The sequence below is a fragment of the Burkholderia sp. YIM B11467 genome (assembly GCF_052952715.1).
Genome location: NZ_JBQVSQ010000002.1, coordinates 905,093 through 1,019,668 on the forward strand (window position 1 = coordinate 905,093; position 114,576 = coordinate 1,019,668).

Sequence of the window (114,576 nt, forward strand, 5' to 3'; positions counted from 1 at the left end):
GATGCTGATCGACCCGGACGGGCGCCGCACGGCAACACTCGGCTGCCTGCCGGCGTCGGTGCGCGAATCCGGCATCGGCATTTCCGGCACGCATGCGTATGTGCCGACCCGCGACGGACGGCTGCTGACACTGGCGCTTGCGCCGGCGGACATTTCGGTGAGCGGCGTGCAGCGTTCGCCGATTCCGTGGGGCACGACGGGCGTCGCCGGTTTCCCGGCGCGCGGCGCGACGATGCATTTCGTGTCGCTGACGCCGTCGGGCACGCGCGAAGCCGATTTCGACCCGGGCCAGCAAACGCCGTTGCCGAAGAGCGAAGCGCCGTGTTCGAGTCATTGACGGCAATCCGGCATCGATAATGCCGCGAACGCGGTCGGCCCGCGTTGCCTGCCCGCACGCCCCTTTCCGCGCCGCAGTCGCCAGCGCCGCGCGTACCGGATAGACTGTCGCCCGATTCCTTCCATCGGCCGCGGTTTCCGCCTCCTGCCGCCGCCGGAACGCCCTTTTCCGGAGAACGAATGCTGAAGCGCCAGTGGTTTTCGCTTGTGCTGCTGACGGTTTGCCTGATCGGACAACGCGCGTCGGCGCAGTCCGCGCTCGAACTCGAAACCGACGGCACGGCCCGCGCCCTCACCCGCCAGACGCTGCTCGCGCGCCCCGATGCGACGGACATCCGCGTGCCGCGCGACATCGCCTACGGCCGCCCGATGACGTTCCGCGCCGTGCCGTTCGCCGCGCTGCTCGGCGACACGCCGCTGCCGGCCGACGGCGTGCTCGAAACGCGCGCGGCCGACGGCTTCGCCGCGCAGTTGCCGATGGATCTCGTGCGCCACCGCGCGCCGGCCGGCGCCGTTGCGTGGCTCGCGATCGAGGATCCGGCCCATCCGTGGCCGAAACTGCCCGGCAAGCAGGTCAGCGCCGGGCCGTTCTATCTCGTCTGGCTCGGGCCGGATGCGTCGTCTGTACGCGGCGAGCAGTGGCCGTACCAGATCGTGCGCATCACGATCGAATCGTCGCCGGTTACTCGGTGGCCGTCGCTCGCCGTCGATTCCGCATTGCCCGAAAACGATCCGGCACGCGCCGGCCAGCACCTGTTCGTCACGCAATGCCTCGCGTGCCACCGTCTCGACGGCGCGGGCAGCAGCCATGCCGGCCCCGACCTGAACACGCCGATGAATCCGGTCGACTACTTCCAGCCCGCCGCGCTGCGCCGCTATATCCGCAACCCGGCGTCGGTGCGCGACTGGCCGGGCCGGAGCATGCCGGCGTTTCCGCCCGATCAGTTGAGCGACCGGGAACTCGATCAGATCGTCGCGTATCTCGCGTATATGGCGCGGCGCAAGGCCGCTCAGTAACGCGCAGTCGGATCACACAAGGAACGTTGATGACGCCAGGCGACACGCTGTTCACCATCGCATCGATCGAAGCCGTGCAGACCCACCCGCTCCGGGCAGCGATCCTGCTGAACGGCGATCTGAACGCGTGCGAACTGGCGGGCGACCATGCTTCGACAACGCTGCACGTCGGGGTGCGCGACGATCGGTCTGGCATCGTGGCGGTCGCGTCGCTCTGCGAGGAGCCGCGCGACGACGACCGTGCGCGGCCGGCGTGGCGGCTTCGCGGAATGGCCGTCGACCCTGCCGTTCGCGGCATGGGTTTCGGACGGGTGCTGGTGCAGGTGTGCGTGCGACACGCGGAAGAACGCGGGGCCGCGCTCGTGTGGTGCACGGCACGCGAATCGGCATACCGGTTCTATGAAAAGCTCGGCTTTGTGTCCGATGGTGCGCCGGTGACGATGCCGGGGCGCACCGATACCGCGTTCCATGTGATGCGGCGGTACATCGATCGGCACACGCCGCCTGTCTGAAGCGGACCGCGCGTCGGCATCATCGGGAGAGAATCGGCGCGGCCCGGCGTACCACCATGTGCCGGACCGCACGCCTCACGCTCAGGCTTCCTGCGCGCTCCGCAGCACCGCACGCAACAGCACATCTGCGCCCGCCGCCGCCCATTCGGGCGTAATCGCTTCGGCCTCGTTGTGGCTCAGCCCGTCGACGCACGGCACGAAGATCATCCCGGTCGGCGCGACGCGCGCGACATAACACGCGTCATGGCCGGCGCCGGACACGATATCCATGTGCGACAGCCCGAGCGCCTCGGCCGCGTCACGCACCGTGTCGATGCAACGCGGCGCGAACGGTATCGGCGGATACGTGAAGATCTGCTCGATCTGCGCGCCAAGACCGGTTTCGTCGGCCACGCGGGCGAGTTCCGCACGCAGCACCGCGTCCAGTTCGTCGAGCACCGCATCGTCGGGGTGACGGAATTCGACCGTGAAGAAGCAGCCGCCCGGCACCGTGTTGCGCGAATTCGGCCGCGCCTCGATCATGCCGACCGTTGCGCGCGCATACGGCGCGTAACGGCGGCCGAGCACTTCGACGAACGAAATCATCCGCGCGGCGCCGACCAGCGCATCGCGACGAAACTCCATCGGCGTCGTGCCCGCATGCGCATCGACACCGGTGAGCGTCACCTCGTACCAGCGCTGCCCCTGCCCGGCCGTCACGACGCCGATCGTCTTGCCGGCCCGTTCGAGAATCGCGCCCTGTTCGATATGCAGTTCGTACGCCGCGTGCACCGGATAACCGCCGACGGGCTCGGCGCCCGCGTAGCCGATCCGCGCCAGTTCCTCGCCGATCGTCTTGCCTGCGGTGTCCGAGCGCGACAGCCCGAATTCGAGCGTATAGACACCCGCGAACACACCGGCCGAAATCATCGCCGGCGCAAAGCGCGAACCTTCCTCGTTGGTCCAGATCACGACGTCGACCGGGCGCTCAGTCTCGATGCCCACGTCGTTCAGCGCGCGCACGACTTCAAGCCCGCCGAGCACGCCGTAGATGCCGTCGTAGCGGCCGCCCGTCGGCTGCGAATCGGCGTGCGAGCCCGTCATCACCGGCGCGGCGTCGGGGTTGCGGCCCGCGCGGCGCGCGAACACGTTGCCCATCCGGTCCACGCGCACCGTGCAGCCGGCCTCCTGCGCCCACTGCACGAACAGGTCGCGCGACGCGCGATCGAGATCGGTCAGCGCGAGACGGCAGACGCCGCCTTTCGGCGTCGCGCCGATCTGCGCCATCCGCTCGAGCGATGCCCACAGGCGGTCGCCGTCGACGCGCGGCGCGCTCACGTTGCCGTCACGCATCGCCCTGCTCCGACGCGGGTTGCCGTGCGTAACGGAAATCGCAGCGCTTGCCGCCCTGCATGATCGTGCTCGTGCGCGTGAGTGTGATGTCCGGCGCATAACCCTGGATGAAATGGCTGTCGCGCGCGCAGCTCAGCAGGTGCCCGATCTCGCCGAGCCCCATCGCGTGATACATCTCCGCGTAGCTGCAGCGATGCACGTCGTAGTCGTAGTGCGCGTCGTCCACGCGCCGCACCTCGACGTCAAGCGCATCGTCCTTCTCCCACAGCACCTGCAGCGCGATGAACGACTTCACGCTCGTGCCGTCCGGCTCCTGCGCGGCGAACGTGCGGCCCGCGTCGACGGCCGCGCCGCGCACGGCTTCCGCGATCACGGCCTGCGCGCGCTCGGCGCCGAACTCGCGCTTCATGATCTCGTAGATCGGCTTGATGATTTCCGCTTCGATGCGGCGCCGCGCGAGGATCCCGAGGCGCGTGTCCTCGGGGGCGGCGGCGGATGTCTGGGTCGGTTCGGTCATGGGGATCGTCTTTGTCGTTGATTTACTTGGCCACGGTGCGCGAGCCGCCGAGCACGTCGACGACGGTCCACTTGCCGCCGCGCACCTGATAGATCGTGAACGCCGGGTCCTTCAGGTTGCCTTCGCCATCGAACGCGATCCGCCCCGTCACGCCGGGCCGATCGATCGCGCGGACCGCCGCGACCAGCTTCGCCGGCTGCGTCGTACCGGCCTTCTGCGCGGCCGCGATCAGCGTGGCGGCCGCGTCGTACGCGAACGGCGCATGCAGTTCGATCGGTGCACGATAGCGTGCCTGGTACTGCGTGTCGAACGTCTTGCCGCCCGGCATCCGGTCGAGCGGCAGGCCCGGTTCGAGCGCCGTCACGCCGTCGCCGTCCTTGCCCGCGAGCGACAGGAAGGTCTGGCTCACGAAGCCGCCCGCACCGAGCAGCGGCGCGTTCACGCCGAGCTGACGCATCCGGCGCGCGATCGGCGCGGCCTGCGCATCGAGGCCGCCGAAGAACACGAGATCGGCGCGCTTGCCCTTGATTGCGGTCAGCACGCCGCTGAAGTCGGTCGTCTTGTCGTTCACGTACTGGCGATCGACGATCGCGCCGCCGTTCGCCTGCACGCCCTTGATGAACTGGTCGGCCAGCCCCGCGCCGAACGACGTGCGATCGTCGATCACAGCAATGCGCTTCGCCTTCAGCGTCTTCACCGCATACGCGCCCGTGAAGTTACCGCCCGCATCGTCGTGACCCATGATGCGGAAGGCCGTCGCATAACCCTGCTGCGTGTATTGATGGCCGGTGGACGCCGGCGCGATCTGCGGGATGCCCGCATCGCGATAGACGCGCGACGCCGGCACGCTGCAGCCCGTATTCCAGTGACCGACGACGCCGATCACGTGCTGGTCGACGAGCTGCTGCGCGACCGCGACGGCCGTGCGCGGGTCGGACTGATCGTCGGCCGCGACGAGCTTGTAGACGACCGGCTTGCCGCCGATGGTCGGATGCTTCGCGTTCGCGTCGTCGATCGCGAGTTGCGCGCCATTCTGCAAGTCCTTGCCGATACGCGCGGACGGGCCGGTGAGCGGCGCGGCGAGACCGATCGCGATCGTCTGCGGCGCGGACTGCGCGAACGCGGGAACGGATGCGGCCAGGGCGGCCGCCGAGAAAACGAGGCTGACGGGAAGGAACGGGATTTTCATGTGTGGGGATCGGCGATTCGGATCAAAACATGAAAAATATTAAATATTCAGCACCCAAACCCCAAATACCCAATTGTTGGATGCTTATGCCGTTCCCTGCAGATTAAACCAAGCACCTGTAAACACAAGACATTTTCAGATTGCCGCTCATCCTGACTTTTCGATAAAATTCGATACATGAAAAATATCGAACAATTGCCGCACGATCCGCCGCTGCGCGCGGTGCGTGCGTTCGAAGCATTCGCGCGTCTCGGGTCGGTCACCGCGGCGGCGGGCGAGCTCGACATCACGCCGTCGGCGGTCAGCCATCAGCTGCAACTGCTCGAAGCGTTCATCCAGACGCCGCTGACGGTGCGCGAGGGCCGGCTGCTCGCGCTTACCGACGAAGGACGCGACTACTACCGCTCGATCAGCGCCGCGTTCTCGGTGCTGCGCAGCGCGACGCGCTTCGTGCGCGACCGCTCGTCGCTGCGACAGATCACCGTCAGCCTGATTCCGCTGCTCGGCATCGGCTGGTTCATTCCGCGGCTGCACGCGTTCCTGGCCGACAACACGGACGTCGACGTGACCGTGCTGTATGCGCATCACCGCAACTACCGAAGCGATGCGTCGGACCTGTCGATCCGCTTCGGCACCGGCGACTGGCCCGGCTACCGCTGCGAGCGGCTACTGCCGGGCGCGATGGTGCCGATGTGCAGCCCGTCGTTCCTGAAGCGCCACGGGCCGTTCCGCACACCGGCCGATCTCGCGCGCGCGCCGCTCGTGCACGACGAGGATCGCAGCACGTGGGTCAACTGGCTGCAGGGCGCCGGCGTGCGGCATGTGTCGCATGCGGTGGGGCCGATGTTCGAGGACGGCCAGCTCACGCTGAGCGCCGCGCGCGCGGATCTCGGCGCCGCGCTGCTGCGTGCGCCGCTGGTCGAACGCGAACTGGCGAACGGCGAGCTCGTGAAGCTGTTCGATCACGCGCTGGACGACGGGCGCGATTACTACCTGTGCACGCGCGAGGACGCGGACATGCCGGATGGGGCACGGCGGCTGGCTGAGTGGTTGAGGAAGATGGCGGGGATTTGAGCGACGCACCTTCTCGCGTTGCCGAACATCGGTTGACGCGGACGCAGCACCCACCGCACCCGCCTGAGTCTTGCATGCGCCGACTCAAGTATATATGATATGCATATCATATATCGGAGGCTGTCATGAGCCGGATTCTGGTGGATCTGTCGGACGGCCAGCTCGACGAGTTGGCCGCTATCGTCGAGACTGAACATCGTCCCCGCGCCGCGATCATTCGCGACGCGATTGATGCCTACATTGCCCTGCACAAACGTCCGCTCGCCGACGACGCATTCGGTCTCTGGAAAGATCGCACGGTCGACGGGCTCGCGTATCAGGAGGAAATGCGCTCGGAATGGTAAAAGCTCTGTTCGACACCAACATCCTGATCGACTATCTGGGCGGCGTGGAATCCGCCCGCGTCGAACTGGCCCGCTACCACTATCGTGCGATCAGCATCATCTCGTGGATGGAGGTCCTGGTCGGCACGTCCGCACATAACGAAGCCACGACTCGCGCATGGCTCTCGTCGTTCGATGTCATCGCGCTCGACAGCACGGTCGCGAATCGCGCCGTGACCATTCGCCAGGAGCGCCGCATCCGCCTGCCCGACGCGATCGTCTGGGCATCGGCGCAAGTGAACGGGCTGCTGCTTGTGTCGCGCAACACGAAGGACTTCCCCGCCACCGAACCCGGCGTTCGCGTGCCCTATCAGGTCTGAGTCGATCTGCGCGGCAGCATTGCAAATGCGTCAACTCGACGCAATCTCCCCGCATCTGCAAAAGGTACGGCGTGTGCCTCGCCGAAAAATCGGCTGGGTCCTCTGACACGACGCAACCGAATCGCTCGTAGCGCTACCCTGCATCCGGATTGAAGGCGTCGATTCACGCGACGCCCCCTCTCCCCCTCACATTCCCATCGAATCGCCTCCCGGCCCGCATACGCGCAACATCTCAAACGTCGTCCGCCCCGCCCAATCAAGGGCCGGAAGCAGATAGAAATTCCCGATGCCCCGGATTGAAACAAGCAATTTCACAAGATCAGGGTGAACCCGGATACTGGCAACACTCCACTCACCACTGAAGCAAAGGAATTCACCAGATGCCGATCATCAACACCCAAATCAAGCCGTTCAAGGCAACCGCATACCACAACGGCGATTTCGTGCCCGTGTCGGAAGAGAACTTCAAGGGCAAGTGGTCCGTCGTCGTGTTCTACCCGGCCGACTTCACGTTCGTCTGCCCGACCGAGCTGGGCGACCTCGCCGACCGTTACGCGGAATTCCAGAAGCTGGGTGTCGAAATCTACGGCGTGTCGACCGACACGCACTTCACGCACAAGGCATGGCACGACACGTCGGACACGATCGGCAAGATCAAGTACCCGATGATCGGCGACCCGACGCTCACGCTGTCGCGCAACTTCGACGTGCTGATCGAGGAAGAAGGGATGGCGCTGCGCGGCACGTTCGTGATCAACCCGGAAGGCGAGATCAAGCTGTGCGAAATCCACGACAACGGCATCGGCCGTGACGCGGGCGAACTGCTGCGCAAGGTGCAGGCTGCGCAATACATCGCGGCGCACCCGGGTGAAGTGTGCCCGGCCAAGTGGACGCCGGGCGCGGAAACGCTGACCCCGTCGCTCGACCTGATCGGCAAGATCTGACGATCGCTCCGCGCGCCTCGCACGAGGCGCGCGAGACACACGTATACGGGCCGCCGCATCGCGCGGCCCGCGCCCTCCTCCGGCACGACGTGCCCGACCATAATCATTAATACGGAATCCGAAACGCCATGCTCGACGCCAATCTCAAGAATCAACTGAAAGCGTACCTCGAAAAAATCACGCGCCCGATCGAACTCGTCGCCTCGCTCGACGACAGCGCGAAATCGCAGGAACTGCTGGCGCTGCTGAACGAGATTGCGTCGCTGACGGATCGCGTGACCGTAACCGAACGCCGCGACGACGCCGAGCGCAAGCCGTCGTTCTCGATCGGCGAGCCCGGCAAGCCGGCCGGCATCCGCTTCGCCGGCATCCCGATGGGCCATGAATTCACGTCGCTCGTGCTCGCGCTGCTGCAGACGGGCGGCCATCCGATCAAGCTCGACGACGACGTGATCGAACAGATCCGCGCGCTCGACGGCGACTACGCGTTCGAAACGTATTTCTCGCTGTCGTGCCAGAACTGCCCGGAAGTCGTGCAGGCGCTGAACGTGATGTCGCTGATCAACCCGCGCATCCGTCACGTCGCGATCGACGGCGCGCTGTTCCAGAATGAAGTCGAGTCGCGCCAGATCATGGCCGTGCCGACGATGTTCCTGAACGGCGCATCGTTCGGCCAGGGCCGCAGCAGCGTGAAGGAAATCCTCGCGAAGCTCGATACGGGTGCGAGCGCCCGTGCCGCGAAGTCGCTCGAAAGCAAGCCGGTGTTCGACACGCTGATCGTCGGCGGCGGCCCGGCAGGCGCGGCCGCGGCGATCTACTCGGCACGCAAGGGCATCGCGACGGGCGTCGTCGCCGAGCGTTTCGGCGGCCAGGTGCTCGACACGATGGCGATCGAGAACTTCGTGTCGGTGCAGGAAACCGAAGGGCCGAAGTTCGCGACGGCGCTCGAACAGCACGTGAAGCAATACGACGTCGACATCATGGACGTGCAGCGCGCCGACGCGCTGATCCCGGGCGACGTGCACCAGATCCGCCTCGCGAACGGCGCGGTGCTGAAGGCAAAGACGATCATCCTCGCGACCGGCGCGCGCTGGCGCGAAATCAACGTGCCGGGCGAGCGCGAATACCGCAATCGCGGTGTCGCGTACTGCCCGCACTGCGACGGCCCGCTGTTCAAGGGCAAGCGCGTCGCGGTGGTCGGCGGCGGCAACTCGGGCGTCGAAGCCGCGATCGACCTCGCCGGCATCGTGAAGGCAGTCACGCTGATCGAATACGGCGCGCAACTGCGCGCGGACGAAGTGCTGCAGCGCAAGCTGCGCAGCCTGCCGAACGTGACGATCGTCACGCAGGCGCAAACGATCGAGCTGACCGGCGACGGCAGCAAGCTCAACGGGCTCGTCTACAAGGATCTGCGTTCGGGTGAAGCGCAGCGCATCGATCTCGAAGGCGTGTTCGTGCAGATCGGCCTCGTGCCGAACACCGAATGGCTGAAAGGCACGATCGAACTGTCGAAGCACGGCGAGATCGTCGTCGATGCACGCGGCGCGACGTCGGTGCCGGGCGTGTTCGCGGCCGGCGACGTGACGACGGTGCCGTTCAAGCAGATCGTGATCGCGGTCGGCGAAGGCGCGAAGGCATCGCTCGGCGCGTTCGACCACCTGATCCGGCAGGACGTGACGCCGGTTGCAGCCGCTCAGCCGCAGGCCGAAGAAGCGGTCGCCGCTTAACGCGCAACAGTTTGTCTCTCTTGGCCCCGCATGCCTTGGTCGGCGTGCGGGGTCCTTTTTTTGCATCTGCGTCGAGTGGTGGCGGAACGCTGGTCAAAGCCCCCTTCGTCGCTACACGGTCGACATCAACCTGACGATTTCCCGCCGCAGATAATTCGCGGCCGGACCGAGCCGCCGCCCCGCACGCGTGACCACATAACGATCGAACGAGCGTGCGATCGGATGATCGAGCGGCACCGCGACGACCTGCCCGGCCGCGATCCTTTCCTGCGCTGCCCCGCGCGTCATGAACGCGACGGCGAGATTCTGCGCCGCAATCGCGACTGCCGTCGAAAACCGGTCGCAGCGGAATGCAGGCACGACGATGCGCCCGATATCGGCAAGGATCGCATCGACATGGGCCTGCAGCCCGAACTCGGCGGGCATGAAGACCACGCGCTCGTTGGCGAGCGCTTCCATCTTCACGGATTTGCGCGACGCCATCGGATGATCGACCGAAAAGATCGCGCAGATGGGCTCGCTCTGGAACAGGCGCGCGTTCAAGGTCGGATCCGTCGTCGCGCCGATCGATACGCAGATATCGACCTGATCCTCGCGGGTCATCGACAACAGCTGCGGAAGCGAGCCGGTGCGCAACTCCACGGTGATACCCGGATATTTTTCCAGGAAGGGCTTGAGGACCATCGAGACCAGGCTCGCTACCGCCCCTTCGCCGGCGGCGATCGTGACCTGCCCGCGCTTGAGGCCACGATATTCGTCGAGCTGCGCACGAAACCGGCGGGCGTTGCGTTCGCAGTCGCGAAAATAATCGACCGCCATCTGCCCCGCTTCCGTCAACTCCATTTTTCGCCCGCGACGGGTGACCAGCGACAACCTGAGCTCGCGCTCGGCAACGGCAACCTGCCGGCTGATCGTCGACACGTTCACATCCAGACCGACCGCCGCCTGGCGCATTCCGCCGTACGTTGCGATCGCGACCAGGTATTGCAGCGTGCGCTCCGAAAGACTCCGTTCGACCGTATCCAATGGGTGCTCCAGTGTTGCCTTCAATGCAACATTCTTGCAGCGACGGAGGCAACTTTCCAGACGGGATTTCGCCGATACTCCGCCCCGGAGCCGGCCCGGACAAGCAGACAGCCCGCGCCGGACCGAAAACAGGGTGGCTGACCACCCGAGCCCATCTACGGAGGAGCAACATGAACGACGTCAGCCGGTCAGTCGACGGCACGGGGCAACCGCGCCAGCCCGCCCGCGCGCGCGGTGGCAAGGAGCCCATCAGCCCCTATGTGCTGCTGTTCGTCATGCTGGTGGCGGCCGCCATCGCGACCTGGATCGTGCCGTCCGGCGAATTTGCGCGAACGGTCAGCAACGGCGTCAGCTTCGTCATTCCGAACAGCCTGACACCGGTTGCCCGCCACGGCGTGATGCCGGGCCAAATGTTCGTCGCGCTGGCCAAGGGAATGACCACTTCCGCGCCCATCATCTTTCTCATCCTGTTCACCGGCGGCGCACTGGCCGTACTCGAATCGACGGGTGCCGTCCGCAGCGCACTTGCGCTGGTCGCACCGGGCGAGCGCACGGGATCGTACGTTGCCGCTGTCGTCATCTGCTGCATTTTTTCGCTGCTCGGCACACTCGGCGTGGTGACGAATTCGGTCGTCGCGTTCGTCCCGCTCGGACTGCTGCTCGCGGAGTCGATGCAACTGCCGAAAGAAATCGGTGCCGGCATGATCTATCTGGGCACGTATGCCGGCTTCAACACGGGCATCCTCAATCCTGTAACGACCGGACTGTCGCAACGCCTGGCCGGCCTGCCGATGTTTTCCGGCATGACGTTCCGGGTATGCATCTATGTCGCGTTTCTGGCGGCCACCGTTATTTTCCTCGCCGCACGAATCCGTGCCGGTCGAATCAATGACGCAACGGTTCCCGACTCGACGGCCCGTGCGGCCGGCGCTCGGTCGCCGTCGTCCGCGCAACGGTTCGACGCACGGCAACTCGCCGTCGTCGGCATCGTGCTCGTCTGCCTGGCGGTTTTCGTCTACGGTTCGTCGACGCGCAGCTGGGCCGAGATCGAAATGATCGCGATGTTTCTCGTCATGGCGATCGCCGCCGGGATCGTGAGCGGCATGCGCCCGGGTACGATCGCGGACACGTTCCTCCACGGCTGCGGCGGGCTCGTCAAGGGCGCGCTCGTGGTCGGCATGGCACGGGCCATCTCGATCGTGCTCGGCGACGGCAGAATCATGGACCCGATCGTCAACACGCTCGCCGGCATGCTCGCACCGCTGGACTCCACACTGGCCGCGATCTGCATGTTCCTGAGCGCCGCGCTGATCCATGTCGGCATCTCGTCCGGGTCCGGCGAATCGGCGGTGCTCGTGCCGATCTTCGCGCCGCTTGGCGACACGCTGCACCTGACCCGACAGGTCACGGTGCAGGCCGTGCTGCTCGGCGAAGGCTTCATCAACTGCTTCAACCCGACTTCCGGTGTCCTGATGGCTGTCCTCGCAACGTCCGGCATCCCCTACTTCAAGTGGGTGCGTTTCGTCATGCCGTTGCTGGTTGCGTGGTTCGCCATCTGCATCGCCGCCATTGCGACCGGCGTCGCGATGCATTGGGGCCCCTTCTAGTCAGCCGCATTTTTCCTGGACCGCACATGCTATTACCCGACCTCAGTTCCCTCTCCGACCTGCAGCCGCTTGCCGACGACATGCGCAAGCTCCGCTATACGCTGCATTGCTGCCCCGAACTGGCATTCGAGGAGGTGCAGACCGCGGAAATCGTCGCAAGCCGCCTGCAGGAATATGGCTACACGGTCGCGACGGGCATTGCCAGCACCGGCGTGGTCGGTACGCTGCGATTGGGTTCGAGCGAACGTCGTATCGGGATCCGCGCCGACATGGATGCGCTGCCGATCGACGAACGCAATACGTTCGGTCACAAGAGCCTCCACCCGGGACGGATGCATGCGTGCGGCCATGACGGCCATACCGCGATGTTGCTCGGCGCGGCGCGACACCTCGCACAACGCGGGCGATTCGACGGCACCGTGCATCTGATCTTCCAGCCGGCCGAGGAACGCGGCTTCGACAGCGGGGCCAAGCGCATGGTCGAGCAAGGGCTCTTCACGCGGTTTCCGTGCGACGCGGTGTTCGCCATGCACAACCATCCCGGCGCGCCGGCAGGCACGTTCATGTTCCGCAAGGGGCATTTCATGGCCGCGGGCGACCGGGTCTTCGTGAAGGTCATCGGCAAAGGCGGGCACGCCGCCCGCCCGCACCTGGCCAACGACCCGATCGTCGCGGCCGGCAGTATCGTGATGGCCTTGCAGACCATCGTGTCGCGCAACGTCGATCCGACGCAGTCCGCGGTCGTGACGATCGGCAAGATCGCCGGCGGATCGGCGCCGAACGTGATTCCGGGCGAAGTCGAGTTGAGCCTCAGCGTCCGGTCGTTCGATGCGGATGTCCGCAGGATGCTGAAGGAAAGAATCACCGCGCTCGTGCATGCGCAGGCCGACAGTTACGGCCTCCGAGCCGTCGTCGATTATGTGGAAGGCTACCCGGTCGTGACGAACGCCGATGCCGAAACCGAGCTTGCGATCGAAGTCGCAAGAGAGCTGGTTGGCGAGGCCCGCGTGACGGAACAGATGGCGCCGTTGATGGGCAGCGAGGACTTTGCCTACATGTTGCAGGCCTGCCCCGGTACATTCCTGCGGATCGGCAACGGCCCGACCGACGGCGGGAACACGCTGCATAGCGCGACCTACGACTTCAACGACGAAAACCTGGTCGTCGGTTCCGCGTTCTGGGCCAGGCTGGTGGAACGTTATCTGCCCGTCGCCTGAACGATCGATGGCCGCCGTGCTGCATCGCTCGCGCGGCGGCCCGTCGTCAACACGCCGTTGCACGGCCAACCCGATCGGGCGTAGGCTTCGTCGAACCCGCCCGTCAACCAGAGAACACCGATGATGCTCGGCACGCCACTCAGATCGTTCGTCATGCTGGCCCTCGGCGCCGCTGTCGGCACGTGGGCACTTGCCGCCGAACCGCTCCCTGTCGGGCGGGACGCCGGCGTTCCGACCTTCTATGCGTGGACCGACACCGTTCCGGCAACGCCCGGACAATTGCTGCGCGCCGAGCCGCTGACGCCTGAGCAGAGCCTCACCGAAGCCGGCAAGAACATCCGGATCCTCTACACATCGACCGACGGCGTCGACGGCCGCACGCCGATCGTCGTGTCCGGCGCCCTGTTTCTGCCGAAAGGAACGCCGCCGAAAGGCGGCTGGCCGATGATGGCGTGGGCACACGGCACCGTCGGCAGTGCCGGCGTGTGTGCGCCGTCGCTGGCGCGCCGCAGCGAACGCGACACGCGTTATCTGAATGACTGGCTCGCCCGCGGCTACGCGATCGTCGCAACCGACTATCAGGGCCTCGGTGCGCCCGGCGTGCATCCCTACGGACTGACGCGCCCGCTCGCGTACAGCGTGCTCGACAGCATCCGCGCGGTGCAGCACGGCGACTTCGACCTGACGTCCCGCGCCGTCGTGTTCGGGCAATCGCAAGGCGCACGCGCCGCGTTTGCAACGGCCGTCTTCGCGAAGTCGTATGCGCCCGAACTGGCGATCGCCGGCGTGGTGGCAACCGGCACGCCCTATGCGGCCGTTCACGTCCACGCGGCCGATGCCGAGCGCGCACACGCGCACCAGTCGGTCGTCCCGACCTTCGCGTACGACATGCTGCGCATCAGTACCGCGGCGCTGCTCGATCCCGCGTTCGTTCCTGCCGATTACCTGAACGACAAGGCGATGCCGGCGTTCGAACTGAGCCGGCATGCCTGCTTGCATGCACTCGAATCCAGGATCGTCGCGGATGGGCTCACGTACGACAGCAGTTTCAAGCGCTCGCCCAAACCGGCATTCGAGGTGATCCAGCGTGAAGCCGCCTATCCGGCGCTGACGTCGGATATCCCGATCTTCATCGGCACGGGCGGCAAGGATCGCGACGTGTTCGTGCCGGACCAGATCGCACTCGCCACCGACGCCTGCCGGGCCGGCGACCGGATCGAGTGGCATTTTTATCCGGCACTCGACCACTCCGGTACCGTCAACGGCTCGCTGCCCGATTCCACTCGATTCGTCTCACGCGCGTTTGCGGGCGAACGCCTCGATGGAAATTGCGCGGCGTTATCGTCGAAACCTTGGTCGGCGCATCGAGGCGCAGAAGAATAGCGAACTGCCTTCAACTGACGAGTCGCATTCCTGCAACCTTGGCCGCTTTCGCGTCAAACGTCATCGTGTATTGGCATTGCGCCTCATGGCACGTCCGCTCGATCAGACAATCAGAAAAATCCGCGGACGAACCGGAATACACGCGCAATGCCTTCCAGACCGTTTCCGCGGCTTCGACGACCAATTCCTTGGTCCGCAATAGCGCCTCGATCACCTGCGCGATCTCGTCGCGGTCCGAACCGTAGGCCCGCGCAAGCACCCAAACAACCTCGACCAACGCAACCTGCGTGATATAGCCGGGGTGCTCGGCAGTCAGTGATTCGACCAGCCGGGTCGCTGTCTTCGTCTACGCCTGGTCATCCTGCACGAGATAGCTCACCAGCACATTCGTGTCGAGCCAGATCATCGCGCAGACGCTCCCCGCTCCGCGATCGCGGCATTCATGTCCTCGATCGACACGGTTTTTGCCGGCTTGCGAATGACGCCTTTGAGAGCGGTAATCGAACCCGTGGCAGGAACGAGTTCGTACCGCCCGGTTTTTTCGTTGAGAATGAATGCGATTCGATCCCCGGTCGCAAGACCCAGGCGGGTTCTCACGTCCACGGGTATGGTGACCCGCCCCTTCGATGTCACGGTTGCCGATGCCATAGCGCCTCCGACCCAGATTTCCTTACGTTAAAGTAAGGAATTGGAGACCGCAAGAATGTATGCCGCCGCGGAACAGGTCGAACCACTCGCGACTGCCGGGCAATGAACACGTCAGCCAAATGCCCGATACCCGATCATCTTCACAAAAAAATTCACGCTCGAATCGCGCAGCTTACTTGGTCGTAGTCGAATCGCCATTCGCCGAGGGCGACGCCTTGAAACTGCTCGACTGCCGAACCAGTTGCTCGGTCATCGCGGCAGCAACCGGATTCGCGCCCGACGACGAGCCGCCCTGCCGAGTCGACCCGCTGCTTGCCGACATCGACGACATCGGCGGCGGCGGCAACGACGGATCGAGCTTCGCTGATTGCCTGACGAGCGCGGCGGTCTCCGGCGTTTCGGATTTCGTTGCGGCAGGCGCTGCGGCCGCGTGACGTTCGAGGCCATCGCGCTTGCGCGGTGCGCGTTGCGTGACCTGCGACGGCGCGGTCGACTGTGCGGGTTGTGCGGCTGGCGGGGTCGAATCCTGCGCATCGACCGTCACGACGTTGACCTTCGGCGGCGGTGCTTTCTCGCTGACGACCGGAACGGCGGGGACAGATGCAGGTGCGGCGCTCACGCGCGCGGTTGCGGGTGCAGCCGGCGCAGGCGCCGGTGCGGGTGAAGGCGGCGGGACAGCCGCCTGTTTCGGCGCCGTATCGGCGGCAGCCGGTGCCGGCGGCGCGATGGCGCCCTGCACCGCGTGATCGTTGTTCGCGGGCGCCGTGGCAACCGGCGCGGCGGAATCGCCGATGCCTGAGTCCTCGATCGCACGGTGGTCCGCGCGCAGCAGCATCACGTAGGCGGAGCCGGCCGCGGCTACCAGGAGCCCACCGGCAATCATCAAGGTCTTGCGGGTACTCGTCATGCTTGTTCACCGATCATTGCGACGTGAACAAGCCATCATACGCGGCCATCGGCCGTTGATCCCGCATGAATACATTTGGTTGCATTGATGCCGGCGGCGCGATCGTCAGACGTATCGCGCTCGCCGTTCCGGCACGATCAATGCACGGCGCTTACTCCGGAAACGGCAGATCGGTCTGCCCGTCCGCGCGCATGCCAAACGTGTTCAGCGTCATCGCGACGAGCGCGTAGTAGCCGAGCAGCGCAACGAGATTCACGACGGTTTCGTGGCCGAAGCGCGCCTCCGCGCGCGCGAACGTCGCGTCGCTGACGCGCCGCGTGTCGTACAGCTCGCTCGCGAATGCATGGATCAGCGCATCATCGTCCGACTCGAACGCAGGTTCGACGCCGCGCCGGATCGCATCGGCCGTCGCAGCCGGCACACCCGCGTCGAGCGCAATCGGATGGTGGATGTGCCACTCGGCCTGCGAGCGCCAGCGCGCGGCCGTCACGAGAATCGCGAGTTCCGACAGCCGCAGCGGCAGACCCGTGCGATAACGGCAGAACGCACCGAGCTTCTGCGCGTGCTGCGCCAGCTCGGGGCTCGCGATCCAGCCGAGAAACGGCCCGTTCAGGTTGCCGCGCGGGCCGCTGAGAATGTCGGCCAGCACGGCCTTCTGTGCGTCGGTGGCCGACGCGGGATCGAAAGGGGGCAGTCTGTTCGTCATGTCGATGATCCGGTGAAGTTCAGTGTATCGACGCCATCACGCGCCGGCCGACGCGAGTGCCGCACCGATCGCGCCGGACAGCCGCTCGACGATCGTATCGATCTGCTGCGCAGTGCAGATGAACGGCGGCGCGATCAGGATGTGGTCGCCGTTCACGCCGTCGATCGTCCCGCCCATCGGATACACCATCAACCCGCGCTGCATCGCTTCGCGCTTGACCGCCGCGTGCAGTTTCAATGTGGGGTCGAACGTCGCCTTGGTGTCGCGATCGCGCACGAGTTCGACGCCGACGAACAGCCCGCGGCCGCGCACGTCGCCGATATGCGGATGCGCGCCGTAGTGTTCGCGCAGCGATGCGCGCAGCTGTTCGCCGCGCGCCTTCACGTTGTCGAGCAGCTTCTCTTCGGCGATCACGCGCTGCACTTCGAGCGCGGCCGCGCACGCGGTCGCGTGCCCGAGGTAGGTGTGACCGTGCTGGAAGAAGCCGGAGCCGTCGACGATCGTCCGGTAGATGCGGTCGCTGACGAGCGTCGCGCCGATCGGCTGGTAACCCGCGCCGAGCCCCTTCGCGATCGTCAGCAGGTCGGGCGCGACGCCGTCTTCATCGCACGCGTACAGGTAGCCCGTGCGCCCCATCCCCGACATGATCTCGTCGAGAATCAGCAGCACGCCGTACTTGTCGCACACCGCGCGAATCTTCTTCAGGTATGTGCGCACCGGCGGCACCGCGCCGACCGTTGCGCCCACCACCGTTTCCGCGACGAACGCCGCCACGTTGTCCGCGCCGAGCTCGACGATCTTCTGCTCGAGTTCATCCGCCAGACGCTGCGCATACGCTTCGTCGGTTTCCCCCGCCAGCTGGTCGCGGTACGCATAACACGGGCTCACGTGATGCGCTTCGATCAGCAGCGGCAGGAACGGCTCGCGTCGCCACGCGTTGCCACCGATCGCGAGCGCGCCGAGCGTGTTGCCGTGATAGCTCTGGCGCCGCGCGATGAAATGGCGGCGCTGCGGCTCGCCCTTCTCGACGAAATACTGGCGCGCAAGCTTCAGCGCGGCCTCGACCGCCTCGGAGCCGCCCGACACGAAATACACGTGTTCGAGGCCGGCCGGCGCGGCATCGACGAGACGGTCGGCCAGTTCCTCGGCCACGTCGGTCGTGAAGAACGACGTATGCGCGTACGCCAGTTGCTGCGCCTGGCGCTTGATCGCATCGATCACGCGCTGGTTGCTGTGGCCGAGACACGAGACGGCCGCGCCGCCGCATGCGTCGATATAACGTTTGCCGGTCGAGTCGATGATCTCGATGCCGTCGCCTGCGACGGCGACGGGCAAGGTGGCGCGCGGGGCGCGATGAAAAACGGTCGTCATGCGTTGCCTCATGGATCAGGACGCGCCGTGTGCGCGTCCGGACGGCACGATGCGCGTCGCAAAGCGCTGCGTGCCGTGTTGATGAATGCTGAAATCGATCGCCGCCGCGCCGATCGCGAACACCGCGGTCGCCAGCGTGTTCTCGTCGTCGGGGTCGGCCGGGTCGTCGCGATAGATCGGCAGCCCTTCCGGCGCGCGATCGCCGAGCACGCGCAGCAGCGCGGCTTCGTCGAACGCGTCGATGCCCGGTGTCAGCGCGTCGACACGCCGCTGGCGGTCGGCCGACGATTGCGTGACGATCTGCGCTTCCGCGTCGCAACCGGGGTGCACGAGATGGTTCGCATGGCCGGCAAGCCGCGCCACGTCGACCACCGAGCAGCGCGCGGCGCTCGCTTCGATACTGAGCAGCCGCGCATCGCCGGTCGCGCCGAGCGTATGGTGGAAGCCGCTCGCGCGTGCATGCGTGCGCAGCACGTCGGCTGCGGCGTCGAGCGACGTCGCATCGAGCACGGCGCGCGCGAGGATCATCCGCGGCACGCCCGGCGCGGGCGTCCGGATCCGCAGGTTGTTGATCGCCTGCGCGATGCCCGCGCGGTTCGCGGCAAAGGTATGCCCCGGCAGCGAGCCGGGGTAATAGAAGCTGATGAAGCCCGGTTTGCCCGCAGGCTGCACGTCGACGAGCAGGCAGCGCTCGCGCAGGAACGGATCGCCGTCCTCGTTGTGCGCGATCCAGCGCGTGCCGTTCGCATCGCGCGCGGCCAGCGTCGTGCAGCCGTCCGGCGCGTTGTGGATCAGCTCGCCGCGGCAGTTCCACAAAAAGATGTCCTCGGCCGGCCAGCCGATGCCCGCCGCGATCCCGTCGAGTTCCGCGACGAGATCGGGGTACGCGGCCAGCGCGGCCTGCCGCAGCGCATCGACGAACGGATGGCCGCGCCAGCGGCGCACGGCCTGCCATGCGCCGCTCTGCTGCATGTACGCATCGAACACGGGACGGGCGAGCTCGCCGAGGCGCACGCCGATGTCGAACGGCGCACCGGCGATGACGGGAGAAAGGGAAAGCGGCATGTCAGATGATTCGGTTTCTTTCAGGACACATGTTTCAGGAACTCCTTCAGGCGCGGCGTCGGCGGCCGGTCGATCAAGTCGACCGGATGACCGTCCTCGGCGATACCGCCCTGATCCATGAACAGCAGGCGCGTGCCGACCCGCTTCGCGAAGCCGATCTCGTGCGTGACGACGATCATCGTCATCCCTTCGGTAGCAAGATCCTGCATCACTTTCAGCACTTCGTGGCGCAATTCCGGATCGAGCGCCGACGTCGGCTCGTCGAACAGCATCAGCCGCGGCCGGATCGCGAGCGCACGCGCGATCGCGACGCGCTGCTGCTGGCCGCCCGACAGCTCGGACGGGTAATGATTCGCCCGCGATTCGAGGCCGACCTTGTCGAGCAGCGCCATCGCCTGGTCGCGTGCGTCGGCACGCGACGCGCCGCGCACCTGGGTCGGCCCGAACATCACGTTCTCGAGCGCGGTCATTTGCGGAAACAGGTTGAATTGCTGGAACACCATGCCGGCTTCGAGCCGGATGTTGCGGATCGTCGTCGCGTTGCCGCGCACGCTCTGGCCGTCGACGAGCAACTCACCGCCGGTGATTTTCTCGAGCGCGTTGATACAGCGCAACATCGTCGATTTGCCCGACCCCGACGGGCCGATCACGACGACGACCTCGCCCGCGTCGATCTTCAGGTCGATATGCTTCAGCACCGGCACGTGGCCGAAGCTCTTCGACACGTTCTGGAATTCGATCATGCTCATAGGATGCGCATCCTCTTTTCGACGAGCCGAAGCGTCAGCGTCATCGCGCCGGTAAGAACCAAATAGATCACAGCCACCGCGCTCCAGATCTCGACCGCCTGGAAATTGCCCGCGATGATTTCCTGCCCCTTGCGCGTCAGTTCGCCGACGCCGATCACGATGAACAGCGACGTGTCCTTCAGGCTCACGATGCACTGGTTGCCGAGCGGCGGAATCAGCCGCCGGAACGCCAGCGGCCCGACCACCTTCAGCAGCACGCGCGGCATCGACAAGCCCATCGCGAGCCCCGCCTCCGTCAACCCCTTCGGGATCGACAGCAGCGCGCCGCGCACGACTTCCGCGAGATACGCGCCGGAATTCACCGTGATCGCGATGATCGCGGCCGTCAGGCCATCGATGCGGATGTGCGCGAGCAACGGCAGCGCGAAATACAGGAACATCACCTGCACGACGATCGGCGTGCCGCGGATCAATTCAATGTAGACCTGGACGAGCACGTTCATCGCCTTCGGTCCGTATGCGCGGAACATCCCCGCGACCATCCCGACGATGAAACCGCCCGCCAGCCCGAAAAATGCGATGAACACCGTCAACCGGACCCCGTCCATCAGGTCCGGCAACGCCGCCCAGATCGCCGACCAATCGAAATTCACTTGTCGCTCTCCGTTCGATTCAAGACCGGCGCGGCCGCACGGCCGCGCGCTGTTGCCGCGTCACGCTCACATCTTCGGCGGTTCGGCACCGAACCACTTCTTGTAGATCTGCGCGTAACGGCCGTCGGCCTTGATCTTCACGAGCGACGCGTTGACCTTCGGCACGAGCGGGCTGCCCTTCGGGAAACCCATTCCGTACTTGTCGCCGCTGACCGGCTGGCCCGCGACCTGTACCTTGCCCTTGCCTTCGTTGTTCACGAAGAACAGCACGTTCGGCGTGTCGTGCATCGCCGCGTCGACCCGGCCGGCTTCCAGCGCGAGGTACGCCTGGTCGATGTTCGGGAACTGGCGGATCTCCTTCGGCTTCAGGTGCGCCTTGATCCAGTCGATCGTCGCCGTGCCCGTCTTCGCGGCGATCACCTTGCCGTTCAGGTCGTCGATCGACTTGATCGACGTGTTGCCGACCTGCACCATCGCCGCGAGGCCGCTGTCGTAGTACGGCGCGGAGAAGTCGATCGCCTTCTTCCGCTCCTCCTTGATCGTCATCCCCGACAGCGCGACGTCGATGTTCTGCGTCTGCAGCGCCGGGATCAGGCCCGCGAAATCCATCGGCTGGATCGTGTATTTCCAGCCCTGGTCCTTCGCGACCTCGGCCCACAGGTCGAGATCGAAGCCGACGTACTTGTCGCCTTGCTTGAACTCGAACGGCATGAACGACGTATCGGTCCCGACGACGAGCGTCTTGGTGTCCGCGTGCGCGATGCTTGCGCCGAGCGCGGCAGCAACCGCGACGGCTTTCAGGAAGGAACGGCGACTCATGGTTTCTCTCCGCATGATTGAGCGATGTGACCGGCCAGCCGGCCGGCGGTAACGACGACATCAAGCCGCACCGCAACATGCGATGTCGAATTAAACATTAGTGAAACAAGTGTTGTCAATAGCGATACTACGACAACAAAAAAGTGCGCAACGGGGAAATGCATCGAGACAAACCCGAGCCGCTCGGGCCGGATCGATCGGAGGAAACGGAGGAATGGGCGGTGAGAAGCGCCGCGCTGGCGGATGGCGGCGCGTGGCGAGAGGATGGTGGTGCCGGGTGCGGGCCGGCAGGTTGGCCATCCCGGGCGACAAGCGCGACGGGATGACGACCGTTCAACCGCGAACGCATTCGCGTTGGACGGTCCGCTCGTTCATGCGGAACGTCGGCGATCCGCCTCGGACTGGCCGAGGCTGCCGTGCACGCGAAACCGGCAAGCGCCGGCGCGGCTCAACGAACGGGACGGGATTCCCGCGAAAACACCGGCCGGCGACGCGCCGATCCGGCTTCCGTCACGCCGTCACCCCGCTCGCCTGATGCGACACGAGCCGCGCATACGCGCCCTGCCGCGCCAGCAGTTCCGCATGACGCCCGGCCTCGATGACGCTGCCCTGCTCAATCACGAGGATCAGGTCGGCATTACGCACGGTCGACAACCGGTGCGCGATGATGATCGACGTGCGTTGCGTCATCAGGTCTTCCAGCGCCGCGCGGATCTGCTGCTCGCTGATCGTGTCGAGGTGGGACGTCGCCTCGTCGAGGATCAGCACGGGCGCATCCTTCAGGAACGCACGCGCGATCGCAACACGCTGGCGCTGGCCGCCCGACAGCTGCACGCCGCGCTCGCCGACGCGCGTCGCAAGCCCGTCCGGCAGCCGCGCGACGAATTCGCCGAGCGCCGCCTGGTCGATCGCACGCTGCACGTCCGCGTCGGATGCATCGTTCGCGGCGAGCCGGATGTTCGCTTCGAGCGTGTCGTTGAGCAGGTAGGTATCCTGCGCGACCAGCGCGATGTGCTGCCGCAGGTCGTCGAGCCGCAGGTCGCGCAGGTCGACGCCGCCGAGCGTCACGCGGCCCTGCTGCGGATCCCAGAAGCGCAGCAGCAGGCTCGCGACCGTCGACTTGCCGGCGCCCGACGCGCCGACCAGCGCGACCGTGCTGCCGGGCGGCACCTCGAAACTCACGCGGTCGATCGCGGGCACGCTGCGGCCCGGATACGTGAAACGCGCGTTCTCGAAACGCACCGCCGGATTGCCGGGCATCGCCTGCGCGCCGTCCGTCACGGTCACGGGTTCCTTCTCCAGCGCGCGCAAGCGGCGCGTCGACGCGATCGTGTCGGCCAACTGGCGCGCGACCTGGCCGATCTCCGCAACCGGCATGAACGCGGCGACGGCAACCAGCACCAGCAGCGGCAACGACTCGCGCGGAAACCAGCCGCGCGCGCACAGCAGCGCGCCGAGTGCCGCCACCGCCAGCCCGCCGAGCCCGCTCGCGATTTCCAGCGCGGCGCTTTGCGCCGACAGGTCGTCGAGCAGCTTCGCGCGCTGCTTGCGATACGCATCGGCCTCCGCGACGAACGCTTCGCGCCGGCGCGCGATCGCCTGGAACGCGGTCAGTTCCGCGAGCCCCTGGATCGTTTCGGTCAGGTGTGCGCCCAGCTGGCCGAGCGCTTCGCGCGCGCCGGTGCCGAGCCGGTCGACATCGCGCCGGGCCAGCACGGGCGCCAGCCCGGCCCACAGCAGGAACGGCAGCAGCACGAGCGCGAGCGGCCACGCGACCGCCGCCAGCAGCACCAGCACGGCGGCCGGCACGAGCACCGCGACGAACGCGGGTGCCAGCGTGTGCGCGTAGAAATACTCGACCGTCTCCACGTCCTGCGTCGCGAGCGACACGAGATCGCCGGAGCGGCGGCGCAGCAGCCCGGCCGGCGCGAGGCGTTCGAGCGTCGCGAACAGCGCGATGCGCATTTCCGCGAGCAGCCGGTACGCCATGTCGTGCGCGAGCCACGATTCGAGCCAGTGCAGCAGGGCCGCCACCGGCGCGATGACGAGCAGCGCCGCGACGAGCGTGGGGCTCGCATGCCCGGCCGACACCGCGCCGACCACCATCGCGCCGATCACGCCGACGCCGATGAACGCAAGCACGCGTCCGATCCCGAACAGCACGGTCAGTGCGACCTTGCCCTTCCACGGACGCACGAAGCGCAGCAGCGTCTGCAAGGTTTCCGGCCAGCCGATCGTCGCCGCGTCGTCGTTCAGCGGCCGCACCTGCGGGCCCGACGACGCGCGCGCGGTGGCGCCGGCCGTCGTCGCCGCGCCGACGGATTCGGCGACCGCTTCCAGTTGCGGCCCCATCAGCCGCCGATACGGGCCGTCGCGCGCGATCAGCGCCGCGTGCGTGCCCTCGTCGACCACCTGCCCCTGGTCGAGCACCAGGATACGATCGGCGCCGATCACGCTGGACAGCCGGTGCGCGAGCACGAGCGTCGTCCGCCCGCGCGTGAGCCGGTCGAGCGCCTGCTGGATCAGCGCTTCGTTTTCCGCGTCGACCGACGACAGCGCCTCGTCGAGCAGCAGGATCGGCGCATCGCGCAGCAGCGCGCGGGCAATCGCGATGCGCTGGCGCTGACCACCCGACAGCATCAGCCCGCGTTCGCCGATGCGCGTCGCGTAACCATCGGGCAGCGCCGAGATGAAATCGTGTGCGTTGGCGGCGCGCGCGGCCGCGATCATGTCCGCGTCGCTCGCGTCGGGGCGGCCGAGCCGCAGGTTGTCGGCAACGCTGCCGTCGAACAGCGTCGCATCCTGCGCGACGACCGCGATCATCTCGCGCACCTGGCCGGCGTCGAGCGCGCGCACGTCGTGACCGCCGATGCGGATCGCGCCGCCCTGCGCGTCGTGCTGGCGCAGCAGCAGGCGCACGATGGTCGACTTGCCCGCACCGCTCGGGCCGACGATCGCCACCGTCTCGCCTTCGCGAACCGAGAAGCTCAGCGCCGCGTGCGCATCCGCGCGGCGCCCCGGATACGCGAAGCTGACGCTGTCGAATGCGATCTCCGGCCGCAGGCCCGTCACGCGCGGCGCGTCGGCGGCCGGCGCGTGGCTGCCCGCGTCGAGCAGCGCGTGGATCGCATTCGCCGCCGACTGGCCGATCATCCCCTGATGCAACACCGAGCGCAGGTCGCGCAGCGGCCGGAAGATTTCACTGCCGGCCATCAGCACGATCAGCAGCGCCTCGAGGCTCATGTCGCCGTGCCGCACGCGCCACGCGCCGACCGCGATCGCCGCGGCCGCGCCGAGGCCGGTGCCGAGATCGGTGAAGAGCCGCGTCAGCAGCCCCAGCGCGAGCACCCAGAACGTGCTGTCGGACAGCGCGCGCGCTTTCTCCGCCAGCTTCGCGCCGAACGCGGTGCTCTGCCCGAACGCCTTCAGCGTCGGCAGGCCCTGCACCGCATCGAGAAACTCCTCGCCGAATGCCTTGAATGCGGCCGAGCGCGCAAGCGCCGCGCGCCGGTCGGCGCGATGCACGAGCTGCGGCAGCGCGAGCGTGACGAGTGCCGCGACCAGCAGGATCGCGGCTGTCGGCACGTCCCACCATGCGAGCACCGCGAAGATCATGACCGGCGCGCACGCGGCGATCACGAGCTGCGGCAGGTAGACGCCGAAGAAGGTCTGCAACTGCTCGACGCCGTCGACGACGGCCAGCATCACGCCGCCCGTGCGTTCGCCGCTGAACCATGCGGGGCCGAGCGCGGCGATCCGGTCGAACAGCCGCGCGCGCAGCGTGGTCTGCACACGGCCCGCCGTGTGTTGCGCGAGCACCGTGCGGCGATGGTCGAGCCACGCGCGCAACAGCACGCAGGCCGCCGTTGCAACGACGGCTTCGGCGATGCTGCGTGCCGGCGCGCCGGAAAAGACCAGCGCCAGCACGCGGCCGAGAAACACGAAACGGAGGATGCCGACACCCATCGCGAGCAGCCCGAGCGCGACGGCCGCGGCCACCCGCCAGCGTAGTCCCGCCATCATTGCCCATAGTCGTCGGTCGAAATACATGAAGCCCTCCAGTCGGTGTTTTAGTACGGTTTTTCTTGACCGGATCGAGGCTACCCGCGCCGCCCGTGCGCGGCAAAAGATGATTTTTCAACGGGTGTTGAGTCAACTACAATACCCCGCATGTCGCACCTTCCTCCCCTTAGCGCACTGCGAGCGTTCGAGGCGGCTGTCCGCCTCGGCGGGTTTGCGCGCGCGGCGGCCGAGCTGAACGTATCGACGAGCGCGGTCAGCCACCAGATCCGCGCGCTCGAGGAATCGCTCGGCGCGCGGCTGCTCGAACGCAGCACGGGGCTCGGCGGCATCAGTCTCACGCCGGCCGGCGCACGCCTGCTGCCGGCCGTCAGCGACGCACTGACGCGCCTGACCGACGCCTGCGGCGAGATTCGCGGCACCGCGCAACGCTTGACGGTGTCCGCCAACGCGCCGTTTTCGTCGATGTGGCTTGCGCGCCGTCTCGCGGAATTCTCGTCGCTTCATCCCGACACGCCGCTGCATGCCGTCGTACTCGACGACGAACCGGATTTCGCGCGCAGCGGCGTCGATCTGGCGATCGTGCACGTGCCCGCGCACCGGCTGCGCGCCGACGACGACGTGCTGATGCGGGAGACGGTGTTTCCGGTATGCAGCCCCGAGCTGTATCCGTACGCGTCGGGGCACGTGTGCGTGTCGCGGCTGCTGCAGGAGATGCATGAGGACAGCCCCGAGATCGACTGGCGCAACTGGGCCTCGGAATTCGGGCTGCCGGACGACTTCGAGACGAAGATCGTCCGCTATAGCAGTTTCAGCCAGGTGATCGGCGCGGCGGTCGGCGGTGCGGGCATCGCGCTCGGCCGCGTGCCGCTCATCGAGCCCGAACTGCGCAGCGGCCGTCTGGTGCCGCTGATTCAGGGCCTCGAACGCGATGCGTCATGGCGATTCGTGCTGCGCCGCCATCCTTCGACGCGGCACCGGCTGCTCGATCCGTTGATCGCGTTCCTGCGCCGCGAGGCGGATGCGCCGCCGTTCACCGCGAAGATCGTTGCGCCCGCATCCAACGACAGTCACGCGCGGGGCGCGGGCGGTGCTTAAGGGCGCAGCTTAGGGCCGGCACGCAAAGCCGGCCTCGCCTGCTCACCGGCCCGTTACGGCGTGGCGAAGAACAGCGCAACGACGCACGCCATCCCGGCGAACCACACGAGCGAACGCAGCGACGCCCAGTTCAGCAGGTACATCAGCGTATAAACGACGCGGATCGCGACGAAACCCATCGCGAGCTGGTCGACGTGGTGCGCGTTCGCGCCGTTGTGCCACGCGACGACCAGCGCGGCCGTGAACAGCGCGAGCGCTTCCCACGCGTTCTGGTGCGCGGCCTGCGCCCGTGCGCGCCAGCCTTCGAGTTTCGCCAGGTAGTCGCGCGGCGTACGGTTGTCGTAACCCTTGCGGGCCTTCGCCAGGAACGTCAGCGGGAACGGCAACAGCGCCACGATGAACAGGCACAGCTGGGACGTCGTCATCAAAGTCTCCTCCTTTATGATTACATTGCTCAATGACAAGATCGTCGAGAGCTTAGCATTGCGCCGCGCCGTTCGCGCACCGATTTTCTAGACGGGAGACTCGGCCGCGCATGCCGCCGACCGCCTTGGTCGGCCTGATCCGCCACCTAAATTTCCACCAAATCGTCGACAAATACGTTAATTAAAACTGGTCGAACACCAATAAGATAGCGCTCAACACTGGCTTGGCGCGCTACCGCGCCAGCCTGCCGCCCCTATCGCGCCGCCGCGCGCCGAACGACATCCGACCCGAGCCATCACCATGCCCCGTCCCATCGTCGCCCACATCCGCCCCGACGCCGTCCGTCACAACCTCGACTTCATCCGCCGCACCGCCGCGCAATCGCGGGTGTGGGCCGTGATCAAGGCCAACGCCTATGGCCATGGCATCGAGCGGATCTACCCGGGCCTCGCGGCCGCCGACGGCATCGCGCTGCTCGATCTCGACGAAGCCGTACGCGTGCGCGAACTCGGCTGGGACAAGCCCGTGCTGCTGCTCGAAGGGATCTTCGAACCGGCCGACATCGAGCTGGCCGATCACCACCGGCTGACGGTGGCCGTGCACTGCGACGAGCAGCTCGACCTGCTGATCGCCGCGAAGCCGCGGCAGCCGATCGACATCCAGCTCAAGATGAACTCCGGGATGAACCGGCTCGGCTACCGGCCCGCCGCGTTCCGCGCCGCGTGGGAGCGCGCGGCAAGCGCGCCGTCGATCGACAAGATCACGCTGATGATGCATTTCGCGAACGCCGACGAAGGCGAGGTCGACTGGCAGCTCGAACAGTTCGATGCGACCACGGCGGGGATTCCGGGCGAGCGCTCGGTGTCGAATTCGGCGGCCGTGCTGTGGCATCCGCGCGCGCACCGCGACTGGGTGCGCCCCGGCACGATCCTGTACGGCGCATCGCCGACGGGCGCGTCGCGGCATATCGCCGACACGCCGCTGATGGCCTCGATGACGCTGACGAGCAAGATCATCGGCGTACAGACGCTGTCGCCGGAAGAAACCGTCGGCTACGGCCGCCGCTTCACGGCCGATCAGGCGATGCGGATCGGCGTCGTCGCATGCGGCTACGCGGACGGTTATCCGCGCCACGCGCCGACCGGTACGCCGATCGCGGTGGACGGCGTGATGACGCGCGTCGTCGGCCGCGTGTCGATGGACATGCTGACCGTCGACCTGACGCCGTGCCCGAACGCGGGCATCGGGTCGACCGTCGAGCTGTGGGGCGACCAGGTGAAAGTGGACGACGTCGCGGAAGCCAGCGGCACGATCGGCTACGAGTTGATGTGCGCGCTCGCGCGCCGCGTGCCGGTCGTGATCGTGCCGCCCGGCGCGTCGACCGCGCAGCCGGCGCTGCGGACCGGGAGCTACGGACGTTGAGGTGAATGCGGTGATGCGCTGCCACGTCGCTGCGCTTACCTCGCTACTTGCGGGCCGCTTCGGGCGGCCCGTTTGCGTTGCGGCGGACGAGGAATTCGAACTGAAGAAAACGCGTCGGTGACGGCCCGCCCGCTCCGCTCGGCCCGCCCGTTCAGCGACGTGCTACGAACGCCACGTCGGCTTGCGCTTCTCGAGAAACGCGTCGATCCCTTCGCCGGCATCCTCTTCCATCATGTTGCGCGCCATCACGTCGCCCGCGTACGCATAGGCTTCGTCGAGCGGCAACTCGCGCTGGCGGTAGAACATCTGCTTGCCGACCCGCACCGCGGCCGGGCTCTTCGCGACAATCTCCGCGACCTTGCGCGCGACGGCCGCGTCGAGCGCGTCCTCGGGCACGGCCTCGTTGACGAGCCCCCACGCGGCGGCCGTCGCCGCATCGACGAAACGCCCGGTCACGAGCATGTCGAACGCGCGCTTCGCCGTGACGTTGCGGCTCAATGCGACGGCCGGCGTCGAACAGAACAGCCCGACGTTGATGCCCGATACCGCGAAGCGCGCGGTGTCGGCCGCGATGGCGAGGTCGCACGCGGCGACGAGCTGGCAGCCGGCCGCCGTCGCGATGCCCTGCACGCGCGCGATCACCGGCACCGGCAATGCGCGCATCGCGAGCACCACGCGGCTGCATTGCGCGAACAGCGTGCGGTAGTAATCGAGGTCCGGCTTGCCGCGCATCTGCCGCAGGTCGTGGCCCGCGCAGAACGCCTTGCCTTGCGCGGCCAGCACGACGCAGCGCACGTGCGGATCGGCCGCCAGCGTATCGAACGCATCGTGCAGGCTCGCGAGCATCGCTTCGGACAATGCGTTGAACTGCTGCGGCCGGTTCAGCCGCAGCGTGACGACGCCGTCGTGCGACTCGCGCAACAGGATCGGCTCGGCAGTCTCTTGATCGGGTTCCATGATGTTCCGCTCGACGGGTTTCGATCGGGCGCACACGGGCGGCACGCGCCCGCGTTCGCGACTGACATGATCACGAATCGTCCTCCACATTGCGCGCGACGTCCAGCCGGGACGGCCAGCATGCCTGCACACCGCCGCACGGCGGCGCCTCGGCTTGCCCGCGTTACGGGTGCCGCTGCGCAAGCTTCCCCATGCTCGCGCCTGCGATCAGCGCGACCAGCACCGCCGCTGCATACGTGGCAAAGCCGAGCACCGCGACCGCCCGCAGCGCCGCCATCAGATTCGGCAACAGCATCGTCGCGGCGCCAGCGATTGCGACGCCGAGCAGGCTCCCTGCCTGCCTTGCCGCATTGAGAAATCCCGATGCGACACCCGCCGCATCCGCCGGCACCTGTTCGAGCACGGTCGCGATCATCGGCGCCACGGACAACGCGGTCCCGGTGCCGAATGCCGCCATCGCCGCCCACGCCGCGGGCCACGGCGCGTGCATCGTCAGCGCGGCCGCGAGCGCCGGAACCGCGCACGTCGCGAGGAAAAGGCCGCCGGCCATCAGTTGCGTCGCGCTTGCCCGTCCGAGCAGCTTGCCCGACAACAGGTTGCCGAGCGACAGGCTCAATGCAAGCGGCAACAGCATCAGCCCCGTCTGCCGCGCATTCAGCCCGAGGTTGCCGTGCAGGTACAGGCTCAGGATGAACAGCAACCCGAAATAGCCGACATAGACGAGGGTGCCCATCACGTTCATCGCAATGAACACGCGATTACGAAACCACACGAGCGGCACCATCGGATCGGCGGTGCGCCGCTCGACGACGATCAGCACGGCGGCGGCGAGCGCGGCAACCAGAAGTGCGGCGAGGACTTCAGCCGCACCCGGACCACGCGTCGGCAGCTCGATTGCGGCAAAGCACAGTGCGCCGAGCGCCGTTGCGCTGGCGAACTGGCCGGCCCAGTCGAAGCGCCGCGCGTCACGCCTGGCCGACGCGCGAACCAGCGCCGCCGCCCCGGCCAGCGCCAGCGCGCCGGTCGGCACGTTGACGAGGAACGCGCTGCGCCAGCCGAAATCCTCCACCAGCACGCCGCCCAGCACCGGCCCCACCGACGCGGCGACGGATGCGATACCCGCCCAGACGGCGATCGCCCGCGCCCGCTCGGCCGGCACATCGAAGGTGTTGCGCACGATCGCCAGCGACGCGGGCAGAAAGAGCGCCGCGCCCACGCCCTGCACGAATCGCGCGGCGACAAGCACGGTCACGGACGACGCGAACCCGCATCCCGCCGACGCGCCGATGAAGAGCGCGAGGCCGGCGAGATAGGCGTGCTTCGCACCGAACCGGTCGGACAGGACGCCGCCCGCGAGGATCAACGCGGCGAAACTGAGCGTGTACGCATCGACGATCCACGCGAGCCCGGCGACCGTCGCGCCGAGGCTTGCCCGCATCGCCGGCAGCGCAACGTTGACGATCGTCGTATCGAGCACGGCCATGAACATGCCGATCGCGACGAGCGCAAGCGTGAGGCGGCGTTCGCGGGCCGTCGAGCGGCACGCCGTCGTCACGGATACGGGAACGGAAATAGAAACGGGCGTGCAATCGGGCATGAAACCTCCGGGCAGATTTCAGGAGTCTAGAAACGGCGCACGATGCAGAAAAGTGATAATTTCGCTTTTGCCCGATGCAGATGTGCATCACCACGCCCGCCACCACCCTGCCCGATGACGCTGCCGACCCGCATGAACTGGGACAACGCCCGCTTCTTCCTGGCCCTTGCGCGCACCGGCACGCTACGCGGCGCCGCGGCGCAACTGAACGTCGATCAGGCGACGGTGGGGCGTCGGATCGCCGCGCTCGAGGACGAACTCTCGGCCCGCCTGTTTCTCCGAACGCCGGCCCTCTACGTGCTGACGACCGCCGGCGAAGCGCTGCTCGAACCCGCCGAAACGATGGAACGGGCGTCGCTTACCATCGAGCGACGCGTCATGGGGCTCGACGAGCAGCTTGCCGGGTCCGTGCGCATCGCGACGACCGACACGCTCGGCAAGCGTTTCGTCATTCCCGCGATCGCCCGCTTGCGGCGCAGGCATGCCGGTATCGACGTCGTGTGCGTGACGTCGGCGGAAATCGCCAATCTCACGCGCCGCGAAGCGGATCTCGCGATTCGCACGTTGCGGCCTGAATCGCCGGACCTGATCGTCCGGCGGCTCGGGCATCTCGAAACGGGCATCTACGCATCGCGCCACTACCTGGCCGAGCGTGGCGAACCCGTCGCGGGCAGTGCGTTCGAAGGACACGATCTGGTGATGTACCAGCAGCCGGTGGTGCCGACGATGTGGGATGCGCTGTGCGGCGAATCGACGTCGCGCGGTCGCGTGATGTTCCAGACATCGTCGACGATGATGCTGGTCGAGGCCGCGCTTGCGGGCCTCGGCCTTGCGGAGCTACCGTGCTTCCGTGCCGAAGCCGAGCCGGAACTGGTGCGCCTCATGCCGCGACGATGCAATCATTTCGACGTGTGGCTCGTCGCGCATGCCGATCTCTACAAGACCGCACGCGTGCAGGCCGTGATCGAAGCCGTCGTCGACGAATTCGCGACCGCCGCGCCCTCGGGCCGGTAACGAACGGGCTACCGATTCAGCGCGCGACCGGGTTCCGCCCGCGGCGCCATGCGCGCACACCCGACCACAGCTGCCCGATACCGCCGAGGAAAAACACGGCGCCCATCCCGCCGAGGGTCAGCACCGTGCCCCAGATCGCGCCGAACGTATTCATTCGCGCGCTCGTCCTGGGCTCATCCGGCGCGTAGCGCACCTCGACCGTCGCGCCGTCCTGCACGCTGACGTCACCGCCCTGCGGGTATTCGACCTGTTCGCCCGCGAGCGTCGTGAATGCGATTTCCGGATGATGCGGCCCCGCGTTCAGCTTGATGACGTGTCCCGGCACGACGACCGACGTCCGCAGGAACTCGCGCGTCGACTGCGCGTACATGACGTCGCCGATCAGCATGCACGTGCCCACCACGGTGAACACGACGCCCTTCGCGATCAGCAGCTCCATGCGCTGCGCGGCGGTGCGGGCGAGCGGTGCCTGATCGATTTTCACTGGCATCTGTCCCGTTCCTGATTGTGGTGGATGCCGGGCGTGATGCGCATGACGCGCAGGCACGCCGCCCTCGGCATCCGGCAGGATACGAGCATCGCGGGGCACTGTAAATTGCGCCGCCGCCCCCGCTACCCGCCGCTACTCCCCGCTCGCGACGCGCGCGATCGTCTGCCGCAGCCAGACATGCGCGGCGTCGCCGTGCCGGCGCGCATGCCAGTGCTGCGCGAACTCGAACGAATCGATCGGGAACGGCGGTTCGAACACGCGCAGGCGCGGGTCGTCGCGCACGCGGTCGAGGTTGCGGCGCGCGACGGTCAGCACGAGATCGGTGCCGGCGATCAGGTCGTTCGCGACGCCCCAGAACGGCAGGATCACCGCGATGTGCCGCTCGTGCCGCAACCGCGCGAGCGCACGATCGACCTCGTTGTCCATGCCGTCGCGCATCGCGACCAGTGCATGCGGCCGCGCGAGCCACGCGTCGAGCGCAAGTTCGCCGCGGCGCGGCAAGCGGCTCGCGTCGGCCACGCACGCGAACGATTCGACGAACAGCGGCTGCGCATGCAGTTCGCGCTGCAGCGCGGGCAGCACGCCGAGCGCGAGATCGACCTCGCCGTCCATCAGCTGCATCCGCATCGCCTCGCGCGTGGCCTGCGACACGATCAGCTCGATGCCCGGCGCATCGGCGCGCAGCGTCTTCACGAGCGCCGGCAGCACGATACGCGCGCCGTAGTCGGACATCGCGATGCGAAACACGCGCGTGGTCGCGGACGGATCGAACGCGGCCGGCTCGATCAGCGCGCCGAGCCGCACGAGCACGTCGTTCAGCGGTTCAATCAGTTCGTTCGCGCGCGCGGTCAGGTCGAGCCGGCCCGCGCGGCGCACCAGCAGCGGATCGCCGAAGATCTCGCGCAGCCGCGCGAGCGCATGGCTCACGGCCGGCTGGCTCTTGTGCAGCCGAACCGCGGCGCGCGAGATGTGACGTTCGCTCAGCAACGCATGCAGCGTGACGAGCAGGTTCAGGTCGATACGAGCCAAATTATTCATGACGCGAATATGAAGCATCCGAAAGACGAATTTCCATTCGCCATCTTAATGGATGACAATCATTTCGACACCCTTTCATGACCGACCCAGATGACGACTTCGCTTTCCCTCACCACCCTTTCGCTCGCCGCCGCGGCATTCGTCGCCGGCACGCTGGTGCCGCTGCAAGGCGGCAGCAATGCCGCGCTCGGGCGCGCACTCGGCCACCCGCTGTGGGCGAGCGTCGCGTCGCTGACGGTCAGCCTGCTGGTGGTGCTGCCGGTGCTGCTGGCAATGCGCGCGAACGCCCCGCTCGTCGGCGACGCGCTGCAACGCCCGTTGTGGATATGGCTCGGCGGCCTCGCGGGCGTGATCTACATCACGCTCGCGCTGATCCTGACGCCGCGGCTCGGCACGACGACCTTCATCGTCTGCGTCGTCGCCGGGCAGATGCTCGCGTCGCTGCTGATCGACCACCACGGGCTAATGGGCCTGCCGCAGCGGCTCGCGACGCCCGGCCGCATCGCGGGCGTCGCGCTGATCTTCGCGGGGATGATCGTCGTGCAATGGCAGACGCCCGCGCCGGTTGCATCAGGCGACGCGGCGGCCGCGCAACCCGAGCCGCTGCGTTGAATGCGCAGCCGGCGTCCGGCCCGCCCCCGCGAAGCGCGCGTCAGCCCGCGAGCTTCTTCAGCGCGTCGAGCACCGCGTCGCCCTTGAACGGCTTCACGATCCAGCCCTTCACGCCGGCGGCCTTGCCGCGCTCCTTCATCGCCGGGCTGCTTTCGGTCGTCAGCATCACGACGTTGACCGCCGTGTTCGCGAGTTCGCCGCGGATCTTCTCGACCATCGTCAGGCCGTCCATGTTCGGCATGTTCACGTCGCTGATCACGAGGCGCACGCCGGGCGTCGCCTTGAGCTTCGCGAGCCCGTCCTTGCCGTCGACCGCCGTCGCGACGTCGAGCCCGTGATTGCGCAGGAAGCCCGCGACCTCGTCGCGCACCGTGCCCGAATCGTCGACCACCAGAATCTTTGCCATGCCGTATTCCCCTTTCCTTGTTGCTGACTTCAAAACAGTTCGAGTTCGCCCGATTCGACCATCGGCCCCACGTCCTGCACCGATTCGCGGAAATCCTCCGGCGACCAGCTGAGGCTGAACACGAAACGCTGGTCGAGACAGACGGAGCGCCCCGATGCCGGGTCGGTCATCCGGTACTTGAAACAGAGCTGCGGACAGTCGCCGCCGAACGAAATGAACTTCTGCTTGTGATTGACGACGAGCGGCACCTGCACCGGATGGCGCGCGAGTGCCTCGGCGTCGCCGAGATAGCGGTTCTTGAACGCGCCCCATACGAGGTTGGTCAGCTCGCCGAGCACGCTGTTCACGTCGCGGAAATCCGGCGCGCGTCCGTCGTCGCGCGTGCCGCCGAGCATGTCGAGCAGCGGCTGCTCGCTCGTCTGCAGCAGCATGTAGCCGCGGCACCACGCGCTTTCGAGCGCGATCAGGCTGAACACTTCGCCGAAGATGATCTGGTCGCGCACGATGCACGGCGTGTCGTGCTCGATCGCCATGCCCGGAAACAAGCTGTCGATGCGCGCCTCGGTAATCTCCGAGATGCCGCGCACCAGTGCGTTCGGGTAGTCTCGGCCGAACAGGTATTCGTCGATCGCGCGCTTGAGCGGCGTCATGTCGTCCGCGGCGTAGGCCGCGCACGCCACTCGCGCGAGCGCTTCGGGCAGCCCGTCGCGCGACGCGAGCGATTCGCGGCGCAGGATGATCGGCAGCTCGGGCCGCAGCGCGTCGATCTGCGTCGCGATGATCGCGCTCTCGGCCGGCGAGCCGCCGTAATCCTCGGCCAGCAGGATCGCGCCGAGATCGATGTTCGAGCGCAGCACCTTCAGCAGCCGGTTGCGCCGCACGGTCAGGCAGACCAGGTTGTGCTCGTCGCAGAAGCGCTTGATCGCGTCGGCGTGCGCGCGGCTGTCGTCGAGCACGAGCACCTTGCTGACGGGTTGGTCGACGGTCATGTCAAGGGTTCCTAATGGTCGGTCAGAAGAGTTCGAGCTCGCCACCGGTATCCACGGTGGCCGTGTCCGGCATGTGGAAATCGACCGGCGCGTTCGCGCACACGCACAGCGTCGCGCCGACCCGCACGTCGCCGTCGAGCGTCAGGTCGTATGCGGCGACGTGATCGGGCGCGAGCGCGGGCAGGTAGTCGATGCTCGCGCCGCTCAGCAGGTAAGGCGTCGACATCCCGAGATCGGGAAACGGCACGGTCAGCGCCTGGTTGATCGCGCCGCAGCACAGGTTCGCGACTTCCATGAACGCTTCGGGCAGCGGCCGCTGCCCGCTCGTGCCCGCCGTCGCGCCGGCGAAATGGCGGCGCGTCGCATCGTCGTCGCTGAAGCGCAACGCGAGCAGCAAGCGGAAATGCAGCGCGGATATCGTCAGCACCGCAACGTGCTCCGGCACCTTCGGCTTCGATCGCGACGCGGCCCGCGCAGGCTCGTGCTCGTGCGCGTCGGCCGCGGACGGCCGGATGTCGCACGCGCCGCCGGATGCGAGCCGCGTACGCGCCGCGTCGAAAAAGATCCGCTCGAAGCCGGCCTTCGCCTGCGCGCTGATCACGCCGCCTCTCCTTCGATCCGCGTGTGCAACTGCCCGGCGAGCGTCTCGACGGTCGCGAGCGCGGCCGTGATCATCTTGCCGCCGGCCTGGATGTCCTGGAACGTCGCGGCCGTCACGAGATCGTTGCGGTTCAGGCTGTCGCGATAGCTGTTCGACAGTTGCTGCGAGCGCGCGGCCAGCCCGCGCACCTCGCTCGCGACGATCGAGAAGCCGCGTCCGGCCGTGCCGGCACGCGCGGCCTCGATCGACGCGTTCAGCGACACGATCGACACGTGCGCGACGATCGCCGACAGCTCCTGGTTCTTCGCGCGCATGTCCTGGTTCTGCGTGGTCAGCGAGATCATCTGCTCGTGCCAGCGCTCGAACGTGCCGGCGAGCCCGCGCAGGCGCGCGGCTTCGTCGGCGATCTTCATCGCCTGCTGCGCGAGCGCGGTGCGATCGGCCGACAGCGCCTGCAGCGCGTCGCGCTGCGCGCCGGTCGCGGACGCCTCGCGCGCCAGCGCATCCTCGAGTTCGGCCTCGCGTTGCGTCCATGCATCGGCCGCTTCCGCATGCGCGGACGCCGCCTGTTCGGCGCGCGCATCGGCTGCCGCGAGCGCGCCGCGCAACGCATCCGCGTCATGTTCCATCGCCGCGACGAGCCGCCTGCGCATCACGCGAAACACGACCGCCGCCACCGCCGCGACGACAACGCCGCCCGCCAGCGCGGCGGCAACCTGAATCATCCACGCCTGCACGATCACTTCGTCACTCCGCCGCGCCGATATCCGCGCTGCGTGCGCGCTCGTGCACGGCGTCGTGACCGGCGCCGTCCGCCGCGAAGCGGGCCGGCAGCGACACGATCGTCTCGAACGCGCGATACGGTGCGCCGACATGATCGTCGGTGAAGCGCAGCGCGATATCGCCGCCGTCGCGCTTCAGGAAGTTGCGCACCGCGTCCATGCCGACGCCGCGCCCCGACACTTCGGTCACCGCGTGCGCGGTCGAGAAGCCCGGCCGGAAGATCAGCTCGGCCACATCTTCGTCGGACAGCGCCGCGTCGTTGTCCGCATCGATCCACCCACGCTCGCGCGCGATGCCGCGAATCCGGTCGAGTGCGAGGCCGCGGCCGTCGTCGCTGAGCACGAACCACAGCTCGTCGCTGCCCACGCCGACCGCGACGTCGATCGTGCCGGACGCCGCCTTGCCGGCCGCACGCCGCTCGTCGGACGATTCGATGCCGTGGTCGATCGAATTGCGCAGCAGGTGCATGAACACGTTCTTCAACGTCGCGCCGATTTCGCTGCGCACGCGATGGCCGTGGCTGTCGATATGCACGACGGGCGCCGGCTTGCCGAGTTCGGCCGCGAGCGACGGCAGCGACTCGATCACGCCGCCGAGCGCGTCGCCGATGCCCTGCGTGCCGAGCTGGCTCAGCATGCGGCGCACGGAATCACGCGCCGCGTGCCAGTCGGCCGCGTTCGCCGGATCGGCGCCGTCGAGCACGCGCAGGCTCTCGCTGATATGCGCGCGTTCGACCATCAGGTAATCGGCCCCGCCCTGCGCCGGTTCGCCGCTGCGGCCGAGCGTGACCGCGTTGATCGTCGCGTAATGTTCGACCGCCTCGCGCACGCGGGCCAGGTCGTCCATCAGCGCGACGCGGTTCCACTCGGGGCCGCCGTCCGCGCGGCGCAGCGATTCGTACGCCTGCTCCGCTTCATGAACGATGTTGGTCAGGTGCTGGAGGCTGTACGTGCGCGCGTTGCCCTTGATCGTGTGCATGTTGCGGAACAGCGCCGCGACGATCGAGTGATCGACGCGCTCGTGCTGGCGGATCATCCGCTCGTTCTCGCTGAGGAAGCCCTTCGCGCTGTGCACGAAGTCGTGGAACTTGTCCTGGCTGATCGACAAGATCTCGCCGATCATCTCGAGGCGGCGCTGCTGCTCGCCGGCCTGCGCGGTCAGCTCGCGAATCTCGGTCACGTCGCGCACGCACAGCATCAGGCGCACGACCGTGTCGGTCTCGTCGGTGATCGCCGACCAGCTCAGGTCGAGCCACTTCTCGCGGCCATCCGGCATCCGCTTCGCGACTTCGTTGACGAGCAGGTGCGCGTTGAACTCGAAGTTCATGCTGTCTTCGCCCAGGCACGCGTGCACGGCCGCATCGACCTGCGAGCGCGCGTCGGAGCCGATCCCCGAATCGTCGAACACGAGCGCCATCAGGTCGCGGCCGGCGATGTCGCTGGTCTCGAAGATGGTTTCGAGGTACGCCGAATACTCCGCATGCACGACGCCGCCTTCGACGACGGTCAGGATCCCCTGCTGCATGTTCTGCAGCATCGCCTGGATGTCCGCCGTCTTCTGCTTGAGCTGCGCGGCGTTCTCCTGGATCTTCTCGATCATCCCGTTGAACGCGACGATCGAATGGCCGATTTCGTCCATCCGGCCCACCGGCACGCGGCGCGTGAAATCCTGGCTCGTCGCGATCTCGCTCATCATCGTCTGCATCCGGATCAGCGGGCGCGTGATCTGGCGATACAGCACGAAGCCGAGCGCGGTCAGCAGCACGATCACCGTGCCGGCGACGCCCGCGATCGCGGTCGCCGTCGTCGCGAGCATCCCGTTCAGCGCGCTGATCGCGTCGTCCTTCTGGCGGTTCTTCTCGACGCGCAGCGTGTCGACGATGCTTTCGAGTTCGTCGCGATACTGCGCGACGTTCGCGAACAGGTAGGCCTGCGCCATCTCGGGCTTGCCGTCCGTCTTCATCTTCACGGTGTCGTCGATCGCCGCGAAATAGTTCGCGACGCTGTCCTTCGCCTGCGTGACGAGGCCTTCCTGCGCGCGGCCGACCGCCGACTTCGCCTGCACGTCGAGCGCGGCGCGCAGCGCGGCCTGCTTTGCCTTCAGCTCGTCGCGCGCTTGCGCGGCGGTGTTCGCGTCGGGCGCGTAGACGAGCGTCATCGTCGCGATCTGGATGTTCTTCACATCGGCGACGAGATCCGCCGACGCGAGCGCGCTCGGCACGATTCCCTGGGTGACCTGACGCACCTCGGACGCGCTCTTGCGTGTCTGGTACACGGCATAGATGCCGATCGCGGACAGCGCGAAGAAGGTCAGGACGACTAGCAGCGTAATGCGATGACGGATGGTCATGAGTACAGCTCCCCGCAGCGATCCGGCTTCGATCGCCCTTTGGTCTATTGAAAGAATGTGAGCGCCGAATTATCGGGGATGGTGTATGACTGTCCGATGACCGTAATTCAATCGGTCATTGAGGAAATTGAAATGATTAATTGCGGCGGAAAAACCCTAAAGTTTTTCGCGGATCGGCCGTTAACTACCGGGCACCTGCGCCAGAACGGCTGCGGCGTGTGACGAATCGGCGGCATAGCGGATATTCATTGTTTTATTCGAATTCCGCCGAATCGATCTTGTTGAATAACGGTAAAACGTTTGCGCATTGTCGCGCGAGTCGATTCGTTTCCGTCCCTTGATTCGAAAAATATCGCATGCGGTGCGCGGGCCCGCGCCGGCCCGCGTCGTCGTTCACGGATCGAGCGCGCCGCCCGACCAGCCGGCCGACGGCCGCGACCCCGTCAGCTTCAGCGCGACGTCGCCCTGCGCGACCAACCGCTCGCGGTTGCGCGTGACGATGCGCCCGGCCTGCGGCGCGACCAGCACATGCTCGCTGCCGGGCACGCCCGGATGCGCGACGATCCGCGCGACGCGCTCGCCGGCCTCGACCGTCGCGCCGAGTTCGCGTTCGTAGACGAGCACGCCCGACACGGGCGCGATCAGCGTTTCCATGTGTGCGATCGGTACGGCGTCGCCGTGCCAGTCGGGCGCGCCGGGCGATTCCGCGATCACGCCGCGGCCGCGCAGGAACGCGAGTACGCCGTCGGCATCGCGCTCGGCGAGCGCATCCGACACGTCGGACTGCCCGCGCAGCTCGACGGTCGCGACGAGCCGGTCGCTTAGGCCACCGCTGCGCGCCCAGTGCGCGACGACGGCGCCTTCGAACGCACCTTCGTCGTCCTCGTCCCACAGGATCGCGACATCGGCGCCGAGCGCGGCGGCGAGATCGCGGCCCGCCGGCCACAAGTCGCGATGCAGGTACACGTACGGCAGCGCCTCGGAATCGGTATGGAGGTCGAGCACGATATCGGCGTCGCACGCGGCGGCAAGCAGCGTGCGCTGCCACGCGGCGAACGTCGTCGCGGGCCGGCGCGTGGCCGCCGATTCGTGGAAATGCCGGTTGAAATTGCGGTGCGTCGTTTCGTGGAAGCGGCCGAGCAGCCGCCCCTGCCGGAACTGCGCGAGCCCGAGCGGGTTGGCCTGCGGTACGACCGTCACCGTGCCGCGCAGCACGCCGCGATCGTGCGCCGCGCACAGTTGCGGCAGCAGCCGGTGCAGCACGAGCATGCCCGCGATCTCGTCCGCATGCACGCCGGCCTGCAGGTGCACGCGCGGCCCGTCGCCGGCCGACAGCCGCCACGCGCGGATCGCGAGCGGTTGCCCGTGGTCGCCCGGCACCTGCCAGGTCAGCGTTTCGATCATCGTCTTTTCTCCTTCAGGACCGATGCGTCATGCATGACGCTTCACGACGACGCATGCGAACCGGCGCCAAGGCTTGCGACGAACGCGGCGATGCGCTCGCACGCGTCGGTCAGCCGCGCGTCGTCGACGACGAAGCCGAAGCGCACGAAACCCGACGCGGTGTCGCCGAACGCGCTCGCGTCGAGCAGCGCGACCTGCTTCGCACGGAACAGCCCCCACGTAAACGCATGCGCATCCAGCCCGGTGCCGCGCACGTCGACCATCATGAACATCCCCGCCTCCGGCAGCAGGCAGCGCAGCCCCGGCACGTCGCGCAGGCGCGCGTACGCGAGATCGCGGCGGCGCCGGTAGAGTTCGCGCATGTCCGCGACGATCGCGGCCCGGTTGTCGAGCGCGGTGACGGCCGCCTGCTGGATGAAGCCCGGCAGCCCGTACAGCATGCACAGCGCGAGCCGCTCCGCATGCTCGATCAGCTCCGTCGGGCCGATCGCCCAGCCGACCCGCCAGCCCGGCATCGCATGCGATTTCGACAGGCTGCCGAGTGTCACCGTGCGCTCGGCCATCCCCGGCAGCGACGCGATGCTGACCATCTCGCGCTCGAACGTCAGCGCCGCATACACCTCGTCGGACACGACCCACAGATCGCGCTCGCAGGCGAGCCGCGCGATCCGTTCGAGGTCCGCGCGCGGCATCACGACGCCGGTCGGGTTGCAGGGCGTGGCAAAGAAAATCGCTTTCGTGCGCGGCGTCACGGCCGCTTCGAGCGCGTCGAAGTCGAGATGAAAACCGCGCGACGCATCGACCGGCACCGGCACGAGCGTCGCGCCCGACGCGCGCACGCTCGCCTCGTAGGTGAGGTACATCGGCTCCGGCACGATCACCTCGTCGCCCGCCTCGCACAGGCACATCGCCATCGCGAACAGCGCGTTCTGCGCGCCGGCCGTCACGATCACGTGCTCGGCGCCGACCGCCTGCCCCGATGCTTTCGTGTGCTCGCGCGCGATCGCCGCGCGCAGATCGGCGCGGCCGCGTACTTCGCTGTAGTGCGTGTCGCCGCCGCGCAGCGCGGCCACCGCACGCTCGACGATCACGTCGGGCGTCGCGAAATCGGGATCGCCGACGCTCAGGATGATCGCCGGCTCGCCGGCGGCGACCGCCTGCTGCGCCGCGTAGTGAATGTCCCATGCAGTCGTGCGCTTGCCCTGCAGGCGATCGACCAGCTTCGAATAGTTCATGCGTCCTCCATCGCGCGGCGTCCGTCCGGCTACCGCGCCGTCAGTGGGTTCATTCAGCGCGGCATGCGCACGGGCACGCGCCGCTCGAGCCGGCCGAACACGCGCTCGATCACGAACGCGAGCGCGACGTAGATCGCCGCGATCGCCAGCAGCGGCTCGTAGGTCCGCAGCGTCTGCGCGCGGATATAGTTCGCGGCGCCGAGCACGTCCATCACCGCGACCGTCGATGCGAGCGCCGTCGATTTCAGCAACATCACGGTCTCGCCGGCCAGTGTCGGCAGCAGGATCTGGATCGCGCGCGGCAGCCATACGCGGCGCGCGATCATCGACGGGCGCATCCCCATCGCGCGCGCGGCCTCGATCTCGCCCTTCGGCACGCCACGCAGGCCGGCACGCAGCACCTCGCCGACATACGCGCCGACGCTGATCACGAGCGCGAACGCGACATACCAGAAACCGTCGCGCAGGAACGACCAGAACACGCTGTCGCGCAGCGCGGGCCAGCCCGCGAACAACGAGCCGACACCATAGTAGATCAGGTAGATCTGCACGAGCAGCGGCGTGCCGCGTATCACCTCGGTGAAACCCTTGCTGACGCGCGCGATGATCGGGTTCGGCGACAGTCGCGCGAACGCGACGGCGATCGCGAGCCCGAAGCCGAATACGGCCGAGATGACGAGCAGCTTGACGGTGGTCAGCACGCCGAGCAGCAGCAGCGATCCGTAGGAAGACAGTACGCTCAGATCCATGACGTTGATCCGGTTCGATGGGAAAGCATGCGGGAAAACGAGGCGTGGTTCACGATGCCGGCATCCAGCGGCCGAAGCGGCGCTCGATTTCGCGGAACAGCACACCGGACAGCGACGTAATCGCGAAATACACGGCGGCCACCATCAGGTAGTAATGCATGTATTCGCGCGTCGAGCCGGCCGCCTGCTTCGCGGTGTAGAGCAGCTCGCTGTAGCCGACCACGCTGATCAGCGCGCTGTCCTTCACGAGGATCAGCCACAGGTTCGCGAAGCCCGCCAGCGCGTACGGCGCCATCGCCGGCAGCGTCACGCGCCGGAACACGAGCCCCGGCGGCGCGCCGAACGCGCGGCCGGCCTCGATCTGCCCGTACGGGATCGCGAGGATCGCGCCGCGGATGATCTCCGCCGCGTACGCGCCCTGCACGATGCCGAGCACGATCACCGCCGCCGCGAACCCGTTGACCGCGACCGGCCCGACGCCGATCGCCGTCATCAGCAGGTTGATCGCGTCGGTGCCCGCGTAGTAGAGCAGCAGGATCAGCAGCAGTTCGGGCACCGCGCGGCACACCGTCGTGTAGCCCTGCGCGATCCGTTCGAGCGCGCGCACGCCGGACAGCTTTGCGGCCGCGCCCAGCAACCCGAGCACGATGCCGACGACGAACGCGCCGAGCGAAATCTCGAGCGTCACGCCCGCGCCCTGCAGCAGCGCGACGCCCCAGCCGTCCGGGTCCATGCCCAGGTAGCTCACCCATCCCCAACCGTCCATGCCGCCTCCTCGTCCGTGCGTGCGCCGGTGTATCCGTGTGCCGGTAGCGGCGCGATCAGTGCGGCCAGAGGTCGATCGGGAAATACTTCTTCGCGATCTGCGCGTACTTGCCCGACGCATGCAGCTGTTCGAGCGCCTGGTCCATCTGCTGCTTCAGCGGCGCATCGGCCTTGCGCATCCCCGCGCCGACGCCGTAACCGAAGATCGCCGGATCCATCTTCACGCTGCCGGGGCCCTTCAGCTCGAACGTCGAACCGTCCTTCGACTTCAGGAAATCGAGGATGCCGAGCTGGTCGAGATACATCGTGTCGATCCGGCCCGCGACGAGATCCGCGTTGCAGTCGTCCTGCGTGTTGTACAGGCGCACCGTCGCGCTCTTGCCGTACGCCATCTTGATGAACTCGGCGTTCGCGGTGGAACCCTGCACGCCGATCACCTTGCCCTTCAGGCCGTCGGGCGTCAGCGTAAGCTTCGTGTTCTTCGCGCCGACGAAGGTGCCCGGTGTCTCGTAGTACGGCCGCGAGAACGCGATCACCTTCTGGCGTTCCGGCGTGATCGACATCGAGTTGAAGATCACGTCGATCTTGTCGCTGAGCAGCGCCGGGATGATGCCGTCCCACGCGACTTCCTTGATCTCGCACTTCGCCTTCATCTGGTCGCACAGCGCGCGGATCAGGTCGGCCTCGAAGCCGCTCCACTGCCCGGTCGGGCTCTTCATCAGGAACGGCGGATACGGTTCGGCGGCGACGCCGAAGCGCAGCACGCCCGACGACGCATGCGCGGAACCGAGCGGCGCGAGCGCCGCGACGACGATACTGAACAGGCACAGCAGACTGCGTACGACACGTTTCATGGTCGGACTCCTTGCAGGAAAGATAGGGATGGGCGGGCCGGCCCGCGCGTTCGCGGGCGGCTCCCGTGATTCAGTGGTGCTGCCGGTGCGCGTTGACGAACTGGCGGCAGCGTTCGCTCCGCGGCGCATCGAAGATTTCCGACGGCGTGCCGCTCTCCTCGACGCGCCCCTGGTGCAGGAACAGCACCTTGCTGGACACGTCGCGCGCGAACGCCATCTCGTGCGTGACGAGTATCATCGTGCGGCCTTCGCACGCGAGATCGCGAATCACCTTCAGCACTTCGCCGACGCGCTCGGGGTCGAGCGCGGAGGTCGGCTCGTCGAACAGCATGACTTTCGGCCGCATCGCCAGCGCGCGCGCGATCGCGACGCGCTGCTGCTGGCCGCCGGACAGGAAGGCCGGATAGACGTTGCGCTTGTCGGCCAGGCCGACGCGTTCGAGCAGTTGCTCGGCGCGCGCGATCGCTTCGGCGCGCGGTTCGCGCAACACGTGCACGGGCATCTCGATCACGTTCTCGAGCACCGTGCGGTGCGCCCACAGGTTGAAGCTCTGGAACACCATGCCGAGCCGCGTGCGGACCCGCTCGACCTGACGCGCATCGGTCGGCACGGTGCGCCCCTTGCGGTCGACTTTCAGCCCGATCTCCTCGCCGTCGACGACGATGCGCCCCCGGGTCGGCGTCTCGAGCAGGTTGATGCAGCGTAGCAGCGTGCTCTTGCCCGATCCGCTCGCACCGATCAGCGAGATCACCTCGCCTTCGCGCGCGCTCAGCGACACGCCCTTCAACACTTCCAGGTCGCCGAACCGCTTGTGCAGATCTTCCACCTGCACGCGTTCCTCGACGTCCGTTTTCACGCTCTCCACCCGCGCCAACATGCTGTCTCCTGTGTCGAATTCTCACGCCCGTCCCACGCGGGATCGTGGCGTCTTGTTGAATGGCCGACCAACCTCATGCGGAGTCGAGTATAGGTGCTGTTGAACAATGGTTCAACAGTTTTAAAATAATCCGGAGCAAGGGTTTTCGCGGGTTTCGCGACGCTTTCATCACCGTAATTGAACAAGCGTCCGGCACTCCCCTATAATCGGTGCCATGACGATTCCGTAAGGTCACCACGTGAAAAAGACTCCTGGCACGGCACCGGTTCAGGCACGCAGCCGCGGCATCCGAGAAACACCCGCGGTGCGTCAGCAATCGATCATCGACGCGACGATGCGCTGCATCGCGCGCTACAGCTATTCCGAGACCACGATCGACCGCATCTGCGCGGAAGCGAAGGTCTCGCGCGGGCTGATCAATCATCATTTCCAGTCGAAAGACGAACTGATGGCGCAGACCTACAAGCGGCTCGCGACCGACCTGCTCGACGTGTCGCGCGCGGCGGCCGCGAACGCGACGGGCCCCGAGGAAAAGCTCGATGCGATCATCAAGGTCTGCTTCGCCACGCCGGTGTTCGCGCCGAAGAACGTGAAGGTATGGCTCGGCTTCTGGAGCGTCGCGCACAGCGACCCGGTGATCCGCAAGGCGCACAAGGAGCTGTACAGCGGCTACCGGCAAGCGTTGAAGAAGCTGTTCGACCAGATCGCGGAAGTGCGCGGCGGCACCGTCGACAGCGATCTCGCCGCGCTGACGCTGACGGCCGTGATCGACGGCTTCTGGCTGGAGCTGGCGCGCGACCCGACGTCGTTCACCGCGGAAGACGCGCTGACGAGCTGCCTGCGCGTCGTCGATACGTTCCTCCCGCCGCCGAAGACGGCCCGCAAGCGGGCGTAATGCATCACGCGCGCACCCGCCGCCGGGCAACCGGCGGCGGCAACGACGGCCTCGCACGGTGCGAGGCCGTTCGCATTTTCAGGCCGTGCGGATCTCGATCAGGTACGGCGCGTCGTGGGCGGCCGCTTCGCTCAGCGCGCCGACCAGCGCGGTGCCCTCTTCGACCCGCTGCGCACCCCATCCGTACGCACGCGCGATCGCGACGAAATCCGGCGTGTGCAGATCCACGCCGACCGGCTCGACGCCGACGTCGACCATCGCGCGCTTGATCTCTCCGTACCCGCCGTTGTTCAGCAGCACGACGATCACGCGGGCGCGGTGCTGCACCGCGGTGCCGAGCTCCGCGAGCGTGTACTGGAGCCCGCCGTCGCCGGCCACGCAGACGACCGGACGCGACGCGTCGCCAAGGCTCGCACCCACGGCGGCCGGCAGCCCGTAACCGAGCGAGCCGAATCCCACCGACGCGTTGAACCAGCTGCGCGGGCGCGGCGCCGCGAAACCGACGTTGCCCGCGTAGACGATGCGGGTCGAATCGCCGACGATCGCCGCATCGGGCAACGCGTCGCGCACGCTGTCGAGCAGCGCGAGGTCGCGCCGCATCTCGTCGTTCAGTTCCTGCCGTGCCGCCGCGCGGCACATCGCCGCGCGTTCGACGCCGTCGCCGTCCGAGCGCTCGGGCGCATCGGCCGGCCAACTGCGCCGGAGTGCGCGCACCGTCTCGCCGACGTCGCCGAGCAGCGGCAGTGCGGGCACCGCGTTGCGGCACAGCTGTTGCGGGTCGATGTCGATCCGCACAAGCGGCGCGGGTATCGCGAAGCTGCGCGTCGCGTACAGATCGTAGTCGGTCGGCCCCAGCTCGGTGCCGAGCGCAATGATCAGGTCGCTGTCGCGCATCAGTGCGCGCACCGCGTCGCTCGACGCCGACCACGCGATGCCGAGCGGATGCGCGGGCGGCAGCACGCCGCGCCCGTTGATCGTCATCACGACCGGTGCGTCGAGCGTTTCCGCGAGCCAGCGCACGTCGTCGGCCGCGTCGAGCGCGCCGCCGCCCGCGAGGATCAGCGGCGCGCGCGCGGCGGCCGCCTTCGCACGGAATGCGTCGACGCCCTGGGCCGATGCGGGCCCCGGCGCGATGCGCGGCGGCGCGTCCGGCACGGGCGACAACGCATCGGCAGGCGCCGCGAGCACGTCGAGCGGAATCTGGATATGCACGGGGCGCGGGCGGCCGCCGGAAAACACCGCGAATGCGCGCGCGATCGCCTGAGGCAGCGCATCGGCGCGCGGCACCGTGTAGCTGAACGCGGCGACGTTTTCCGCGAACGCATGCTGGTCCGGCAATTCGTGCAGATGGCCGTTGCCCGAACCGAGGTCGCCGGATGCGTTGACGCTCGAGATCACCAGCATCGGAATCGAATCCGCATACGCCTGCGCCATCGACGTCGCGATGTTCGTCATGCCGGGCCCGGTGATCACGAAACACACGCCGGGCTTGCCGGTCGCGCGCGCATAGCCGTCCGCCATGAAACCCAGGCCCTGCTCGTGGCGCGCGCTCACGTGACGCAGCGCGCTGCCGGCCAGGCCGCGATACAGCTCGATCGTATGCACGCCGGGAATGCCGAACACCGTGTCGACGCCGTAGGCGGCGAGCAGATCGACGAGGTACATGCCTACTGTTTTCATAAGGTTTCCATCGTTCAGGACAGGTTTGAAGATCGTACGCCGGCCGCTGCCGTCAATGCGCGAGCCCCGGCAGCAGTTCGCGCACGCCCTGCGCGAGCATCTGGAACGCGATCGCGGTCAGCACGATGCCGGACAGCCGCTCGACCAGCGTCCTGCCGATCTCGCCGAGCCGGCGGCACCACGACGCCGAGCACGCATACGTGAGCCCGATCACGCCCGCATGCAGCACGCAGGCGGCGCTCAATGCCAGCAGGTCGGCGGGCGTATGGAAACGCGTCGCGGTCGTGATCACGAGCGACATCACCGCGCTGCCGATCGACAGCGGGAAGATCAGCGGCACCGCGATGTAGTTGCGCCATTGCGCATACTCGAGCCGCGTGTCGCCGCCGTTGCGCTCGTCGTTCGCCGTGCCGCGCATCATCGGGATCGACCACAGGCACAGCACGAGGCCGCCCGTCAGCGTCAATGCGCCGAGCGTCAGGCCGAGCATGCGCAGCAGGAACTGCCCGCCCCATACCGCGCCGACCATCAGCGTCGCGATCCACGCGAACAGCCGGAACGCGATCTGCCGCTGCGTCGTATCCGGGAAATGCCCGGTGACCGCCGCGTACATCGGGATCGCGACGGGCGGACAGAACAGCGTCAGCAGGCCCGTCAGGAACAGCAGCACGTCGCTCGACGTCAGGGTCATCGTTCGCACTCGGATGCGGTCGGGTGGATAAGGCATGCAATGGCATCGCGGCCGGGGCTGGGTCAGCCGAGTTCGGCGTGGAGTTCGGGGACCGTCGAGAACAGGTCGCCGACGAGGCCGTAGTCGGCCACGCTGAAGATCGGCGCTTCCGGATCCTTGTTGATCGCGACGATCACCTTCGAATCCTTCATGCCGGCCAGATGCTGGATCGCACCCGAGATGCCGACCGCGATGTACAGCTGCGGCGCGACGATCTTGCCGGTCTGGCCGACCTGATAGTCGTTCGGCACGTAGCCTGCGTCGACTGCGGCGCGCGATGCACCGAGTGCCGCCGACAGCTTGTCGGCCAGCGGCTCCAGCACCTTCGTGTAGTTCTCGCCGCTGCCCAGACCGCGGCCGCCCGACACGATGATGCTTGCGCTCGTGAGTTCCGGACGGTCCAGCTTCGTCACTTCACGGCTCACGAACTGCGACTTGCCGGCGTCCGCCGCTGCCGCGATCTTCTCGACCGCTGCGCTGCCGCCTTCGGCCGCGACCGGATCGAAACCCGTCGCACGCACCGTGATGACCTTGACCGGATCGCTCGACTGCACCGTCGCGATCGCGTTGCCCGCGTAGATCGGGCGTTCGAACGTGTCGGCCGAATCGACTGCCGTGATGTCCGAGATCTGCGCGACGTCCAGCTTCGCGGCGATACGCGGTGCGATGTTCTTGCCGTAGGCGGTAGCCGGCGCGAGGATGTGCGAGTAGTCCTTCGCGATGTTCAGCGCGGTCGCTTCGACGTTTTCCGCGAGGCCCGCTTCGAGCTGCGGCGCGTCGGCCAGCAGCACCTTCGACACACCTGCGATCTTCGCCGCAGCGTCCGCAGCCGCTTGCGCGTTGTGGCCCGCGACCAGCACGTGAATGTCGCCGCCAATCTTCGCTGCCGCCGCCACCGTGTTCAACGTCGCGGCCTTGACCGACGCGTTGTCGTGTTCTGCAATCACCAGAATCGTCATTTCCTTGCGCTCCCTCTTACAGCACCTTGGCTTCGGTCTTCAGCTTCTCGACCAGCGTCTTCACGTCTGGCACCTTCACGCCGGCCGCGCGCTTCGGCGGCTCGACCACCTTCAGCGTCTTCAGACGCGGCGCAACGTCCACGCCCAGGTCTTCCGGCTTCACGGTTTCCAGCGGCTTCTTCTTCGCCTTCATGATGTTCGGCAGCGTCACATAGCGCGGCTCGTTCAAACGCAGATCCGTGGTCACCACGGCCGGCAGTTGAAGCGATAGCGTTTCCGCGCCGCCGTCGACTTCACGTGCGACCGTGGCCTTGCCGTCTGCCACCGTCACCTTCGACGCGAACGTCGCTTGCGGCAGGCCAGCCAGCGCGGCCAGCATCTGGCCCGTCTGGTTCGAATCGTCGTCGATCGCCTGCTTGCCGAGGATCACCAGTTGCGGCTGTTCCTTGTCGACCAGCGCCTTCAGGATCTTCGCGACGGCCAGCGGCTCGACGCTGTCGGTCGATTCGACGAGGATCGCGCGATCCGCGCCGATCGCCAGCGCCGTGCGCAGCGTTTCCTGCGCCTGCGTGACGCCCACCGACACGGCGATCACTTCGGTCGCCACGCCCGCTTCCTTCAGGCGCACGGCTTCTTCAACGGCGATTTCGTCGAACGGGTTCATCGACATCTTCACGTTCGCGAGGTCGACACCCGTGTTGTCCGACTTCACGCGGACCTTCACGTTGTAATCGACCACCCGCTTCACTGCCACCAGTACCTTGATGCTCATTCATTCCCCCGGAATCGAATCGTTCAGTCCTGCGCGGCTTCCTGCGGCGCGCGTTCGCGCGGCCGCATGTCGCCATCGAAATCGTCGAGCGTCGGGAACGCCATCGGTTCCAGCCGGTCGAGCTGCGCCAGGTACGCGTCGTAGCGTTCGAGCACGGCCTCGCGCTCGGCGTCGCCGATATACGGCACGTGATAACCGACGAACGACGGCAGCACGTCGAAACCCGCATAACCGAGCGTGCCGCGCAGCACGTGGCGCAGCATCAGGTCCATCTCGCCGTGCACGCCGTCCGCGCCGAACATGTAGTCGCGGCCGCCGCACGTATAGGCGAGCAGCGCGCGCTTGCCGCGCATTCCGCCGCGATCGTAGAAACGCACGCCGCCATATACCTTGCCCGACACGAGCACGCGGTCGACCCAGCCCTTCATGATCGCCGGCATCGAGCACCAGAACAGCGGGAAGCTCAGGATCAGCAGGTCGCAGGCGACCAGCTTGTCGAGTTCGGCGGCGATGTCGGGCGCGATCGCATGCGCGGCGACGTTCTCGCGCTGCTCCAGCGCATAGACGAGATAGTCCGGGTTCTTCCGCACGCCGAAATCGGCCGCGCTCGCAACCGGGTTCCACTGCATCGCGTACAGGTCGGACACCGTCACGGTATGCCCCTGCGCTTCGAGCGTGCTCACCGCGCGGTGCAGCATCGACGTGGTGAACGACTGCGGTTCGGGATGGGCGTGAACGATCAGGACTTTCATGGTGCTGTTTTTCTCCGCAACGTAACGTTGATTCGGTTGATATCAGACGGACCCGGCCGCGCGCTTGCGCAGCAGCGACAGGCCGATCGCGATACAGGTGGCCGCCAGCAGCAGCGTGGAGACCGACGCGATCGCCGGATCGACGTTCTCGCGCATCCCGTCCCACATGCGGCGCGGCAGCGTGTAGACGCCCCGGCTCGAAATGAACAGCGTGACGACCAGTTCGTCCCACGACAGGATGAACGCGAACACGGCCGCCGACAGCACGCCGGGCCGGATCGACGGCAGGATCACGTAACGCAGCGTCTGCGACAGGTTCGCCCCGAGGCTGCGCGACGCCTGCTCGATCCGCAGGCCGACCGTCGCCAGCGACGCGGATACCGCAACGACCACGTAAGGCACCGACAGCACGACATGCGACAGGATCACCGCCGGATAGCTGTCGAGCATGCCGAGCTCGCCCCATAGCCGATAGAACGCGAGCGCCGACACGATCGGCGGCACGATCAGCGGAAACAGGATCACGCCGCGCACCAGCTCGCCGCGCCGCGATGCCACCTTCCACAAGCCGATCGCGCACAAGGTGCCGAGCGTCACCGAGATCGCCGACGAAACGAGCGCGATCAGCCCGCTCTGCAGGAAGCTCGACACCCAGCCGTCGTCGTCGAGCAGCACGCTGTAATGCCGCAGCGACAGCGCGCCGTCCGGCATCGACAGGTAGTCGCTCGGCGTCAGCGACACGGGCACCGACACGAGCAGCGGCAGCATCAGGAACAGGATCGCGGCCCATGCGACGCCGATCACCAGCGCGCGGCCGGCCGTCAGTCTGGTCTTCATCTTCGATTCCTCCGGTCGGATTCAGCGCGCGCCGAACAGCTCGCGCAGGTCGACGAAACGCGCGAGCAGCGCAAGCGCGGCCAGGATCGACGCCAGCAGCAGCGACGCGAGCGCCGCCCCGCTGCCCCAGTTCATCAACTGCAGGATCTGCGTGCTGATGTATTCGGCGATCATCACCGTGCGGCCGCCGCCGAGAATCACCGGCGTCACGTAAAAGCCGAGCGAGAAGATGAACACGAGGATCGCCGCGCCGACGATGCCCGGCCGCGTCTGCGGGAAATACACCTTGCGGAACGTGACGAGCGCGCCCGCGCCGAGCCCCTGCGACGCGCGCACCAGCTGCGGGTCGATGCCCTTCATGTTCGCGTACAGCGGCAGCACCGCGTACGGGATCATGAAGTGGATCATCCCGATCACGACGCCGATCTCGTTGCGCATCAGCGGCAGCGGCGCATCGATCAGCCCGATGCGCATCAGCAGCGTGTTGACGAGCCCCTGCTCACCGAGCAGGAACAGCCACGAGAACGCGCGCACCAGCACCGACGCCCAGAACGGCACGAGCAGCCCGAACATCAGCGCCATCCGCTGGCGCGGCCCGACGTGCGCCATCGCATACGCGATCGCGTAACCGAGCGCGACCGAGCACACGGTCGTGACCGCGCATACACGCAGCGTCGTCCACAGCACGCGGTGCACGCCACGGTTGTCGAGTAGCCGCGCATAGTTGTGCAGGCCGGGCTCCGGCACCGCGAAGCCGAGCCACAGCACGCGCACGAGCGGATACACGTACAGCACGATCAGCACCGCGAGCAGCGGCACGACCAGCAGCCAGTAGCGGTCGGCTTTCGCGCGGCCGAGCGGGGCGGCGCCCGCGACAGGGGTAGTCAGGGTATTCATCGCATCACGCTCACGAGGCAGCGGCTCAGGACGACATCAGGTCGGTGTACTGCGCGAGCGTCGCTTCGTAATGCTGCGCCCACCACTCGGGATCCACCTTGCACTGCCTGGCCCAGTTCTCCGGCGTGCCGGGATTGTCCGCGCGCAGCGCCTGCGGCACGGCGGCCGTCGCGGCCGGCGTCACCGGCCCGTTGCCGAGCAGCGACAGCAGGCGCACCTGCGGCTCGACGCCCTGCACGAACTTGATGAACTGCCACACGGCGTCGCCCGACGGATTGTTCTTCGGCACGCCCCACACGTCGCACGACGCGAGCCCCTGCTCCCACGTATAGCGGAACCGTCCGCTGCTCTCGCGCTGCAGCACGTTCGCACGCGTATGCCAGATGCACGCCATGCTGACTTCGCCGTTGCGCAGCAGTTGCAGGCTGTCCGCGCCGGAATCCCACAGCAGCACGTTCGAGCGCAACTCCTTGAGCTTCTTCATCGCGCGCGGCACATCGATCGGGTAGACCTTGTCCTTGTCGACGCCGTCGGCCATCAGCGCGGCTTCCAGTGCGCCGCCCATCCACTTCCACAACCCGCGCTTGCCCGGAAACTTGCCGACGTTCCAGAAATCGGCCCAGTTCTTCGGCGGATTCGCACCGAACTTGCGCGCGTCGTAGACGAGCACGTAGCTCAGCAGGTACGACGGCACGCCGAAATCCGATGCGAGCCCCGGCAACGCGTTGCGGCCGACGACCGAATAATCGATCGGCCGCAGGAACCCCTGCTTGCCGAGCTTGATCGCCGCGAAGCCGTCGAGATCCATCACGTCCCAGATCACGTTCTTGTTCTCGACCATCGCCTTGATCTTGCCGTCCTCCGGCGACGAGTCGTAGCCCATCCGGATCCCGCTCGCCTTCGTGAACGGGTCCATGTAGGCGGACCGGAACGCGGAGCGTGCCTCGCCGCCCCACGCGCTGAGCACGATTTCCTTCGGGTTCGCGGCCAGCGCATCCTTCGCGCCCGTCGCCAGCAGCGTCGGCGCGAGGCCGGCGGCCGCGCACAGCCGCAGGAAGTCGCGGCGGCGCTGCGACGTCGCGGGTTGAAGCTCACGTGCTTGGTCGAGCAGGTCCTGCAGATAGCGGTTCGTCATGGTGTCTCCTCCAGGCTGGGCAGCGCCCGCACGCATCTCGTCGTTTCCGGGCACCGTTGAATCGGCCGGCGACGACGGCGCTCGCCGCGTCGCGCGGGATGCATCGTTCGTCGTCTCAGTCCGACGCGATCCGGCAGGTCGCGTCGCGCTCCCACTGCACGAACACGTCCATGCCGGTGCGCGGCGACGCGAGTCCGCGCCAGGCCGGCACATCGGCGGTCACGCAGCCGAGTGCCGCGGTCTCGATCTCGAAGCGGTACGACGAACCGAAATAGCTCCAGTGGCGAATCCGGCCGGCCACTTCGTTGTGCGCGCCACCACACGATGTGGCCGAGACGCCGACCTTCTCCGGGCGCAGCGCGAACAGCAGCGTGTCGTCCGGCCGCGCACCGCAGGCGGGCGCGACGAACCGCGCGTCGCCGACGCGATAGTGCGTCGCCGCGCCATCGCCGCCGAGCGCGACCGCTTCGATGAAATTGCTCTTGCCGAGGAAATCGGCGACGAAGCGGTTGGCCGGCTGTTCGTACAGCCCGTCCGGCGTCCCGATCTGTTCGAGCCGGCCGTCGCGCATGATCGCGATGCGGTCCGACATCGACAGCGCCTCCTCCTGGTCGTGCGTGACGAACAGGAACGTTGCGCCGAGCCGTTCGTGCAACGCCTTCAGTTCGACCTGCACCTCGCCGCGCAGCTTGCGGTCGAGCGCGCCGAGCGGCTCGTCGAGCAGCACGAGATCGGGATCGAACACCAGCGCGCGCGCAATCGCGACGCGCTGCTGCTGGCCGCCGGACAACTGGCGCGGCAAACGGTCCGCGAGCTGGCCGAGCCGCACGAGATCGAGTGCGGCCTTCACGCGCTTCACCGCGTCGGGCCCCTTCTGCTTGCGCACCATCAGCGGATACGCGACGTTCTGCTCGACCGTCATGTGCGGAAACAGCGCATAACCCTGGAATACCATCCCGAAGTTGCGCTTCTCGGGCGGCAACGCGACGATGCTGCGGCCGCCGACGCGCAGGTCGCCGGTCGTCGGATGCTCGAAACCCGCGACGATCGTCAGCAACGTCGTCTTGCCGGAACCCGACGGCCCGAGGATCGTCAGGAATTCGCCGCGCGGAATGTCGATCGTCGTTTCCCGCAGCGCATGCACATTGCCGTAGCGCTTCGACACGCGGTCGATCTGCAGACCCGCGCCGCTCGCCGTGCGCCCCGCCGATTCCGCGCGAACCGCGGGCGCACCGGGCCCACCCTGCTCCACACCTGCCGTCGTCTCCATCACCGCGCTCATCGCGTGTCTCCTGGTCAACTCACATTTGGGTTGAACGTTCATTTAACAGAACTTATACTATGCCGAAATGCGGTTCGCAAGTAGCGGCGACCCTTGCCGGCTCTGACACAACACGACACCCAACACCAAGGAGACAGTGGCAACATGAGCAACGAGGACATCCGAATCGAACGGCACGACGGGGTCGTGACGCTTCGCCTGAACCGCCCGGCGAAGCGCAATTCGCTCGCGCGGCCGCATCTCGACTTTCTTCGCGACACGCTGGATACGCTCGCGAACGACCCGGCCGTGCGCTGCCTCGTGCTGACCGGCACCGGCAGCGCATTCTGTGCGGGCGCGGACGTCGACGAATGGGCCGAGGCCGAGCGCAACGGCGAGCTCGACACCTACGGCTGGAGCGAACGCGCGCACCGCTTCGTCGAGGCGCTGGCGGCATTTCCGCGCCCGACCGTCGCGGCGCTGAACGGCTCGACGGTCGGCGCGGGCACCGACATCGGCTTCGCGTGCGACTTCCGCATCGCGAGCACGGCCGCGACGCTACGCTGCGGCTACACGGGCATGGGCTACAGCCCCGACATGGGCGGCAGTTGGTTCCTGCCGCGTCTCGCGCGGCCCGACGTCGTGCGCCGCTTCATCTTTCTGAACGAACGCTGGAACGCGCAGGACGCGCTCGCGGCCGGCTTCGTGTCCGAAGTCGTCGATGCCGACGCGTTCGCCCAGCACGTCGCCGCTTTCGCCGCGCGTCTCGCGCAAGGGCCGAGCGTCGCGTTCGGCCATGCAAAGGCGCTGCTCGCGCAATCGCTCACGCACACCCTCGCCGAGCAATTGCGCGGCGAGCTGGCAGCCTGCGTCGCGTGCGGTCACAGCGAGGACGGCCAGGAAGCGCTTCGCGCGTCGGTCGAGGGGCGCGCACCTAATTTTGTCGGGAGATGATTCATGGATTTTTCGCTGACTCAAGAGCAGGAAATGCTGGTGTCGTCGCTGCGACAGTTCGTCGAGAAGGAACTGCAGCCCCATGAATTCGCGGTCGACCGTGCGGACGACGTGCCGCCCGAACTCGCCGATTCGATCCGCCGCAAGGCGCTCGAACTGGGTTTCTACGCGTTCAACATGCCCGAAAGCGCCGGCGGCCCGGGCCTCGACTACGTGACGCAGGCGCTCGTCGAGCGCGAGCTCGGCCGCACGAGCTGGGCGCTGCACGTGTTCGTCGCGCGGCCGAGCAAGATCCTGATGGCCTGCAAGGGCGACCAGATCGAGCGCTACCTGAAGCCGACCGTGCGCGGCGAGCGCGTGGACTGCTTCGCGCTGACCGAGCCGGGCGCCGGCTCCGACGCGATGGGCATCCGCACGCGTGCGGTGCGCGACGGCGACGACTACGTGATCAACGGCAGCAAGCACTTCATCAGCCACGCGGATACGGCCGATTTCGTGATCCTGTTCGCCGTCACCGGCGAGGAGGAAGTGCGCGGCCAGAAGCGCAAGCGCGTGACCTGCTTCCTGATCGACAAGGACACGCCGGGCATGACCGTGCGGCGCGGCCCGCACTGCACGAGCCTGCGCGGCTACCACCAGTCGGAAATCTTCCTGTCAGACTGCCGCGTCAGCACCGCGCAGATCCTCGGCGAGGAACACCGCGGCTTCGATCTCGCGAACGACTGGCTCACCGCCGGCCGCGTGATGGTCGCGGCCAACAACATCGGCCGCGCGCAGCGCGCGTTCGAGATGGCGGCCGAATGGGCCGCGACGCGCCAACAGTTCGGCAAGCGCATCGGCGAATTCCAGGGCACGTCGTTCAAGCTCGCCGACATGCAGACCGAGATCCGCGCGGCGGAACTCGTCACGCTCTACACCGCGCAGAAGCTCGACCTGGGCACGATGACCGACGGCGATGCCGCGCTCGCGAAGCTGCTGGCAACCGAAACGCTCGGCCGCGTGACCGATCATGCGGTGCAGATCTACGGCGGCATGGGGCTGATGGACGAACTGCCGATCGAGCGCTTCTGGCGCGATGCGCGCATCGAGCGCATCTGGGAAGGCACGTCCGAGATCCAGCGGCACATCCTGTCCAAGGAAATCCTCCGACGCTACAGCTGACGCGAACCGCCGCGCGGGCACTGCGGGCGCGACTTCCGAAAGGACTTTTCATGACTTCCACTCCCGCAGTCAGGGATCGCCGCACCACCGCCGCGGCCAACCTGCGCCGGCTGCTCGAGCCGGCCAGCATCGCGTTCGTCGGCGGACGCGGCAGCGCGGGCGCCGTGCAGCGCTGTCGCGACTACGGTTACGCCGGCGATATCTGGCTCGTCAACCCGAACCATGCCGAAATCGACGGCGTGCGCTGCCATGCGAGCGTCGCCGACCTGCCCGCCGCGCCGGATGCCGTGTTCGTCGCGGTGCCCGCGCGCCAGGCGATCGACGTCGTGCGCGCGCTCGCCGAACGCGGCGCGGGCGGCGCGATCGTCTACGCATCGGGTTTCTCCGAGACCGGCGCCGACGGCGCCGCGCTGCAGCAGGCGCTCGTCGACACGGCCGGCGACCTGGCCGTGCTCGGGCCGAACTGCTACGGGCTGATCAACGGCCTGAACGGCAGCGCGCTGTGGCCCGTCGCGCACGGCGCGCCGCGCGTCGAATCGGGTGTCGCCGTGATCACGCAGAGCGGCAACCTCGCGTACAACCTGTCGATGAGCGCCCGCTCGGTGCCGTTCGCGTACCTCGCGAGCGTCGGCAACCAGGCCTCGGTCGACATCGCGCGCCTCGTCGACGCGTTCGTCGACGATCCGCGTATCCGCGCGATCGGTGTGCATCTCGAAGGCCTGAAGGACGTGCGCGGGTTCAGCGAGGCCGCCGCACGCGCGCTCGCGCGCGGCGTGCCGATCGTCGCGCTGAAGAGCGGCACGTCGACGCTCGGCGCGCAGCTCGCGATGAGCCACACGAGTTCGCTCGCGGGCTCGGACGCGCTGTACGACGCGCTGTTCCGGCGGCTCGGCGTGATCCGCGTGAAGGATCCGGTCGGCCTCGTCGAGACGCTGAAGCTGCTCGCGATCGCCGGCGTGCCCGAGCGCCGCACGCTGGCCGCGCTCGCGACGTCCGGCGGCGATGCGGGGCTCGTCGCCGATCTCGGCGAAGCACACAGCATCGCGTTCCCGCCGGTCGGCGACGCGGGCCGCGACGCGCTCGGCAACGTGCTGCCCGCCTACGCGACGATCGCGAACCCGCTCGACTTCACGACGACGCCGTGGGGCGACCCCGACAAGATGCGCGCCTGCTGCGACGCGCTGCTGGCCGATCGCCCGGGCGCGGCCGCGATGATCCTCGACTATCCGCAGGAAGCGACCGGCGAACGGCCGCTGTGCGACATCGCGGCCAACGCGTTCGCGGCGTCCGCGCGCCAGCACGGCGTGGTCGGCGCGGTCATCTCGGTGTTTCCGGACCTGACGCCGCCCGATCATGCGGCACGCATGGCCGCGGCCGGGATCGCGCCGCTGCAGGGGCTCGCCGACGGGATCGACGCGATCGGCGCGGCGATGACCTACGGCGACACGCGCCGCCGCATCCTCGACGCCGATGCGCTGAACGCGCTGCCCGTGTTGCGGGCCGGCAATGGCGACGACGGCGCGGCCACGCTGCACGACGAATGGGCGAGCAAGCGGATGCTGGTCGCGCACGGGCTCGACGTGCCGCCAGCCGAATGCGTCGCCCCCGCCGATGCGCCGGCCGCCGCGCAGCGGCTCGGTTTTCCGGTGTGCGTAAAGGTCGTCAGCGATCGCCTGCCGCACAAGACCGAGGCCGGTGCGGTCGCGCTGAAGCTCGCGTCGCCCGAGGCCGTCGCCGCCGCGGTCGAGCGGATGACCGCGCAAGTCGCGCATCATGCGCCCGACGTGCGCGTCGAACGCATCCTCGTCGAGAAGATGGCCGACGCACCGCTGCTCGAACTGATCGTCGGCGTGAAGCGCGAACCGAACTTCGGTCTCGCGCTCGTGCTCGGCGCCGGCGGCGTGCTGGTCGAGCTGATCCGCGACACCGCGACACTGCTGCTGCCGGTACGGGAAAGCGACGTGCGCGACGCGCTGCTCGGCTTGAAGCTCGGGCCGCTGCTGACCGGCTATCGTGGGCGGCCGAAGGCCGATCTCGATGCCGTCGTCGCGAACGTGATGGCGATCGCGCGCTTCGCACAGGCGCACGCGGATACGCTCGTCGAGCTCGACGTCAATCCGCTGCTGGCGATGGAACACGGCGCGGTCTCGGTCGATGCGCTGGTGAGGCTCGATACCTGATGCGCCGGCCATGAAACGCACCGGCCCGCTCGCGCGATGCGTGAGCGGGCCGGTTGCCGCCGCGCGGCGTAATGTTCAGAGCACCTTGCCGGGATTCAGCAGCCCGAGCGGATCGAATGCGTGCTTGAGCGTGCGCATCGCGGCCAGTTCGGCGTCACTGCGCGAGCAGCCGAGCCAGTCGCGCTTGTAGCGCCCGATGCCATGCTCGGCCGACACCGATCCACCCGCGTCGCGCACCAGCGGATACAGCACCGCGTCGACGTCGTGCGCGCTTTCGCCCTTCGCATACGGCGCCGATACGCAGACATGCAGGTTGCTGTCGCCGAGATGCCCGAAGAAGAACACGTGCGCGCCGGGCCAGCGTGTCGTCAGCGCGCGATCGCACGCGTCGATGAACGCCGCCGTCTCGCGCGGCGGAATCCCCACGTCGAAATTCACCAGGCCGGGCAGCGCATCGATCGCGAGCCCTTCCCGCAACGTCCAGAACGCCTGCGCGTCCGCGGCGCTCTGCGCGAGCGCCGCGTCGTCGATCAGCCCGCGTTCGAGCCAGCCGGCCAGCACGGTTTCGAACCGCTCGGTGGTCTGCGCCGCGTCGCTGCTTGCGCACTCGATCAGCACCTTGACGCCGCCGTCCGCCGGCAACGGCGCTCGCACGCCCGGCGTGTGTTCGGCGACATAGCCGTAGAACGCCGGCCACATCGTCTCGAAACTCAGCAAGTCCGCGCACGACGCCCGCGCGTCGCGCAGCAGCGCGAGTGCCGCGGCCGTGTCGCGCACCGCGCACAACGCGGTCGACGGCGCGGCGAGTTTCGGATGCAGCCGCAGCACGACACGCGTGACGATGCCGAGCGTGCCTTCGCTGCCGACGAATATCTGCCGCAGGTCGTACCCCGCGTTGTTTTTCAGCAGCTTGTTCAGCGAACCCAGCACGGTGCCGTCGGCCAGTACCACTTCGAGACCGAGCACCTGTTCGCGCGTGGTGCCGTAGCGGATCACGCGGTTGCCGCCCGCGTTGGTCGCGACATTGCCGCCGATCTGGCACGAGCCGCGCGCGCCGAGATCGATGCCGAGCGCGAACCCCGCGTCGTCCACCGCCTGTTGCAGGTCCTGCAGCGTGGTGCCGGCCCAGGCCGTGACGGTCGCCGCGTCCGCGTCGATCTCGACGACACCCGTCAGCCGCTCGAGCGACAGCGCCACGTCGCCCTCGGTTGGTGCCGCGCCGGCCGCGAGCCCCGTCATCCCGCCCTGCGGCACGATCGTCTGCCGGTATGCGGTGCAGATCGCGAGCGCGCGGCTCACGTCGCCGACGCTGCGCGGCCGCAGCAACGAACGCGGCCGCGCGCCTGGCGCTTCGCCGTAGTTCGTGAAATGACGCGCGCCGATCGCGTCGCCCGTGCTCACGCAATCATCGCCGAGCGCATCGCGCAGCGCGGCGACGACGTCGCCGTTCGAGGAAAAATTGGACATGGTCGACGGGGCCGGCCGGTCCCGGCCCATGGAAACAGAAGGATCAGAAGTTGTGCCGCATGCCGACGCGCGCGGCGGCCTGCGTGCGGCTCGTCGACGGCGCGAAGCTGTAGCCGATCACCGCGTCGACGCCGTTCGACGCACGCATCCAGTCGACGGCCGCATACACGTCGGTGCGTTTCGACAGCGCGTAGTGCGCACCGAGCGCGGCCTCGTGCCAATGATGGCCTTCGAAGGTCGTGTACTGGTAGCCCGCGACGAGCGACAACGGCGCGGTCGCCTGGTACAAACCGCCCGCCTCGTACACGCGCATCGTCGACGATTGCCCGTAGCCCTTGAACGTCGTGTTGCTGAAGTCCGCATTGAGCGTCAGCTTGCCGAGCGTGTACGACGCGCCGATCCCGAAGATCGACTGCGAATTGACCGCAAACGGCGTCGAATCGTGCAGGTCGGTGACGGCGCCGGTCGCCGGATCGATCGTCGCGACCGTCTGCCCGAGCATCGTCGTCACGCCGATCTGCGCATACGGGTCGAGCGCCGCGAGCCCGCGCGGCGAATTGAGCCGCGTATAGTTGCCGCCCGCCGAGAAATTGCCTTGCGTATAGGTCGCGCCGACGCTCCACGCGCTGCCGTCGTGGAAACTGCCCGCGTCGTTGCTGAACGAATACATGCCGCCGACCACGAGCCCGTGGAAGCTGTTGCTGACAAACTTCACCGCGTTCTGCAGCCGGTCGCCGCTCTGGCGGTCGAAATCGCCGAGGTGCACGCCGTAGCCGCTGCCGAACGCGCTGACGTTGAAGGCCGCCGTGAAGTCGAACGCGAAGTCGTACTGGTTGCCGAACGTCAGCGTGCCCCAGTCGTTGCCGAGCCCCACGTAGGCCTGGCGCCCGAACATCGCGCCGCCCTGGTTCAGCTTGCCCGTGCCGAGCCGAAAGCCGTTCTCGAGCTTGAACACGGCCTTGTTGCCGCCACCGAGATCCTCGGTGCCCATCAGGCCGACGCGGTTGCCGTACGACACGCCGTCGTCGAACAGGTACGCATGCGCGCCGCCCGTATTGTTCACGTAGGTGATGCCGCCGTCGATGATCCCGTACAGCGAGACGCTGCTCTGCGCGTGTGCATAACCGTGGGCCATCACCGACATCAAGCCGGCCAGCAGGAAGCGTTTCTTCATTTCCGGTGTCTCCAGTTTCCGCGCGACGCGGATCGATTGTCGTTGTTCGTGAAAGACCGCCCGCCTGCTTCGCTTCGGCATCGCGGCGCTGGCGAGTATAGGTTTCGTTGAATGAATGTTCAATCGATAGAGGCACCGATCGGCACCGGTGTTTACACGCATCGGCGATATCTTTATTGAAAAAACGTTCAACCCGTCATAACATCGACCGGCAGCCCCGCGGACGACGCGCGGGCCCGTTCCGAACCTCGGAGTGCACCGGATGACGACCCACCTCAGCCCCGCCGCCGAGCCGCGCCTGCGCTCGGCCTACGAAGGACAGAAGTCTCGCCCGTACGACCCGGGCGCGCCGATCGCGACGCCGCTCGAACTGCACCGCTGCACCGTGCAGCCCGAATGGGTCGACTACAACGGCCACATGAGCGAATCGTGCTACCTGCTCGTGTTCGGCGACAGCAGCGACGCGTTCTTCCGTTACTTCGGCATCGACGACGACTATCGCGAAGCCGGCTGCTCGATCTATTCGTCGGAAACCCACATCCGCCACCTGCGCGAAGCGATGCTCGGCGAACCGCTACGGCTCACGTTGCGGCTGCTCGATGCGGACGACCGGCGCCTGCACGTGTTCCATTCGATGCATCACGCGACGACCGGTGCGCAGCTCGCGACCGGCGAGCAACTGCTGACTCACGTCGACATGCGCGCGAAGCGCTCCGCACCGTTTCCCGACACGATGCGCCGGCATCTCGACGCGATTCACGCCGAACACGCACGCGCACCGCGCGAACCTCATGCGGGCCGCGCGATCGCGATCCGCCGCCCCGCCCCCGCTTCACGCTGAACCATGACGGAGCCTTCCATGCAGACGAACGACGCCTGGCGCACGCGCGCCGGCCAACTCGAAATCGAATCGCGCGCCTTCGTGGACGGCGCGTTCCGCGACGCGCACGACGGCGCGACCTTCGCATGCACGAGCCCGATCGACGGCCGTGTGCTCGCCCAGGTCGCGCATTGCCGGCAGGCCGACGCCGACCTCGCGGTTGCAGCCGCGCGGCGTGCATTCGAGCACGGCGCATGGCGCGGTGCGACGCCGCGCGAACGCAAGCGCGTGCTGCTGCGCTGGGCCGCGCTGATCCGCGAGCAAACGGACGATCTCGCGCTGCTCGAGACGCTCGACACCGGCAAGCCGATCGCCGATACAACTGCGGTCGACATTCCGTCCACCGCGTATTGCGCCGAATGGTTCGCGGAAGCGATCGACAAGACCGGTGGCGAAGTCGTGCCGGCCGATGCGCATCTCGTCGGGCTCGTCACGCGCGAGCCGATCGGCGTGGTCGCCGCAGTCGTGCCATGGAATTTCCCCGCGATGATCGCGATGTGGAAATGCGCGCCCGCGCTCGCGGCCGGCAACAGCGTCGTGCTGAAACCATCGGAGAAATCGCCGCTGAGTGCGCTGCGGCTCGCCGCGCTCGCGGCGCAGGCCGGGCTGCCGGCCGGCGTGCTCAACGTGCTGCCGGGCTTCGGCGACGCGGGCGAAGCGCTCGCGCGCCATCCGGACGTGGACTGCATCGCGTTCACCGGCTCGACCGCGGTCGGCCACAAGGTCGCGCGCTGCGCGGCCGATTCGAACCTGAAGCGCGTGTGGCTCGAACTCGGCGGCAAGTCGCCGCAGATCGTGCTGCCCGACTGCCCCGACCTCGACCGCGCGGCACGCACCGTCGCGCATGCGGTGTTCTACAACACCGGGCAGATGTGCACGGCCGGCTCGCGGCTGCTGGTCCATCGCGAGATCCGCGACGCGCTGGTCGCGCGCGTGCTCGCGATCGCGCCGGACTACGCGCCCGGCGATCCGCTGTCGCCCGACACGCGGATGGGCAGCCTGATCGACGCGGCGCAGGTCGAGCGCGTGCTCGGCTACGTCGATGCCGGCCGCGACGAGGCGACGCTGCTGGCGGGCGGCAAGCGCGCGCGTACCGCGAGCGGCGGCCAGTACGTCGAGCCGACCGTGTTCGACTGCCCGCGTGCCGATGCGCGGATCGTGCGCGAGGAGATCTTCGGGCCGGTGCTCGCGGTTACCGCATTCGACGATCTCGATACGGCCGTCGCGCTCGCCAACGACACGCGCTACGGGCTCGCGGCATCGGTGTGGACGGCAAACCTGACGACCGCGCACGAAACCGCGCGCCGGTTGCGGGCCGGCACGGTGTGGGTGAACGGCTACGAGGAAACCGACGACATGAACTTCCCGTTCGGCGGCTTCAAGGAATCGGGCAACGGGCGCGACAACTCACTGCACGCGCTGGAGAAATACACGGAACTGAAGTCGACGATCATCCGGCTTCGGTAAGACGAAACGGGCGGCACCGGCCGCCCGTTTCGTACCGCACGCTTCGAGTTGAACAACGACGCACGCGGCGATTAATTCCCACCAGGAAACAATCAATCGCCTCCCGGCGATTCACCTCCCCGTCCGCACGCTCTAGACTGTCGCATCGCTCCTCTTTCCGGACCCACGCAATGACCGACGTCCTGCCGCTGACCACCGAACCCGAGTCGGGCCTCCAGTACCGGCTGCGCCCGGCCACCGGGCGCCCCGCCGCCCGCCTGTTGCTGCTGCATGGCGTCGGCGGCAACGAAACCAACCTGCTGAACATTGCCGATGCGATCGACCCGCGCATCGAGATCGCGTTCGTGCGCGGCCCGCTCACGTTCGGGCCCGATCAGTACGCGTGGTTTCCGGTGCGCTTCGGCCCGAACGGCCCTGAAATCGACGCGGCCCGCGCGGACGCAAGCCGCGTGCAACTGATCACGCTGCTGCGCGCATTCCGTGCGCAGGACGGTGCAGGCTCCGCATTGCCGGCCGTGATCGCCGGCTTCAGCCAGGGCGGCATCATGAGCGCGAGCGTCGGCCTCACGTCGCCGGACGACGTCACCGCGTTCGCCGTGCTGTGCGGCCGCCTCCTGCCGGAAATCGATCCGCTGATCGCGCCGCGCGATGCGCTTCGCCCGCTCCATGCGCTGATCGAGCACGGCCGCTTCGACGACAAGCTGCCCGTCGCGTGGGCCGACACCGCCGACGCGAAACTCACGGCGCTCGGCGTCGCGCACGACACGCGGCTATACGAAGCCGGGCATGAACTGACCCAGGAAATGGCCACCGATTTCGGCCGGTGGGTCGATGAACGCGCCGGGTTGAACTGAGCGCACCGGGAAGCCGGCCCGCGAACGGACCGGCTTCACCGGCGCGATTCGTCAAGCGTTCCGCGCCGGATCGGCGACGGTACGCGCCACGGGCGCGGCAACCGCCCGCTCGCGCGCGACACCGCGCTTCGCCAGCTTCCAGCCGATCACCAGCGCGAGCACGACGACCGGAATCGTCGCGACGGTCCACGTCCCGCCCGGATAGTCGAACGCCATCAGCACCAGCACGCCGACGAGGAAAACCAGCGTGAGCCACGACGTGAACGGCGCGCCGGGCATCCGGAACGACACGGCCTGCAGCTCGCCGCGATCGACCGCGCGGCGGAACAGGATCTGGCACATCACGATGAAGCCCCAGGTCGTGATGATCCCGAGCGACGCCATGTTCAGCACGATCTCGAACGCCTGGGCCGGCACGATGTAGTTCAGCGGCACGCCGATCGCATTGATCGCGACCGTGATCAGGATCCCGCCGTACGGCACGCCGCGTGCATTCATCCGCGACACGAAGCGCGGCGCCGACCCGCCCATCGCGAGCGAACGCAGCACGCGCCCGGTCGAATAGAGGCCGGAGTTCAGGCTCGACAGCGCGGCGGTCAGCACCACGACGTTCATCACGGTGCCGACGTACGGCACGCCGAGCTTGCTGAAGAACGTCACGAACGGGCTTTCGTGCGAGCTGTACGCGGTCCACGGCAGCAGCATCGTCAACAGCACGACCGAGCCGACGTAGAACAGCGCAATGCGCCACATCACGCTGTTGATGGCCTTCGGCAACACCTTGCGCGCATCGGCCGTCTCGCCCGCCGCAACGCCGACGAGCTCGATGCTCGCATACGCGAACACGACGCCCTGCACGATCAGCACGGCCGGCAGGATCCCATGCGGAAAGATCCCGCCGTGGTCCGCGACCAGGTGGAGCCCCGGCATCTGGCCGGCGACCGGATGGCCGCTCGCGAGGAACACGGCGCCGACCGCGAGAAACACCGCGAGCGTCCCCACCTTGACGAGCGAGAACCAGAACTCCATCTCGCCGAACACCTTCACGCCGATCATGTTCATCACCGACACGATCCCGAGCGCGCCGAGCGCGAACACCCATTGCGGCACGTCCGTGAACACGGCCCAGTACTTCATGTAGATCGCGACCGCGGTGATGTCGACGATGCCGGTCGTCGCCCAGTTCAGGTAGTACATCCAGCCCGCGACGAACGATGCGCGCTCGCCCATGAACTCCCGCGCATACGACACGAAGCTGCCGCTGGTCGGCCGATGCATCACGAGCTCGCCGAGCGCGCGCATGATCAGGAACGCGAACACGCCGCAGACGAGATACACGAGCGCCAGCGCGGGCCCCGCGCTCTGCAGGCGTCCGCCCGCACCGAGAAAGAGGCCGGTGCCGATCGCGCCGCCCATCGCGATCATCTGCACGTGCCGCGGCTTCAACTGCTTCGCATAACCGGCTTCGTGCGATGCGAACATCGCATCGGGGTCGGCATGACGGGCATCCGCGCCGCCGGCCGGGTCGACCGGCCGCTCGCTGGTGTGTTTCATTGTGAGTCTCCATTTATTGATGTATCGCGCCCCGCGCGGGGGCGCTTCTGGAACGATTGGAACGGCCGCGCGCGGGCCGCCGGCGGCAGGCGCCGGCGCCGCGCGGCCGGTGTCACAGCACGCGCGGCCGGATCAGCGCTTCGGGCCGCAGCGCGTCGTCGAGTTCCGCGTCGGTCATCAGCTGTCGCTCCAGCACGACCTCGCGGACCGACTTGCCGCTCGCGTGCGCTTCGGCCGCGACGACCGTCGCGTTCTTGTAGCCGATGTACGGGTTCAGCGCGGTCGCGAGCGCGACCGAGCGCTCCATCGTTTCGCGCAGCCGCTCGGGATTCGCGGTGATCCCGCTCACGCACCGCTCCGCGAGCGTCGTGCAGGCCGCGGTCAGATGGCTGAAGCTGCGGAACAGCGCGCTGGCGATCACCGGTTCGAACGCGTTGAGCTGAAGCTGTCCAGCCTCGGCGGCGAAGGTCACCGTCAGGTCGTTGCCGAACACCTCGAACGCAACCTGGTTGACGACTTCCGGGATCACCGGGTTCACCTTGCCCGGCATGATCGACGAGCCGGCCTGCATGGGCGGCAGGTTGATCTCGCCGAAGCCCGCGCGCGGGCCGCTCGACAGCAGCCGCAGGTCGTTGCAGATCTTCGACAGCTTGACGGCGATCCGCTTCAGCACGCCCGACACCTGCACGAACGCGCCGCAATCCTGCGTCGCCTCGATCAGGTTCGGCGCGGTGCTCAGGTCGAGCCCGGTGATGCGCCGCAGCGCCGCCAGCGCCTTCTCCGCGTACTGCGGATGCGCGGTGATCCCGGTGCCGATCGCGGTCGCGCCGAGATTGATCTCGCGAATCAGCCAGCCGGCTTCCTGCAGGCGCGCGATGTCTTCGGTCAGCATCACCGCATAGGTCGAGAATTCCTGGCCGAGCGTCATCGGCACCGCGTCCTGCAACTGCGTGCGGCCGAGCTTCAGCAGGCCCGCGAACGCGTCGGCCTTCTCCGCGAACGCATCGCGCAGGCGCCCCATCGCTTCGAGCAGGTGCTCGACCGCGAAGCATGTCGCGATCCGGATCGCGGTCGGATAGACGTCGTTCGTGCTCTGGGCGAGATTGACGTGCTCGTTCGGGTGCAGGTATTCGTACTGGCCGCGCGCGTGCCCCATGATTTCGAGCGCGCGGTTGCAGATCACCTCGTTCGCGTTCATGTTGGTCGACGTGCCGGCCCCGCCCTGGATGACGTCAACGACGAACTGGTCGTGCAGGCGGCCCTCGCGGATCTCGACGCACGCAGCGGCGATCGCATCGCGATACGGCTGCGGCAGCAGCCCGAGCTCGCAGTTGGCGTCGGCCGCGGCTTCCTTCACGGCCGCGAGCGCCAGCACGAGGTACGGGAGCGTCGCTATGCTACGGCCCGAGATGTCGAAATTCTCTTTCGCGCGCAGCGTATGGACGCCGTAGTAGACCTCGTCCGGAATGCTTCGTTTACCTAAAAGATCCGCTTCGACGCGGAACCCGTTTTCTGCCATCGTGCCCTCCTGAATGTCTCTTGCCGCTTGTCGTGCGCCGCTTCCCGACGCGACGGGTTCGCATTCTATGCCTTTGCAAAAACAAGCTCACTTCTGTATTATCGAAAGCGGTTTTGCGTGGAATGCAACAACGAGAATCGAATGAAAAAAGGCGCGAGAGAAACCGGCATCGATCATGTGGGCGCGATGCGCGCGTTCGTCAGGGTGGTCGAAACAGGGAGTTTTTCAGCGGTCGCGAAGGAGATGCACGTGTCGACGTCGACCGTCGCGCGCAAGGTGACGGCGATCGAGGAATCGCTCGGCGTCGCGCTGCTGCACCGCTCCACGCACAGCGTGACGCTGACCGAAGCCGGCCACATCTATCTGGAGCGCGCCGTCACGCTGATCGCCGATCTCGACGACACGCTGCGCGTCGTCGCCGAGCTGAATGCGCGGCCGAGCGGCCCGCTGAAGCTCACCGCGCCGGTCGCGTTCGGCCGCCGTCACCTCGCACCGCTGGTCGCGCCGTTTCTCGCGCGCTATCCGACGATCCAGCTCGACGTACGGCTCACCGACAACCACAACGACCTCGTGGCCGGCGGCTTCGATCTCGACATTCACGAGGGCGAGAACTACCTCGACAACCTGGTCGTCCACCGGCTGTCGCGCAACGACAGCATCCTGTGCGCGACGCCCGGCTATCTCGACCGCTGCGGGCGCCCGTCGACGCCGGACGACCTGAAGCATCACAACTGCCTGCGCTACGTGCACCCCGAAGGCGATCCGCGCTGGGATCTCGTGAACGGCGACGCGCAGCACAGCGTGCTGCCGGCCGGCAATCTCGTCACCGACCATTCGGAGCTGCTGCTCGAAGCGACCTGCGCGGGGCTCGGCATCGCGGAGTTCGAGATCTGGCTGGCGCGCGACCTGCTCGCGAGCGGCCGGCTCGAAGCCGTGCTGCCGCGCTACCGGCTGCAGAACCGGCTGACGGGCGAATTCATCTACATCGCGTATCTGGCGAACCGGCGCAGTTCGGCGAAGCTGCGCGTGCTGAAGGACTTTCTCGCAGAACACCTCGCGCAGATCGGCGAGCTGTCGGAACTGGAGCTGACGAAGATTCGCGGCGAACGCGCGTAGCGCGCGCATTCGCATCGATCAGCACGCAGGCGGGCGCCGACGCACGCCGCCCGGATCGCGGGCCGGCGGCATCGGCGCGGTGCCGGCGTTCAGGCCGGCTGCAATTCGAACGGGAACGTGATGTGCCCGAACTCGACGCCCTTCGTATTGAGCATCCGCGGCCGATGAAAGCCGGCAAGTTGCGCGCGTTGCTCGGACGTGCCGATCTGCAGCCGCTCGAGGATTTCGCTGACGACCATGTAGAGCACGTCGAGATTGCCGTCCTCGATCTTCACCGACAGGCCGAGTGCACCATCGGCACCGAGCTGCCGCGTGCGTTCCGATGCGCGCACGCCGATCCCGTAGCACGCATCCGCGCCGAGCTTGCCGACGACCTGCCCGTCGAACGCGTTCATCAGCACCGTGCAATAGCGCCCGTCGCCGGCGACCAGTTCGGGATGCGCCGTCATCGCGCGATGAATGCGCGCCAGCGCGCGAACGCGCTCGGTGATCGCACCGCCGCCCGCTTCCACCGTGTCCGCGCCGTCGGCCAGCGATGCATAGAGACGCGCCAGACGATCCAGTGAAAAAGCCGGCGTCGGCAGGTTGCAGCCGTCGATCGCCCAGTCGACTTCGTCGTCGCGCAGCCCGCACGCGTCGGCCACGACATGCTTCACGCGCACCTGCATCGGGTGGTCGGGCAGATGGTAGTCGGCCATCGCGGCACCGATCGCCTGCGCGCCGGCCAGCATCCCGACGTGCTTGCCCGAACAGTTGCTGCACACGCCGGTCGGCGTGTAATCGCGCTTGATCCACGACCGGTACACCGCGTCGGACAACGGCGGATGGCCGCCGCAACGCAAGTCCGATTCGTGCGCAGCCACCTTGGCCAGCATCGCCCGCGTGCGCTCGATATGCCGGTCCTCGCTGCTGTGTGACGCGCACATCAGCGCGATGTCCGCGTCGTCGAAGCCGAAGCGCTCGGGCGCGCCCGTCTCGATCACCGACAGCGCCTGGGCCGGCTTGGCCGCCGAGCGCGCGAGCGTCATCCGGAACGGATCGCCGAACCGGGCCAGCAACCTGCCGCGGGCATCGACCACCGCCACATGGGCGACGTGCGTGTTCTCGATCGCATTGCCGCGGTACGTGACGACCGCTGCGCGTTGGGTGTCCATCGTGTGTTGCCTCCTTGCTCGGGGCCTGCTTGCCGGGGCCCGTCCAACCGGTACCGCAGTGTATCGAGTCGTCGCCGCCGCGCGCCGGTCGAGCCATGGAAAGCGGTGTTGCACGCGACGCAAAGGCAGCCGCGCCGCCCACGAAAGCCTGACTGATTTAGTACAAAAACCATTCAAGTGTTTACATATTTGGTACTAATTCGTACAATTACGATCGCTAACGCGAATCATACGCATTTACATTGACGTACTCCGATGTTCCGGCCAGTACTGCCCGCATCGAGAAAACGCACCCGATCACCGAACCTTCCGTTGCTTCCCGATATGCCTGCCCAGTTCAAGACGAGGCCTCGCGCCCTCGTGTCGGCGCTGACCTGCTCCGTTTTCCTGACGCCGCTGCTCGCCTCCGCCGAAACCGCTCCCGCCTCCGCCCCTGCCACCGACGCACCGGCCACGCTGCCGGCGATCGCGGTCCAGTCGTCCGCGCTGTCGGACATGCAGGTGAAGCGTTCGCCGTCGTACAAGTTCACCGCGCCGCTGCTCGATACGCCGCGTTCGGTGACGGTGATCCCCGAGCAACTGATCAAGGAAAAGAACGTCACGTCGTTCGCAGATGCGCTGCGTTCGGTGCCGGGCATCACGTTCCTCGGCGGCGATGCGGCCGCGAACCCGTCGGCCGACCGCCCGGTGATCCGCGGCTTCGAATCGCGCAACTCGATCTTCGTCGACGGGATGCGCGACTCGGGGCTGCAGAACCGCGAGACGTTCGCGGTCGAGCAGATCAGCGTGATCAAGGGCCCCGATTCGGTCTACGCGGGCCGCGGCTCGGTGGGCGGCAGCGTCGACATCGTCACGAAGACGCCGAAGAACGACAACTTCATCAACAGCAGCATCGGCTTCGGCACCGACGGCTACAAGCGCGCGACGGTCGACGCGAACCGCAAGATCAACGACACGACGGCCGTGCGCCTGAACGTGATGGGCCACGACGCGAACCAGGCCGGCCGCAACAACGTGTACAACAAGCGCTGGGGTGTCGCGCCGTCGATCGTGTTCGGGCTGAACACGCCGACCACGGTCACGGTCAGCTACTACCACATGAACTCGTACGACATGCCGGACTTCAGCGTGCCGTTCCGTGCGTCGGGCGGCACGCCGGTGCCGACCGATCGCGGGCAGTTCTTCGGGCTGAACACGCGCGACTACCGTTACGGGCAGACCGACACCGGCGAAGTGCGCGTCGAGCATCGCATCAACGACGACTGGAAGCTGAAGAACACGACGATGTTCGGTCGCACGACGCTCGATTACGTGGCGACGAATCCGCAGATCCTCGCGTCGAATCCGAACATGCTGAGCCTGCAGGCGAAGAGCGGCAAGTACGCGACGAACGGCATCGCGAACCAGACCGAGGTGACCGGCCGCACGAACCTGTTCGGCATGCAGCACACGCTGACGGCCGGCGTCGAGTTCAGTCTCGAACAGAACCGCTACGAGGGTTACCTCGTCACCGATGCGAAGGGCAACAATATCCGCTCGGGCGGACCGTGCACGGTGCCGGGCAACTGCACGCCGCTCGCGGGCGGCTGGAACCCGAACATGCCGTGGACCGGGAACATCGTGCTGAACGGCGACAAGAGCTTCCCCGGCGCGACGACCAACACGCGCACGACGACCGCGTCGGCGTACCTCTTCGACACGGTCAAGCTGACCGAGCAATGGCTCTTCAACGCGGGGCTGCGCTTCGACCGCTACGACCTCAACGCGAAGCAGGCCGGCGCGGCCGACCTGTCGAACACGTCGAACCTGTTCAGCTACCAGTTCGGCCTCGTGTACAAGCCGGTGCGCACCGTGAGCCTGTATGCGTCGTACGGCACGTCGTCGAACCCGCCCGGCGCGAACGGCGGCCTCGGCGGCGGCACCGACCAGATCACCGCGAACAACCAGAACCTGACGCCCGAGCGCACGCGCAACATCGAGGTCGGCGCGAAGTGGGATGTGATCGACCAGCAGCTTTCGTTGACGTCCGCGCTGTTCGACACCGAGAAGACCAATGCGCAGGTCAGCGACGGCCTCGGCCACACGATCAACGCGGGCAAGCAGCGCGTGCGCGGCGCCGAACTCGGCTTCGCGGGCAACCTGACGGACAAGTGGCACGTGTTCGGCGGCTACACCTACCTGAACGCGGTCACGGTCGACGCGGGCCCCGGCAATCCGGGCGGCGCGGGTTTGCCGATGGTGATGGTGCCGAAGCACAGCTTCACGCTGTGGACGAGCTACGACGTGATGCCGAAGCTGACGCTCGGCGCGGGCGCGACGGTGATGAGCAAGACCTATGCATCGGTGTCGCCGACGGTGAAGAAGTGGACGCCCGGCTACGCCCGCTTCGACGCGGCCGCGACGTGGCGCGTGAACAAGACGATGGACGTCCAGCTGAACGTGCAGAACCTGTTCGACAAGAAGTATTACGCGAGCGCGTATCCGATCTACGCGACGTGGGCGCCGGGCCGTTCGGCGATGGTCACGCTCAACTTCTATCAGTAATACCGGTCACGCCGGTTGCGGCGGGAAGGCGCGACGCGCCCTTCCCCGCCGCGTCGCAATTCAGCGAACCACAACCAGCCCTTCGTATTCGAGGCAGCGGCACAGCGTCGCCCACGCCGGCGTATCGGGCCATGCACGCGCGCCGGCATCGATGCGGATCGGCCGCCCGAATTCGCGCGACGCGCACGCCAACAGCGTGTGCGCGATGCCGCTGCTTCCGGATGGTTTTTCCCGCGATTCCGCTCGACCGGATCGAGCCCGGCGTGCGGGCGCTGGCGCAGTGCGTGCGAATGCAAAAGACGGACGCCTGACCGGACGCAAAATGGCGCGCGCATGTCGTTGCGACGAACACCGCGCGCGTCACTCGCGCTCACACCGCTGCAGTGTCATCTCGACGAAACAGCGCCGAATATCCCGGCGTTTCTATTTGTTTAGTAAATCGAATAAAAATATTACAACTCTGTTATTCCGATTGACAGCGGATTCCTCCAAATCCTAGTGTTACGACCCAACAGGATAGCAATAACCCACGGCGAACCCATGGTTCGATCGACCGGGTGATCAACGCAGAAGATGCATATCCGAATGGAGGGGGCAATCATGAATCGATTCACGACGCTCGCGGCGATACTGGCCGCGACGTATGCGTTGGCAGGATGCGGAGGCGGTGACGGCAGCGACGGAACAGCGGCGTCGATACTGACTGCAAGGCCGTCGAACGCCGTGGCCGATACGACCAATCTCGACGACAACCGCAGCCTGTCGTTGACGCAGTATGTCGATCCGTTGATCGGCACGCTCGCGAGCAATTCACCGAATCCGGTGCCGGCAGGACAGGCCGGCAGCGTCGAGCCGGCCGCCGGCTTGCCGTCGGGCATGGTGCAATGGGCGCCCGACACCAACACCACGCCGGCGCCGAACGACAGCCAGGAACCGAACTCGCCCGCCGGCTACTACTACGACATCCACTCGATCCAGGGATTCAGCGTGACGCACATGCCGGGGGCCGGCTGCAGCGGCAACAACGGCGAATTCCCGATCATGCCGACCACCGACGCGACGAAGCTCGTGCCGACCTTCAGTCATGCGAATGAAACGGCGAAGCCCGGCTACTATTCCGTGCTGCTCGATTCGCAGATCAAGGTGGAGCTGACCGCCACGCTGCGCACCGGCTTGGGCCGGTTCACCTACCCGGCCGGCCAACCCGCGCTGCTGGTGCTCGACGCGACGCGCACCAACACGAAAACGTCGACCACCGGTGCGATCACGCAGGTTTCCGACAGCGCCCTCTCGGGCAGCACGATCGGCGGCGGCTTCTGCGGCAACTCGGTGCCGGTGCCCGTGTACTTCTATGCCGCGTTCGACCAGCCCTTCGCTTCGTCCGCGATTTCGCACGGCGTGGCCCAGCTCGGCTTCCGCTCCGGCCAGACGGTCAGGATGAAGATCGGCATCTCGTACGTCAGCGTCGCCAATGCCAAGGCCAACCTCGACGCGGAAAATCGCGGCTGGGACTTCGACGGCGTGCGCACGCAGGCGGACCGCATCTGGAACGACCGCCTCAACGGGATTCGCGTGGCGGGCGGCACGCTCGACGCGAAGAAGAAGTTCTACACGGCGCTCTATCACGCGCTGTGGGCACCCAGCATCTTCAGCGACGTGAACGGCCAGTACATCGGCTTCGACAATACCGTGCATCAGGTCGCCAAAGGTCAGGCGGCGCAGTATTCGTCGTTCTCGGGCTGGGACATCTATCGCTCGCTGATCCAGCTGAAGGCGATCCTCAACCCGTCCGAGACCAGCGACATGATCCAGTCGCTGGTCAACGACGCGGATCAGTGCGGCGCGATTCCGCACTGGGTCAACGACAACGTCGAGGACGGCGTGATGCCGGGCGATGCCGGTTCGCTGATCGTGTCGAGTGCCCATGCATTCGGCGCACGACGCTTCGATACGCGCTCCGCGCTGCAGCACATGGTGAAGATGGCGAACATCCCCGGCACCGCATGCAACAACGTGACCACCAACGGCGGACGCGCGAGCTACCTGCAGACCGGCTATATCACCAGCGGCGAGTGGGGACAGGCGTCGTCGACGCTCGAATACACGAGCAGCGACTTCGCCATCTCGCGTTTTGCCGGCGCACTTGGCGATACCGCCACGCAGCGCATGCTGCTGGGCCGCTCGGCCTACTGGCAGAACCTGCTGAACACCGCGCTGACGCCGCCGCTGATCGCGGCACGGCAGTCGAACGGCGCGTGGATTCCCGAGACGCCGAGCAGCGGCGACAACTACGTGGAGGGCAATGCCGAGCAGTACACGTGGATGGTGCCGTACGATTCGGCCGGCCTGTTCGCGCAGCTGGGCGGCAATACGGCGGTGACGTCGCGGCTCGACCAGTTCTTCACGGTACTCAATGCCGGCATGACCCTGCCGAATTTCTACATGGGCAACGAGCCGACCTTCGAGGCGCCCTGGCTCTATAACTGGGCCGCGCAACCGTCGGGCACGCAGCGCGTCGTACAGCAGATCATGGGCACCGCGTTCGGCACCGGCCCCGATGGCCTGCCGGGCAACGACGACCTCGGCGCCGTGTCGGGCTGGTACGTGTGGGGCGCGCTCGGCCTGTACCCGCAGATCCCCGGCGTCGCAGGCCTCGCGATCGGCAGCCCGCAGTTCCCGCAGATCGACGTGCGGCTCGGCAACGGCCGCACCTGGCGGATCCGGGCCGAGGGCGCGCCCGCGTCGAACTATGTGCAGTCGCTGTCGATCAACGGCCGCGCTCACCCTGCCGCATGGGTTGCCTACGACGACATCGCCAACGGCGCCACGCTGCACTTCGCGATGGGCGGCGCTCCGTCGCAATGGGGCAGCCAGAAACAGCCGCCGTCGTTCGGCGTGCCGGTGGCGCTCAACGCGGCCGACAGCTACAACAATCGCGGCTTCAGCGCGGATGGCGCGACCAATACCGACGGTCAGGGTGCGGACTTCGACGGCAGCCTGTTCAGCTACTCGCTGAACGCGCTGGCGGCGGCGGGCGTGCAGCCGGGCAAGCCGTTCGCGGTGGCCGGCGCCAGCGTGGCGGTGGCGGGCGGACCGCTGTCGCTCGACAACACCGTGACCGTCGGCCAGACCGTGATGCTGCCGCCGGGCTCGGTCGGCACCGGCGTCGTGGTGCTCGGCTCGGCCAACAATGGTCCGAGCAGCGGCATCGCGCAGCTGAACTTCGCCGACGGCTCGAGTCAGGCCGTCACGCTGGCGTTCGACGACTGGACCCTGAACGGCGGCAGCGCGAGCGCCAGCTCGACGGTCGCCGTCACGATGGCCTACCGCAACGGCGGCAACGGCCAGCAGGACAACGTCAAGACCTACATCTTCGCGCAGAAGCTTCCCGTGCCGCCCGGCAAGGTGGTCACAAGCATCGTGCTGCCGCGCCAGGTCAGTGCCGGCAAGATGCACGTGTTCGGCATCGGCATGACGGCCTCGTGATGCCCGCATGACCCGCGGGGGACATCGCACGTGACGATGTCCCCTGCTCTCCCTGCTCCCTCCTCGTGAGCACGCGTCGCGCAAGTTCGCGCACACGCGTCGTCACGACGCGCGCTGGTAGTAGATGTTCTGCGGATGCCGCGCGTCCGCGAAGAAGAACCAGCGTTCCGCGACCAGCCCCGCATACTGGATCACGAACGCCGCGCCGAGCGCGACGGCTGCCGCGACCGACGTCGGCGCGAGCGCGCCCGCACCGGTCAGCACGAACGGCACCGCGAATGCGCCGATCAGGAAACCGGCCTTCACCGCGCGCAGCGTGCCGTTGCCCTGCCCGTGAAAGAACTCCCGCGTATTGAACGCGCTGGCCGTGAAGCCGCGCGATTTCTGCTCGACCTTTTCATTGCGAATCCCCGTCGCGCTCTGCACGGTCGACTTCGGTCGCAGCCGCGCATTGCGCGCGAGCGACGCGAGCCGTGTCGCGCCGCCCACGAGCGTCAGCACGCAGGCGGCCGCCGCGAGCCGACCGACCAGTGCCGGCGCGAGCCAGGCCGCGCACGCCGTCGCGAGCGTGCAGCCCGACGCGCAGCCGAGCAGCACGAAGTTCACGAGCGTCAGCGGGCTCGCCCATTCCTGCAGGAAGCGCAGGCACGCGTAGATCATCGCGGTGCACACGAACAGCGCGACGCTCGCGAGCGCGCCCGCCGCGCCGATCAGCAGCGTGCCGGGCCAGCCGAACAGGTGCGCCGCGCCATACGCGAACGCGCACGCGAGAAACACCGGCAGCGCGATGCATTCGCGCGACAGCCACGACGTGCGCCACATCGCGATCGCGCGCCATGCGCGTTCGGGGTGGCCGAGATGGAAGAACGACGCGAACAGGCCGAGCACGCCGAGCGTGACCGACAGCGCCGCGCCGGTCACGTAGAACGCGGCGGCCACGTCGACGCCGGCCAGCCGCGCCAGCGCCTCGACGATCACGAGCGTCAGCAGCAGGCCCTGTGCGGCACCACACAGCGTGGTGAGAAAAACGACCGAAAAGGCTGGGCGCATGGGAACTCCGTCTGGATCTGAATGAAAAACAACGCGCTCAGCGCGGCGTCGCGAGCGAAACGAGATTGATATCGCCGCGCGCCGCGCGTGCCTCGAACGACGCGTCCGCGTCGCCGCCGCCCGACGTGCTGCCACATCCGCCGCCGCTGCCGCAACCGCATGACGCTTGGGTCTTCACGCGCGGCAGGTAATGGTTCGACGGCCGCGTGCCCCATTCGGGCATCAGTGCATAACCGCCGCGTTCGCGGATCGCGCGCGACACCTCCGAGTCGGGATCGTGCACGTCGCCGAACAGCCGCGCCGACGTCGGGCACGCGAGCACGCAGGCCGGCTTGCGGTCGCGTTCGGGCAGCGCTTCGTTGTCGATGCGGTCCGCGCACAGCGTGCACTTCGTCATCTCCTTGCGGCCTTCGTCGAGTTCGCGCGCGCCGTACGGGCATGCCCATGCGCAGTACTTGCAGCCGATGCACTTGTCGTAGTCGACCAGCACGATCCCGTCCGACTTGCGCTTGTAACTCGCGCCGGTCGGGCACACGGGCACGCACGGCGGATCCTCGCAGTGCAGGCACGATTTCGGGAAGTGGATCGTGTCGGTCATCGGGAACACGCCGGCTTCGTACGTCTGCACGCGGTTGAAGAACGTGCCGGACGGATCGTCGTCGTACGGGCGCAGGTCGGCGAGGCTGCCGGCTTCGCCCGACGTGTTCCATTCCTTGCAGCTCGTCACGCAGGCATGGCAGCCGACGCATACGTTCAGGTCGATGACGAGGGCCATCTGGGTCATGGTTGCGCTCCTTCGATCAGCTGTCGTCTGACGGCGAACCGGCCGACGCCGCGCGCCGCAGCCGCGCGGCGAATGCGCCGGTCCCCGCGAAATACGCCTGCACGCGCTGCAGCACGCGTGGCGTGCCGGGCAGCGGCGGCATCGGCGCGAACTGCGGCAGCGTCGTCGCCGCATCGGCTTCGGCCGGATAGATCCGCACCTGCACGTCGTACCAGCCGGCCTGCCCCGTCACGGGATCGGAGTTCGACATCCGCGCACCGGCGCGGGACGCATCCGGCAACTCGTCGGTGATCACGTGATTGAGCAGGAAGCCGCGCTGCGATTCGCCCGCTTCGGGCCCGAGATTCCATGCGCCGGCCGCCTTGCCGATCGCGTTCCACGTCCACACGGTGCCGGGTTCGACCGCCTCGCTGTAGCGCGCGCGGCAACGCACCTTGCCCCACGGCGATTCGACGTAGATCCATGCGCCGTCGTCGATCTGTTGCGCGGCGGCCGTCAGCGGGTTCACGAACAGGTGGTTCTCGCCGTGGATCTGCCGCAGCCATGCGTTCTGCGAATCCCACGAGTGGTACATCGCCATCGGCCGCTGCGTGATCGCCGCGAGCGGATAGCGGTTCGCGTCGGTCAGCCCGCTTTCGAGCGACCGATGCCAGAACGGCAGCGGATTGAAATAGCGCGCGATGCGCTCGCGCAGATGGTCGGGCGGCTGGCGGCCCGACGTGCGGCCCTGCGCGGCGAGCCGGAATTTCTGCATCACGTCCGAGTAGAGCTGGATCACGATCGGCACGCCGAACTTGCGCATCCCGTTGTCGACGGCCCACTGCATGTACGGGCCGTTGCAGTTGCGCATGTACTGCAGCGGCTCCGGCAACCGGTGGTGGTACACGCAGTTGTTCTCCGCGTAGCGCTGCCACTGGTCGGGGTTCGGCTCGCCGACGACGGCCTTGTCGCCGTTCTTGCCGCGCCAGCCGATCAGGAAGCCGGTGCCGGAGTTCGGTGCCGTCTGGAAGTTGATGACGAAATCCGGATAGTCGCGGTACTTGCGTTGTCCGTCCGCCGTCGTGAACGCCGGAAACTTCAGCCGGCTCGCGAGCTCGATCAGCACTTCCTGGAACGGCTTGCATTCGCCGGTCGGCGGCACGACGGGCACCCGCACCGAGTCGACCGGCCCATCGAATTCGGAGATCGGCCGGTCGAGCACCGACATCACGTCGTGGCGTTCGAGGTAGGTCGTGTCGGGCAGGATCAGGTCGGCGAATGCCGTCATCTCCGATGCGAACGCATCGCACACGACGAGGAACGGGATCCGGTACTCGCCGTCGTCGCGCTTGTCGACCAGCATCTTGCGCACTTCCGTCGTATTCATCGACGAATTCCACGCCATGTTGGCCATGAAGATCAGCAGCGTGTCGATCGGATAGGGATCGCCGCGCCACGCATTGGTGATCACCGAATGCATCAGCCCGTGCACCGCGAGCGGGTATTCCCATGAGAACGCCTTGTCGAGCCGCGCGGGCGTGCCGTCCGGATGGATGAACAGGTCCTCGGGGCCCGCCGGCCAGCCGAGCGGGCCGGTGGCGAGCGGCGTGTTCGGCTTGACCTGGGCCGGATCGTTCGGCGGTTTCGCCGACGGCGGCACCGCGCGCGGATACGGCGTCTTGTGCCGGAACCCGCCCGGCCGGTCGATCGTGCCGAGCAGCGACATCAGCACGGCGAGCCCGCGGATCGTCTGGAAGCCGTTCGAATGCGCGGCAAGCCCGCGCATCGCATGGAACGCGATCGGCACGCCCTTCACCGTCGCATGTTCCTTGCCCCACGAATCGGTCCAGCGTACCGGCAGCTCGATGGCGTGATCGCGCGCGACCGTCTCCATTTCGCGGGCGAGGCCGCGGATCGTGTCGGCCGCGATGCCGGTGATGTCGGCCGCCCATTCCGGCGTGCAGCCGGCCACCTGTTCGCGCAGCAGCGTGAACGACGGCGCGACGGGCGTGCCGTCGTCGAGCGTGTAACGACCATCGAGCGCCGGTTCCGCGCCGTCGGTGTGGTGCAGCACCGCGCGGTTCGTCTTCGTATCCCACCACATGCGGTTCTGCGGATACAGCGCGTTGACCTCCGGCGCGGCCACATCGCGCACGAACAGCCCGAACGTGTCGGCGCCGTCGCGCTGATCGACCAGCTCGGCCGCGTTCGTGAAGCGCGACACGAATTCGACGTCGAACGCGTCGCGCGCGATCAGCTCGTGCATCAGCGCCATGAACAGCGCGCCGTCGGTGCCGGGGCGGATCGGAATCCATTCGTCGGCAATCGCAGCGTAACCGGTGCGCACCGGGTTGATCGCGATGAAGCGCCCGCCCGCGCGCTTGAATTTGCCGAGCGCGATCTTCAGCGGATTCGAATGGTGATCCTCCGCGGTGCCGATCATGAAGAACAGCTTCGCGTTGTCGAGATCGGGGCCGCCGAATTCCCAGAACGAACCGCCGATCGTATAGATCATCCCGGCCGCCATGTTCGCCGAGCAGAACCCGCCGTGCGCCGCATAGTTCGGCGTCCCGAACTGCTTCGCGAACAGGCCGGTGAGCGCCTGCATCTGGTCGCGGCCGGTGAACAGCGCGAAGCGCTTCGGGTCGGTCGCGCGCAGGTGCGCGAGCCGCTTTTCGAGCACGTCGAACGCGACCGCCCACGACACCGGCTCGAACTGCGCGTCGCCGCGCTCGGCGCCCGGCTTGCGCATCAGCGGCTGCGTGAGCCGCGCGGGCGAATACTGCTTCATGATTCCCGACGAACCTTTCGCGCAGATAACACCCTGGTTCAACGGATGCTCGGGATTGCCGTCGATATAACGCACTTCGCCGTCGCGCAGGTGCACGCGGATGCCGCAGCGGCACGCGCACATGTAGCACGTCGTCGTCTTGATCTCGGCCTGCTCGTCGCGCTCGCGTGCTCGATGCTCCATCGTCTGTCCTCGTTCGCGGATGATGGCGCGCCCCGCCGGGGCGCACCCGTGAATCGGTTCATCCATGCTATGCCGGCACGCGGCCGACATAAAGTCGCATCCTCCGATCGGTCCTATCGGGCGGCCTGATAGTTGGCTAGACAATCCATCGGGTCTGGACAGGGTCCGCATGTGCGAAGGCCCGGCTCACGGCCGGGCCTTCGGCGTCATGCGTTACCGCGGCGGATAGGCGAGCAGTTCGCTGTCGTCGAGAGGCTCGCGACGGCCGCGGCACGTCAGCCCGTACGCGACGCTCAACGATTCGCTGGAGAACGTGTCGAAGATGCGCGACGCGGCCGCCCGGCTCGCGCCGCTGCTGCATGCGGCCGATGGCGTGCAGCCGGGCTGACGCGGCTGCGCGAGGTCAGGCAGTCACGCGTTCAAGCGAGGTGATAGCGCAACCAGAAGGTTTCGCGACACGCGTTGTCGAACGTGAGCCGCGACGGGCTGATCGGCCGCGCATCGGGATGGCGCAGCACGTCGTAATCGATCCAGCATTCGGCGCACAGCAGGTCGGACGGCGCGCGATCCTGCTCGACCGAGCGGCGCACGATCGCGCCGTTGTCGAAGCGGTATTCGGTTTCGTCGCGCGTGACTTCGACGTCGTCGTCGGTCCAGCGGTCGTGGGAGGTCGCGTGCGACACGATCGATACCGGGCCGGCGAGCCCGTGGATCGCGGCGACGTAGGAAATGAGCTTGTCCATGAAGAGGCGGCGAACTGGCGGATGGCCGCTTCGCGCAACGCATGCTGCGCGAAGCGGCCCGAGCGGCGAGTATAGCCGCGCGCCGATGACCTTGCCGCCGACGGGGTTTCGTTCCCGTTACGCGTCGCGCAACGGCCGCGCGCTACGCTTCCAGCGCGAGCAACGCGAACGTCGCGAGCCAGTGCTCGCCCATGTAGTCGCCGGCCACGTGCGCGAGCGCGCTCGCGAGATGCCGGTCAGCCGCGTCGAGCAGCTTCGCGCGCCGCGCATCGCCGTCCGGCAGCGCACCGGCGAGCGCGCGCTGGCACCACGCGCGGCTCAGGTTCAGCCCGTCGAGATGCGCGATCTTGCCGTCGCTGCGATCGCTGACCGTCGCCGGCTCGAACAGCGTCGCCGGCTCGCCGCGCGCGAGATCCGGCAAAAAGCGCGCGAACCAGCCGTCGAATTCGGCCGCCGGCAGCACGCGCCGCATCAGCTCGGCCTCCATCAGCGCGGGCGACAGGAATTCGTCGCCCGACGGCTCCCACGCCTGGCATGCGACGTCGTTCAGGTGCCAGCGCTTCGCGGTATCGACGATCAGCGCCGCGAGCCCGTCGCGCTGCGTGTCGCGCGCGAAGTCGAGCGTGAGCGCCAGCGCGAACGCGGTGTTGAAGTGCGTGCCGACGCGCAGCGGATAGGTCGCCTTCGGCAGGAAGGTCTCGAAGCGCGACACGAACAGGTCGGTGAGCGGCGCCATCGCCTTCGCCCAGCGCGCGGCCTGCGGCAGCGCGCCTTTCAGCGCGAGCCGTTCGAGCTGCGCGGACAGCGCGAGCAGCCACGCCCAGCCGTACGGCCGCTCGAAGCCGCTGTTGTGCGGCAACGCGAGATACGCGCGCTCGCCGGCGACGTTCGCGTCGGTGAAGTGCGCGTCGACGATCGCGACGATGCGCTCGGCCTCCGGCAGCGCCGGATAACGTTCGAGCACGCGCAGCACGAGCCAGTAGCCGTGCACGCACGAATGCCAGTCGTAGCTGCCGTAGAAGATCGGATGCAGCGCGCGCGGCCCCTGCACGTCGTGCGGGCCTTCGAGCGAATGCGTGAGCTTGTTCGGATATTCGCGGGTCAGGTGCGCGAGCGCGAGCGACGCGAATTTCGATGCGAGTTCGGGCGTGAGTCGGTCGGTCATGAGGATCTCGTCCATCGAGTCAGAAGCGGAATACGAACGCATACATCAGCAGTGTGTTCACGGCCAGCAGCAGCACGGCCGTCGGCCACTGCGCCTTGATCACGCCGTTCTTGTCCTTCAGTTCGAGCAGCGCCGCCGGCACGATGTTGAAGTTCGCGGCCATCGGCGTCATCAGCGTACCGCAGAAGCCGCTCAGCATCCCGATCGCGCCGACGATCGCCGGGTTGCCGTGGAACTGGTGGACGATCAGCGGCAGGCCGATGCCGGCCGTCATCACCGGGAACGCGGCGAAGCCGTTGCCCATGATCATCGTGAACAGCGCCATGCCGACCGTGTAGGCCGCGACGACCGCGAATGGCGAATCGATCGGCACCCAGTCCTTCACGAGCCCCGACACCACGCCGCCGACGCCCGCGACCGCGAACAGCGCGCCGAGCGCCGCGAGCATCTGCGGCAGGATCGCGGCCCAGCCGACCGCGTCCATCGTGTGACGCGCTTCCCTCAGCGCATGCACGGGCGAATCGCGCAGCATCGCGAGCGCGACGACGAACGCGACGATCGTGCCGAGCACGAGCGAGATCAGCGTCACGCTCTTCGGATCGACGAACGGCAACAGCTTCAGCGCGAACGTGCCGATCAGCGTGACCACCGGAATCAGCAGCGCGGGCAGGAACAGCCGGTTGCCGAAGCGCTGCGCGAGGGTTTCGCGGCGCACGGCCGCCGCTTCGCCGGCCTCGTCGGACTTGCCGCGCCCGAGCTTGCCCGAGCCGGCGATCACCGCGAGCGCGATCGCGAGGCAACCCGTCACGAAATGCGGCAGCCGCGCGCCGAACAGGAACGTGACCGCGTAGATCCCCCAGAACGCGAAATTGACGACGCGGCGCGGGTTCGTGCGGTCCGTCAGGTTGAAGCACGCGAACGCGGCGAACATCAACCCCGCGAGCGTGTACAACGATTCGAGGCCGATCATCGCGCGCCCTCCTGCCCCAGCAGGCCGAAGCCGCGCGCGAGCCGCCGGTCGAGCAGCGCGAGGCGCGTGCAGTGGATCAGCAGCGCGGCGATCGCGGTCGGGATCGCCCACACCGACACCTGCAGCGGCTCGACGACGATCCCGTTCTGCTCGAGAAAGCCCTTGATCAGCAGGATCGACTGGATCGCGATGAAAATGTCCTCGCCGAAGAACACGGCGATGTTGTCGACGCCCGATGCATGCGCGCGGATCTGCTGGCGCACCGACTCGGGCAGCTCGCCGTGCCGGTTGACGGCGGCGGCCTCGGCCATCGGCGCGATCAGCGGCCGCACCATCTGCGCGTGCCCGCCGAGCGACGTGAGGCCGAGCGCGGCCGTCACCTGGCGCAGCACGAAGTACAGCATCAGCACGCGGCCCGTGGTCGCCGCCTGCACGCGCGAGATCATCCGCCTCGCCTGCTCCTTGAGCCCGTTGCGCTCGAGCAGCGCGATCACCGGCAGCGTCAGCCAGATGAGCCCCATGTAGCGGTTTTCGGTGAACGCCTTGCCGAACGCGCTGACGATGTCGACGAGATTCAGCCCGCCCGCCAGCCCCGTCGCGAGCCCCGCGATCGTGACCACCAGCAGCGCGTTGAAGCGCAGCGCGAAACCGATCACGACGATCGGCACCCCAATCAGCACCAGCATTGCTCTCCTCCTTGTGTCGGATCCACGACGCCTTCGCAACGCGCCGCCTGCCCGGTTTGGACCGGGCTCGAATCGCGAAATCTAACACGAGACTTTATCGATAAAAAGTCGACAATTTGCTGCTTCGGGTAAACGTTGAAAACCTGTCCGGGCCGTGTGTGGGCGGCGTTTCATCGGAGGAATCGATGGCCGGCTGGCCGCCGCGGGCGCGTCGATCGCGGCACGGATTTTCTGCCCGGGCGCGGCGAGCGGCCGGCCGCCGCGCGTGGCGGAGCCCCGGTGCGCCGACTACACTGGAAAGCATCTGCAACGTACGGGAGAGCCGCCATGATTGACGTATTCCAGACCATCGGCAGCCGCGCGTTCTCCGCTCATCTGGCGAAGGACGGGATGGTGACGCTGATGGAACAGCGCAATGAAGTCGACCGCGTGACGCTCGCGACCGCCTATGCCGCGCTCGTCGAGGAGTCCGAGCAGGAATCCGACCTGCTCGATGCGACGGTCGAAGGGATGATGCGCGCGCTGATCCAGGGGTACGCGCGCAGCCACTGACGGCGATCGACGGCCCGGCCGCGCATCCGGTGCGCGGCCGGGTACCGTTATGCGGCCGGCGTGCCGGCGCCCATGCCGAACCACCGGCCCGCGCGCAGTTGCCCGTAGTCGGCCTGCGTGAAGATCCTCAGCAGGTTCGATACGGCGCCGTTGCTGCCGCGGTCGAGCTGGGTCATGAACGCCTCGACCTCGTCTCGCCCCGCAAACAGGATCGTGCTGAAGTAGCGTTCGCGCTCGGCGTCGGACAGGTTCGTCGCGCGCAACTGGTACGGATGGTGAAGCGCCGCGAACAGGAAGTAGTAGCGTTCGGCGTCGTCGCGCAGCACGCGCACCGCGTCGCGGTCGACCGGAAACTCGAGGTGGAACGATGCATGCCCGCTCTCGATGTCGATCCGGTACAGCAACCGGCCGTCGCGCTCGATCACGACCGGTGCGTACGGATCGCGGCTGACGAGCGTGGTGTCGGGCGCGGTCATCGCGCCCGCCTTGCGGCCGGTTCCCCGCCGGTGTGGCGTCGCCCCGCCGATGGCGTGACACACAAGCACGCGAAGATGGCGCGCACGGTCATGCGAAAACGGGGTTTCTCGCTCTTGTCGCTCGACAGCATTCGTTCAGTGGAAGGGATAAATGGCGCGCCATGATCGCACGGCGTACCGCCGGCCATCCAGCCGGCGACCGGTTTTCGCGGGCCGCGCGGCGTGCATCGACCGCCCCCCGACTTACCGTGCACCATAGAGGAAATGCACTGAAACGGCGCATGGCACAAATTTTTCGTTGCCGCCGCCCGCGCCGCATGACAGCATGCGGGGCGTTGCCAACCGAAAAGAATGCCGCGCCGTCCGGCCGCCGATAACCCGCCCGGCGGCACCGAACAGGCAGCCCCTTCCATGAACCCGGCCTACCTCCAACACTACGAACCGACCGGAGAATTCCGCTTGTGAACATCGGCATCGTCAACGACCTCCCGCTAGCCGTCGAGGCGATGCGCCGCGCGATCGCGCGACGGCCCGAGCACCGCGTGCTGTGGGTCGCGACCGACGGCGCGCAAGCCGTCGAACTGTGCGCCACGCAGCCGCCCGACGTCGTCCTGATGGACCTGATCATGCCGAAATTCGACGGGATCGAAGCGACGCGGCGGATCATGCGATCCGAACGACCGTGCGCAATCCTGATCGTGACGAGCTGCATCGGCGCGAACGCATGGCGCGTGTTCGAGGCGATGGGCGCCGGCGCGCTCGACGCGGTCGATACGCCGCGATTCGGCGACGGCGCGGCCGGCGACACGACCAAACTCCTGCTCGCGAAGATCGACCAGATCGGCCGGCTGCTCGATGCGCCGGGCGGCACGCGCCTCGCTGCCACGGCCCCCGGTGCAGGCGGCGGCCCGCTGGTCGCGATCGGCGCATCGGCCGGCGGCCCCGGCGCGCTGGCGTCGATCCTCGGCAGCCTGCCGGCCGATTTCAGCGCGCCGATCGTGATCGTGCAGCATGTCGACCGCGCGTTCGCCGAAGGCATGGCGCAATGGCTCGACGGCCAGACCCCGCTCACCGTGCGCGTCGCCTGCGAAGGCGACCGCCCCCAGCCGGGCGTCGCGCTGCTCGCCGCAACCGACGATCACCTGCGCATCACGCGCTCCGGCACGCTCGAATACACCCGCGAGCCGGCCGCCACGCCGTATCGGCCGTCGGTCGACGTGTTCTTCAACAGCCTGACCGAGCACTGGCCCGGCCGCGTGATCGGCGTGCTGCTCACGGGGATGGGCCGCGACGGCGCGATCGGCCTGAAGGCACTGCGGATGAAGGGCTACCACACGATCGCGCAGGACGAGGCGACGAGCGCCGTGTACGGCATGCCGAAGGCGGCCGCGACGCTCGGCGCGGCGCGCGCGATCCTGCCGCTCGGGCGCATCGCGGGCGAGCTGGCGACGCTCGCGCGGATCTGAGCCCGACGATGAACACGCGCAACACCCATGCCTGCCCTTGCAACAACCTGCATCAATCATGACCAGTGACCTGACTCGCCCGCCGGGCAGCCCGTACACGCCGCACGCCGACGTGCCGGCGATGGTGCTGCTGGTCGACGACCAGACGATCGTCGCCGAAGCCGTGCGGCGCGCGCTCGTCGACGAGGACGGCATCGACTTCCATTACTGCCCGCGTTCGGACGACGCGATGGCCACCGCGATCGAGACGCGGCCGACCGTGATCCTGCAGGACCTCGTGATGCCCGGCACCGACGGGCTGAGCCTCGTGAAGGAGTACCGCGCGAATCCGGCGACGCGCGACGTGCCGATCATCGTGCTGTCGACGCAGGAAGAGCCCGTGATCAAGAGCGCCGCGTTCGCGGTCGGCGCGAACGACTACCTCGTGAAGCTGCCCGACCGCATCGAGCTCGTCGCGCGCATCCGTTACCACTCGCGCTCGTACATGAACCTGCTGCAGCGCGACGAAGCCTATCGCGCGCTGCGGCAATCGCAGCAGCAACTGCTCGAAGCCAATCTCGAACTGCGGCGCCTCACGCATTCGGACGGCCTGACCGGGCTGTCGAACCGGCGCTATCTCGACGAATACCTGGCCGCCGAATGGCGGCGCGGCACGCGCGAGCGCAGCGAGCTGTCGCTGCTGATGATCGACGTCGACAATTTCAAGCTGTACAACGACACGTACGGGCACGTGTCGGGCGACAGCGTACTCAAGCAGATCGCGTCGACCATCGAGCGCTGCCTCGGGCAGTCGGGCGACCTCGCCGCGCGCTTCGGCGGCGAGGAGTTCGCGGTCGTGATGCCGGCCACGTCGCCGGGCGCCGCGCGGCTGCTCGGCGAGAAGATCCGCCTCGCGGTCGAGGCGCTGCGGCTGCGGCACGCGCATTCGTCGACCGGCAACACCGTGACGATCAGCATCGGCGGCGCGACCATCGTGCCGGCGCCCGGCATGCCGACGACCACGCTGATCGAGGCGGCCGACCGCGCGCTGTATCGCGCGAAGCACGAAGGCAAGAACCGCGTCGAGATCGATCTGACGCCGACGCCGCCGGGCGCCGGCGGGTTCGGCGCGCCGCCCGGCGAATGAGCCCGGGCGCCGCGTTCACGCGGCGCCGAGCCGGCGCGCGTAGTCGTTCGGGTCCAGCGGGCGGCTGAACAGGTAGCCCTGCTGCATGTCGCAGCCGATCTGCTGCAGGAAGCACGATTGCGCCTGCGTCTCGACCCCTTCGGCCGTGACCTTCATCCCGAGCGAATGCGCCATCGCGACCACGGCCTGCGTGATCGCGACCGAATCGTGATGATCGGGCACGCCCGACACGAACGAGCGGTCGACCTTCAGGTTGTGCAGCGGAAAGCGCTTCAGGTACGCGAGCGACGAATAACCGGTGCCGAAATCGTCGACCGAGATCCGCACGTTCATGTCCGTGAGCGCTTCAAGCATCGGCAGCACGGTGTCCGTGTCGTTCATCAGCAGTCCTTCGGTGATCTCGAGTTCGAGCGCGGACGGATCGAGCCGCGTTTGCGCGAGACAACGATCGACCGATTCGACGAGCCCTTCGTGGAACTGCCGCGGCGACAGGTTCACGGCCAGCATCAGGTCCGGCGCGATCGTGCGGCGCCATTCGGCCGCCTGCCGGCATGCGGTTTCGAGCACCCACTGGCCGATCGCGACGATCTGCCCGGTGTCTTCGGCAACCGGAATGAATTCCGCGGGCGACAGCGGCCCGAGTTCGGGGCTGGTCCAGCGCAGCAGCGCCTCGGCGCCGACCGTGCGGCCGCTGCGCGCGTCGACGACCGGCTGATAGGCGAGCCGCAGCATGTCCGTCGTGAGCGCGCGCCGCAGCGACTGCTCGATCGCGAAACGGCGCTGCAGCCGCAGGTTGAGCTGCGCGGTAAAGAACGTGAAGTGGTTGCGGCCGCGCTGCTTCGCGTCGTACATCGCCGAATCGGCGTTGCGCATCAGCGTGACGGCGTCGTCGCCGTCGCGCGGCGCGACGCTGATCCCGATCGACACGCCGAGCCAGTACTCGTTGTTCGCGATCGCGAACGGCTTCGCGATCACGTCGATCACCTCGCGCGCGAGCACCTCGAGGCGCTCCGGATCGTCGCAGTCGTCGACGAGGATCACGAACTCGTCGCCGCCGACGCGCGTGAGCGCGTACTGGCCGCCCCCGCAAGCCGCGAGCCGCGACGCGACGCTGCGCAGCAGCGCATCGCCCGCGTCATGGCCGGCCGTGTCGTTGACCTTCTTGAAGCCGACGAGATCGATGAACAGGATCGCGACGCGCGCGGGCCCGGCCGCCGCATCGCGATCACCGAACAGTTCGCGCATGCGCTCGGCGAGCCAGCGGCGGTTGTAGAGGCCCGTCAGCGCATCGCGCGTGGCCAGGTAGCGCAGCTGCTGCTGCGCTTCGCGCACCGGGCCGATGTCGTTGAACGATACGAGCACCGAGTCGGCTTGAAGCTCGCCCGGCTTCACGATCGGCACCGCATTGCCGCGCACCCAGATGATGTCGCCGTCCGCGAGGCCGAAGCCGACCGTGTAGTCGAGCATCGGCGTGGCTGTCTCGAGCGCGAGCCGGCTCGGCCAGTCGCCGGGCGTGATCGGCGTGCCGTCCTCCTGCAGCTTGCGCAGGATCACCGACGACAGCCGGCGGCCGACGAGGTCGCCCTTCACGCGCAGCATCCGGTTCGCGCTCGGGTTGCTCGCGACCACGATGCCGTCGCGCGACACGACGAGGATGCCTTCGTTCAGGCTGTTGACGACGAGCCGGTGATGTTCCTCGCTGCGCGCGAGCTGCCGCACCATCCGGTCCTGGTGCACCGCGAGGCCGACGCTGTTGCCGATGTCGCGCAATAGTTCGGTTTCCTCATCGCTTGGACGACGTGGCCGACGGTGATAGACGGCGAACGCGCCGAGCACGGCGCCCGCTTCGTCCAGGAACGGCACCGACCAGCACGCGCGCAGGCCCAGCGGCAACGCGAACGATCGGTAGTCGGCCCACAGCGGATCGGTTTCGATATCCTCGACGGCGATCATCGTGCGCTCGTACATCGCCGTGCCGCATGAGCCCGCTGCGGGCCCGATCGACGCGCCGTCGATCGCGGCACTGTACTGCGGGGGCAAGGACGGCGCCGCGCCGACGCGCACGTGCACGCCGTCGGTATCGAGCAGCAGGATCGTGCAGGATGCGCCGTCGCCGAGCAAAGTCTCGGCACGCCGGCAGACTTCGATCAGCAGTTCCGGCAGCGGTGTGTTGCGCGTGATCAGCCTCAGCACGCTTTGCTCGGACGCGAGTACTTCCGCCGCGAGACCGAGGCTGTATCGAGAGCTTTGCGGTTCGGTATTCAAGTTGAATCCTGCCGTCTGTTCGACCGGGTCTGATGCGCCCGATTCGTTATCGATCCTTCGTGCCGTTTTTCGCTCCGGGTTTACGCCGATGCCCGGTGCGCCCCGTTGCGCACCGAGCCAGGGTGCGCCGAAATACATTTAACACCAATCCGTGACACCCCGCGCATCCGCGCGCATCAGGGCTTACGCGCGGTCGCGGCGGCGCTTGCGATCGCCAGTCAGCTTGCCGAAAGACTTGCGCGCCGTGCGACGGCCTCGGGCCCCTCCGCGTGCCGCGCGTGCCGCCTTTGAAATCGATTCGTCGGATTGCGGTGGCGCCCTGCTTCCGCCCCGATCAATCGTCCGCGCCGGGATGCGGGCGCGACCAGGTCGAACGCGCGGGCCGACAGCACGAACAGGCAACCCGACTGTTCGGCGACCTCGCGGTTGGTCTGCCATGACACCGATTCCATCAGCACGGCCGGCGGCGGCACGCGGCGCGCCGCTCATCAATCCTTGCGGATGTGTTCGGCCAGGAAGTCGATCAGCAGGCGCACGCGCGGCAGCAGCCCGCGTCGCGACGGGAACACCGCGTGCACCACGCCGCCCTTCGGCGCCCATCCCGGCAGCACGTCGACCAGCGTGCCGTTGCGCAGGTCGTCCTCGACGACCATGCACGGCAATTGCACGATGCCGACGCCGTGAATCGCCGCATCGCGCAGCGCGTGCATGTCGTCGGTCACGAAGCGTGGATGATGGCGCAACTGCGCGTGCTCGCTGTTCGGCCCGACCAGTTGCCACACGTGATGCCGCGCCGGCCCCCAGTCGAGGCTCGGCGCGCCGGCCAGCTCGGCCGGGTCCGACAATGCGGCGCGCCCGCCCAGCCACTGCGGCGCGGCCACCAGCCGCTGCGGGCTGTCGCCGAGAATGCGCATCACGAGATCGCTGTCCTCCAGCGGCGGAAAACGCACGCGCAGCGCGAGGTCGAACCCTTCGCTCAGCGGGTCGACGCGGCGGTTCGTCGCCTCGAGATGCACCTGCACCTGCGGATGAGTCGCCATGAAACGCGCGACGAGCTCGCTCACGCGATATTCGAGTAGCGCGGTCGGGCAGCTCACGCGGACGATGCCCCGCGGCTCCGCGTGCCGGCGCTCGATCACCTCGCGCGCGGCGTCGGCTTCGACCAGCACCGCGAGGCAGCGCTCGTAGAATTCGCGCCCGGTTTCCGTCACCGTGAAGTGACGCGTCGTGCGCTGCAGCAGCCGCACGTCGTACCGCGCCTCCAGCGCCGCGATGCGCCGGCTCAACGTCGATTTCGGGACATCCAGCGCGCGCCCCGCCTGCGTGAACCCGCCGTGTTCGACCACTTTCACGAAATAGTAGAGGTCGTTCAGGTCATCCATGATTGTTCCATTCATAGAACACTGACGGCATTTTAAGGGACTGGAACGCCGGTTGTTGCGCGAATAGCATCTTGATTCGATGTGGATCGACGCAGTCGAGGCGGCCGGGAAGGGTGTCATTTCAACCGGTTCCCTCGGCCGCCCGGCCGATTCACCGAGCTCGGGGCTCCCCCTTATTTCCTGCACTGTCTCTGGAGGCAACCATGGCAAGCGAACCGATTCGCGACCCGGCGAACGACCACCTGCTCACCCCGCAGAACGCGGCGTTCATCGTCATCGATTACCAGCCGGTCCAGGTGAACTCCATCGCGTCGATGGATCGCCAGCTGCTGGTCAACAACATCGTCGGCGCGTCGAAAGCGGCCGTCGCGTACGACCTGCCGATCGTCCACTCGACCGTCAACGTGAAGACGGGCCTGAACAAGCCGCCGATCCCGCAACTGCGCGCGGCGCTCGAAGGTTATCCGACCTACGACCGCACGAGCATCAACTCGTGGGAAGACGTCGAATTCCGCAAGGCCGTCGAGGCGACCGGCCGCAAGAAGCTGATCATGACCGCGCTATGGACCGAAGCGTGCCTGACGTTCCCGGCACTCGACGCACTGAAGGCCGGCTACGAGGTGTACGTGGTCGTCGACGCCGTCGGCGGCACGTCGGTCGCCGCGCACGAAGCCGCGCTGCGCCGCATCGAGCAGGCCGGCGGCCAGATGATCAGCGTCGCGCAGCTGTTCTGCGAGTTGCAGCGCGACTGGGCGCGCAGCGCCACCGTGCCGGCGTTCATCAACCTGTTCATCGAAACCGGCGGCACGGCCGGCATCCAGTTCTCGTACGACAAGAGCTGACCGGCCCGGCGCGCGCGGCCGCGGGCGTATTCCCGCCGGCGGCGCGCGCCCATGCCTTGCCCGTTTCATCCGTTCCGGCGGCACCCGGACGGCATCGCGGCCGGCCAAGCCGCGTTTTCGTATCCGTGATTCAATGTCGATCGAACCGGCGTCGCGCATTCCGGCGGCACGGTGATGTGCCTCCTCATCGAACGACTTTCACGGGATCACCATGACGCATCCTGCCGAAATCAAGGCGCTCGTTTTCGATGTCTTCGGAACGATCGTCGACTGGAGAAGCGGCGTCGCACGCGGTGCCGCCGCGTTCCTGGATCGCTACGCGCCCGCGCTCGATCCGTTCGCGTTCGCCGACGCGTGGCGCGCCGAATATTCGCCGTCGATGGAAGAAATCCGCAGCGGACGCAGGCGCTACGTGCGGCTCGACGTCCTGCATCGCGAGAACCTCGTCCGCACGCTCGACCGCTACGGGATCGTCGACGTGCCCGACGCGGACATCGATGCGCTCAACCTCGCGTGGCACAGCCTCGATCCGTGGCCCGACGCCGTCGCCGCGCTGCACCGGCTGAAGCGGCGCTTCATCATCGCGCCGCTGTCGAACGGCAACATCCGGCTGATGGTCGACGTCGCGAAACGCGCGGGGCTGCCGTGGGACGCGATTCTCGGCGCCGAGGTCGTCCGTGCGTACAAGCCGTCGCCGCAGGTGTACAGCGACACGGTCGAGATTCTCGGCGTCGCACCGGCCGAGCTGTGCCTCGTCGCGGCCCACAACGGCGACCTCGCCGCCGCGCGCCGGCTCGGGCTGTCGACCGCGTTCGTGCTGCGGCCGGCCGAACACGGGCCCGGCCAGACGACCGACCTGCAAGCCGACGATGCGTGGGACTTCGACGTCAAGGACCTCAACGAACTCGCGGACCGGCTCGGCTGCCCGGATTGAGCGATGCGTGCGCCGGGTGCGCACGGCGACTGGTAGACTCCGCAACCATTGCCCTTTCCGATTCGCGAGCCTGCATGTCATCTCCGCTGCATCTGGTAGAAGGCAAACTGACCGCGCTGCGCTTCCTCGAGCGCCCGGATCAGGACAGTTCCGAAGGCCATCCGATACGGCCGGTCGACCCGGAAGCCAGGAAGCAATCGCTCGGCTACTGGTTCACGCACAACGTGGTGCCGATCATGGCCGCGCTGACCGGCAACGGCGCCGCGGCCAATGCGCTGGTTTTTCAGCAAAGCAATGAAGACGACATTCTCGCCAAACTGAATGCCGACGCCGACAAGGTCGAGCATCCGGCAACGTGGTCGTACGCGAACATCCGCGACAGCAAGACCTACGTGTCGCAGAACGCATCCGTGACCGTCGGCAAGAACGGCAGGATCGTCCTCGCCAAACTTCCGGTGGAAATCGAAATCGGCGGACAAACGTATCGCGGCTTCCTGGGCGGGCAATGCTTCGACGTCGGCGACGAGGTCGTGGCCGTCATCAACCGGCAGGGCCGCCTGTTTGCGCTGTCGTCTCCCGACAAGCGTTATCTGGCGATGGATCACGCGTGCGGCAATACGGGGCTGGCCGGCCTGACGCACACGCTGTGGCTGGCCTGGAAATGGTCGTTCATCGGCGTGAACTGCCTGGTCGTCCCGATGATGATCCTGGTGCTCTGGACCGGCGACGGCGGGTTTTCCGATCTCGGGCTCGACCTTCTGATGCTGCTGGGCGGGCCGCTGATGATGGGCGTCCTGCTGGCCCTGATCATCGGCGTGCGGCTGTCATGGTCCGACTGGCTGCCGGCGTGGCGCACGTCGAGCATCCTGCATGCGCTGGGCCGCCCGGACCTGTGCACGCGCGATTTCGCCGACGCCCGCAGCGAGGCCGAACGCAAGGGCCAGGTGCGCGACACGGATATCGGTCAGATCTATTACGCGTAGCGTCCGGCGCTCCCGCGCGCCGGCTTGTCCGCCGCCGCGACATGATCGAGAATGCATCGTCGCCGGTCGTGTTCCGACGGTTGGCATCGATTTCTGGCAGCCCCCACCGGAGAACGAACATGGACGAACAGCCCAACGGCCTGGACGCAGCGTTTATCGCCAGGCAGCGTCAGCGGCTCGAGGCCTTGCAGCGGCAAGTGCTCGGCGGCGAGGAAAGCACCATCGCGCAGGAACGGCAACAACAGGAAACGACCGGCGCGGAGGCCGAGGAACGCGAGGACGACGCGCAGACGCTCGAACAGGACGTCGCGAACCAGGCGCTGCGCAACGTCAACGTCCGCCGGATCGCCGACATCCAGCGCGCGCTGGAAAAGATCGCGGACGGCACATACGGATACTCCGACGAAAGCGGTGATCCGATTCCGATCGGGCGACTCGAAGCCGTTCCGGAGGCCATCTACACCGTCGACGAAGAAAGCCGGCGCGAATCGGGACAATGACCGGCCCGCGGCGGGTCTCGATCTAGCGCGCGGGGAGGGTCGCGCCCCCGGTCAGGTCGCCGGTTCCAGCGCGACGGCACGCCCCTTTGCCGCGAGCGCGAGGCGCCGCCAGTTGCGCGCCGCATACCGGTGGGCCTGCTGCAGCGCCACCCACAGGCCGATCTGACGGATCGGTTTCAGGAAACCGCGCGCGCTGAACACGGTCCGCCGCTCGACGCGCGTCTTGCCGCCTTCGACCGGCGTCAGCGTGAATTCGTCCTCGAGCAGACCGACCCAGTCGCGGCACCAGACCGTCGACGCCACCATCCGGTAACGCAGCCGGCGATTCTCGTCGAGCACGAGGATCCGCTGGTCGATCGTGCCGCGATCGGTCGTGCACTGCCGCGTGTTGCCAACGGTCGGCGTGCCTTCCAGCACGCGGCAACTGACCGGCTTCGGCACGCCGAGGCGGAACAGCAACGGCCGCGTGTCGTCCATCCGGGCATGGAGGAAATGCGGCCACACATGCTCGGGCCGGCAATCGAAAGTCCACTGCGAATGAATTTCCACGACACGCTCCTGGCGGCTGGCGATGCGGATATGACGGGATGATAGTCCTCGCGGCTGCCTTATGCCGCCCGAACATCGCCTCCACGCCCGCCGGGTGAAACGCCGCCGCTTCGGTCACCCGCTATTACCCGCTATTCCGGCTCACCGACGAATTGCAACTTCCCCGATTCGCCCATCAACAATGCCCGATTCGCATCCGCCGCCGCGCGCAGGTAATCCCACAGCGCGGTCACGCGCCGCAGCTTGCGCAGATCCTCGCGGCAGGTCAGCCAGAAACACCGCGTGACGACCACGTCGTCCGGCAGCACGGGCACCAGCGCCGGCTGCGTGGCCGCCATGAAGCACGGCAGGATCGCGAGCCCGCCGCCCTGCAGCGCCGCGAAATATTGCGCGATCACGCTCGTCGTGCGCAACCCGGCCGTCGCGCCCGGCACCGCGCGCTCCAGGTACAGCAGCTCGTTGCTGAATGCGAGATCGTCGACATAGCTGATGAACGCATGCCGCGCGAGATCGTCCGTGCACGTGATCGGCGCGTGGTTCGCGAGATAGTCGCGCGTCGCATAGAGCCGCAACTGGTAGTCGCACAGCTTGGTGACCACGTAAGGCCCGCGATCGGGCCGCTCGAGCGTGATCGCCAGATCGGCCTCGCGCTTCGGCAAGTTGACGAAATGCGGGACCGGCAGCAGGTCGACCGTCACGTGCGGATGCGCGGCGCGAAACTGCGCGAGCTGCGGCGCCAGGAAAAAGCAGCCGAACCCTTCCGTCGACCCGATCCGCACGTGGCCCGACAACGCCGCGCCCGTGTTCGCGACCTGGTCGCACGCGGACTGCACGGTCGTCTCCATCGCGTCGGCATACGCGACGAGCCGCTGCCCTTCAGCCGTCAGCGTGAAGCCGCCGGAGCGCGACTTGTCGAACAGCAGCGTGCCGATCGCGGCCTCGAGCGCGCGGATGCGCCGCGCGACGGTCGTGTAGTCGACGCCGAGCCGCTTCGCGGCGCCGCTCGCGCGCTGCGTGCGCGCGACTTCGAGGAAGAAGCGCAGGTCGTCCCAGTTCAGGTTGCCGGAAACCGGCTCGGTGGCACGTCGCATCGGCGGGGAAAAAAGGCTGGAGTCTCCGGGCCGGCCGTCGATATGCATAAATGCACATCCAACCGGTTTCTTTATCGGTACATCATGAATCTGCGCATAACTATACTCGACCGTGACCTGCGGACCACGAGCCGCGGCACCCACCACGGAGACACCATGCAGACGCGATCCACCCTCGATGAGCATGCGACAGTCGCGACGCCGGCACCCGCCCGCACCGCGAAGCACTACCTGCTGGCCGGCTGGGCCAGCATGGCCGGCACGACGATCGAGTGGTACGACTTCTTCCTCTACGGCACGGCCGCCGCGCTCGTGTTCAACCGCATCTTCTTCCCGTCGCTGGACCCCGTCGTCGGCACGCTCGCCGCGTTCGGCACGTTCGCGGTCGGCTTCATCGGGCGGCCGATGGGCGGCATCGTGTTCGGCCACTTCGGCGACCGCATCGGCCGCAAGTCGATGCTGATGATCACGCTGCTGCTGATGGGCGTGCCGAGCATGATCATCGGGTTGATCCCGTCGTACGACCGCATTGGCTACTGGGCGGCCGCGCTGCTGATCGCGATGCGCTTCCTGCAGGGGATGGCGGTCGGCGGCGAATGGGGCGGCGCGGTGCTGATGGCCGTCGAACACGCGCCGAAGGGCCGCAAGGGGCTGTTCGGCAGCCTGCCGCAGACAGGCGTCGGGCTCGGCCTGATCCTGTCGTCGGTCGCGATGGCCGCGGTGGCCGCGCTGCCGGAAGCCGACATGCTGTCGTGGGGCTGGCGCGTGCCGTTCCTCGCGAGCATCGCGCTGGTCGGCCTCGGCTGGTTCATCCGCGCGAAGGTGCCCGAGTCGCCCGACTTCGAGAAGATCCGGCGCCAGGGCAAGGCCGAGAAGTCGCCCGTGACGGCCGCGCTGCGCCGCCATCCGCGCGAGGTGCTGACGATCGTCGGCGCACGCGCCGCCGAAAACACCTGGTTCTACATGGTCGTCACGTTCGCGCTCGCTTACGCGACGCAGCAGCTCCATCTGCCGAAGGCCGGGATGCTGCACGCGATCACCGCCGGCGCCGCGCTGTCGCTCGTCACGATGCCGCTGTGCGGCCACCTGAGCGACAAGATCGGGCAGCGCCGGATGTTCGCGATCGGCCTCGTGCTGATGTGCGCGTTCGCCGCGCCGTTCTTCATGATGCTCGGCACGCAGCAGGCGTCGTACGCGTGGTGGGCAATCGTGCTAGGCCTCGGCGTCGTGTTCCCGATCCTCTATGCGCCGGAAGCGCTGCTGTTCGCGCAGCAGTTCCCGGCGGAAATCCGCTACAGCGGGATCTCGCTGTCGGTGCAACTGGCCGGCGTGATCGGCGGCGGCTTCGCGCCGATGATCGCGACGTCGCTGCTCAAGGTCGGCGGCGGCCAGCCGCACTACGTGATCGCGTACCTCGTCGGCTTCGGCGTGTTCGCGCTCGGGTGTACCGCATTGATGCGCCGGCCCGCGCCTGATCGCGCCTGAACGCGCCGGCGCCGGATCGATTTCAGTTCACCCTGCCGTCCGCCGTGCATGCACGCGCGGCGGATGCCGGGGCCCGTTTTTCATCGCCACACCGTTTTCCGGAGACATCCATGAACGCCGCAGTTCCCCAGACCACCCTCGCCCTGCCCACCGCCAAGCTGCTGATCGACGGCGCGTTCGTCGAATCGCAAAGCGCCGAATGGGGCGACATCGTCAACCCCGCGACGCAGGAAGTGATCGGCCGCGTGCCGTATGCGACGCTCGACGAGGTCGACGCCGCGATCGCGTCCGCGCAGCGCGCGTTCCAGACCTGGAAGACGACGCCGATCGGCGCGCGGCTGCGCATCATGCTGAAGTTCCAGGATCTCGTGCGCCGCAATCTCGAACGGATCGCGCACACGCTCACCGCCGAGCAAGGCAAGACGCTGCCCGACGCGCAGGGCGACATCTTCCGCGGCCTCGAAGTCGTCGAGCATGCGTGCTCGATCGGCACGCTGCAGCAAGGCGAATTCGCGGAGAACGTCGCGGGCGGCGTCGATACCTACACGCTGCGCCAGCCGATTGGCGTGTGCGCGGGCATCACGCCGTTCAACTTCCCCGGGATGATTCCGCTGTGGATGTTCCCGATGGCGATCGTCTGCGGCAACACGTTCGTGCTGAAGCCGTCCGAACAGGACCCGCTGTCGACGATGCAGCTCGTCGAACTCGCGATCGAGGCCGGCGTGCCGCAGGGCGTGCTGAACGTCGTGCACGGCGGCAAGACGGTGGTCGACCGCCTCTGCACGCATCCGGACATCAAGGCGATCTCGTTCGTCGGCTCGACGCGCGTCGGCACGCACGTGTACAACCTCGGCAGCCAGCACGGCAAGCGCGTGCAGTCGATGATGGGCGCGAAGAACCACGCGGTGGTGCTGCCCGATGCGCACCGCGAACAGTCGATCAACGCGCTCGTCGGCGCGGGTTTCGGCGCGGCCGGCCAGCGCTGCATGGCGACGTCGGTCGTCGTGCTCGTCGGCCAGGCGCGCGACTGGCTGCCCGATCTCGTCGAGAAGGCGAAGGTGCTGAAGATCAACGCGGGCCACGAGCCGGGCACGGATGTCGGGCCGGTCGTGTCGAAGGCCGCGCACGCGCGCATCACCGCGCTGATCGACGAAGGCGTGAAGGCCGGCGCGACGCTCGAACTCGACGGCCGCGGCGTGACGGTGCCCGGCTACGAGCACGGCAACTTCGTCGGCCCGACGATCTTCTCGGGCGTGACGACCGACATGTCGATCTATACGGAAGAAATCTTCGGGCCGGTGGTGGTCGTGCTCGAAGCCGACACGCTCGACGAAGCGATCGCGCTCGTCAACCGCAACCCGATGGGCAACGGCGTGGGACTGTTCACGCAGAGCGGCGCGGCCGCGCGCAAGTTCCAGAGCGAGATCGACATCGGCCAGGTCGGCATCAACATCCCGATTCCGGTGCCGGTGCCCTACTTCAGCTTCACGGGCTCGCGCGGCTCGAAGCTCGGCGATCTCGGCCCGTACGGCAAGCAGGTCGTGCAGTTCTACACGCAGACGAAGACGGTCACCGCGCGCTGGTTCGACGACGACGCGACGGCCGGCGGCGTGAACACGACGATCGCGCTGCGCTAATTACCGAGGCTCGCACATGGAAATCGCATTCATCGGGCTCGGCAACATGGGCGGCCCCATGGCCGCCAACCTGCTCAAGGCCGGCCACACGCTGACGGTGTTCGACCTCGACGCACACGCGGTCGACGCTGCGGTGCGCGCGGGCGCGACGGCGGCGGCCTCGCCGCGCGACGCGGCCGCCCGCGGGGCGGTCGTGATCACGATGCTGCCGGCCGCGCAGCACGTGCGCGCCGTCTACCTCGGCGACGACGGCGTGCTGGCCGGCGCGCGCGCCGGCGCGACGCTGATCGACTGCAGCACGATCGATCCCGGCACCGTGCGCGCGGTGGCCGAAGCCGCCGCGCAGCGCGACTTCCCGCTCGCCGACGCGCCCGTGTCGGGCGGCACCGGCGGCGCGCAGGCCGGCACGCTGACCTTCATGGTCGGCGCGGATGCCGCGCTGTTCGAGCGCATCCGCCCGGTGCTGCTCGACATGGGCAAAAACGTCGTGCATTGCGGCGGTACCGGCACCGGGCAGATCGCGAAAATCTGCAACAACCTGCTGCTCGGGATCTCGATGATGGGCGTGTCCGAAGCGATGGCGCTCGGCGCCGCGCTCGGCATCGATCCGGCCGTGCTGGCCGGCATCATCAACACGTCGACCGGCCGCTGCTGGAGTTCGGATACGTACAACCCGTATCCGGGCGTGAGCGACACGGCGCCGGCCGCGCGCGGTTATGCGGGCGGTTTCGCGGCGAACCTGATGCTCAAGGACCTCGGGCTCGCGACCGAAGCCGCACGGAGCGCGCATCAGCCGGTGTGGATGGGCGCACTCGCGCAGCAGCTGTATCAGTCGATGAGCCAGCAGGGACTCGGCGCGCTCGACTTCTCCGCGTGCGTGAAGCTGTACGAGGCGCAGCCCGCGTAACCCGCACAGCCGACGCCGGACGTGCGCCGACCCGCGATGCGCTTGCAACGCATCGCGGGTCGTTTTGCATGCGGGGGACGGAGAATGCAGGGGGCGGCGGCGCGACAACGCCGCCGGGTGTTCAACCGCGCGGGTTCGACGCCGTTTCGAAGGTCGGATGGCACTCGAACGCGAGTTCGGAGCGCGCGTCGACACGGCGGCCGCCGGTCAGCGATTCCTGCTTCATGCTCGCGCGCATGCCGCGCTGCGTGCAGAAGTTGTTGGCTTCGTTGAAAGCCTTCTCATGGGCGTCGGCCCACGTCGTCGATACGCCGACCGTGCGCGTCGTCACGGTAAATACGTTCGGGTTCGACGTCGCGGTCACGTCGGAAGCGGTCGAACACGCGGCGAGCAAGCATGCGGCAGCCGCGACGGTCAACCATCGCAGGGTTCGAAAAGATACTGGAATGGACATGGGAACAGGCGCACGCCGGGTTGACGTGCATTGAGCAACATAGGCGCCAGTATGCCTGCTCGATCGCCGGAGATCATGCCCTTTTCAGTGAACACATTGTTTCGAATGGTTAAACGATCGCTGGCGCAGGCAAGATTTACAGCCGGCGCTGCCGTTGTTTTCACACGGCGGGTAGTTTTGTCCTACCGGCGTATCGGTCAATGCGCGCGTTCCTGCCGGATCCTCGCCGACGCTTGCGCCAGATCCCGCCACGCCGGCTGCGCCGGCGCGTAGCGCGCGCGAATGTACGCGGCGAGTTCGGCCATCTGCCGGTCGTCGAACGCGTCGCCGAAGCCCGGCATGTAACCGAGCTGATCGGTGGCCGGCTGGTCGATCCCGTGATGCAGCACGCGCAGCAGGTTGTCCGGCGCGGCCTGGCTGACGCTCGTATTGAGCCCCATCAGCGGGCGCACGCCGAAATGCCCGACCCCGCCCGATTCCGCGTGACAGACCGCGCACGCCGCGTCGAACGCGCGGCGGCCGTTCTCGAGGCCGAGCGTCGCGACGGCTTCCGCGCCGCGCGCCTGCCGGCTGGCCGCGTCGGCGGCCACCGCGGCGTCGACGGGCGGCGACAGCGACGCGAGATAGTGCGCGATCGCCTGCACGTCCGACTCCGGCAGCGACGCGAGCCCCGCGACGACGGGCGCCATCGGCCCGGCCGCGACGCCATGCTGCGCGGAGAAGCCCGTGCGCAGGTAGTCGAACAGCGCGCCTTCGGTCCACGGCACGGGCGTGGCCGGCGACGCGACGAGCGGCGGCGCGACCCATCCCTCGGCCTCGCCGCCCGACAGGTACGCAAAACCGCCCTTCTCCGCGCCCAGCGCGTTGCGCGGCGTGTGGCACGCGCCGCAGTGACCGGCGCCGTCGACCAGATACTTGCCGCGATTCCACAGCGCGGAGCGCGCCGGGTCCGGCGCGAACGGCCGCGCGTCGTGAAACAGCCAGTTCCAGCCGGCGACGAGGCGCCGCTGGTCGAGCGGGAACGGCAACTTCGTCTTCGGCGGCACGTGCTTCACCGGCGGCTGCGACATCAGGTACGCATAGAGCGCGAGCAGGTCGGGCTCGCTCAGCTTCGCGAACGCCGTATAGGGGAACGCCGGGTACAGGTGCGTGCCGTCGCGCGAAATGCCTTCGCGCATCGCGCGCGCGAACGCCGGATACGACCAGGTGCCGATGCCGGTGTCCGGATCGGGCGTGAGGTTGGTCGTATGGATCGTGCCGAACGGCGTATCGAGCGCGAGCCCGCCCGCGTTGGTCGCGCCGCCGGGCGCGGTGTGACACACCGCGCAATCGCCGGCGAGTGCGCCCAGGCGGCCGCGGTCGGGCGGCGCCGCGCGCCCCAACGCGCCCGCCGCGCCGCCGGGGGCGGGGTGGCCCACCCCCCCCTCGCCGGCGAGTGCGACCTGGCGGCCGCGTTCGAGCGTCGCCGCGCTCCACATCGCGCCGTCCGCGCCGCCGGGTGCGACGGGCGCGATCGGCGCGGGCCCCGGCAGGATCGCGCACGCGAGCCCGATCAGTCCGCCGACCACGCCGCCCGCGCCACCGCCGGCCAGCCAGCGGCGCCAGCGCGATGCGCGGCGCGGCACGTTGCGCGGCCCGTCGCCGGAATCGGCCGGCACCGGCCGCGCGAGCGCCGCGCGTATCCGCCCGGCATCGAACGGCGGTGCGCGAAACCGCACGCCCGTCGCGTCGTACAGCGCATTCGCGATCGCCGCCGCGGCCGGTGCGGCCGCCTGCTCGATCCGGCGCGCGTCGTACGCGGACAGATCGCCGTGCGCGCGGTGCGCCGCGTCGTCGAACGCCACCAGCTCGTGCGCGATCGCGTCCGGCTGCGCCCCCGGACCGGTTTCGTCATGCGCGGGCCGCGCGGACAATCGCGTGCCCATCACGCGCGAAATCGCCGCCTCGATCTGCCACGCGGGCAAGCCGGCCAGCGACGCGTCGCCCGGTTCGCCGGCACCCTGCCCGGCCACGACGCGCCGTACCGCGACGTCGCCCGTCGCGCGGTCGACATCGAGATCGACGACCCACGCGGACCAGCGCGCCTCTGCGTCATGCGAGGCAGCCGCAGCAGTTGCGGCGGAATGTTCGTCACCGGACAGCGCGGCAGGCACGCCGGCGCCATCGAATGCGAAGCCGCGGCCGCTGACCCGCGCATGGGCAGTCGCATCCGCCGCGATCGGCGCACCCCATGCGGCGCGCTCGCTGACCATCCGGATAATCTCGCGCGGCCCCGCATCCCGCGATGCATCGAGATGCTGCAGACGCAACGCGACCGGGTCGCACCGCAGCGTGTCCGCGAGTTCGTCGACGAAGGATTCGCGCGCAAACACGTGCGCGTGACCCGGAATCGCGCCGCCCGCATCGGCCAGCTCGATCGACGTCTGTGCGTGCCGGTAGACGAACGGCGCTGCCGGGCCGGGTTCCGCGCCGTTGTTCGTCGAAGCGTGCGGCACGCGACCCTCGTCCGTTACCGTGCCCGTGCCGGCCGCCTGCGCGCGATAGCGCCAGGTCGTCATCCGCCCGTCGGGCGCGGTGTGCGTTTCGACATCGAGCGACGCCTGCGCGCGTGTTTCGCCGATCGGCCATGTGTAGCGCGCGTGGTGCGTGCTCGATGCGGCGGCGGCTTCATCGCGCGGCTCGTGCGCCATCACACGCTGCGGCTGCACGGGCAGGCTCACGTCATGCTTCATGGCCATCCCGCAGATAACGCGCGGCGCGATGCACGGCCCGGAGGATCTCCAGGTGCGTGCCGCAGCGGCAAAGATTGAAGCGCAGCGCGTCGCGGATCGCCGCATCGTCCGGCGCGGGATGGCGGTCGAGCAGCGCCTTCGTGCTCATGATCATCCCGTTCAGGCAATAACCGCATTGCGCGGCCTGCTCGTCGATGAACGCGCGCTGGATCGGATGCGGCGCGTCGCGCGATCCGAGCCCTTCCAGCGTCGTGACCTCGCGCCCGCGCGCGGCGGCGGCCGGCACGACGCACGAGCGCGTCGCCTGTCCGTCGACGAGCACCGTGCACGCGCCGCACTGCCCGAGCCCGCAGCCGTATTTCGGGCCGTTGAGCGCGCAGTCGTTGCGCAGGACCAGCAGCAGCGGCGCGTCGGGCGCGGCATCGTCGAAGGTGTGCGGCGTGCCGTTCACGCGGAACGCCAGCGGCCGCGACGGAGAAGCGGGATGGGACATGAATGGATCCGGAATACGGAGCGCGGGCCGACGGTCGGCCGGCGGCGGGCACTACCGCCGGCTGGCACCGCCGGCGCGCGCCTGACATATAACACGCCGAAAAACGCGCGGTATCGGCGCATCGATCGCGCGCCGGCGGTGCCACGGCCGGCGCGGGAACCGCGTGCGCGTCAGGCCGCGGCCGCCACGCCGCTGCGCGACGGCGCCACGAGCGGCACGTCGAACACGTCGTAGCCGAACACCCACGACGGATCCTCGTTGGTGCGCAGCCACGTGTTGTTGTGCGACACGAGCTGCACCTTCGACGCACGCGCCGCGCGATTCGCCTCGTACAGCGCGAATGCGCCCGCGTAATCGCTGGCACCGACCTCGTCGAGACAGCGCGCGAGCATCGCGGCATCCTCGATCGCCATCGCCGCGCCCTGCGCCATATGCGGCTTCATCGGATGGCACGCGTCGCCGAGCAGCACCAGGCGGCCACGGCTCCACAGCGGCAGCGGGTCGCGCTCCAGCAGCGGCCACTTGGTGATCGACGGCGACACGTCGATCAGGTGCTGGATATCGGCATGGAACCCCGCGAACGCTTCGCGCATTTCGTCGCGGCTGCTGTCGACCATCGACACGCCTTCGGGCCATTCGGCCTGCGGCACGCCGGTCACGTAGTAATACTCGTCGCGCTTCTCGGTCACGTAATAGACCATCATGTGGCGATCCTCCGACCACCACTTCACGCACATGTCGTACGGCTTGTTGCCGAGCAGCGACGCCGGAAACACCGCGCGGTGCGCGACATAACCCGTGTAGCGCGGCGGTTCCGCGCCGAGCAGGTGCTCGCGGATCCGCGAATTCACGCCATCCGCGCCGATCACGATGTCGGCCGTGTCGACGCTGCCGTCGGCAAACGTCAGGCGCACCGCGTCGCCGGTGTCCTCCACCGCCGCGAGCCGCTTGCCGAAGCGGATCGTGCCGGGCGTCACCGCCTGCGTCATCAATGCATGGAAATCGCCGCGATGCACGGTCAGGTAGCTCGCGCCGTAGGTCTTGCGCGCGTAGTCGCCGAGCGGAATCTGCGCGAGCACGTCGGCGCTCTGCCAGTCGCGGCTGTACCAGAAATCCGGGTGCGAACCCATCGTGTTCAACGCGTCCTCGCAGCCGATGCGCCGCATGATCTTCATCACGTTCGGGCCGAGGTGGATGCCCGCGCCGAGGCGCGAGAACGCCGGTGCCTGCTCATACAGCGCGACATCGTAGCCGCTGCGCTGAAGCAGCGCCGCGGCGGCCGTGCCGCCGAGACCGGCGCCGATGATTGCGATACGGGGTGTGCTCATGCGGATCTCCTGATCGTGGGCCCGTCGCCGGACGCGGCGCGAGGACGGGCGGATTGAATGGCGTTTATGTAGCGTACACACTCAATTTATTCAGGACAAGCGGATTGTTGATCGCTGCATTCGCATTCGGGAAAACACCGATATTTCGTTGAATATCCATATACACAAACGATCACACCGCGCAGAACGTCATTTTGATGCATTGCCATTTTCAAATGTACACACTAGACTTTGCTCGAAATCCGGCGATCTCGCGTCAGCGTGCCGCCTCACCCTTACCGCCACGGAGCCTCCCGTCATGAGCAAGACCTACCGCATCGGCCAGATCGTGCCGAGTTCCAACACGACGATGGAAACCGAGATTCCCGCGATGCTGCGGTTGCGCGAAACGATCCGCCCCGAGCGCTTCACGTATCACTCGAGCCGGATGCGGATGAAGAAGGTGGTCAAGGAAGAACTCGCGGCGATGGATGCCGAATCCGACCGCTGCGCGGTGGAGCTGAGCGACGCGCGTGTCGACGTGCTCGGCTACGCCTGCCTCGTCGCGATCATGGCGATGGGACACGGCTACCACCGCGTGTCGCAGGCGCGCCTCACGAAGCACACGGCCGACAACGGCGCGCAGGCGCCCGTGCTGACGAGCGCGGGTGCGCTCGTCGATGCGCTGAAGGTGATCGGCGCAAAGCGCATCGTCGTCGTCGCGCCGTACATGTTGCCGCTCACCGAACTCGTGGTCGACTACATCCGCAACGAAGGATTCGACGTGCTCGCCTACCGCGCGCTGGAGATTCCCGACAACCTCGACGTCGGCCGTCACGATCCGGCGCGCCTGCCCGACATCGTGAAGACGCTGCCGTACCAGGACGCCGACGCGATCGTGCTGTCCGCGTGCGTGCAGATGCCGTCGCTGCCGGCCGTCGCGAAGGTCGAGGCGATGACGGGCAAGCCGGTCATCACCGCCGCGATCGCGACCACCTACGCGATGCTGCGCGAGCTTGACCTCGAGCCCGTCGTGCCCGGTGCCGGCGCGCTGCTGTCCGGCGCGTACTGAACGCGGCCCTTCCGACGGAGTCCACCCATGCCCTCGACTTTCCTCAACGGCGCGAACGTCCACGCAAACGGCATCCGCCAGCACTACCTGCGCTACGGCGGCGCGACCGGCGCGCGCGCGGCGCGCCCCGCGATCGTGCTGATTCCCGGCATCACGAGCCCCGCGATCACGTGGGGCTTCGTCGGCGAAGTGTTCGGCGCGGCGTTCGACACCTACGTGCTCGACGTGCGCGGCCGCGGGTTGTCCGACGCGTCGCCGTCGCTCGACTACAGCCTCGATGCGCAAGCGGACGACATCGTGGCGCTGGTCGCCGCGCTCGGCCTGCCGCGCACGAGCCTCGTCGGCCATTCGATGGGCGCGCGGATCGCCGCGCGCGCGGCGCGGCGCGGCATCCGCGGGCTCGAGTCGGTCGTGCTCGTCGATCCGCCCGTGTCGGGCCCGAACCGCCGCGACTATCCAGGCAAGCTGCCGTGGTACATCGACTCGATGGCGCTCGCGCGCGCCGGCACCGACGCCGAAGGCATGCGCGCGTTCTGCCCGACCTGGACCGATGCCGAACTGCAGTTGCGTGCCGAGTGGCTGCATACCTGCGACGAGCGCGCGGTGCGCGCGACGTACGAAGGCTTCCATACCGACGATTTCCACACGGACGCCGCGCGCTTGACGGTGCCGTCGCTGCTGATCACGGCCGAACGCGGCGACGTGGTGCGCGACGACGACGTCGCGGAACTGCAGCGCGCGACGCCGTCGATGCGGCACGTGCGCGTGCCCGATGCCGGCCACATGATCCCGTGGGACAACGCGCCCGGCTTCTACGCGGCGTTCGGCGACTTCCTCGGCGCGCCGCTCGCGGCCTGAGCCCGTTTCGCCCCCCTCTTTCCCTCACGCCTTTACCGGAGCCGACGATGCCAGTCAGCGACACCCAACTGATCGACGCGTGGAAGCAGGTACTCACGCTGTCGCGCCTCGAACCGGGCCAGACCGTCACGATCCTGACGAGCGCGGCCACCCATCCGCAGACGCTGTCGTGCGCGCTGATCGCGACGCAATCGATGGGCGCGATCGTCAACCGGCTCGACCTGCCACCGGTCAACGGCGACAAGGCATTTAGCCGCGATCCGCTTGCGTATCTCGGCACGACGCCGCTGACGGGCAACCGCGCGGCGATCGCCGCATTGCGCGAGAGCGACCTCGTGCTCGACCTGATGACGCTGCTGTTCTCGCCCGAACAGCACGACATCCTGAAGGCCGGCACGAAGATCCTGCTCGCGGTCGAACCGCCCGAGGTGCTCGTGCGGATGGTGCCGACGCCGGCCGACCGCACGCGCGTGCTCGCCGCGGCGAAGAAAATCGCCGCCGCTCGCGAGATGCGCGTGACGTCCGCGGCCGGCACCGCGCTCGTGTGCCCGCTCGGCGACTTCCCGCCGACGGCCGAGTACGGTTTCGTCGACGCGCCCGGCCGCTGGGACCACTGGCCGAGCGGCTTCGCGCTGACCTACCCGAACGACCGCACCGCGCGCGGCACGATCGTGATCGATCGCGGCGACATCCTGCTGCCGCAGAAGCACTACGCGAGCGAGCCGATCGTGCTGACCGTCGAAGGCGGTTATGCGACGCGCATCGAAGGCGGCGTCGACGCCGACCTGCTGCGCGACTACATGGAGACGTTCGCCGACCCCGAAGGTTATGCGATCTCGCACATCGGCTGGGGACTGCAGCCGCGCGCGCGCTGGTCGACGCTCGGGCTGTACGACCGCGAGGCGACGATCGGGATGGACGCGCGCGCGTTCGAGGGCAACTTCCTGTTCTCGCTCGGCCCGAACAACGAAGGCGGCGGCAACCGCACGACCACCTGCCACATCGACATCCCGCTGCGCCGCTGCACGGTCGAACTCGACGGCGAAACCGTCGTGCGCGACGGCCGCGTGACCGACCAACCCGCCTGACCGACGAGCCCCCGACACCATGACCGATCTTTCCCATCACGCCGAAGCGAACGTGTATCGCCAGCAGGGTTTCGGCACGCCGCTGCCGCCGCACGGCAACATCGGCCTCTTGATCGTCGATTTCGTGGTCGGCTTCGCCGATCCCGCGACGTTCGGCGGCGGCAACATCGCACCGGCAATCGCACGCACGACCCGTGCGCTCGCGCTGGCGCGCGAACGCGGCTGGCCCGTCGCGCACAGCCGCATCGTCTACGCGGACGACGGCAGCGACGACAACGTGTTTTCGCTGAAGGTGCCCGGCATGGCGACGCTGACCGAGCACCATCCGAACAGCGCGATCGTGCCCGAACTCACGCCCGCGGCTGGCGAGCTCGTCGTGCGCAAGACCGTGCCGTCGGCGTTCTTCGGCACGCAACTCGCGCCGTGGCTCGCGCAGCGCGCGGTGCAGACGCTGCTGGTCGCCGGCGCGGTGACGAGCGGCTGCGTGCGCGCGAGCGTGGTCGACGCGATGTCGCACGGGTTCCGTCCGCTCGTGCTCGCCGATTGCGTCGGCGATCGTGCGATCGCGCCGCACGACGCGAACCTGTTCGACATGCAGCCGAAATATGCGGCCGTGATGCCGCTCGACGACGCGATCGCGGCGATCGATGCCATGCATGCCCGCGCACGCTGAGTCGCGACGGACGATGGACGGCGGGCGGCGCATGCGGCGCCCGCGATTGACGCTGCGCTTTTGGCGACCTAAATTGGCCCGACGCGCGCCGCACGATCCTTCCCCGACGCAACCGGTCGCCGGCCGCGCCGCTCCCGACAGGACACCTCCCCCGTGAACCGCTCCGAACTGCTCGCGCGCACTGGCTGCCTGACCGTGATCCGGCCGCCCGCGCCGCCCGTCAAGCCAGCGCCCGGCCAGCCGGGCAGCCTGTCGTCCTATGTGCCCGCACTGCCCGAAGTCTTCGTCGCGATTCTCGACGACGGCCGCATCCTCGCGTTCAACGGACACGTCGATCTCGGCACCGGCATCCGCACGTCGCTCGCGCAGATCGTCGCCGAGGAACTCGACGTGCCGGCCGCGCGCGTGACGACGGTGCTCGGCGACACGGCCGCGACCCCGAACCAGGGCCCGACCATCGCGAGCGCGACGATCCAGATTTCCGCGACGCCGCTGCGTTGCGCGGCCGCGCAGGCGCGTCACGCACTGCTCGCGCTCGCCGCCGAACGGTTCGGCGTCGACGCGGCGCAACTGAGCGTCGACAACGCGACGATCTCGGCGGCCGGGCAAACGGCGACGTTCGCCGCGCTCGTCGCCGCGCAGCGGATCGCGCTGACGCTGGACCTGACCATCCGCACGAAGGACCCCGCGCACTACCGGATCGTCGGCAAGTCGTCGCCTCGCGTCGACCTGCCCGCGAAAGCGACCGGCCAGCTCACGTTCGTGCACGACATGCGCGTGCCGGGCATGCTGCACGGCCGCGTCGTGCGGCCGCCGTACGCGGGACACGACAGCGGCCCGTTCGTCGGCACCTCGCTCGTCGACGTCGACCGTGCATCGGTGGCCGACGTGCCGGGGCTGGTGGCGGTCGTCGCGATCGGCGATTTCGTCGGCGTCGTCGCCGAGCGCGAGGAACACGCGATCCGCGCGGCGCGCCAGTTGCGCGCGACGTGGCGGCCGCATCCCGCGCTGCCGACGCTCGACGCGCCGGCCACCGCGATCGCCGCCGCGCCGGCCAAACGCCGCGTGCTGCTCGACGAAGGCGATGTGGACGCGGCATGCGCGCAGCCCGACACGATCACGCTGTCGCGCACCTATGCGTGGCCGTTCCAGATGCACGGCTCGATCGGTCCGTCATGCGCGCTCGCCGATTACCGGGAACCGGGCGACGGCCGGATCACCGTGTGGTCCGGCACGCAGAATCCCGTCTCGCTGCGCTACGACCTCGCGACGCTCGTCGCGCGCGACGAAGCCGATTTCGATATCGTGCGGATGGAAGCGGCCGGCTGTTATGGCCGCAACGGCGCCGACGACGTGTGCGGCGATGCGCTGTTGCTGTCGCGCGCGGTCGGCCGCCCGGTGCGCGTGCAACTGTCGCGCGCGGACGAGCATCTATGGGAACCGAAAGGCGCGGGCCAGCTGATGCAGGTGACCGGCACCGTCACGCGCGACGGCTGCCTGCTCGGCTACGACTTCACGACCCGCTATCCGTCGAACGACGCGCCGCTGCTCTCGGCGCTGCTGACCGGCGCGATCGCGCCCGAGCCGCGCGTGTTCGAGATGGGCGACCGCACGGCCGTGTCGCCGTACGCGAGCCCGCATCGCCGCTTCGTCTGCGAGGATCTCGCGCCACTCGTGCGCGCATCGTGGCTGCGCGGCGTGTCGGCGTTGCCGAACTCGTTCGCGCACGATGCGTTCGTCGACGAATGCTCGGCGCTGACGGGTATCGATCCGCTCGCGTTCCGGCTGCGTCACCTGCAGGACCCGCGCGCGACGGAACTGCTGCAGGCCGTGGCCGATCGCGCGGGCTGGACGCCGCGCACGCAGCGCGAACGCGACGGCGCGCGACTCGTGCATGGACGCGGGGTCGCCTATGCGCGCTACGTGCACAGCCGCTTTCCCGGTTTCGGCGCGGCATGGTCGGCATGGATCGTCGAACTGAGCGTCGATCGCGTGTCGGGCGAGATACGCATCGAACGCGTGACGGTCGGCCAGGACACGGGCACGATGATCAACCCGGATGGCGTGCGCCACCAGATCCACGGCAACGTGATCCAGGTACTGAGTCGTACGTTGAAGGAGCGCGTGCGATTCGCGGACGGCAAGGTCGCGTCGCGCGAATGGGCCAGCTATCCGATCCTGACGTTCGCGGAAGTACCGGACGTCGATGTGGTGCTGATGCCGAGGCAAGGCGAGCCGCCGCTCGGTGCGGGCGAATCGGCGTCGGTGCCGGGCCCGGCCGCGGTCGCGAACGCGCTGTTCGATGCAACCGGCGTGCGGTTCTACGCGCCACCGTTTACGCCCGAGGCGGTCCGTGCCGCGCTGCGCGAAGCCGGCCGGCTGATGCGTGCCGACGAGGCCGTCACCGCAGGCACGACGTAGGCTCGACCCGCGCCGCTACCGCATCACGCGTCGCCGTCCTCTTCCATCATCTTGCGCAGCAGGAACTGCAGCGCGACACGTTCGCCCGGATTGAGCGCGCCATAGGTGCGCTCCGTCACCTGTCGCGCGAACGGCACCGTGCGCTCGATCAGCGCGAGGCCGCTCGCGGTCGCGCGCACGAGCAGCTTGCGGCCGTCGTTCGGGTCGTGCAGCACCTCGATCAGCGCCCGCGCCTTCAGGCGCTCGACGACGCCGCGAATCGTCGCCTGATCGATCGCGGTCGCCTTGACGATGTCGTTCAGCGAGCACGCCTGCCTTTCCTTGACCGCGCACAGCGTCACGAACTGCGCGGCCGTGAGGTCCGAATCGGGGATCGCTTCCTGGAAGATCGAAACGTGCCGCTGATAGGCGCGGCGCAACAGGTGCCCGACCTGGTCGTGAAAGTCGTAGGAATCCTTGGAAGACGCCATGAAAGTGCAGGCCCGTGCCGCGTGTAAGGGAAAGACAAGGAGTGTACACCCTCAATTCCACGCAACCGGCCGCCGGGCAGCCGCTTCATTGCGGTGCATCAGGATTCGCGGTGCCCGCTACGCAGCATGCCTGACGATCGCCTGACAGGAGCGGATTGCGCCGGTGGCACCGCCGGGACGATCGGCCGCCCGCGTCCGAACCTGCTGCCGCACACGCGTTTGCGCGCTGCGGCAGGCTTTCACGCACACACTCCATTTTTAAGCGCATACGCACGAATATTGTACATATTCAGGCGCGCTTCCAGATCATTCATACACATGTTTTAGATCGCCTAAAACCCCACTAAAAGCGCGGCTTTCTTCACACGAACGCTTGCCGAAACGCGTCGATTTTCATGCCTGTGCGATTCCGTATTTTCTAGTGTGTACGCTATTTAATTGCCGTGATATACAGACTCCAGTGCGCAGCGGAACCTTCGCTCGCGTCGATCGGCCACCCATTCATCCGTCACATTCGAACAGGGGCAACCCCATGTCTACCGCACACCCGAGCGCCGCCGTTTCCCCCGACGACGCGCTGCACGGCAATCTTTATCGCAAGGTCACGCTGCGCCTGATCACCCTCTTCTGTTTGTGCTACTTCGCGGCCTATCTCGACCGCATCAACATCGGGCTCGCGAAACTCCAGATGCTCGACGCATTGAAGTTCAGCGATACCGTGTACGGGCTCGGCGCCGGCCTGTTCTTCGGCGGCTACATCCTGTTCGAAGTCCCGAGCAACCTGGTGCTGCAGCGCGTCGGCGCGAAGCTGTGGATCGCGCGGATCATGATCACGTGGGGCCTGCTGTCGGGCGCGACGATGTTCGTGCACACGCCGATGCAGTTCTATATCGTGCGCTTCCTGCTCGGCGCCGCCGAAGCCGGCTTCCTGCCGGGCGTGCTGCTGTACCTGACGCAGTGGTATCCCGATGCGCGCCGCGCGCGGATCGTCGCGCTGTTCATGGTCGGCCTGCCGCTGTCGAGCATGATCGGCAGCCCGATCTCCGGCTGGATCATGCGCGCGTTCGACGGCGCGCACGGGCTCGGCGGCTGGCAGTGGCTGTTCCTGCTCGAAGCGCTGCCGTCGGTGCTGCTCGGCTTCGCCGTGTTGCGCTGGCTGCCCAACAACATCGAATCCGCGCAATGGCTGAACGCCGATGAAAAGCGGACGCTGCGCGCGAATCTCGACGCCGATCCGGCCGGCAACAAGAGCCACGCGCTCGGCAAGGCGTTCTCCGATCCGAAGGTGTGGGCGCTCGGCCTGATCGACCTGTGCGTGCTGCTCGGCCTGTATGCGGTGAGCTTCTGGCTGCCGACGATCCTGCGCGACACCGGCGTGAAGGACGCGTATCACATCGGCTGGCTGATGGTGATTCCGAATGCCGCGGCCGTGCTCGCCACGCTGTATTGCGGCGCGAGCTCCGATCGCGCGCGCGAGCGCCGCTGGCATATCGTCGTGCCGTTCATGGTGTCGGCCGTCGCGCTGACGATCGCGGCATCGTCGTCGCACGGCACGCTCGGGACGGTGCTGCTGTTCTCGCTGATCAACGCGGGCGCGGCGGCCGCGATGCCGGTCGTCTGGGCGTTGCCGTCCACGTTCCTGAAGGGCTCGGCCGCGGCCGGCGGGATCGCGTTCGCGTGCTCGATCGCGAACCTCGGCGGGTTCGGCAGCACCTATTTCATCGGCTGGCTGCGCGACACGTTCCATTCGCAAAGCGCGGGGCTGTATGGCTTCGCCGCTTGCATGCTCGTTGGCTGCGCGCTCGCGCTTGCATATCCGGCGAAGCTCGTGAACCGCTGACGGATT

At 67.7% G+C, this 114,576-nt stretch carries 103 protein-coding genes and 1 pseudogene (1 of these 104 running past the window's edge); 41 read left to right on the top strand and 63 right to left on the bottom strand.

Annotated features, from left to right (window positions below; all coding sequences use genetic code 11):
* The 3 genes from ACTRWB_RS11170 to ACTRWB_RS11180 form a co-directional block, all read left to right on the top strand.
* On the top strand, window positions 1–337 hold the final stretch of the coding sequence (locus tag ACTRWB_RS11170; protein ID WP_446901919.1) for a hypothetical protein. The gene continues 932 nt to the left of window position 1, outside the view; the window shows 337 of its 1,269 coding nt (coding positions 933–1,269); its start codon lies beyond the left edge, outside the window; it ends in the stop codon at window positions 335–337.
* Between the two features lie 179 nt (window positions 338–516).
* A complete protein-coding gene (locus ACTRWB_RS11175; protein WP_129517113.1) occupies window positions 517–1,353 on the top strand; it encodes a c-type cytochrome in 837 nt (278 codons plus the stop codon).
* A 29-nt stretch (window positions 1,354–1,382) separates the two neighbouring features.
* On the top strand, window positions 1,383–1,865 hold the full coding sequence (locus tag ACTRWB_RS11180) for a GNAT family N-acetyltransferase (RefSeq protein WP_446901920.1): 483 nt from the start codon (window positions 1,383–1,385) through the stop codon (window positions 1,863–1,865).
* Window positions 1,866–1,946: 81 nt separating this feature from the next.
* Here the strand turns inward: ACTRWB_RS11180 and ACTRWB_RS11185 are convergent, their stop codons facing one another.
* The 3 genes from ACTRWB_RS11185 to ACTRWB_RS11195 are packed head-to-tail and all read right to left on the bottom strand — an operon-like array spanning window position 1,947 to window position 4,903.
* Window positions 1,947–3,197 carry a Zn-dependent hydrolase gene (locus ACTRWB_RS11185; protein ID WP_446901921.1) on the bottom strand — a complete coding sequence of 417 codons (1,251 nt, stop codon included), beginning with the start codon at window positions 3,195–3,197 and terminating at the stop codon, window positions 1,947–1,949.
* Window positions 3,190–3,714 (bottom strand): L-2-amino-thiazoline-4-carboxylic acid hydrolase, encoded by a 525-nt coding sequence (locus ACTRWB_RS11190; RefSeq protein ID WP_419689178.1) that lies wholly within the window; start codon window positions 3,712–3,714, stop codon window positions 3,190–3,192. The genes ACTRWB_RS11185 and ACTRWB_RS11190 overlap by 8 nt, the downstream gene beginning before the upstream one ends.
* A gap of 22 nt (window positions 3,715–3,736) precedes the next feature.
* The gene (locus tag ACTRWB_RS11195) at window positions 3,737–4,903 is read right to left on the bottom strand and encodes a branched-chain amino acid ABC transporter substrate-binding protein (RefSeq protein WP_446901922.1); all 1,167 of its coding nucleotides are present in this window, start codon (window positions 4,901–4,903) and stop codon (window positions 3,737–3,739) included.
* Window positions 4,904–5,080: 177 nt separating this feature from the next.
* Here ACTRWB_RS11195 and ACTRWB_RS11200 point away from each other — a divergent pair, with 177 nt between their 5' ends.
* The 5 genes from ACTRWB_RS11200 to ahpF all read left to right on the top strand — a co-directional run bounded on the left by ACTRWB_RS11200 (window position 5,081) and on the right by ahpF (window position 9,351).
* Window positions 5,081–5,977 (top strand): LysR substrate-binding domain-containing protein, encoded by an 897-nt coding sequence (locus ACTRWB_RS11200; RefSeq protein ID WP_021160899.1) that lies wholly within the window; start codon window positions 5,081–5,083, stop codon window positions 5,975–5,977.
* A 125-nt stretch (window positions 5,978–6,102) separates the two neighbouring features.
* Complete coding sequence (locus ACTRWB_RS11205) at window positions 6,103–6,321, top strand: ribbon-helix-helix protein, CopG family (RefSeq protein ID WP_048251327.1); 219 nt, start codon at window positions 6,103–6,105, stop codon at window positions 6,319–6,321.
* On the top strand, window positions 6,315–6,680 hold the full coding sequence (locus ACTRWB_RS11210) for a type II toxin-antitoxin system VapC family toxin (protein ID WP_129517107.1): 366 nt from the start codon (window positions 6,315–6,317) through the stop codon (window positions 6,678–6,680). Before ACTRWB_RS11205 ends, ACTRWB_RS11210 begins: the two co-directional genes overlap by 7 nt.
* A 380-nt stretch (window positions 6,681–7,060) precedes the next feature.
* Entirely contained in the window at window positions 7,061–7,624 is a 564-nt protein-coding gene (gene ahpC, locus ACTRWB_RS11215) for an alkyl hydroperoxide reductase subunit C (RefSeq protein ID WP_006488685.1), read from the top strand.
* A gap of 128 nt (window positions 7,625–7,752) precedes the next feature.
* Complete coding sequence (ahpF, locus tag ACTRWB_RS11220) at window positions 7,753–9,351, top strand: alkyl hydroperoxide reductase subunit F (protein WP_446901923.1); 1,599 nt, start codon at window positions 7,753–7,755, stop codon at window positions 9,349–9,351.
* A gap of 111 nt (window positions 9,352–9,462) precedes the next feature.
* On the opposite strand, the gene ACTRWB_RS11225 is transcribed toward ahpF, so the two are convergent.
* Window positions 9,463–10,377 (bottom strand): LysR family transcriptional regulator, encoded by a 915-nt coding sequence (locus ACTRWB_RS11225; RefSeq protein WP_446901924.1) that lies wholly within the window; start codon window positions 10,375–10,377, stop codon window positions 9,463–9,465.
* Between ACTRWB_RS11225 and ACTRWB_RS11230 the strand changes: the two genes are divergently transcribed.
* The gene (locus ACTRWB_RS11230) at window positions 10,377–11,984 is read left to right on the top strand and encodes a YfcC family protein (protein ID WP_446901925.1); all 1,608 of its coding nucleotides are present in this window, start codon (window positions 10,377–10,379) and stop codon (window positions 11,982–11,984) included. The two genes, ACTRWB_RS11225 and ACTRWB_RS11230, sit on opposite strands and share 1 nt — an antisense overlap.
* Window positions 11,985–12,010: 26 nt before the next feature.
* Complete coding sequence (locus ACTRWB_RS11235) at window positions 12,011–13,201, top strand: M20 aminoacylase family protein (RefSeq protein WP_446901926.1); 1,191 nt, start codon at window positions 12,011–12,013, stop codon at window positions 13,199–13,201.
* Here the strand turns inward: ACTRWB_RS11235 and ACTRWB_RS11240 are convergent.
* Window positions 13,183–13,356, bottom strand: a complete 174-nt coding sequence (locus ACTRWB_RS11240) for a hypothetical protein (RefSeq protein ID WP_446901927.1) — start codon at window positions 13,354–13,356, stop codon at window positions 13,183–13,185. The genes ACTRWB_RS11235 and ACTRWB_RS11240 overlap by 19 nt on opposite strands.
* Between ACTRWB_RS11240 and ACTRWB_RS11245 the strand changes: the two genes are divergently transcribed.
* Entirely contained in the window at window positions 13,355–14,584 is a 1,230-nt protein-coding gene (locus tag ACTRWB_RS11245) for a lipase family protein (RefSeq protein WP_446901928.1), read from the top strand. The genes ACTRWB_RS11240 and ACTRWB_RS11245 overlap by 2 nt on opposite strands.
* Before the next feature lie 10 nt (window positions 14,585–14,594).
* Here ACTRWB_RS11245 and ACTRWB_RS11250 read toward each other — a convergent pair.
* From ACTRWB_RS11250 to ACTRWB_RS11295, 10 genes and pseudogenes are all read right to left on the bottom strand, one after another.
* A pseudogene (locus tag ACTRWB_RS11250) lies at window positions 14,595–14,990 on the bottom strand (PIN domain-containing protein).
* Window positions 14,987–15,232 carry an AbrB/MazE/SpoVT family DNA-binding domain-containing protein gene (locus tag ACTRWB_RS11255; protein WP_446901929.1) on the bottom strand — a complete coding sequence of 82 codons (246 nt, stop codon included), beginning with the start codon at window positions 15,230–15,232 and terminating at the stop codon, window positions 14,987–14,989. Before ACTRWB_RS11255 ends, ACTRWB_RS11250 begins: the two are co-directional and overlap by 4 nt.
* A gap of 172 nt (window positions 15,233–15,404) precedes the next feature.
* Window positions 15,405–16,139 carry an extensin gene (locus ACTRWB_RS11260; protein ID WP_446901930.1) on the bottom strand — a complete coding sequence of 245 codons (735 nt, stop codon included), beginning with the start codon at window positions 16,137–16,139 and terminating at the stop codon, window positions 15,405–15,407.
* 151 nt (window positions 16,140–16,290) lie between these two features.
* Window positions 16,291–16,845 carry a carboxymuconolactone decarboxylase family protein gene (locus ACTRWB_RS11265; RefSeq protein WP_446901931.1) on the bottom strand — a complete coding sequence of 185 codons (555 nt, stop codon included), beginning with the start codon at window positions 16,843–16,845 and terminating at the stop codon, window positions 16,291–16,293.
* 36 nt (window positions 16,846–16,881) lie between these two features.
* Window positions 16,882–18,216 carry an aspartate aminotransferase family protein gene (locus ACTRWB_RS11270; RefSeq protein ID WP_446901932.1) on the bottom strand — a complete coding sequence of 445 codons (1,335 nt, stop codon included), beginning with the start codon at window positions 18,214–18,216 and terminating at the stop codon, window positions 16,882–16,884.
* Between the two features lie 15 nt (window positions 18,217–18,231).
* Entirely contained in the window at window positions 18,232–19,281 is a 1,050-nt protein-coding gene (locus ACTRWB_RS11275; protein ID WP_446901933.1) for a C45 family autoproteolytic acyltransferase/hydolase, read from the bottom strand.
* Window positions 19,282–19,301: 20 nt separating this feature from the next.
* Window positions 19,302–20,030: a glutamine ABC transporter ATP-binding protein GlnQ gene (gene glnQ / locus ACTRWB_RS11280; protein WP_048246371.1), complete on the bottom strand. Its 729-nt coding sequence runs from the start codon at window positions 20,028–20,030 to the stop codon at window positions 19,302–19,304.
* Entirely contained in the window at window positions 20,027–20,683 is a 657-nt protein-coding gene (gene glnP, locus ACTRWB_RS11285) for a glutamine ABC transporter permease GlnP (RefSeq protein WP_193100816.1), read from the bottom strand. Before glnP ends, glnQ begins: the two co-directional genes overlap by 4 nt.
* Window positions 20,684–20,749: 66 nt before the next feature.
* Entirely contained in the window at window positions 20,750–21,502 is a 753-nt protein-coding gene (gene glnH / locus ACTRWB_RS11290) for a glutamine ABC transporter substrate-binding protein GlnH (protein ID WP_446901934.1), read from the bottom strand.
* Window positions 21,503–22,012: 510 nt separating this feature from the next.
* Window positions 22,013–25,552, bottom strand: coding sequence for an ABC transporter ATP-binding protein/permease (locus ACTRWB_RS11295; protein ID WP_446901935.1), 3,540 nt, complete (start codon window positions 25,550–25,552; stop codon window positions 22,013–22,015).
* Between the two features lie 120 nt (window positions 25,553–25,672).
* On the opposite strand from ACTRWB_RS11295, the gene ACTRWB_RS11300 reads away from it, so the two are divergent.
* Window positions 25,673–26,620 (top strand): LysR family transcriptional regulator, encoded by a 948-nt coding sequence (locus tag ACTRWB_RS11300; protein ID WP_193100818.1) that lies wholly within the window; start codon window positions 25,673–25,675, stop codon window positions 26,618–26,620.
* Window positions 26,621–26,673: 53 nt separating this feature from the next.
* On the opposite strand, the gene ACTRWB_RS11305 is transcribed toward ACTRWB_RS11300, so the two are convergent.
* Complete coding sequence (locus ACTRWB_RS11305) at window positions 26,674–27,045, bottom strand: MAPEG family protein (protein WP_048246366.1); 372 nt, start codon at window positions 27,043–27,045, stop codon at window positions 26,674–26,676.
* 301 nt (window positions 27,046–27,346) lie between these two features.
* Here ACTRWB_RS11305 and alr point away from each other — a divergent pair, with 301 nt between their 5' ends.
* On the top strand, window positions 27,347–28,468 hold the full coding sequence (alr, locus tag ACTRWB_RS11310) for an alanine racemase (RefSeq protein ID WP_446901936.1): 1,122 nt from the start codon (window positions 27,347–27,349) through the stop codon (window positions 28,466–28,468).
* A 162-nt stretch (window positions 28,469–28,630) separates the two neighbouring features.
* On the opposite strand, the gene ACTRWB_RS11315 is transcribed toward alr, so the two are convergent.
* The gene (locus tag ACTRWB_RS11315) at window positions 28,631–29,425 is read right to left on the bottom strand and encodes an enoyl-CoA hydratase (protein ID WP_446901937.1); all 795 of its coding nucleotides are present in this window, start codon (window positions 29,423–29,425) and stop codon (window positions 28,631–28,633) included.
* A gap of 163 nt (window positions 29,426–29,588) precedes the next feature.
* Window positions 29,589–31,022, bottom strand: coding sequence for an MFS transporter (locus tag ACTRWB_RS11320; RefSeq protein ID WP_446901938.1), 1,434 nt, complete (start codon window positions 31,020–31,022; stop codon window positions 29,589–29,591).
* Between the two features lie 132 nt (window positions 31,023–31,154).
* On the opposite strand from ACTRWB_RS11320, the gene ACTRWB_RS11325 reads away from it, so the two are divergent.
* Window positions 31,155–32,036, top strand: coding sequence for a LysR family transcriptional regulator (locus ACTRWB_RS11325; RefSeq protein ID WP_446902045.1), 882 nt, complete (start codon window positions 31,155–31,157; stop codon window positions 32,034–32,036).
* Window positions 32,037–32,052: 16 nt separating this feature from the next.
* Here ACTRWB_RS11325 and ACTRWB_RS11330 read toward each other — a convergent pair whose 3' ends face one another.
* A complete protein-coding gene (locus ACTRWB_RS11330; protein ID WP_446901939.1) occupies window positions 32,053–32,526 on the bottom strand; it encodes a DUF3592 domain-containing protein in 474 nt (157 codons plus the stop codon).
* A gap of 132 nt (window positions 32,527–32,658) precedes the next feature.
* On the bottom strand, window positions 32,659–33,564 hold the full coding sequence (locus ACTRWB_RS11335) for a LysR family transcriptional regulator (protein WP_193100823.1): 906 nt from the start codon (window positions 33,562–33,564) through the stop codon (window positions 32,659–32,661).
* Window positions 33,565–33,654: 90 nt separating this feature from the next.
* Between ACTRWB_RS11335 and ACTRWB_RS11340 the strand changes: the two genes are divergently transcribed.
* Complete coding sequence (locus ACTRWB_RS11340) at window positions 33,655–34,176, top strand: DMT family transporter (RefSeq protein ID WP_446901940.1); 522 nt, start codon at window positions 33,655–33,657, stop codon at window positions 34,174–34,176.
* A gap of 40 nt (window positions 34,177–34,216) precedes the next feature.
* Here ACTRWB_RS11340 and ACTRWB_RS11345 read toward each other — a convergent pair whose 3' ends face one another.
* The 11 genes from ACTRWB_RS11345 to ACTRWB_RS11395 form a co-directional block, all read right to left on the bottom strand.
* The gene (locus ACTRWB_RS11345) at window positions 34,217–34,582 is read right to left on the bottom strand and encodes a response regulator (RefSeq protein WP_006486240.1); all 366 of its coding nucleotides are present in this window, start codon (window positions 34,580–34,582) and stop codon (window positions 34,217–34,219) included.
* Window positions 34,583–34,611: 29 nt separating this feature from the next.
* The gene (locus ACTRWB_RS11350; protein WP_419689708.1) at window positions 34,612–35,571 is read right to left on the bottom strand and encodes a chemotaxis protein CheX; all 960 of its coding nucleotides are present in this window, start codon (window positions 35,569–35,571) and stop codon (window positions 34,612–34,614) included.
* A 22-nt stretch (window positions 35,572–35,593) separates the two neighbouring features.
* Window positions 35,594–36,172: a hypothetical protein gene (locus ACTRWB_RS11355; protein WP_446901941.1), complete on the bottom strand. Its 579-nt coding sequence runs from the start codon at window positions 36,170–36,172 to the stop codon at window positions 35,594–35,596.
* Window positions 36,169–36,909, bottom strand: coding sequence for a methyl-accepting chemotaxis protein (locus tag ACTRWB_RS11360; RefSeq protein WP_446902046.1), 741 nt, complete (start codon window positions 36,907–36,909; stop codon window positions 36,169–36,171). The genes ACTRWB_RS11355 and ACTRWB_RS11360 overlap by 4 nt, the downstream gene beginning before the upstream one ends.
* Before the next feature lie 10 nt (window positions 36,910–36,919).
* A complete protein-coding gene (locus ACTRWB_RS11365; protein WP_446901942.1) occupies window positions 36,920–39,304 on the bottom strand; it encodes an MCP four helix bundle domain-containing protein in 2,385 nt (794 codons plus the stop codon).
* Window positions 39,305–39,697: 393 nt separating this feature from the next.
* On the bottom strand, window positions 39,698–40,708 hold the full coding sequence (locus ACTRWB_RS11370; protein ID WP_446901943.1) for a succinylglutamate desuccinylase: 1,011 nt from the start codon (window positions 40,706–40,708) through the stop codon (window positions 39,698–39,700).
* Window positions 40,709–40,749: 41 nt separating this feature from the next.
* The gene (locus ACTRWB_RS11375) at window positions 40,750–41,943 is read right to left on the bottom strand and encodes a pyridoxal phosphate-dependent aminotransferase (protein WP_446901944.1); all 1,194 of its coding nucleotides are present in this window, start codon (window positions 41,941–41,943) and stop codon (window positions 40,750–40,752) included.
* A 53-nt stretch (window positions 41,944–41,996) separates the two neighbouring features.
* Window positions 41,997–42,692: an ABC transporter permease gene (locus ACTRWB_RS11380; protein ID WP_446901945.1), complete on the bottom strand. Its 696-nt coding sequence runs from the start codon at window positions 42,690–42,692 to the stop codon at window positions 41,997–41,999.
* Between the two features lie 49 nt (window positions 42,693–42,741).
* Window positions 42,742–43,458 carry an ABC transporter permease gene (locus ACTRWB_RS11385; protein WP_048246355.1) on the bottom strand — a complete coding sequence of 239 codons (717 nt, stop codon included), beginning with the start codon at window positions 43,456–43,458 and terminating at the stop codon, window positions 42,742–42,744.
* Between the two features lie 55 nt (window positions 43,459–43,513).
* A complete protein-coding gene (locus tag ACTRWB_RS11390) occupies window positions 43,514–44,311 on the bottom strand; it encodes a transporter substrate-binding domain-containing protein (RefSeq protein ID WP_193100830.1) in 798 nt (265 codons plus the stop codon).
* 70 nt (window positions 44,312–44,381) lie between these two features.
* Window positions 44,382–45,188: an ABC transporter ATP-binding protein gene (locus ACTRWB_RS11395; protein WP_446901946.1), complete on the bottom strand. Its 807-nt coding sequence runs from the start codon at window positions 45,186–45,188 to the stop codon at window positions 44,382–44,384.
* A 238-nt stretch (window positions 45,189–45,426) separates the two neighbouring features.
* Here ACTRWB_RS11395 and ACTRWB_RS11400 point away from each other — a divergent pair, with 238 nt between their 5' ends.
* Window positions 45,427–46,083, top strand: a complete 657-nt coding sequence (locus tag ACTRWB_RS11400; protein WP_240674511.1) for a TetR family transcriptional regulator C-terminal domain-containing protein — start codon at window positions 45,427–45,429, stop codon at window positions 46,081–46,083.
* Between the two features lie 78 nt (window positions 46,084–46,161).
* Here ACTRWB_RS11400 and ACTRWB_RS11405 read toward each other — a convergent pair whose 3' ends face one another.
* The 9 genes from ACTRWB_RS11405 to ACTRWB_RS11445 form a co-directional block, all read right to left on the bottom strand.
* Window positions 46,162–47,763, bottom strand: coding sequence for a 5-guanidino-2-oxopentanoate decarboxylase (locus tag ACTRWB_RS11405; protein ID WP_446901947.1), 1,602 nt, complete (start codon window positions 47,761–47,763; stop codon window positions 46,162–46,164).
* Window positions 47,764–47,815: 52 nt separating this feature from the next.
* Window positions 47,816–48,454: a MarC family protein gene (locus ACTRWB_RS11410; protein WP_446901948.1), complete on the bottom strand. Its 639-nt coding sequence runs from the start codon at window positions 48,452–48,454 to the stop codon at window positions 47,816–47,818.
* 62 nt (window positions 48,455–48,516) lie between these two features.
* Window positions 48,517–49,452: an electron transfer flavoprotein subunit alpha/FixB family protein gene (locus tag ACTRWB_RS11415; RefSeq protein WP_446901949.1), complete on the bottom strand. Its 936-nt coding sequence runs from the start codon at window positions 49,450–49,452 to the stop codon at window positions 48,517–48,519.
* A 16-nt stretch (window positions 49,453–49,468) separates the two neighbouring features.
* A complete protein-coding gene (locus ACTRWB_RS11420) occupies window positions 49,469–50,218 on the bottom strand; it encodes an electron transfer flavoprotein subunit beta/FixA family protein (protein WP_446902047.1) in 750 nt (249 codons plus the stop codon).
* Between the two features lie 29 nt (window positions 50,219–50,247).
* Entirely contained in the window at window positions 50,248–50,976 is a 729-nt protein-coding gene (locus ACTRWB_RS11425; RefSeq protein WP_446901950.1) for an NAD(P)H-dependent oxidoreductase, read from the bottom strand.
* Window positions 50,977–51,018: 42 nt separating this feature from the next.
* A complete protein-coding gene (locus ACTRWB_RS11430; protein WP_129517075.1) occupies window positions 51,019–51,813 on the bottom strand; it encodes an ABC transporter permease in 795 nt (264 codons plus the stop codon).
* A gap of 21 nt (window positions 51,814–51,834) precedes the next feature.
* Complete coding sequence (locus ACTRWB_RS11435; RefSeq protein ID WP_129517074.1) at window positions 51,835–52,710, bottom strand: ABC transporter permease; 876 nt, start codon at window positions 52,708–52,710, stop codon at window positions 51,835–51,837.
* Window positions 52,711–52,735: 25 nt separating this feature from the next.
* A complete protein-coding gene (locus ACTRWB_RS11440) occupies window positions 52,736–53,845 on the bottom strand; it encodes an ABC transporter substrate-binding protein (protein WP_446901951.1) in 1,110 nt (369 codons plus the stop codon).
* A 115-nt stretch (window positions 53,846–53,960) separates the two neighbouring features.
* Window positions 53,961–55,127, bottom strand: a complete 1,167-nt coding sequence (locus tag ACTRWB_RS11445; protein WP_446901952.1) for an ABC transporter ATP-binding protein — start codon at window positions 55,125–55,127, stop codon at window positions 53,961–53,963.
* Window positions 55,128–55,271: 144 nt separating this feature from the next.
* Between ACTRWB_RS11445 and ACTRWB_RS11450 the strand changes: the two genes are divergently transcribed.
* From ACTRWB_RS11450 to ACTRWB_RS11460, 3 genes are read left to right on the top strand one after another with little or no spacing between them, the layout of a single operon-like run.
* Window positions 55,272–56,060 carry an enoyl-CoA hydratase/isomerase family protein gene (locus tag ACTRWB_RS11450; protein ID WP_419689719.1) on the top strand — a complete coding sequence of 263 codons (789 nt, stop codon included), beginning with the start codon at window positions 55,272–55,274 and terminating at the stop codon, window positions 56,058–56,060.
* 3 nt (window positions 56,061–56,063) lie between these two features.
* Complete coding sequence (locus ACTRWB_RS11455; protein WP_193100838.1) at window positions 56,064–57,221, top strand: acyl-CoA dehydrogenase family protein; 1,158 nt, start codon at window positions 56,064–56,066, stop codon at window positions 57,219–57,221.
* Window positions 57,222–57,271: 50 nt separating this feature from the next.
* A complete protein-coding gene (locus ACTRWB_RS11460) occupies window positions 57,272–59,401 on the top strand; it encodes an acetate--CoA ligase family protein (protein WP_446901953.1) in 2,130 nt (709 codons plus the stop codon).
* A gap of 75 nt (window positions 59,402–59,476) precedes the next feature.
* Here ACTRWB_RS11460 and ACTRWB_RS11465 read toward each other — a convergent pair whose 3' ends face one another.
* Both ACTRWB_RS11465 and ACTRWB_RS11470 read right to left on the bottom strand, forming a co-directional pair.
* The gene (locus tag ACTRWB_RS11465) at window positions 59,477–60,868 is read right to left on the bottom strand and encodes an FAD-binding oxidoreductase (RefSeq protein WP_446901954.1); all 1,392 of its coding nucleotides are present in this window, start codon (window positions 60,866–60,868) and stop codon (window positions 59,477–59,479) included.
* Between the two features lie 43 nt (window positions 60,869–60,911).
* A complete protein-coding gene (locus ACTRWB_RS11470) occupies window positions 60,912–62,042 on the bottom strand; it encodes a porin (protein ID WP_446901955.1) in 1,131 nt (376 codons plus the stop codon).
* Between the two features lie 262 nt (window positions 62,043–62,304).
* Here ACTRWB_RS11470 and ACTRWB_RS11475 point away from each other — a divergent pair, with 262 nt between their 5' ends.
* From ACTRWB_RS11475 to ACTRWB_RS11485, 3 genes are all read left to right on the top strand, one after another.
* The gene (locus ACTRWB_RS11475; RefSeq protein ID WP_193100852.1) at window positions 62,305–62,883 is read left to right on the top strand and encodes a thioesterase family protein; all 579 of its coding nucleotides are present in this window, start codon (window positions 62,305–62,307) and stop codon (window positions 62,881–62,883) included.
* Window positions 62,884–62,901: 18 nt separating this feature from the next.
* A complete protein-coding gene (locus tag ACTRWB_RS11480; RefSeq protein WP_446901956.1) occupies window positions 62,902–64,389 on the top strand; it encodes an aldehyde dehydrogenase family protein in 1,488 nt (495 codons plus the stop codon).
* Window positions 64,390–64,559: 170 nt separating this feature from the next.
* Window positions 64,560–65,243 carry an alpha/beta hydrolase gene (locus ACTRWB_RS11485; RefSeq protein ID WP_446901957.1) on the top strand — a complete coding sequence of 228 codons (684 nt, stop codon included), beginning with the start codon at window positions 64,560–64,562 and terminating at the stop codon, window positions 65,241–65,243.
* Window positions 65,244–65,294: 51 nt separating this feature from the next.
* On the opposite strand, the gene ACTRWB_RS11490 is transcribed toward ACTRWB_RS11485, so the two are convergent.
* Window positions 65,295–66,797: an amino acid permease gene (locus ACTRWB_RS11490; RefSeq protein WP_446901958.1), complete on the bottom strand. Its 1,503-nt coding sequence runs from the start codon at window positions 66,795–66,797 to the stop codon at window positions 65,295–65,297.
* Between the two features lie 112 nt (window positions 66,798–66,909).
* The gene (gene aspA / locus ACTRWB_RS11495) at window positions 66,910–68,316 is read right to left on the bottom strand and encodes an aspartate ammonia-lyase (RefSeq protein WP_048246333.1); all 1,407 of its coding nucleotides are present in this window, start codon (window positions 68,314–68,316) and stop codon (window positions 66,910–66,912) included.
* 141 nt (window positions 68,317–68,457) lie between these two features.
* Here aspA and ACTRWB_RS11500 point away from each other — a divergent pair, with 141 nt between their 5' ends.
* The gene (locus tag ACTRWB_RS11500) at window positions 68,458–69,432 is read left to right on the top strand and encodes a LysR family transcriptional regulator (RefSeq protein WP_446901959.1); all 975 of its coding nucleotides are present in this window, start codon (window positions 68,458–68,460) and stop codon (window positions 69,430–69,432) included.
* Window positions 69,433–69,521: 89 nt separating this feature from the next.
* Here ACTRWB_RS11500 and ACTRWB_RS11505 read toward each other — a convergent pair whose 3' ends face one another.
* On the bottom strand, window positions 69,522–70,586 hold the full coding sequence (locus ACTRWB_RS11505; RefSeq protein ID WP_446901960.1) for an asparaginase: 1,065 nt from the start codon (window positions 70,584–70,586) through the stop codon (window positions 69,522–69,524).
* Between the two features lie 324 nt (window positions 70,587–70,910).
* Here ACTRWB_RS11505 and ACTRWB_RS11510 point away from each other — a divergent pair, with 324 nt between their 5' ends.
* Window positions 70,911–73,130 carry a TonB-dependent receptor gene (locus tag ACTRWB_RS11510; RefSeq protein WP_446902048.1) on the top strand — a complete coding sequence of 740 codons (2,220 nt, stop codon included), beginning with the start codon at window positions 70,911–70,913 and terminating at the stop codon, window positions 73,128–73,130.
* 600 nt (window positions 73,131–73,730) lie between these two features.
* A complete protein-coding gene (locus ACTRWB_RS11515) occupies window positions 73,731–76,616 on the top strand; it encodes a GH92 family glycosyl hydrolase (RefSeq protein ID WP_446901961.1) in 2,886 nt (961 codons plus the stop codon).
* Between the two features lie 102 nt (window positions 76,617–76,718).
* Here ACTRWB_RS11515 and ACTRWB_RS11520 read toward each other — a convergent pair whose 3' ends face one another.
* From ACTRWB_RS11520 to ACTRWB_RS11550, 7 genes are all read right to left on the bottom strand, one after another.
* Window positions 76,719–77,666, bottom strand: coding sequence for a dimethyl sulfoxide reductase anchor subunit family protein (locus ACTRWB_RS11520; protein WP_446901962.1), 948 nt, complete (start codon window positions 77,664–77,666; stop codon window positions 76,719–76,721).
* A gap of 37 nt (window positions 77,667–77,703) precedes the next feature.
* On the bottom strand, window positions 77,704–78,450 hold the full coding sequence (locus ACTRWB_RS11525) for a 4Fe-4S dicluster domain-containing protein (RefSeq protein ID WP_446901963.1): 747 nt from the start codon (window positions 78,448–78,450) through the stop codon (window positions 77,704–77,706).
* 16 nt (window positions 78,451–78,466) lie between these two features.
* Window positions 78,467–81,403, bottom strand: coding sequence for a molybdopterin-dependent oxidoreductase (locus ACTRWB_RS11530; protein WP_446901964.1), 2,937 nt, complete (start codon window positions 81,401–81,403; stop codon window positions 78,467–78,469).
* A gap of 419 nt (window positions 81,404–81,822) precedes the next feature.
* Complete coding sequence (locus ACTRWB_RS11535) at window positions 81,823–82,146, bottom strand: hypothetical protein (protein WP_048246325.1); 324 nt, start codon at window positions 82,144–82,146, stop codon at window positions 81,823–81,825.
* A 142-nt stretch (window positions 82,147–82,288) separates the two neighbouring features.
* The gene (locus ACTRWB_RS11540) at window positions 82,289–83,311 is read right to left on the bottom strand and encodes a DUF2891 domain-containing protein (RefSeq protein WP_446901965.1); all 1,023 of its coding nucleotides are present in this window, start codon (window positions 83,309–83,311) and stop codon (window positions 82,289–82,291) included.
* 19 nt (window positions 83,312–83,330) lie between these two features.
* Window positions 83,331–84,281, bottom strand: coding sequence for a DUF979 domain-containing protein (locus ACTRWB_RS11545; protein ID WP_193100862.1), 951 nt, complete (start codon window positions 84,279–84,281; stop codon window positions 83,331–83,333).
* Complete coding sequence (locus tag ACTRWB_RS11550) at window positions 84,278–84,967, bottom strand: DUF969 domain-containing protein (protein WP_129517039.1); 690 nt, start codon at window positions 84,965–84,967, stop codon at window positions 84,278–84,280. Before ACTRWB_RS11550 ends, ACTRWB_RS11545 begins: the two co-directional genes overlap by 4 nt.
* A 327-nt stretch (window positions 84,968–85,294) precedes the next feature.
* Here ACTRWB_RS11550 and ACTRWB_RS11555 point away from each other — a divergent pair, with 327 nt between their 5' ends.
* Complete coding sequence (locus ACTRWB_RS11555) at window positions 85,295–85,519, top strand: hypothetical protein (protein ID WP_048246322.1); 225 nt, start codon at window positions 85,295–85,297, stop codon at window positions 85,517–85,519.
* Window positions 85,520–85,566: 47 nt separating this feature from the next.
* On the opposite strand, the gene ACTRWB_RS11560 is transcribed toward ACTRWB_RS11555, so the two are convergent.
* Window positions 85,567–85,995, bottom strand: coding sequence for a hypothetical protein (locus ACTRWB_RS11560; protein WP_446901966.1), 429 nt, complete (start codon window positions 85,993–85,995; stop codon window positions 85,567–85,569).
* A 461-nt stretch (window positions 85,996–86,456) separates the two neighbouring features.
* On the opposite strand from ACTRWB_RS11560, the gene cheB reads away from it, so the two are divergent.
* Complete coding sequence (gene cheB, locus ACTRWB_RS11565) at window positions 86,457–87,461, top strand: chemotaxis-specific protein-glutamate methyltransferase CheB (protein WP_446901967.1); 1,005 nt, start codon at window positions 86,457–86,459, stop codon at window positions 87,459–87,461.
* 58 nt (window positions 87,462–87,519) lie between these two features.
* Window positions 87,520–88,587, top strand: coding sequence for a diguanylate cyclase domain-containing protein (locus ACTRWB_RS11570; protein ID WP_412024842.1), 1,068 nt, complete (start codon window positions 87,520–87,522; stop codon window positions 88,585–88,587).
* 15 nt (window positions 88,588–88,602) lie between these two features.
* Here ACTRWB_RS11570 and ACTRWB_RS11575 read toward each other — a convergent pair whose 3' ends face one another.
* From ACTRWB_RS11575 to ACTRWB_RS11585, 3 genes are all read right to left on the bottom strand, one after another.
* Window positions 88,603–90,852: a putative bifunctional diguanylate cyclase/phosphodiesterase gene (locus ACTRWB_RS11575; RefSeq protein ID WP_446901968.1), complete on the bottom strand. Its 2,250-nt coding sequence runs from the start codon at window positions 90,850–90,852 to the stop codon at window positions 88,603–88,605.
* Between the two features lie 218 nt (window positions 90,853–91,070).
* A complete protein-coding gene (locus ACTRWB_RS11580) occupies window positions 91,071–91,325 on the bottom strand; it encodes a hypothetical protein (RefSeq protein ID WP_446901969.1) in 255 nt (84 codons plus the stop codon).
* A gap of 15 nt (window positions 91,326–91,340) precedes the next feature.
* A complete protein-coding gene (locus tag ACTRWB_RS11585; protein WP_446901970.1) occupies window positions 91,341–92,234 on the bottom strand; it encodes a LysR substrate-binding domain-containing protein in 894 nt (297 codons plus the stop codon).
* A gap of 203 nt (window positions 92,235–92,437) precedes the next feature.
* Between ACTRWB_RS11585 and ACTRWB_RS11590 the strand changes: the two genes are divergently transcribed.
* The 4 genes from ACTRWB_RS11590 to ACTRWB_RS11605 all read left to right on the top strand — a co-directional run bounded on the left by ACTRWB_RS11590 (window position 92,438) and on the right by ACTRWB_RS11605 (window position 95,493).
* Entirely contained in the window at window positions 92,438–93,076 is a 639-nt protein-coding gene (locus tag ACTRWB_RS11590; RefSeq protein ID WP_129517033.1) for a hydrolase, read from the top strand.
* A 211-nt stretch (window positions 93,077–93,287) separates the two neighbouring features.
* Window positions 93,288–94,010, top strand: coding sequence for a haloacid dehalogenase type II (locus tag ACTRWB_RS11595; protein ID WP_446901971.1), 723 nt, complete (start codon window positions 93,288–93,290; stop codon window positions 94,008–94,010).
* Complete coding sequence (locus tag ACTRWB_RS11600; protein ID WP_446901972.1) at window positions 93,950–94,993, top strand: hypothetical protein; 1,044 nt, start codon at window positions 93,950–93,952, stop codon at window positions 94,991–94,993. Before ACTRWB_RS11595 ends, ACTRWB_RS11600 begins: the two co-directional genes overlap by 61 nt.
* A 119-nt stretch (window positions 94,994–95,112) precedes the next feature.
* Window positions 95,113–95,493, top strand: a complete 381-nt coding sequence (locus ACTRWB_RS11605) for a TraR/DksA family transcriptional regulator (protein ID WP_446901973.1) — start codon at window positions 95,113–95,115, stop codon at window positions 95,491–95,493.
* 51 nt (window positions 95,494–95,544) lie between these two features.
* Here the strand turns inward: ACTRWB_RS11605 and ACTRWB_RS11610 are convergent, their stop codons facing one another.
* Together ACTRWB_RS11610 and ACTRWB_RS11615 are read right to left on the bottom strand one after the other, a co-directional pair.
* Window positions 95,545–96,042, bottom strand: a complete 498-nt coding sequence (locus ACTRWB_RS11610; RefSeq protein ID WP_446901974.1) for a hypothetical protein — start codon at window positions 96,040–96,042, stop codon at window positions 95,545–95,547.
* 131 nt (window positions 96,043–96,173) lie between these two features.
* Complete coding sequence (locus tag ACTRWB_RS11615) at window positions 96,174–97,133, bottom strand: LysR family transcriptional regulator (RefSeq protein ID WP_446901975.1); 960 nt, start codon at window positions 97,131–97,133, stop codon at window positions 96,174–96,176.
* 156 nt (window positions 97,134–97,289) lie between these two features.
* Here ACTRWB_RS11615 and ACTRWB_RS11620 point away from each other — a divergent pair, with 156 nt between their 5' ends.
* The 3 genes from ACTRWB_RS11620 (at window position 97,290) to mmsB (ending at window position 101,162) form a co-directional block, all read left to right on the top strand.
* Window positions 97,290–98,618, top strand: a complete 1,329-nt coding sequence (locus ACTRWB_RS11620) for an MFS transporter (protein WP_446901976.1) — start codon at window positions 97,290–97,292, stop codon at window positions 98,616–98,618.
* A 110-nt stretch (window positions 98,619–98,728) separates the two neighbouring features.
* Window positions 98,729–100,255: a CoA-acylating methylmalonate-semialdehyde dehydrogenase gene (locus ACTRWB_RS11625; RefSeq protein ID WP_446901977.1), complete on the top strand. Its 1,527-nt coding sequence runs from the start codon at window positions 98,729–98,731 to the stop codon at window positions 100,253–100,255.
* 16 nt (window positions 100,256–100,271) lie between these two features.
* Window positions 100,272–101,162, top strand: coding sequence for a 3-hydroxyisobutyrate dehydrogenase (gene mmsB / locus ACTRWB_RS11630; RefSeq protein WP_129517027.1), 891 nt, complete (start codon window positions 100,272–100,274; stop codon window positions 101,160–101,162).
* A gap of 121 nt (window positions 101,163–101,283) precedes the next feature.
* On the opposite strand, the gene ACTRWB_RS11635 is transcribed toward mmsB, so the two are convergent.
* The 4 genes from ACTRWB_RS11635 to ACTRWB_RS11650 form a co-directional block, all read right to left on the bottom strand.
* Complete coding sequence (locus tag ACTRWB_RS11635; RefSeq protein ID WP_446901978.1) at window positions 101,284–101,616, bottom strand: hypothetical protein; 333 nt, start codon at window positions 101,614–101,616, stop codon at window positions 101,284–101,286.
* 197 nt (window positions 101,617–101,813) lie between these two features.
* On the bottom strand, window positions 101,814–104,348 hold the full coding sequence (locus ACTRWB_RS11640; RefSeq protein ID WP_446901979.1) for a c-type cytochrome: 2,535 nt from the start codon (window positions 104,346–104,348) through the stop codon (window positions 101,814–101,816).
* Window positions 104,338–104,841 carry a (2Fe-2S)-binding protein gene (locus ACTRWB_RS11645; protein ID WP_193100876.1) on the bottom strand — a complete coding sequence of 168 codons (504 nt, stop codon included), beginning with the start codon at window positions 104,839–104,841 and terminating at the stop codon, window positions 104,338–104,340. Before ACTRWB_RS11645 ends, ACTRWB_RS11640 begins: the two co-directional genes overlap by 11 nt.
* Window positions 104,842–105,011: 170 nt before the next feature.
* Window positions 105,012–106,169: an FAD-dependent monooxygenase gene (locus ACTRWB_RS11650; RefSeq protein WP_129517022.1), complete on the bottom strand. Its 1,158-nt coding sequence runs from the start codon at window positions 106,167–106,169 to the stop codon at window positions 105,012–105,014.
* A 298-nt stretch (window positions 106,170–106,467) separates the two neighbouring features.
* Between ACTRWB_RS11650 and ACTRWB_RS11655 the strand changes: the two genes are divergently transcribed.
* The 5 genes from ACTRWB_RS11655 to ACTRWB_RS11675 all read left to right on the top strand — a co-directional run bounded on the left by ACTRWB_RS11655 (window position 106,468) and on the right by ACTRWB_RS11675 (window position 112,260).
* Window positions 106,468–107,220: a maleate cis-trans isomerase family protein gene (locus ACTRWB_RS11655; protein WP_048246304.1), complete on the top strand. Its 753-nt coding sequence runs from the start codon at window positions 106,468–106,470 to the stop codon at window positions 107,218–107,220.
* Between the two features lie 27 nt (window positions 107,221–107,247).
* Complete coding sequence (locus tag ACTRWB_RS11660) at window positions 107,248–108,078, top strand: alpha/beta fold hydrolase (protein ID WP_446901980.1); 831 nt, start codon at window positions 107,248–107,250, stop codon at window positions 108,076–108,078.
* A 47-nt stretch (window positions 108,079–108,125) separates the two neighbouring features.
* Entirely contained in the window at window positions 108,126–109,166 is a 1,041-nt protein-coding gene (locus ACTRWB_RS11665; protein WP_446901981.1) for a 2,5-dihydroxypyridine 5,6-dioxygenase, read from the top strand.
* A gap of 19 nt (window positions 109,167–109,185) precedes the next feature.
* A complete protein-coding gene (locus ACTRWB_RS11670) occupies window positions 109,186–109,839 on the top strand; it encodes an isochorismatase family protein (protein ID WP_446901982.1) in 654 nt (217 codons plus the stop codon).
* A gap of 153 nt (window positions 109,840–109,992) precedes the next feature.
* The gene (locus tag ACTRWB_RS11675) at window positions 109,993–112,260 is read left to right on the top strand and encodes a molybdopterin cofactor-binding domain-containing protein (protein WP_446901983.1); all 2,268 of its coding nucleotides are present in this window, start codon (window positions 109,993–109,995) and stop codon (window positions 112,258–112,260) included.
* Between the two features lie 23 nt (window positions 112,261–112,283).
* Here ACTRWB_RS11675 and ACTRWB_RS11680 read toward each other — a convergent pair whose 3' ends face one another.
* Entirely contained in the window at window positions 112,284–112,730 is a 447-nt protein-coding gene (locus tag ACTRWB_RS11680) for a MarR family winged helix-turn-helix transcriptional regulator (protein WP_129517017.1), read from the bottom strand.
* Between the two features lie 532 nt (window positions 112,731–113,262).
* Here ACTRWB_RS11680 and ACTRWB_RS11685 point away from each other — a divergent pair.
* Complete coding sequence (locus ACTRWB_RS11685) at window positions 113,263–114,570, top strand: MFS transporter (RefSeq protein ID WP_446901984.1); 1,308 nt, start codon at window positions 113,263–113,265, stop codon at window positions 114,568–114,570.
* The last annotated feature ends 6 nt before the right edge of the window (window positions 114,571–114,576 follow it).

Coding starts and splice junctions, on each gene's coding strand:
- ACTRWB_RS11175 (WP_129517113.1), top strand. CDS start 517: ATGCTGAAGCGCCAGTGGTTTTCGCTTGTGCTGCTGACGGTTTGCCTG.
- ACTRWB_RS11180 (WP_446901920.1), top strand. CDS start 1,383: ATGACGCCAGGCGACACGCTGTTCACCATCGCATCGATCGAAGCCGTG.
- ACTRWB_RS11185 (WP_446901921.1), bottom strand. CDS start 3,197: ATGCGTGACGGCAACGTGAGCGCGCCGCGCGTCGACGGCGACCGCCTG.
- ACTRWB_RS11190 (WP_419689178.1), bottom strand. CDS start 3,714: ATGACCGAACCGACCCAGACATCCGCCGCCGCCCCCGAGGACACGCGC.
- ACTRWB_RS11195 (WP_446901922.1), bottom strand. CDS start 4,903: ATGAAAATCCCGTTCCTTCCCGTCAGCCTCGTTTTCTCGGCGGCCGCC.
- ACTRWB_RS11200 (WP_021160899.1), top strand. CDS start 5,081: ATGAAAAATATCGAACAATTGCCGCACGATCCGCCGCTGCGCGCGGTG.
- ACTRWB_RS11205 (WP_048251327.1), top strand. CDS start 6,103: ATGAGCCGGATTCTGGTGGATCTGTCGGACGGCCAGCTCGACGAGTTG.
- ACTRWB_RS11210 (WP_129517107.1), top strand. CDS start 6,315: ATGGTAAAAGCTCTGTTCGACACCAACATCCTGATCGACTATCTGGGC.
- ahpC (WP_006488685.1), top strand. CDS start 7,061: ATGCCGATCATCAACACCCAAATCAAGCCGTTCAAGGCAACCGCATAC.
- ahpF (WP_446901923.1), top strand. CDS start 7,753: ATGCTCGACGCCAATCTCAAGAATCAACTGAAAGCGTACCTCGAAAAA.
- ACTRWB_RS11230 (WP_446901925.1), top strand. CDS start 10,377: ATGGGTGCTCCAGTGTTGCCTTCAATGCAACATTCTTGCAGCGACGGA.
- ACTRWB_RS11235 (WP_446901926.1), top strand. CDS start 12,011: ATGCTATTACCCGACCTCAGTTCCCTCTCCGACCTGCAGCCGCTTGCC.
- ACTRWB_RS11245 (WP_446901928.1), top strand. CDS start 13,355: ATGCTGGCCCTCGGCGCCGCTGTCGGCACGTGGGCACTTGCCGCCGAA.
- ACTRWB_RS11240 (WP_446901927.1), bottom strand. CDS start 13,356: ATGACGAACGATCTGAGTGGCGTGCCGAGCATCATCGGTGTTCTCTGG.
- ACTRWB_RS11255 (WP_446901929.1), bottom strand. CDS start 15,232: ATGGCATCGGCAACCGTGACATCGAAGGGGCGGGTCACCATACCCGTG.
- ACTRWB_RS11260 (WP_446901930.1), bottom strand. CDS start 16,139: ATGACGAGTACCCGCAAGACCTTGATGATTGCCGGTGGGCTCCTGGTA.
- ACTRWB_RS11265 (WP_446901931.1), bottom strand. CDS start 16,845: ATGACGAACAGACTGCCCCCTTTCGATCCCGCGTCGGCCACCGACGCA.
- ACTRWB_RS11270 (WP_446901932.1), bottom strand. CDS start 18,216: ATGACGACCGTTTTTCATCGCGCCCCGCGCGCCACCTTGCCCGTCGCC.
- ACTRWB_RS11275 (WP_446901933.1), bottom strand. CDS start 19,281: ATGCCGCTTTCCCTTTCTCCCGTCATCGCCGGTGCGCCGTTCGACATC.
- glnQ (WP_048246371.1), bottom strand. CDS start 20,030: ATGAGCATGATCGAATTCCAGAACGTGTCGAAGAGCTTCGGCCACGTG.
- glnH (WP_446901934.1), bottom strand. CDS start 21,502: ATGAGTCGCCGTTCCTTCCTGAAAGCCGTCGCGGTTGCTGCCGCGCTC.
- ACTRWB_RS11295 (WP_446901935.1), bottom strand. CDS start 25,552: ATGTATTTCGACCGACGACTATGGGCAATGATGGCGGGACTACGCTGG.
- ACTRWB_RS11300 (WP_193100818.1), top strand. CDS start 25,673: ATGTCGCACCTTCCTCCCCTTAGCGCACTGCGAGCGTTCGAGGCGGCT.
- ACTRWB_RS11305 (WP_048246366.1), bottom strand. CDS start 27,045: ATGACGACGTCCCAGCTGTGCCTGTTCATCGTGGCGCTGTTGCCGTTC.
- alr (WP_446901936.1), top strand. CDS start 27,347: ATGCCCCGTCCCATCGTCGCCCACATCCGCCCCGACGCCGTCCGTCAC.
- ACTRWB_RS11315 (WP_446901937.1), bottom strand. CDS start 29,425: ATGGAACCCGATCAAGAGACTGCCGAGCCGATCCTGTTGCGCGAGTCG.
- ACTRWB_RS11320 (WP_446901938.1), bottom strand. CDS start 31,022: ATGCCCGATTGCACGCCCGTTTCTATTTCCGTTCCCGTATCCGTGACG.
- ACTRWB_RS11325 (WP_446902045.1), top strand. CDS start 31,155: ATGAACTGGGACAACGCCCGCTTCTTCCTGGCCCTTGCGCGCACCGGC.
- ACTRWB_RS11330 (WP_446901939.1), bottom strand. CDS start 32,526: ATGCCAGTGAAAATCGATCAGGCACCGCTCGCCCGCACCGCCGCGCAG.
- ACTRWB_RS11335 (WP_193100823.1), bottom strand. CDS start 33,564: ATGAATAATTTGGCTCGTATCGACCTGAACCTGCTCGTCACGCTGCAT.
- ACTRWB_RS11340 (WP_446901940.1), top strand. CDS start 33,655: ATGACGACTTCGCTTTCCCTCACCACCCTTTCGCTCGCCGCCGCGGCA.
- ACTRWB_RS11345 (WP_006486240.1), bottom strand. CDS start 34,582: ATGGCAAAGATTCTGGTGGTCGACGATTCGGGCACGGTGCGCGACGAG.
- ACTRWB_RS11350 (WP_419689708.1), bottom strand. CDS start 35,571: ATGACCGTCGACCAACCCGTCAGCAAGGTGCTCGTGCTCGACGACAGC.
- ACTRWB_RS11365 (WP_446901942.1), bottom strand. CDS start 39,304: ATGACCATCCGTCATCGCATTACGCTGCTAGTCGTCCTGACCTTCTTC.
- ACTRWB_RS11370 (WP_446901943.1), bottom strand. CDS start 40,708: ATGATCGAAACGCTGACCTGGCAGGTGCCGGGCGACCACGGGCAACCG.
- ACTRWB_RS11375 (WP_446901944.1), bottom strand. CDS start 41,943: ATGAACTATTCGAAGCTGGTCGATCGCCTGCAGGGCAAGCGCACGACT.
- ACTRWB_RS11380 (WP_446901945.1), bottom strand. CDS start 42,692: ATGGATCTGAGCGTACTGTCTTCCTACGGATCGCTGCTGCTGCTCGGC.
- ACTRWB_RS11385 (WP_048246355.1), bottom strand. CDS start 43,458: ATGGACGGTTGGGGATGGGTGAGCTACCTGGGCATGGACCCGGACGGC.
- ACTRWB_RS11390 (WP_193100830.1), bottom strand. CDS start 44,311: ATGAAACGTGTCGTACGCAGTCTGCTGTGCCTGTTCAGTATCGTCGTC.
- ACTRWB_RS11395 (WP_446901946.1), bottom strand. CDS start 45,188: ATGTTGGCGCGGGTGGAGAGCGTGAAAACGGACGTCGAGGAACGCGTG.
- ACTRWB_RS11405 (WP_446901947.1), bottom strand. CDS start 47,763: ATGAAAACAGTAGGCATGTACCTCGTCGATCTGCTCGCCGCCTACGGC.
- ACTRWB_RS11410 (WP_446901948.1), bottom strand. CDS start 48,454: ATGACCCTGACGTCGAGCGACGTGCTGCTGTTCCTGACGGGCCTGCTG.
- ACTRWB_RS11415 (WP_446901949.1), bottom strand. CDS start 49,452: ATGACGATTCTGGTGATTGCAGAACACGACAACGCGTCGGTCAAGGCC.
- ACTRWB_RS11425 (WP_446901950.1), bottom strand. CDS start 50,976: ATGAAAGTCCTGATCGTTCACGCCCATCCCGAACCGCAGTCGTTCACC.
- ACTRWB_RS11430 (WP_129517075.1), bottom strand. CDS start 51,813: ATGAAGACCAGACTGACGGCCGGCCGCGCGCTGGTGATCGGCGTCGCA.
- ACTRWB_RS11435 (WP_129517074.1), bottom strand. CDS start 52,710: ATGAATACCCTGACTACCCCTGTCGCGGGCGCCGCCCCGCTCGGCCGC.
- ACTRWB_RS11440 (WP_446901951.1), bottom strand. CDS start 53,845: ATGACGAACCGCTATCTGCAGGACCTGCTCGACCAAGCACGTGAGCTT.
- ACTRWB_RS11445 (WP_446901952.1), bottom strand. CDS start 55,127: ATGAGCGCGGTGATGGAGACGACGGCAGGTGTGGAGCAGGGTGGGCCC.
- ACTRWB_RS11450 (WP_419689719.1), top strand. CDS start 55,272: ATGAGCAACGAGGACATCCGAATCGAACGGCACGACGGGGTCGTGACG.
- ACTRWB_RS11455 (WP_193100838.1), top strand. CDS start 56,064: ATGGATTTTTCGCTGACTCAAGAGCAGGAAATGCTGGTGTCGTCGCTG.
- ACTRWB_RS11460 (WP_446901953.1), top strand. CDS start 57,272: ATGACTTCCACTCCCGCAGTCAGGGATCGCCGCACCACCGCCGCGGCC.
- ACTRWB_RS11465 (WP_446901954.1), bottom strand. CDS start 60,868: ATGTCCAATTTTTCCTCGAACGGCGACGTCGTCGCCGCGCTGCGCGAT.
- ACTRWB_RS11470 (WP_446901955.1), bottom strand. CDS start 62,042: ATGAAGAAACGCTTCCTGCTGGCCGGCTTGATGTCGGTGATGGCCCAC.
- ACTRWB_RS11475 (WP_193100852.1), top strand. CDS start 62,305: ATGACGACCCACCTCAGCCCCGCCGCCGAGCCGCGCCTGCGCTCGGCC.
- ACTRWB_RS11480 (WP_446901956.1), top strand. CDS start 62,902: ATGCAGACGAACGACGCCTGGCGCACGCGCGCCGGCCAACTCGAAATC.
- ACTRWB_RS11485 (WP_446901957.1), top strand. CDS start 64,560: ATGACCGACGTCCTGCCGCTGACCACCGAACCCGAGTCGGGCCTCCAG.
- ACTRWB_RS11490 (WP_446901958.1), bottom strand. CDS start 66,797: ATGAAACACACCAGCGAGCGGCCGGTCGACCCGGCCGGCGGCGCGGAT.
- aspA (WP_048246333.1), bottom strand. CDS start 68,316: ATGGCAGAAAACGGGTTCCGCGTCGAAGCGGATCTTTTAGGTAAACGA.
- ACTRWB_RS11500 (WP_446901959.1), top strand. CDS start 68,458: ATGAAAAAAGGCGCGAGAGAAACCGGCATCGATCATGTGGGCGCGATG.
- ACTRWB_RS11505 (WP_446901960.1), bottom strand. CDS start 70,586: ATGGACACCCAACGCGCAGCGGTCGTCACGTACCGCGGCAATGCGATC.
- ACTRWB_RS11510 (WP_446902048.1), top strand. CDS start 70,911: ATGCCTGCCCAGTTCAAGACGAGGCCTCGCGCCCTCGTGTCGGCGCTG.
- ACTRWB_RS11515 (WP_446901961.1), top strand. CDS start 73,731: ATGAATCGATTCACGACGCTCGCGGCGATACTGGCCGCGACGTATGCG.
- ACTRWB_RS11520 (WP_446901962.1), bottom strand. CDS start 77,666: ATGCGCCCAGCCTTTTCGGTCGTTTTTCTCACCACGCTGTGTGGTGCC.
- ACTRWB_RS11525 (WP_446901963.1), bottom strand. CDS start 78,450: ATGACCCAGATGGCCCTCGTCATCGACCTGAACGTATGCGTCGGCTGC.
- ACTRWB_RS11530 (WP_446901964.1), bottom strand. CDS start 81,403: ATGGAGCATCGAGCACGCGAGCGCGACGAGCAGGCCGAGATCAAGACG.
- ACTRWB_RS11535 (WP_048246325.1), bottom strand. CDS start 82,146: ATGGACAAGCTCATTTCCTACGTCGCCGCGATCCACGGGCTCGCCGGC.
- ACTRWB_RS11540 (WP_446901965.1), bottom strand. CDS start 83,311: ATGACCGACCGACTCACGCCCGAACTCGCATCGAAATTCGCGTCGCTC.
- ACTRWB_RS11545 (WP_193100862.1), bottom strand. CDS start 84,281: ATGATCGGCCTCGAATCGTTGTACACGCTCGCGGGGTTGATGTTCGCC.
- ACTRWB_RS11550 (WP_129517039.1), bottom strand. CDS start 84,967: ATGCTGGTGCTGATTGGGGTGCCGATCGTCGTGATCGGTTTCGCGCTG.
- ACTRWB_RS11555 (WP_048246322.1), top strand. CDS start 85,295: ATGATTGACGTATTCCAGACCATCGGCAGCCGCGCGTTCTCCGCTCAT.
- ACTRWB_RS11560 (WP_446901966.1), bottom strand. CDS start 85,995: ATGACCGCGCCCGACACCACGCTCGTCAGCCGCGATCCGTACGCACCG.
- ACTRWB_RS11570 (WP_412024842.1), top strand. CDS start 87,520: ATGACCAGTGACCTGACTCGCCCGCCGGGCAGCCCGTACACGCCGCAC.
- ACTRWB_RS11585 (WP_446901970.1), bottom strand. CDS start 92,234: ATGGATGACCTGAACGACCTCTACTATTTCGTGAAAGTGGTCGAACAC.
- ACTRWB_RS11590 (WP_129517033.1), top strand. CDS start 92,438: ATGGCAAGCGAACCGATTCGCGACCCGGCGAACGACCACCTGCTCACC.
- ACTRWB_RS11595 (WP_446901971.1), top strand. CDS start 93,288: ATGACGCATCCTGCCGAAATCAAGGCGCTCGTTTTCGATGTCTTCGGA.
- ACTRWB_RS11605 (WP_446901973.1), top strand. CDS start 95,113: ATGGACGAACAGCCCAACGGCCTGGACGCAGCGTTTATCGCCAGGCAG.
- ACTRWB_RS11615 (WP_446901975.1), bottom strand. CDS start 97,133: ATGCGACGTGCCACCGAGCCGGTTTCCGGCAACCTGAACTGGGACGAC.
- ACTRWB_RS11620 (WP_446901976.1), top strand. CDS start 97,290: ATGCAGACGCGATCCACCCTCGATGAGCATGCGACAGTCGCGACGCCG.
- ACTRWB_RS11625 (WP_446901977.1), top strand. CDS start 98,729: ATGAACGCCGCAGTTCCCCAGACCACCCTCGCCCTGCCCACCGCCAAG.
- mmsB (WP_129517027.1), top strand. CDS start 100,272: ATGGAAATCGCATTCATCGGGCTCGGCAACATGGGCGGCCCCATGGCC.
- ACTRWB_RS11635 (WP_446901978.1), bottom strand. CDS start 101,616: ATGTCCATTCCAGTATCTTTTCGAACCCTGCGATGGTTGACCGTCGCG.
- ACTRWB_RS11640 (WP_446901979.1), bottom strand. CDS start 104,348: ATGAAGCATGACGTGAGCCTGCCCGTGCAGCCGCAGCGTGTGATGGCG.
- ACTRWB_RS11645 (WP_193100876.1), bottom strand. CDS start 104,841: ATGTCCCATCCCGCTTCTCCGTCGCGGCCGCTGGCGTTCCGCGTGAAC.
- ACTRWB_RS11650 (WP_129517022.1), bottom strand. CDS start 106,169: ATGAGCACACCCCGTATCGCAATCATCGGCGCCGGTCTCGGCGGCACG.
- ACTRWB_RS11655 (WP_048246304.1), top strand. CDS start 106,468: ATGAGCAAGACCTACCGCATCGGCCAGATCGTGCCGAGTTCCAACACG.
- ACTRWB_RS11660 (WP_446901980.1), top strand. CDS start 107,248: ATGCCCTCGACTTTCCTCAACGGCGCGAACGTCCACGCAAACGGCATC.
- ACTRWB_RS11665 (WP_446901981.1), top strand. CDS start 108,126: ATGCCAGTCAGCGACACCCAACTGATCGACGCGTGGAAGCAGGTACTC.
- ACTRWB_RS11670 (WP_446901982.1), top strand. CDS start 109,186: ATGACCGATCTTTCCCATCACGCCGAAGCGAACGTGTATCGCCAGCAG.
- ACTRWB_RS11680 (WP_129517017.1), bottom strand. CDS start 112,730: ATGGCGTCTTCCAAGGATTCCTACGACTTTCACGACCAGGTCGGGCAC.
- ACTRWB_RS11685 (WP_446901984.1), top strand. CDS start 113,263: ATGTCTACCGCACACCCGAGCGCCGCCGTTTCCCCCGACGACGCGCTG.